Consider the following 115,343-nt stretch of genomic DNA (forward strand, 5'->3'; position numbering starts at 1 on the left):
GTGAACTTCATTCGAGGGATTGGAGGACTCTTGATTACACAAACGGAATCCTAAAAGGCTATCAAGCTGCTCTCTCTGCAGGTACATTTTCCGCCTATCAACGCGGACTAGCCCCTAGCACAGCAAATGGGCGAGCTCAAGAAGCATGCAACTTTCTCGATTGGGCTTACATCCGGGGATTCAGACAAGAGTTTAGGGTTATCACAAAGACTGTGCCTCGTAACTCCTCGAATCCAGAATTATCTCATGGTCACCGGCGAGAATTGATTGAGGTTAGGGTAGGTGCTGTGCGCCCGAAACCTCAGTCTCTCCATATGCCATCAAAATCCGACGTGAGTAGATGGCTTGAAAGCGTAGGCATAGAAAAAGGATACACAAAATGTTTAATGACTGAGCTAATCTTAAGAGCAGCCATACGACGCGAGGAGGCAGTTCAGTGGCGTACGTTCACGTTACCCGAACCAGAAGATTGGATTGTTAAGGGAGGTGAAATTCCCGTTTTAATTGAATATGGAACCAAAGGCCCAAAACGTAGAAATGAGCGCGGTGACATTGTGGGACCACACCGCACAATCATGGTTCCGGTCGATTTAGCAAAGAAATTGCATGAATATCGGGAAACCAAACGTCTCAAGTTCTTCTCAATTTACGTCAAATCTGCAAAAACATCGCAGGAACGAGACGCCAGGCTCCAAAATAAACCCGAACAGCTTTTTCTTTCTGACTATACCGGACGGCCAATATCAGCCCAAACCTTATACGATGCCTGGACTGAAGCATCTAGACTGCCTTACGACGGGTGGTCTCCGCATCTGGGACGACATTACTGGGCATGTAACGAACTTCTAATAGAAGCTAAAAAACATTTGGACTTTCTGTCCAAGTATGACCGTTCACAAATTCCGCTGGATTGGATACGAGGGAATGTATGTGATGTGATAACTCTGCGCATACAGCCTCAACTTGGACACCTCGACAAAAAAACAACCGAAATGTATATCGCTTGGGCTGTGCAGCAGTATCGCACAGGCAGTATCGACGATGCTTTTGAACAAGCACTTGAACAATAGTAGACGAAATTAAGCTGAAAACACTATGGCAGAGCCATCACGCAAAAAAATTAAGGGGTTTGCCTCTCGCGCACCGACCTTACAGCTCGTACCTAATACCCGCACGGCGCCATCGTTGGTTTTGCATACGGACCACGTTAAGGGGTCTGTCGTTATCGATTTAACTGAGTTTGCTGAAGGCACAATAGATGCGTCGCGTCATCCTTTAATTCAGAACCGGTTCACTGGACGCCCTGAGCTCATTAAAGAGCTTGCCCCACATATCCACACAGTTATCGTTGACAAGCCTCCTAAGACTGCGTTAAATATCATTCCAATTTTACGCAAATGGTGGACTTTCTTTGATATATGGGAGAGTGAGCATACTGTTCGTATAGTTTCGAACATTGATGACTTTATTGGATTTAAGCAGTACCACGAAAAAGAATTAAGAGGAAATTACCGAACCGATTTTCTACGAGTAGTGAATCTTGCTCGCGACTCCATGGGGCTACCTGTACTCTACTGGCCAAGTGCTGATGAAGGCGGTGAACACAGGGAGTTGCCTCCATTTGAAGATATAAAGCTTATTTATCACGAGCTAAAACAAAACATGAAGAGCGTTGTTGCGAGGTGGGGCCATGCAGATTCGCTTGCGCGCATGGGCACGGATTGGTCTGGTGGGCTGGAGAAACGGCATAGCAAAATTCACGGCTATTGGTCTCCGGCAGAAACGCACGCCACATACCGCGGTGCCATTTCTCGACTCGGCTGTCCGTCGCCGGACAGAGTGCAGATGTGCGAGCTTCTGAAGCGCCCGGCTGCCCAAGCAGTTTTGCAAATGGTTGATGCGCTAGAAGGCCTTTATCCTCGGCAGAGAGATGCGCAGTATATTCTATATCTCTTTTTACTTCGAACTGGATGGAATGCCACTACGGCATTAGAAATAGATGTATCCACTTGCATTGCCTCCCACCCTACTTCGGAGGCTCATCATGTAGTCCGTTCAGTCAAAAACCGGGGCGTCACTGAACAGGTAGCAATCGGTCTTAATAAGTCGCAGCTCTCGCCGGGCAACATTCTTCGCTTATTAATAGACCGTACAAAACCGCTACGTGACTTTCTTGAAGTACAGCTCTCAGACGCCGAAGCAGCGTACCGGCTCAGCGGGAGCGAGTTGCTTCTTGCCGAGGTTAGGGAACTTCGCCAAATGGTCAAGACTCCCTGGCTCTACGTAACGCGTCAGGGTGAGATTCGCCGGCTCACAGACGCGAACTATCTAACTGTAACGGAAGGTAGTGTGAAAGGCTCTGGTCTACAACTCATAATTGCGAAGGCTAATCAATCACGCAAGGATAGCAAACTCATTGATGAAGAGATGACGGTAGGTGACTTCCGAGACGCGTACATCTCTTTCGCCTATGAGACTAGCGGGTATTCCTGGCTGGTTGCCAAGCTTGCTGCCGGACACAGCAGCATTGAGAGTTTGCGCTCTTACTTGGGAAAACGCCACTGGAAGGCGCACGGTGAGAAAATGGTCCACGCATGGGGCGAAGCGTTTTGGAGCGAAATCAAAATCCACCGTACTGTCGACCCGGCCATTCTCTTCGCTCGAGTGCAGCGCGGCGAAATTTCAGATGAGGAACGTGCACGTTGGGTCAAGCGCACGCATGTAGGCACTGGATGTGAAGACTCTAAGCGTCCACCCAAGTACATCGCACCCGAACATCAAGAGGATACCGACTGCCGGGTTCAGCGGTGTACGCTTTGTCACCACGCTATCCTGTTCGACCAAAGTTACGACCTGCTCGCGCGGCGCCAGGTCGAACTGGAGCACCTGCATACCTCCATTCCCCTGTTAGCATGGATGCAGTCGTCGTTCCCAATCGAGATGGAAAACATCGTCCGGGCACTGGAGCAGTATGATTCGGCAAAGGTGGCAGAACGTAAGCGATTCTGGGAAGAAGAGATTAAAGCTGGTCGCTACATTCCGGTGACCTTTGAAGGAACCTACTGATGCAAACAACGTTTAAGGAAAAAAGTGAAGCCAATCGTTCGTAGCCTGCTTGAAACCGATTTGTACAAGTTCACAATGTGGCAGGCTCTGTTGCACAGCCATCCAGGCGCCCAGGCAACGTACTTCTTTGTGTGCCGCTCCAAACCAAGCTTTCCCTTGGCCGACTTGGCTGAAGAAGTCAACCGTGAACTTGACCATTTGTGTACCTTGCGATTCACTGAAGATGAGCTTGAGTACCTGCGCAGTCTTCGCTTCATGAAGAGTGACTTTGTCGACTTCCTAACAATTTTCCAGTTTCAGCGCAAGTTCATCCAAGTGAGCACAGATGGCGAGAAGCTCGTCATCGAAGCGACGGGGCCTCAAGTTCACGTTATGGGGTTCGAAATTTTCACCTTGTACATCGTGAACGAGCTGTACTTCCGTCGCTATGACCATGACCAGTGTCATGCAGAAGGCCGAGTGAGGCTAGCGAACAAAATCCGGTTTATCAAGCGCGAGGTCGCGTCCATGACCGGCCGGCATCCGTTCGCCTTTTCAGATTTTGGAGTTCGGCGCCGATTCTCGGCAGAGCTTCACGATGAGGTCGTCGAAACCCTGATTCGCGAACTTCCGGAAAATTTTAAAGGCACCTCCAACGTCTATCTTGCAAAGCAGTACGGTATCCGACCGATTGGAACGATGGCACATGAATACCTTCAATCGTACCAGGCCTTTGGTGTTCGCCTTCGAGACTTCCAGCGGGCTGCTCTCGAAGGATGGGTACATGAGTTCCGGGGCGAACTAGGCACTGCACTGACCGATGTTGTCGGAATCGACGCATTTCTGGCTGATTTCGACCGCTACTTTGGCCTGCTCTACGATGGTTTGAGGGTGGATAGCGGGGACCCCATCGTCGTAGGGGAGAAAATTCTGGACCATTATGCGAAGTTGCGAATTGACCCGCACACGAAACGAATCACCTTCTCAGACGGACTGAACTTCGAGAAGGCTATCGAAATTCACAAACACTTCTGCGACCGCGTCCAGCCAGTCTTTGGCATTGGAACGAACTTGACGAACGATACGGGTGTCCCAGCACTTAACATCGTGATGAAGCTAGTCTCGTGCAACGGACAAGCGGTTGCGAAGATATCTGATACACCTGGAAAAGTATTGAACGTCGATGAAACGTTCCTGCGCTATCTCAGTCAAGTTTTCGGAAAGCCGCTGCAATAAATGAAAGTCGAAAGTCAGTCGGGAAAAGCGGCTCCTTCCCCTCAAGAGGTGGCTCTGATGAAAGCACGCGCACGTGTTTTCAAGGATGTCGGATTACGCGCGATACACACTATGGAGAAGGTGGAACTGCTTAAACTGCAGAACCAGCTGGGCCTTGGCTCTGAGTGGGGTTTCCTCCTGTTTCCTGAAGACTGGATGCCGAACGGGAGCCTCAAACAACCGTCTGCTCGGCGCATCGACTTGCGACGTCAGTTCAAAGGCCTAAACGTTAGCGCAGCAGACTTTGACTTAGCAGTCCGGACAGTGACTGCGGGAATACTTCTCTGTATAGCTGTCGAGTCCTGTTTGATCGTAAACGCGTTTAACGAATAATTCTGGCCGTTTTTGCTGCCATTCCTTGAGCGCCAAGATGGGCGTCTTTGCGTCGAGTGCACGCTGCGGAATGTGGTGGTTGTACAGCTTCAGATAGTTCATCAATGTGGCCTGCAGGTCGGCACGGCTGTCGAAGCGGGTCTGCTGCAACAGTTCGTTGATGCGGCCGTTGAAGCGTTCAACCATGCCGTTCGTCTGCGGGTGCCGCGGTGGCGCCAGGCGGTGCTCGGCAGGTAGTGCGGCGCAAGCTACGTCGAAGGCGTGCTGGCCGCTTGGCTTTTTGTCTTTGGTGGCGAAACGATCGGTAAATTGCGAGCCGTTGTCGGTCAGGATCTTGCTGATCTTGATCGGCGAGGCCAGCTTCAAGCGGCGCAGAAAATCGACGCTGCTCTTGTCGGTCATGTCGCCGTAGATGTGCATGAAGACCCAGCGCGTGGCGCGGTCGATGGCGACAAACAGGTAGCGGCGCGAGGTCTCGTCTGGCATCTGCGGCAGGTACTTGATGTCGATATGGATGAAGCCTGGCTCGTAGTCCTTGAAGGTCTTCTTGGGCGTGATGGTTTCCCCTTCGGCCTTTGGGATCACGTCCTCAAGACGCGACATACCTTCGCGCTTGAGCAGACGGGCGATGCCTGACCGGGAGACGTCTGGATTGATGTGCTGTCGCGTGACGAACAGCAGGTCGTCAAGGGGAAGATAGAGCGACTGGCGCAGTGCCAGGACGATGGCTTCCTGGGCTGCGCTCAAGGTCGTAGGCAGCGTATGGGCACGGTGCGAGCGGTCTTGCACGTCGTCCCGCTTGAGCCACTTCGCGGCAGTGGCGCGCGTGATGCCGAAAACCTTTGCTGCCTCGCGATCAGACAGGCCTGAATCCTTGATCTCCTGGCGGATTTTGGGGGTGGTGCGGGCTTGCGGGTGAATGCGTGAACTCATGCTGCCAACTGCTCCTGGTGCGATTGAATGCCGGGACTGCTGAACCCAGCAATCAAGTCGCCCAGCATAGCTTTTGCACGGAACAAAGGCCAGCTACGACGAGGAATATGATCGCACGAAACTAAACAGTTAGACGCTCTTAGTCTTCCATGCTTCGGTAGGTGCCTCGGATACGACCACTTAGCCACCCAAATGGGAACCGATGCATCTCTAGGCGAATCCGTTGTTCTTCGTCGAGGATAGCTATCTGGTACTTATAAACTTTCTCAGTTTGACTGAACATTTTCTGTGTTAGGAAAGCCCTGACCTGCTTCATGTTCATTCCCCGATGCCGGAGTAACTCGGCGGCCAGTTCCGCTGACACTCCTTCACGACCGTAGAAGCGTGAGATCGCGTTCGATATTTCCAATTCCATTAACTGGTCATCTGATCCTTTTAGGCGTCCCGGCAACCTCTGCGGAAGCAGCGTTTGCATGGCACTTTTTTGGCCTGCTAGCGAAGCAGCCGCGACTTGCTCAATGTCGTCAATGTCGTTTAGTTCGTAGAAGCCGCGAGTTCCGGTGCGCGCTCCCGCCACGAGGACGCGGACCGTGCTGAGCGTATCGGTCATCGGGATATCGGCGAGTGCTGGCTGGCGATGCAACTCGCGAGCCATCGTGTATATAGTCACAATGTCGTTTTCGTAGCTAGACCGTTCGGTATCGATAGCCAGGCGTCCGGTCGCCAATATCAGGGCAAGTATGGCGAAAAGCCGGAAACGCTTGCTCTTCCAGAGACTAACCCTTTGTGTTGGCGACTCTCCGGCCTCCTCCAGTTCCCAAGGCTCGTGGTAGTCTTTTGTGTGGTCCATAGCATTGGGCACAAACCTGATTGTGCGCTTTATTAATAGAACCACAATTATCTTGTGCGACGTGGTATTGCGCAACCGCAAGTTTCACAGCCTCGCTACCCATGAGTTTGTTGGACCTTGCGGCGACGAAGCTTTGCCAATTGCCCGTGAGGCGACTCTCTTCCCCCAAAAAAATTTAGACTCTGCAAAATCCGGGGCTGGGCGTGGGCCGTAAAGTTGAGCGCGCCTTCTCGGTCGCAGCAACCGTCAACCTGCTAGCGCTGTTGTCAGCGTGATTGAGCATGCTGAGTCAACGCGGCTGCTCTACGTTAACTAAATTCTGGACCAGCGAGAGGTCGACAAGTCAGCAGTTCCTTAAGGTCTGCTTTTGGCTGCGCATTCAATCGGTCGACGCAACACATTGGTGAAATCGTTGCGCGGGTGTTTCGTAGTTAAGCGTTTTCCTTGGACGCTCGTTTAGCAGCCTGGCTACCTCGTCCAGATTCTCCTGCGAGTATGTCGAAAGATCCAGTTCTTTTGGAAAATACTGACGGAGCAACCCGTTGGTATTTTCGTTTGACCCACGTTGCCAAGGCTGATGGGGATCGCAGAAGTAGACCTGGATATGGGTGTCCAAAGTGAATCGCTTGTGGTCAGCCATTTCCTTTCCGCGGTCCCACGTCAGTGATTTATAGAGCTCCTGTGGAAGTTTTCGGGCGTTCATGATGAGTGCATCGACGACCGACGCGGTGTCTTTGCCGGCGGTTTTCACAAGCATGACGTAGCGCGTTTGGCGCTCAACCAGAGTGGCAATCTGGCTGTTGTGACTACCAAAGAGCAGGTCGCCTTCCCAGTGCCCAGGCACCGCACGATCCTCAACAGTGGCAGGACGTTCGCTGATCGATACCGTCTCATTGATCCTGCCGTGGTCATCCGTCTTTTGCGTGTGATGGCGTGACCGGCGCATGTTCCTGCTGCGCCGCAAGTGCTCCAGCAATTCTTTTTTCAGGGCGCCCCGAGCCTGGATGTAGAGGCTACGGTAGATCGTTTCGTGCGACACGTGATAGTCCTCGTCACTCGCGTATGCCTGCTTTAGCCAGCCAGCGATTTGTTCTGGCGACCATTGAAGCTTGAGCTTGCCGGCGACGGTGTCGGCCAGCTTCCGATTCACTACGAGCTTACACGGCTTGGGACGTCGCGCCCGATCCCAGGCACGTTGGTCGGCCTGCGCTGCGCGGTAGCGCTCCAATCCATCGTTACGCTTGATCTCCCGGCTGACTGTCGATGGTGCTCGCCCAAGGGAAGCCGCGATGGCGCGGACCGATTTGCCGGCTACGACTGCACGCGATATTTCTTCGCGCTCAGCCAGCGTTAGCGCTAGTCGAGAACGGCATCGTTGGACTGGACGGATACCACCTGTTTCGGCCAGAATCCTCTCAACTGACGAGTGGTTGCGGTCGAACAGCTGGGCAATCTTTTGAAGCGAATCACCTTGCCGCCATCGCTCCCACATCAGCGCCTTCTGACTGTCCGAATAGTAAATCCGAGGTTTCCGCTTCATGTGAACACTCCTCCATACGTCTTAGAGTGTTGCGTTCACCAGTTGAATCCACGGCCGATAGCGGACAGAGGCTGCAGCATAGCATCTTGCCAGGTCGGAAAATCTCTCAGAGTGTCACGGACGTCCGCAACCGACCCATTGCGGACATTACTGCATCCGTCGCCAGTTGTTGAATCACGGCGAGTCTATGCCTGCGTATGAAATCTTGGCCCAGATAAGAACGACAGCAAGCAGCGCAGAAATCACTAAGCCGGCGATCCCAACCTTTGACAGGCGCTTTCGATGCGCATACCAAATCGACGCAGTAAAAGCGATGACACTCAACAACATGTATACGTTGACAGCTAGCTTGGCCCTTGCGTTGGCGTACTCGTAGCCGCATACGAATTCTTTGCCACCAGGCTCGATGAGTGCGCACCAATACGCGCTAGGAATGAGCTGAATTACCCCTAACCCCAAGATCGGTAACCATGCCAAAAGTGTGCGCTGCATCGGAATTCGTTACTCCAAGTAAAGTCGCTGATCGATGACCGCCTTAGTAACGGATTACCGACCTGTGGACGAGTTTGCATAGCTGAAACGTCAGCTTCAAATTTGACGTCAAGCGTCCGCTTCTGGCCGAGAACGGAAGTTCGCAACGATCATTTAAGCGTGCTGTTGCTCCTCACGCAACCCGAGTTTTTTCCCGAGCCCTCAACGCCGCTCCCGCCACCAAAGGCACAGCACCGCAAGCGCGAACACGACGGCAAATGGCCAGCCCGGCAGCGTGCGCTGATTCTGACTAGCAGGCGCCAAGGTGCGCGCCGAATAACGCGCCGTCGCATCACGCCGCTCGGCCGCCTGCCACAGCGGCCAGTCGCCCGGTGCATAAACGTACACCTGGCCGACAGCCGGCTTCGCCCCCTGCGTCTCCATGCGCAGCCAGCCGGCCTGGCGCGGCCACACGGCCACGCAGGATGCATCGACCCGGTCGCTGCGACGCCGCCACTCCAGGGTCTGGTTCAGGCCCGGGAAATGCACCTTGCCCTGCACGCCCTGGGCACAGATTTCAACGCGCTGTCCCGGCAACGGCATCTCTTCCGGCGCGAGCCAATTGATCTCTTCGATGCGCTGCACGCCGAGCGTATCGAGCACGCCCTGCCACCACAGCGCCAGCGCGCGCGGTTCCTTGATCGCCTGGCGGTGCCAGTCGGCGGCGCCGAGCCAGCCGATGCGGCCCTGGCCCCACTGGCGCGACCACACCGCGTCGCGGCCAGCCCAGGCGCCGGCTTGCGCCGCGGCCGGGTTCAGGGGCGCGGCCGTCAAGGCCAGCGAGCCGATGGTGGCGTCGGCAGCCTGCGGGCGCAGGGCCAGCTGCACGGAGCGCGACCAGACGGCGCTGTCGTTGGCGTTCCCGCCCAGTACCAGCAGTGCGGCGCCCTGCTTGACCTGTTCGAGCAGGGCGCTGCGGGTGGCGCCGGATGCGCGTTCGAACCATGCCGCGTCGATCACCAGCAAATCGGGCTTGTCCATCTTTTCGCGCGCGGTCTCGCTGCGGGTGACGGTTTTACCGAGCGTGACCTGCCAGTCGATGACGGCGCGGCTGCCGGCCAGCAGCTCGTTCAGCACGCGCACATCAAACGAAGGCGCGCTGAAGCGGCCACGCACCTGCAGCGGCGGGGTTTCCTCGACCACAACCGGGACCGGTCCCTCGGCCAGCAGCTTGTCCTTGCCGTCGAGCAGGCGCGCCTTCAGTTCCAATGTCTCGGCCAGCGGCGGCAGCCACTGGACCGTCAGGTCGCCGTCGCCGCGCACCTCGGCCAGCACCTGGCCGTTTTCCGCCAGCAGCTGGAGGCGCGCCGGCGCCTGGTCGCTGCGCTGGACCGTGAGCGTGAACATGCGGCCCAGCGCCAGGCGGCGCGGGAAATCCAGGCGCAGCGTGTTCGAGGCCGGCACCTTCCAATCGAGCGGACGCGCCGGCAAATCCTGCCACTGGGCGGCGCGCAGGCCGTCGCCAGCGAGGGTGAGCGCACGCACGCCGTCCAGCGTCGCCGGCGGCCGGGCCGGGTCGATCGCCAGCGTGGTCCCGAGCTCGCCCGGCAGCTTCCAGCCGCTGACGAGCAGGAACAGCGCCGCGGTGGCGGCCAGCACCAGCAGCGCATCGAACCAGCGCCGGCGCCACAGGTAGATCAGCAGGCTGGCCGCGCCGATGATGACGATGGCGATGCTCATGGCTTGTCTCCTTCGCCCCAGGCGCGGGTGAACGGCGTTTGCGCCACCGGTTTCGCCTGCAAGATGACCGGCGCTTGCGCAATGCCGGCGCGCAGCCAGGCGCGCAGGACCGGGCGGCAGCGCAGGCAACCATCAAGCACATCCTGGATCGCGCGCTGGGCGGCCAGGCGCTGTTCATCGTCACCCAGGCGCTCACGCACCCAGTCGTGGGCGGTGCGCGTCCACAGCGCCGGCAGCGGGCCCTCCTGCGACAGCGCCTGCACCAGTTCGCGCAGCGGCAGCGGGATCGCATCCTGTGCCTCTCCCTGCTCGCGCCGGTAGCTGGCCGCGCCCACCACGTCGCCCGTCATGCGGATCTCTTCCTTGATCGGCGGCGGCACGAAGGCCGTCTTGTGCAGATAGATGCGGTCGGCCTGCTGCAGTTCCTTGATCGCCTCCAAAGCCTTGTGCTCGGGCGCCAGCGCGGTTTTCGGGTTGATGGCGCGCAGCGCCTTTTCGGCGTCCCACATCGCCACCAGCGCGCGGCGCAGGATTTTTTTCGTGCCTTCGTCGTAGAGCGTGGCGTTCTCGGCCTCGTCGTGGGCGTGGCCGAACTGGTGCAGCACGTCCATCTCGCCGCTTGATGCGCCGTGATCGTCGTGGTCGTCATGTTCTTCCTCGCCGCCGAACAGGGTCGATTCCTCGCCCAGGAACTGGCCATAGCGGCGGCGCAGCTGGCCCTGGTCGGCGGCGATCGCTTCGCTGCGTTCGCGCATCTCGGCCTGGCCCATCCGGGTCGAGCGCATGTCGGCGATCAGCTGCTCGGTGTCGATGATGATCTGGCGCTGGCTGCGCAGGCTCTGGGGTTTGACCAGTACCGGCATCGCCGAGGTGACTTCCTCGTCTTCCTGCTCCGGCGCCGGCAGGTGCAGCGTGTAGGTCGGCGACTGCACCGTGTGCGGCTTCGCGGCGTTGTCGATGGCGCGCACGAAGAAATACAGTTCGTCGCCCGGCTCCATGCCCAGCTCGGCCAGGGTCCACTTCTTGGCCCAGTTGCGCACGCGCGGGTCGGCGGAGCTTGGTATCGGCATCTCGCGGTCGGTAAATTTGATGTTCTCGCCGCTGCCGCGCGCCAGCGTCAGGTGCAGGGTGGCGCGGCGCACGGCGTAGTCGTCGCGCACGGAGATCGCCATGGCGGCCGACTGCGCGTCAAGCTTGAGTTCCTGGATCATCTGGGTCGGCCGGGTAATCGTGATGAGCGGCGCCGCGTCGGGCGTTACCTTCAGCGTGTAGCGCGCGCCGCGCCAGCGCCAGAACAGCGATTCGGTGGCACTCAAGCTCGCACACTTCGCGCCGACGTTCAGCGTGCGGCCGTCGCTCAGCTCGAGAATGGTTTCGCCGGCCTCGGGATGCTTCAGGCACCAGGCGACCGCGCTTCCTTCCGGCAGTTCGAGATGGCGCGGCGCGCCGGTCGAGCGCGCTACGCCGGTGTAGGCGGGCGGCGTGGCGGTGACGACGAGTTCCGGCACCACGGCGGCGGACGTGGCCTGTGCCGGCGCCTTCGGCGCCGCCTGCTGCGAAGCCGCCGGCTGCTGGCCGACGAACCAGACGACAAAGGCAAAGACCAGCCAGGGCGCGAGCCAGCTCAGGCCCAGGTCGACATGCCGGCGCACGATGGCGCGCACGGTTTTCTTGTCGAGGCTGGCGTCGATGCGCGCCAGCAGGCGGCTGCGCTGCATCCTCGCGATCGCAGTCTCGGCCTCGGCATCGACCAGCAGGGCCGCGCTGTCCTCCAGTTCGGGCAAGGCGGCGTCCAGCCAGCCGATCCAGCCGCGGTTGACGCGCTGGCGCAGGCGCGCGCCGTCCCACATGCACCAGGCGACCCAGGCCAGCACGCCGGGCAGCAGGCGCAGCGACAGCCAGGGCAAGGCGCCCAGCACCCACAGCGGCAGGCGCCACAGCACGGCGGCGCGCCACAGGCGCTGCGCGATGTCAGCGTCGGCGTGCATGGGTCAGGATCCTTTCGAGTGCAAACAAGGCGATCAGCGCCAGCATCAGGAAGTCGCGCACGGCGCCGCCGGCATGTTCGGCGGCAGGCACTTTCGACGGCGCGAAGGTGAATGACGGCGCGGTATGGGCGACCGGGGCATAGTGCAGGCGGCGCCAGCTTTCCAGCAAACGGCGCGCGGCGGCCGGGTCGGCCGGCGGCCAGGCGCTGGACGTCCACACGCGGCCGCGTGCGCTGTCGGCGTAGCGGATGCCGTCGACGGCCTTTGCCTGCGCCAGTTCCGGGAAGGCGCCGGCATCAAGCACCCACCACAGCGGCGCGCGCAGGGACGCCGGCGGCGCTTCAGGCTTGTTCCAGACGATCAGTTCGGTCTTCGCAGTGGGCGCATCCTCGAGCACCACACGCACCGGGCCGGTCAATGCGGCGAACATGCGGCGCCACGGCTCCGCCTTGCCGACGATGGCGACGCGCACCTCGCTCGGCGTGGCCGGCCTGGCCAGCGTGCGCAGTTCGACCGGGTGAATGAATTGCGGCAGCGCCGCCGGCATCGGAATATCGCCCAGCACCAGCAGACGCGCGTCCCGCTTCCATTCGCGCTCGTGCGCGCGGATCCAGGCCAGCGCGTCGCCGCCCGGCAGCGGCAGGCGCGCCGCCTCGGCAAAACCGGCTTCCTTGACCTGACGCTCGACCCACTGCGGGTCGGTCCCTTCGGCGACGACGACCGTGTTGCCGCGCCACGGCAGCACCGGGTCCGCCAGCCAGGCGATCAGGCAGGCCAGCAGCAGGCAGCGCAGGATCAGCAGCACGACGTCCTTCCAACGCCAGACGCGCATCTGGCGTGGCTCGGTGCGCGGCAGGAAGCGCGCGCTCGCCAAGGGTTCGGCCGCAACCTGGACGCGCTTCTTCCTGTGCCACCAGATCGGCAGCAGCAGGGTCGGCAAGGCGAACCACCATAAACTGTTCATCGCCGCCCCGCCTGTCGCAGCAGTTGGCGCAATACCTCGCCGGGCGCCTGCTCGATCCGTGCGGCCACGAACGGCACATCATTGGCGCGGCAGGCCGCCGTCACCGCCGCGAAATGCTGTTCGCGGTTGCGCAGGTAACCCTCGCGCAGGTCGGCGCCGAAGCGGAACACGCCGGCATCCTGCTCGGGGTCGCGATAGGCCGGATCGGTGTCGAAACCGCCCGTGCACTCGGCCTCGGTCTGCAGGCAGGCCGGGCGCACGTCGTGGCGCATGTGGCGCAGGCGCACCAATGCTTCCGACAGCGGCGAAGGAAAATCGAGGAAATCGCTGGCGGCAAACACCAGCGCCGGCGACTGCGCGAAACGCAGGCTCGCCTTCAGGGCGGCCGCGTCGGGCAGCTCGCCCTCGGCCTTTGCCGCGTTCAGTCTGGCCAGCACGCGCTGGAGCTGGCGCGGCCCGCGCGCGGCGGGTACCAGGTGAGCGCGTCCACCGGACAGAACGACCAGCCCGAAGGCGTCGCCCTGGCGCTGGGCGATCGCCGCCACGCAGCCGAGCAGCGTGCGCGCGTAGGCCAGCTTGTCCAGGCCGGGAATGCTGCGGCTCGGCTCCATCATCGAGGCGCTGGCGTCCAGCACCAGCCAGACGGCGACGTGGCTGTCGCGCTCGGCCTCGCGCACGTAGTAACGGTCGGCGCGCGCCAGCAGCTTCCAGTCGACGCGGCGCCACTCGTCGCCCGGCGCATAGGCCCGGTACTCGGAGAACTCGACGCCGGCGCCGCGTTCGCGGCCGGCGTGGATGCCCTGCCCCAGGCCCGCCAGCACGTGGCGGATCACGAGGTCGAGGTCGGTCGTGTGCGCGATCAGCGCCGAGCCAGCCAATTCCGCCAATTCAGTCGACCTTGATCTCGTTGCGCAGGGATTGCAGGATGTCGGTCATCGCCACGCCGTCGGCTTCGGCTTCGAAGTTGCGCAGCACGCGGTGCGCCAGCACCGGCAGCAGCATGGCCCCGATGTCCTCGCGGGTGACCGCCAGGCGGCCCTGCATCAGGGCGCGCGCTTTCGATGCCAGCACCAGCGCCTGGCCGGCGCGCGGGCCCGCGCCCCAGCCGACGTGCTTCTTGACCGCGGCGACAGTCGTTTCCTGCGGCCGGGTGGCGCGCACCAGGCGCGTGGCGTAGCGCACCAGGTGGTCGCCGATCTCGATGTCGCGCACCAGCTGCTGCAGGCGCAGCAGCGAAGCCAGGTCCATCGCCGGTTCGGCGTCCTGCAGGCCGGCATGGGTGGTCTTTGCCACCATCATGACCTCTTCGTCCTCGGTCGGGTAGCCGACGTCGATGCGCAGCAGGAAGCGGTCGAGCTGGGCCTCCGGCAGCGGATAGGTGCCGGCCTGCTCGATCGGGTTCTGGGTCGCCAGCACGAAGAACGGCCGCGGCAGTTTGTGCGTCTGGCCGGCGAAGGTGACCGAGCGCTCCTGCATCGCTTCGAGCAGCGCCGATTGGGTCTTGGGCGGAGCGCGGTTGATCTCGTCGGCCAGCAGCACCTGGGTGAACACCGGACCCGGCTGGAAGCGGAAGGAACGCTGGCGCGTGGCCTGGTCCTCTTCCAGGATCTCGGTACCGACGATATCCGAGGGCATCAGGTCGGGTGTGAACTGCACCCGGCGGAACTGCATGTCAGTGGCTTGGGCCAGGGACTTCACCAGCAGGGTTTTACCCAATCCCGGCACGCCTTCGACCAGGGCGTGCCCGCCGGCCAGCAGGCAGGTGACGAGCAGCTCGACCACCTCTTCCTGGCCGATGATCACCCGGCCCATGCTGGCCTTCAGGGCCGCCGTCTTCGCGACCAGCTCGGCCACTTCCGCTTCATTCCACGCTACTACATCCTGTTCAGCCACCGCTCAAGCTCCCAACGCATATTGAATGATGTTCACCGCAAAGCGGGTATTGTCGACCGCGAGGAAGCGCTTATTCCGGAAGTCGTAGTCCCACTCGCAGCCATAGTCTTTGTTCGAGTACAGCACGCGCACGCGCCCGCCGATCTCGATCGCCTTCAGGTATTCGTGCACCAGGTCGTCGCCCCAGCCGTTCAGCTCCACCGAGGTGTTCGGCGGACCGTCGAACTTGAAGAAGCTGGAATAGACCGGATGGTTGTTCGGTATCTTCTTCAAGGCCGCGGGACCGAAGATCTTCGCCATCTCGGCTTCAAAGCTCTTGGCGAACAGGCCGTCGATGTCGTGGTTGCAGTCGTCCACGAACACGAAGCCGCCGCCCTTCACGTAGCGCTCGAAGTTCCTGCGCTCGCTTGGTGTGAACTGCACCAGCTTATGCCCCGCCAGGTAGCAGAACGGGGCTTCGAGCATCTTCGGGTCGCTCAAGGCGACCATCCGCTCGGCCGGGTCCACCTTCAGGGTGGTGTACTCGACCAGCGAATTGAGCACGTTGCTGGGCATGCGGATGTCCACGTCCCAGTCGCCCGATTCGTAGATCAGGCGCGTGAAGTAAAAGTCGTACCGGGCCATCGCTAGATCGCCATCACACCGCGTCGGACAGCGAGGTGAAATTGAAGTCGCGGACCTTCATCGGCGGCAGCACCATCTGGTACGGCACCTCGTCCGGCGCGATCACCTCGGCCTTGCCCAGTTCCTCGACGTTGTTGAGGAGGGTGACCGGGCTCTCGTTGAAGCGGAAGTTCTTGATCGGGTACTTGATCTTGCCGTTCTCGACGTAGAAGGTGCCGTCGCGGGTCAGGCCCGTGATCAGGAGCGACTGCGGATCGACCATGCGGATGTACCAGGTGCGGGTGACGACCACGCCCTTCTTGGTCGATTCGATCAGTTCCTCGAGCGACTTGGTGCCGCCGGCCATGATCATGTTGCCGTGGCCCGCGGTCGGCGCCACGCCCTTCTTCTGCGCCCAGTAGCGCGAATACTCGAGCGAGGCGATGCGGCCGTTCTTGATGATGTCGGTGCGCTGGCGCGCGAGGCCCGACTGGCCGTCCCAGGGCATCACCGGCACGTCCGGATTCCACGGATCGGCCCAGACGTTGATGCGCTCGTCGAACAGCTTGTCGCCCAGGCGGTTCTTGCCGCCGGCCTTGGTGAGGAAACTGCGGCCTTCGTCGGCGTCGCGCGCATCGAAAGCGCTGAACATATTGCCCAGCAATTCGGAGGTCGCGGCCGGCTCCAGGATCACGGTATAGCGGCCCGGCTCCAGCGCCTTTGCATCGACCGAGCGCAGCGCTTTTTCGATGGCCACGCCGACCGCCTCGCGCGCGTCGAAGCGGCGCGCGTCGACCGCCGCGCGGCTCACCCAGCCCGAACCGCGGCCGTCTTCGGTGCGCGCGGTGCAGGTGTAAGTCAGGTCGGTGAGTTCCTGGAAGCCGAACACGCCGTTCGAGTTGGCGATCGCATTGAAGCGCGTGCTGTCGTTGAAGAAGCCGGCCGTGACCAGGCCCGCCTTCTTCGCCGCCTCGATGCTGTAGGCGGCAACCTGGGCGCGAAACTCCGGATCGATGTCGGCCGTCGAGCGGACAAAGGTCGGCGTGGGCTTGTACTGCTGCTTGCCGACCGCCGGCATGAACTCCGGGTTCTCGGGCGCCAGGCGCGCCAGTTCCTCGGCGCGGCGCACGGCTTTTTCAAGCGACTTGTCGTCGAACTCGTTGAGTTGGGCGATGCCCGATTTCTTGCCGAAGGCGACCTGCACGGTCAGCCGCATGTCTTCGTTCAGGCCGGCGGTCGAGATGCTGTTGCGCGCAAAGCGCACGTTGCCCTCGCGCGAACCGTGGATCGTGACGCTGCACTCGTCGGCCTTCGAGAACCCGATGACACGGTCGCAGATGCGTTTTGCTTCTTCCTGGTTCAGCTGTTTCATCGTTTCTCTCCTCAACCGATCTTGCGTGCGGTGTTGATGACATTGATGCCGTTGAAGCGCGTGGTGCTCGAGCCGTGCGAGACCGCGCTGACCTGGCTAGGCTGGCCCTTGCCGTCGAAGAAGGAGCCGCCCATGCGCCAGTCGCGCTCGTCGCAGATCGCGCTGCAGGCATTCCAGAATTCCTGGGTGTTCGACTGGTAGGCGACGTCTTCCAGGGGGCCCGTGATCTTGCCGTTCTTGATCTCGTAGAACAGCGTGCCGCCGAACTGGAAGTTGTAGCGCTGCTGGTCGATCGAGTAGGAGCCGCGGCCGATGATGTAGATGCCCTTCTTGACGTCGGCGACCATCTCGTCCGGCGTGAGCTTCGCCTTGCCGGCCGCCAGCGACACGTTCGGCATGCGCTGGAACTGCACGTTGCTCCAGGAGTCCGCATACGAGCAGCCGTGCGATTCCTTCTCGCCGATGATGTGGGCCTGGTCGCGGGTCGCTTGATAGTTCACCAGGATGCCGTCCTTGATGATGTCCCACTGCTTCGCGCGCACGCCTTCGTCGTCGTAGCCGATCAGGCCGAGCGAACCCGGCGTGGTGCGGTCGGCAACGAAGTTCACGCGCTCGGCGCCGAACTTGAATTTCTTCGTCTGCCACTTGTCGAGGGTGGCGAAGCTGGTGCCGGCGTAGTTCGCCTCGTAGCCGAGCACGCGGTCCAGTTCGGTCGGGTGGCCGACGGCTTCGTGGATGGTCAGGAACAGGTGTTCCGGCGCCAGCACCAAATCGTACTTGCCCGGCTCGACCGACTTCGCCGACAGCTTCTCGCGCGCCTGCTTGCCGGCCAGGCGCGCATCCTCGATCACGTCGTACGACTTGGTGTAGAGCGTGGTGACGCCGCCGGCGGCGCGCACCTTGTCCTGGGCGCGCACGTCGAAGTACTCGTAGCCCATGCTGACCGGCGCGCCCAGGCCGCCGCGCGAGCGGAACTTGCCGGTCGCCTTGTCGACCGCGGTGGCGGTGATCGGCGCCCACAGGCGGTGGATGTCCTGGTCGATGTAGGAGCCGTCGGTGGAGGCGAAATACTTCTGCTGGTTGATCTGGAAGAGGTTCGCGGTCATGAAGCTCGCGCCCGCGTCCAGGCCGGCCTTGTTGGCGGCGAGGAGCATGTCGGCCTTTTCCTTGACCGGCACCGCGCGCCAGTCCTTCTTGAACGGCGTGGCCCAGCTCACCTCGCCCACGCCTTTCACCGGCGCCAGTTGCACTGGTTCCGTCTGCAGCCGGGCGTTGGCCTTCGCGATCGCGACGGCCTGGCGCGCGGCGCCGGCGACGGCGTCCGGGCTCATGCTGTTGGTCGCGGCGAAGCCGTAGGCGCCGTTCGCGATGACGCGCACGCCCACGCCGGTCGACTCGGTATTCGTGATGTTCTCGACGTTCAGGTCGCGCGTCGTGATGAACTGGTTCAGGTAGCGGCCGATGCGCACGTCGCAGTAGGACGCGCCGGCCTGGGTCGCCGCGTTCAGGGCGGCGTCGGCCAGGGCTTTCTTGAAGCTGACCGCCATCGGGTTCAGCAGGTCTTCGGCCGCGATCGCGTTGCCGAACACCGGGACCAGCATGGCGCCCGCCGTGCCGGCGCCGATTTTTAAAAAGCTACGTCGTTCCATTGTGTCTCCGTTGGGCGGCAGGAATCACCGCGCCGTATATCTGTGACCCGTAGGGTGGACGGGTTCCCCGTCCACGCGTTCAACCAGTAGATACGGTGTCGAAAAAATGCATCGACGATGCAGCCGTCCGTTGAACGCGTGGACGGCGGAGCCGTCCACCCTACGGGTATCCTGCTTACACCGCGTCCGACAGGGACGTGAAGTTGAAGTCCCGCACCTTCATCGACGGGATCACCATCGGGTCTGGGCCCTCGTCGCCGCCGATCACCACCGGCTTGCCGATCTCCTCGATGTTGTTGAGCAGCGTGACCGGGCTTTCGTTGAAGCGGAAGTTCTTGATCGGATGCTTGATCTTGCCGTTCTCGATGTAGAAGGTGCCGTCGCGGGTCAGGCCGGTCAGCGCCACCGATTGCGGGTCGACCATGCGGATGTACCAGGTACGGGTGACCAGCACGCCCTTCTTGGTGTTCGCGATCAGCTCGGCCGTGGTTTTATCCGTGCCTGCCATGATGAAGTTGCCCGGGCTGCCGGTCGAGCGCGCGTTCTTCTGCTGGGCCCAGTAGCGCGAGTAATCCATCGCCGCCACGCGGCCGTCCTTGATCAGGGCGGTGCGTTCGCGCGCGCGCATGTCGTTGTCCCAGGGGAGCACCGGCACGTCCGGGTTCCACGGGTCGGTCCAGATGTTCACCTTCTCGTCGAACAGCTTGTCGCCCAGGCGGTTCTTGCCGCCGGCCTTGGACAGGAAGCTGCGGCCCTCATCGGCGCGGCGCGCATCGAAACCGTTGAACATGAAGGCCAGCAGGTCGCTGGTGGCGGCCGGTTCGAGCACCACGGTATAACGGCCCGGTTCCAGCGCTTTCGCATCGACCGAACGCAGCGCCTTCTCGATGGCGACGTCGGCCGCTTCGCGCGGGTCGAAGCGGGCCAGGTCGCGCGCCGAGCGCTTGACCCAGCCGGAGCCGCGGCCGTCCTCGGTGCGGATGGTGCAGGTGAAGTCGAGCGAGGTCAGGGCCTGGTGGCCGAACACACCGTTCGAATTGGCGATGGTCTCGAACGAGGTGGTGTCGAGCAGGAAGCCGGCGGCGACCAGGCCCTTCTTGCGGCAGGCCTCGATGCTGTAGGCGGCGGCCTGGGCGCGGATCTCGGGGTCGATGTCGGCGGTCTTCTGCACGAAGGTGTTCGAGGCCCGGAATTCGGCTTTCGAGACGGCCGGCATGAACTCCGGATTTTCCGGCGCCAGGCGCGCCAGCTCCTCGGCGCGGCGCACCACGCGCTCGAGCGACTTGTCGTCGAACTCGTTGATGCTGGCGGTGCCCTGGCGCTTGCCGAAGGCGACGCGCACGGTCAGGCTGGTGTCGTCGGTCAGGCCGGCGGTGGACACGGCGTTGCGGGCGAAGCGGATGTTACCGGCGCGCTTGCCGCCGATGCTGACGATGCACTCGTCGGCCTTCGAGAGCGACATCACGCGGTCGCAGATGCGTTTGGTTTGTTCCTGGGTCAAGATGGTCATGTCGTTCCCTGCCTTAGCCGATCTTGCGAGCGGTGTTGATCACGTTGATGCCGTTGAAGCGCGCGGTCGACGAACCGTGCGAGACGATGCTGATCTGCGGCGGCTGGCCCTTGCCGTCGAAGAAGGAACCGCCCATGCGCCAGTCGCGCTCGTCGCAGATGGCCGTGCAGGCGTTCCAGAATTCCTGGGTGTTGGCCTGGTAGGCGACGTCCTCGAGCATCTGGCCGATCTTGCCGTCCTTGATCTCGTAGAACAGCTGGCCGCCGAACTGGAAGTTGTAGCGCTGCTGGTCGATCGAGAACGAACCGTCGCCGACGATGTAGATGCCCTTCTTGATGTCCTTGACCATCTCGTCCGGGGTGAGCTTCTTCTTGCCGGCGGCGAGCGACACGTTCGGCATGCGCTGGAACTGCACGTTGCTCCAGGAGTCGGCATACGAGCAGCCGTGCGATTCCTTCTCGCCGATGATGTGGGCCTGGTCGCGCGTGGCCTGGTAGTTGACCAGGATGCCGTCCTTGACGATGTCCCACTGCTTGCACTTGACGCCTTCGTCGTCGTAGCCGACCGCGCCGAGCGAGCCCCGGGTGGTCTTGTCGGCGACGATGTTGACGATCGGCGAACCGTACTTGAAGTTCTTCGACTGCCACTTGTCGAGGGTGGCGAAGCTGGTGCCGGCGTAGTTCGCCTCGTAGCCGAGCACGCGGTCGAGTTCGGTCGGGTGGCCGACCGATTCGTGGATGGTGAGGAAGAGATGTTCGGGCGTGAGCATCAGGTCGTACTTGCCCGGGGCGACCGACTTGGCGGTCAGCTTCTTCTTCGCGTCGCGGCCGGCGGCGCGCGCGTCCTCGACGATGTCGTAGGAGTCCGTGTACAGGGTGGCGACGCCGCCCGCGGCCTTGACCTTGTGTTCCGGGCGGGCGTCCAGGTATTCGTAGCCCATGCCGACCGGCGCGCCGAGGCCGGCGCGCGAACGGAACTTGCCGGTCGCCTTGTCGACCGCGGTGGCGCTGAGCGGCGCCCACAGGCGGTGCAGGTCCTGGTCGATGTAGGAGCCGTCGGTCGAAGCGAAGTACTTCTGCTGGTTCACCTGGAACAGCATCGACTGCATGAAGTTGGCGCCGCCGTCCATGCCGGCCTTGTTGGCGGCGATCAGCAGGTCGGCCTTTTCCTTGATCGGCACGGTGCGCCAGTCCTTCTTGATCGGCGTGCTCCATGCCACCTCGCCGACGCCCTTCACTGGTGCAAGCTGCACCGGTTCGGACTGCAGCCTGGCGTTGGCCTTGGCGATCGCGACCGCCTGGCGCGCGGCGCCGGCGATGCCGTCCGGGGTCATGTCGGACGTGGCCGCGAAACCGTAGGCGCCGCCCGCGATCACGCGCACGCCGACGCCGGCCGACTCGGTGTTGACGACGTTCTCGACGTTCAGGTCGCGGGTGGTGACGAACTGGTTCAGGTAGCGGCCGATGCGCACGTCGCAGTAGGAAGCGCCGGCCTTGGTGGCGGCGTTCAGCGCGATGTCGGCGAGTGCCTTCTTGGCCGATGCGGCCATGGGATTGATCAGTTCCTCGGCCGCGATCGCGCGTCCGGCGATCGGGATGAGCATCGAGCCAAATGCGATGGTGCCGATGTTGAGAAAGGTACGACGTTCCATTGTGTCTCCTGAATTCAACCTGCTTCGGGGGCGGCGCGCACACGGGCAAGCCGCGTATGTATATGTAGAACTCGTGGCTGTCGTCGCGACAAGCGCGACGGCAAACTGCTAAACATTATCAGCAACTAAAGATTTTGGATAGGCAATCTTTGTACCAGCCGGGCCTATCTCGAAATGCCCGGTCCATGCGGACGTCCGTGCCGTGTCCGAGTGTCCGCTCGGACAGTAAGCGGACAGTACACACGTTCTATTCCGCGTATTGACATGGGCTTGGGGTACGCGCGCGGATTTGCTTGACTGGCAAGAGGGCTTGCCTGATCATCGGGCGCGACGGCGCGGCGCAGCCGGGTCCGCATTCATACGCAACGACACGCAACCACACGGAGACCTTGACCCATGAAACGACTGATCCTGGCCGCCCTGCTGGCCACCGGCATCGCCGGCGCCGCCCAGGCCGACGATGCGCTGAAAGCCGCCATCGCCGGCGAGCACCGCGCCGAAAGCAACCGCGCACGCGACGTCTACCGCCACCCCTACGAAACCCTGACCTTCTTCGGCATCAAGCCGACCATGACGGTGGTGGAACTGGTGCCGTCGGGCGGCTGGTACACCGAGATCCTCGCGCCCTACCTGCGCGAGAAGGGCAAGCTGATCGGCGCGGGCCAGGCGATCGCGCCGGGCAACCGTTACGGCGAAGCCTTCAAGAAGAAGCTCGACTCGAATCCGGCGCTGTACGACAAGGTCGTCACCAGCGTGTTCGAACCACCAAGCCGCTATGACATCGCCGCGCCGAACAGCGTCGACATGGTGCTCACCTTCCGCAACCTGCACAACTGGGTCGGCAACGGCGACGAGGCGGTGAAGACCACCTTCAAGGAAATCTACAAGGTCCTGAAACCGGGCGGCGTGCTGGGCGTGGTCGACCATCGCCTCCCAAGCTCGATGAAACAGGACGACAAGGCGTCGAGCGGCTACGTGCACGAAGCGTATGTGATCAGGATGGCCGAGAGCGCCGGCTTCAAGCTGGCCGGCAAGTCGGAAGCGAACGCCAACCCGAAGGACACGGCGAACCACGAGAAAGGCGTGTGGACCCTGCCGCCGGTGCTGGCGAACAAGGACAAGGACCGCGAGAAGTATGTGGCGATCGGCGAGAGCGACCGCATGACGCTGAAGTTCGTGAAGCAGTAAGGTCGTTCGCTGCTGGCCAAGAGGGAAACCGCCCCAAGTCGGCCGGCATCCTGCAGGGTGGGCACTGCGTGCCCACGCGGACGCTCGATGGTGGTGGCTTCGCTCTACGCCGGTAGTTTGCACGGAATGGGCAGCGCCCGAGGATTGCCGCTAAGGTGTGCACTACTGGAAGCGCTACGGCTGTGCCGTTTGCGCTTCCAGAACAAAGTTGTCGATGACACGGCATTACGCGTGGGCACGGCGTGCCCACGCTACAGGGCTCAGCCGCGGCGGCGTGCAGCCATGCCCAGCAGGCCCAGGCCCAGCAATGCAAGCGATGCCGGTTCCGGCACCTCGTTCTCCTGCTCCGGCACGTCGACCTGGGCACTCAGCAAGGCGTTCGCGAAGTGGAACTCGCCGCTGGTCGCGGAGATCGACACGTTCAGGATGCCGTCGGCTTTCAGGTCGGCCAGGGCCGCGACCAGGTTGATCTGCTCCAGCTTGGGCGTATTCCCGTTCGGTACCTGGTTGTTGCCGTTACCGGTCACGACCTGCAGGCCGTTGCCAACCGAGATCGAATAGCGCTCCTGGCCCACTCCGGGGTCGGTCAGGTAGATGTCGATATAGGCCGACAGGATGTCCGATGCCGAGGCGGAGTACGATGCCAGGATCGAGGTCAGGTCGAAAGTGAAGTTATAAGGCGTGCCGACAACGATGTGTTGGTCGGGGGTCGGATCGTGAGGCAGGGTGACAGGAGTGATGACGCCGGCATGGGCGGCACCGAAAGCGAGCGAACAGGCCAGCGCGGCGACAACTTGTTTAAACATTTTCATGACAGATCCCTGGTTTGGTTGGTGACGTATTTACTTTATGCAGCTTTCATGCCAGCAAAAAATTTCCTTTAAGGATCATGCACTTAGGAAAATTCCTATTCCTGTAGGAATATTCACTGTAAAAATTGTCGACAGGCCAACAATGATTCTTTCGTGAAACTTTGTTAAAAAGAAGCACACTCCTTGGCCAGGCGCCTACCTGTGTCATGAAAACGGGGCCGAGGCCCCGTTTGTCTTACTGCTTCGTCTTCGCCTTCACCGGCTTGAACAGCAGGTCGTGGAAGTCGTAGCTGAAGTCGGTCTCCTCGGACACCGCCTTCATCTTGACGTGGTCGATGCTGCCGTCGTGGTCGAGCGAGAAGGTGGCGTAGGCGTCGGCGTTGAAGTTGCGTTCCTTCCAGCGCACGATGAAGGTGTCGTGCTGGAAGTGTTCCATCTCGCCGATAAGGTCCGGCGTACGCGAGAACGACATGATCAGCTTGTTGCCGTTGCGCTTGACGTTCATGATGCCGTACCACGGGTCTTCGTACTCGCCTTCGTAGGCGGACAGCGCCAGCGAGGGCTTCGAGCCGGCAGCGCGGGTGCTCGACTCCGACTTCAGGCGCGCCAGCTCCTTCGCGTGCGCTTCCTCTTCGAGGTCGGCAACCAGCTTGATCCAGTCGGTCGGGGTTGATCCGGTCATGTACTGGTCGAGCAGGCGGTACTGCAGGGCACTGAGCGCCCCGCCGCTTTCGGCGTTGGTCAGGATGGCGATGCCCAGCTTTGATTCCGGCACCAGCAGCACGCGCGAATAGAAGCCCTGCAATGCGCCGCCGTGCATGGCGACCAGCTGGCCTTTATAGTCGCGCAGCTGGAAGCCCAGTCCGTAGGCGTAGAAGTTCGGTTTTGTTGCGGCCAGCGGCGGCTTCGGGGTATTGATCTTCATCGGCGTCTGCGCGGTCCACATCTCGCGCGCCTGCGCATCGGACCACAGGCGCAGCTCCTTGCCGTCCGCGCCCCTGGCGCCGGCCACGCGGCCGTTATCGAGCAGCACCTGCATCCATTTGGCGATGTCCTCGGCATTCGTGTTGATGCCCACCGCGCCGACCGCGTTCGCCACCGGCATCGACTTGACGGCCGTGATCTTGTCCTTGATCTTGCTGTGCGCGTTCGAGGCGTTCGGGTTGCCCTCGTTTTCAGCCAGGCTGGTGGTGGTCGTGTTCATGCCGATCGGCGCCAGGATGCGCTCGCGCACCGTGTCGCCCCAGGATTTGCCGGACTTTCGGGCGATGATCTTGCCGGCGACGATGTACAGCAGGTTGTCGTAGGCGTAGCTGTTGCGAAAACTCGTCGCCGGGCGGATGTAGCGCAGCTTCTCGATGATCTCGTCGGTGCTGAAGGTGGTGGTCGGCCACCACAGCAGGTCGCCGGCGCCCAGCCCCAGGCCGCTGCGGTGGGTCAGCAGGTCGCGCACCGTCATCTCGCGCGTGACGTAGGCGTCGTACATCTGGAAGTCCGGCAGGTGTTTCACGACCGGGTCGTCCCATTTCAGCTTGCCCTCGTCGACCAGCATCGCCAGCGCGGCGGCGGTGAAGGCCTTCGAGTTCGAGGCGATCTCGAACAGGGTCTTGCCGTCGACCTGCGCCGGCTCGCCGAGCTTGCGCACGCCGAAGCCGCGCGCGGCGACCACTTGCCCGTCCTTGACCACGGCGATCGCGATGCCCGGCACGTCGAAGGCCTTCATGGTGCGCTTGACGTCCTGCTCCAGGTCGTAGCTCGACGCGGCCGGGCGCGCGATCGGCGGCGCGACCGCCGTCTGTGCGGACGCGCCGACTGCCGAAAATGCGATCAGGATCGCGGCTGCAAGGTGTTTCATGTTCTGCACTCTGGTTTCCTTTTACTGTTTGGCCATCGTTTTATCGACGCTGCCCTGCGTTTCCGGGTGATAGCGCTCGCGGGCTGCCTTGTAGACGTTCTCGGCCCAGACACGGTCCTGCTCGTTCGCGCGCAGCGCCGCGTACAGCGGCACCACGAACTTCTGGCGGCCGACGCTCATCAGGAATTCCTGCATCTGCGGGCGAACGTCGCGGTAGCCGGCGTGCACGGCGGCGCGGTAGAAGCGGAAGGCCACTTCCTTGTTGCCGGTCTTCGCCAGGCCGAAGGCGGCGTCGAGTTCCTTCAGGCGCGCAGCGTCCGTCTTGTTGTCGATATCGTTCAGGAACTTCATCCACTCGGCCGCAGTCCAGCCTTTCGTGTCGAGCTTTGCCGTCGGCAGCTCGCCCTTGAGCCAGGCGGCGGTCGTCGCGTCGAGGGCGCTGAGGCGCTGCGACTTCGCATACTTGGCGCTGGCCGGGATGCCGGGGCCGTGCAGCCACTCGGCCAGTTCGGCCTCGCTCATCACCTGCGGGTGCTTGGCCAGCAGGTTGGTGCGCAGGTAGGCCACGAACTGGTCGGTGGTCACGCTCTGGAAGGCGTGGCCGTCGAACCAGCCGCGCAGGAAAGGATCGAAGACGGCGCGGCCGGCGCGCTCTTCGAGGGTGCGCAGGAACCAGGCGCCCTTCGGATAGGCCAGTCCCTCGTCGGTATAGGTGGCCGAGCCGTTGTCCGGGTCGCGCGTGAGCAGCGCCTGCTTCGCCTGCGGGATGTCCTTCAGCGACTCGATCGCCTCTTCCTGCTCGAGCTGCAGGTTCATCAGCGCGACCTCCTCGCCGTACAGGACTTCGAGGATGCGGGTGGTGACGTAGGTGGTGAAACCTTCGTTCAGCCACCAGTGCTTCCACGAGGCGTTGGTCACCAGGTTGCCCGACCAGCTGTGCGCCAGCTCGTGGGCGATCAGGTCGACCAGGCTGCGGTCGCCCGCGATCATGGTCGGGGTCAGGAAGGTCAGGCGCGGGTTCTCCATGCCGCCGATCGGGAACGAAGGCGGCAGCACCAGCATGTCGTAGCGTCCCCAGCGATACGGGCCGTAAAGCGATTCGGCGGCTTCGACCATCTTCTCGGTGTCGGCCAGTTCGTAGGCGGCGGCCTCGATGCGCTGCGGTTCGGCGTAGACGCCGGTGCGTCCGCCCAGGGTGCGCGCTTCCAGCTCGCCGATGCCGATCGCCAGCAGGTAGGACGGAATCGGCTGCGGCATGTTGAACTTCCAGCCGCCCTTGCCCGTCGCCTTCGGATCGTTATCCGCGCTCATGACCACGCGCAGGCCTTCGGGCGCCTCGATGCGCGCGGTATAGGTGAAGCGCACCGAGGGCGTGTCCTGCACCGGCACCCAGGAGCGCGCGTTGATCGACTGCGACTGGCTGAACATGAAGGGCCGCTTGCCGGACAGGGTCTGGGCCGGCGTCAGCCACTGCAGGGCGCTGGCGGTGGGCGCGGTGCGGTAGTGGATGCGCACCTTGGGCGCCTGGCTGGCCAGGTGCACGTGCAGGGCTTGCCCCTTCTCCTCGTCGAACTTGTCCAGCGTGTACTTCACCGGCGTCCAGTGGCCCTTGGCGTCCTGGGCCTCGATCTTCGCGATGCGCAGTTCGCGCGTGTCGAGGTCGAGCGTGCGCACCGCCTTGTCGAGCCAGTCGAGGGAGAGCTCGGCGTAGCCGGACAGGGTCTTCTTCGCGAAGTCGGCCTTCAGGTCCAGGTGCAGGGCGCGCGTGCGCACCTGGTCGTAGTTGGCGTAGCTTAAGGGGTCGAGCGCGAAGGCATGTGCGCTCCACGTGCCGAGGATGGCGCACGCGGTGGCGCGCAGCAGGGAACTGGTTTTCATGGTGTCTCGTCGATGGTGAAGCGGCCCGGCCTGGCGCCGGGGAGGACAGCTGAGCAGGATAGCACTTTCATTCCGGGGGTGAAAGCGCTGGTCCGGGCTGGTGGGTGTGTACGCGCCGTATCGGTGGGTTCGAGAACCCACCCTACAACAGCGCTGGAGTGGATGATCAAGCGATGCGGCGGTGGGTTCGAGAACCCACCCTACGCCGGGCCGACTCTGCTATGATCCGCGCTTTGCCCGCACCACCCTATGGATGCCTTCCTGGTCGCCACCGGCATCGTCGGTCTCGCTGAAATCGGCGACAAGACGCAACTCCTGGCCTTCCTCCTCGCCGCCCGCTTTCGCCGTCCGCTGCCCATTGTCGCCGGCATCTTCGTCGCCACCCTGCTGAACCACGCCTTCGCCGCCGCCGTCGGCGCGCTGGTGAGCGAGCTGCTCGGGCCGTCGGTGATGCGCTGGGTGCTCGGCCTTTCCTTCCTCGGCATGGCGGTGTGGACGATGATCCCCGACCAGGTCGACGAGACCGAAGCCTCGCTGGCGAAGTTCGGCGTGTTCGCCACCACCGTGCTCTCGTTCTTCATCGCCGAGATGGGCGACAAGACGCAGGTGGCCACCGTGGCGCTGGCGGCGCGCTACCAGGACATCGTGGCGGTCGTGGCCGGCACGACCTTCGGCATGATGCTGGCGAACGTGCCGGCGGTGTACTTCGGCGAACGCATCGCCAACAAGGTGCCGCTGACGCTGGTGCACGGGATCGCGGCGCTGATCTTTGCGGGCTTGGGCGTCGCGACGCTGTTGGGCGCAGGCGAAGGCTTCGGGTTCTGACGCGGCGCGTCTGGCATACACGTAGGGTGGACGGCTTCGCCGTCCACGCGTTCAACCAGCCTTGGCACGGCACACATTACGATTTTCAACGGTTCGTTGAACGCGTGGACGGGAAACCCGTCCACCCTACGATCCCCATTCATCTCTAACGCTCAACGCCAGCGCCCCATCCACTTGTCGTAGAAGCCCAGGTCGCGCGGTACGGCGCCGGGAATGGCGCAGATCGCGCCGGCGAATTCGTTGGCGCGTTTTAGCGTCAATTCGAGCGGCCAGCCGCGCATGCGCCCCAGCAGGAAGATCGCCGAGAAGGCGTCGCCCGCCCCCACGGTGTCGATGACGAAGGGCGGCGCCGGCGTGTCGCGGGTGTCGATGGCGCTGCCGTCGCGGCCGAAATAGACCGAACCGCGGTGCCCGAGGGTGACGATCAGCGCCTGCAGGCCGAACATCTGCACCAGGCCGGCGCAGGCCGAGCGGGTCTCGTCGGCGGCCATGGGCGGGTCGTCGGGCCCGAGCTGGTAGTACCAGCCGAACAGCGCCTGCAGTTCTTCCTCGTTGACCTTGGCGATGTCGGCCGCGTGCAGCGCGTGGAACACGGTGCGTTCGCCGACCTGGCCGTCGCGCAGGTTGAGGTCGAGGAAGCGCATGGCCTGCGGGCCCGTCGCCCCGAGCAGCGCCTGCAGCGTGCCGCGCGAACGCTCGTTGCGCTGGGCCAGGGTGCCGAAATAGAAGGCCGCCGGCGCCACGCCGGCCAGCGCCTTCAATGCCGCCTCGCGCTCGATGTAGTCGTAGGCCTGGTTCGGCACGATCACGAAACGGTGTCCCTTGGGCGTGCGCTCGACCAGCACGCGGCCGGTCTCCTCGATCGCGTCGCGCTGCAGGCCGGCCTGCGACATCGCGAAGCGCTCGAATTCGGCGCGCACGCTCTCGCCATTGCGATCCTCGCCGACGCGGGTGATCATCAGGCTGGGCGCCATGAAGGCGGCCAGGTGGCGCGCGACGTTGAAGGGCGCGCCACCGACCACCTGCCCGGTGGCGAAGTCGTCGACCAGCGCTTCGCCGAAGACGACCGTGGTGTCGGCCATATGAGCAGGCGCGGCCAAGGCTCAGCCTTCGAAGGGCACGGTGTCCTTGAAGGACGCGCGCTCGGCGAGCTTGTCGTGCAGGCGCGCCAGGTTCGGATGCGCGCCGCGCCAGTCGATGTCGGGGAAGCGGAACGTCAGCCAGCCGAGCGCGCAGCCGACGGCGACGTCGGCCAGGCTGTAATTCTTGCCCATGCAGAAGGCGTTCTCGCCGAGCTTGTCGGACATCACCTGCAGGCCGGCGCTTACCTTGCCGAGCTGGCGCGCCATCCACTGCTGGCTCTGCTGCTCCTGCGGGCGCAGCGTTTTTTCCAGGCGCACCAGCACGGCCGCATCGAGCACGCCGTCGGCCAGTGCTTCCCAGACCTTGACGTCGGCACGGTCGCGCCCGTTCGGCGGCAGCAGCTTGCAGACCGGAGTCAGGGTGTCGAGGTATTCGGCGATCACGCGCGAATCGTAGAGGGCGCTGCCGTCTTCCATCAGCAGGCAGGGCACCTTGCCCAGCGGATTGGACTGGTGGATCCGGGTGTCGGCGGACCAGACGTTCTCGAGCGCGAAGCTGTAGTCGAGCTTCTTTTCAGCCATGACGACGCGCACCTTGCGCACATACGGGCTGGTATTCGAACCGATGAGTTTCATAGATGCTCGGAAAGGAGAATTTAATAAGAGTATAACATTGGCCTTGTGCCAAAAAACCGCCGCGCCGGGCACGTTCGCTGCGCCCGCAACAAGGGGCCCTGGCCGCGCCAATGGTAAAATCCGCGTTTTTGCACGGACGCCCGCCATGACCGCTACCGCCCCACTTTCCTCCCTGTCGGCCCTGTCGCCGCTCGACGGCCGCTACGCCGCCAAGACCGACAAGCTGCGCCCGATCCTGTCCGAAGCCGGTTTCATGCACCATCGCGTGATGGTCGAGATCGCCTGGCTGCAGGCCCTGGCGCAGGCCGGCTTCGACGAGATCAAGCCCTTCTCGGCCGAAGCCAGCACCCACCTCGACGACCTGGCCGCCGGCTTCGGCGAAGAGGACGCCGCGCGTATCAAGGAGATCGAGGCGGTCACCAACCACGACGTCAAGGCGGTCGAGTACTGGCTCAAGGAGAAGGTGAAGGACGTGCCGGAGCTGGTCGCGGCCTCCGAATTCATCCACTTCGGCTGCACCTCGGAAGACATCAACAACACCAGCCACGGCATGATGCTCAAGACCGCGCGCGACACCGTGCTGCTGCCGTCCCTGCAGGCGATCATCGCCAAGCTGACCGAGATTGCCCACGTCAACGCCGAGCTGCCGATGCTCTCGCGCACCCACGGCCAGACCGCCAGCCCGACCACGCTGGGCAAGGAGTTCGCCAACGTGGTCGCGCGCCTGCAGCGCGCCGCCAAGCGCATCGCCGACGTCGAGATCCTCGGCAAGATGAACGGCGCGGTCGGCAACTACAACGCCCACCTGTCGGCCTACCCGGGCTTCGACTGGCCGGCGTTCTCGAAGGACGTGATCGAAAACCGCCTGGGCCTGACCTTCAATCCGTACACCATCCAGATCGAGCCGCACGACTACATGGCCGAGATGTTCGACGCCATCGCGCGCGCCAACACCATCCTGCTCGACCTGAACCGCGACATCTGGACCTACGTCTCGCTGGGCTACTTCAAGCAGAAGCTGAAGGCCGGCGAGATCGGCTCGTCGACCATGCCGCACAAGGTCAACCCGATCGACTTCGAGAACTCGGAAGGCAACCTGGGCCTGGCCAACGCCGTGCTGCGCCACATGGCCGAGAAGCTGCCGGTCTCGCGCATGCAGCGCGACCTCACCGATTCGACCGTGCTGCGCAACATCGGCGTCGGCTTTGGCTACGCCCTGCTGGCCTACGACAGCTGCCTGCGCGGCCTGAACAAGCTGGAAGTCAATGCCGCCCGCCTGGAAGCGGACCTGGACGCGAGCTGGGAAGTGCTGGCCGAGCCGGTGCAGACCGTGATGCGCCGCTACGGCATCGAGAACCCCTACGAGCAACTGAAGGAACTCACCCGCGGCAAGGGCATCACCCGCGAAGCGCTGCAGGAATTCATCGGCAAGCTGGCGGTGCCGCAGGAAGCGAAGGACCTGCTGCTGCAGATGACGCCGGCGAACTACACGGGCCTGGCGGCCCAGCTGGCCAAGGCGATCTGAGGATTGCCGATGCCGTAAAAAAGCCCGCGTCAGCGATGACGCGGGCTTTTTGTTTGTGGCTGTTGGCTCCTGCTTTTTTGTAGGGTGGACACAGGTGTCCACCCTGCGATTTTTAGATTTCCGCGGTGCGGCGCCATCAATTCGTCCATACCAGCTTGACCGCCACCGTGCGCGGGATCTCGGAGCGGGTCGCGATGCCGCCATATTCCGCATGATCGCCGTTCAGGTTCCTGCCCGCGACCGACAACTCCAGGTTCGGCCGCAACCGCCAGCCGAAGCGCGCATCGAGCGCGGTGTAGCCGGGCACGGCCGGGCTGTCGAGGTCGTCGACCTTGCGCAGCGCCACCTCGAACTCGCGCGCGGCGTCGATGCTGTAGTTCGAGCGCAGCTGCCAGACGTGCGACGGGTCGAGCCCGACGCGGTGCAGTCCGGCGTCGTCGTTGCTGCCCGCCTTGAGGTGCACCCGCTCGCGCAGCGCCGTCAGCCCGCCGGACAGGCGCCAGGCCGCGGTCGCCTGGAAGCTGCCCCACATCTCGACACCGAGCGCGTGCCCATCCATCAGGTTGGCGAAGCTCACCCTGGTCTGGCTCGGCGCCAGCTCCTGGGTGCGCAGGTGGTCGTAGTCGTTGTAGAACAGCGTCGCCGAATACGACAGGCGGGGCAGCGGCTGGCCGCGGTAGCCCAGCTCGAAGACCTTGGCCACTTCCGAGCGCACCTGGTCTGCGCCCGCGAGGACGTAAGGCGGCCGGCCGGGGATGTAGGTGTCGGCGTCGATGCGCGAGGGCGCCCGCACCGCGCGCGAGGCCGCGGCCCAGAACGCGTGGCCCGGCGCCGCGCTCCACGACAGGCGTGCGCTCGGCAGGAATTCGACGCCGGTGTAGGGATTGCGCTCGACGCGGGCGCCGACGGTGGCGCGCAGGGTCGGCGTGAACGCGATCTCGTCCTGGGCGAACAGGCTGAGCCAGGTCTGGCTGAGGCGCTCGGGCAGGAAGGCGACGTACCGGCTGCCTTCGGTCCGGTCCCAGCTGTAGCGGGCATTCGCGCCCCAGGCCAGGCTATGCGCGCCGATCGGGGCAAGCGTATGCTGCATCTGCAGGTCGAGGATGTCGAGCGACTGCATGAAGGTCGGCGGCACCACGCGCCGCGTGTAGTCGTAGTAGAGCTGCACGTTGATGTTGCCGCCGCTGTCCAGCGTGCGCACCCAGTCGCCGGTCAGGTTCACACCGCGGGTGTCGACCGTGTCCAGGCCGGGGTTCTCCCCCGAGACGGCGATCGATCCGGGTGCGGGCTGCTCGAAGGCGCCGCGGTTGGCGTTGCCGATGAAGCTGAAGCGGTCGGCGCCGCGTTCCCAATCGGCGCGCACACCGACCTGGGCGGCATGCCAGCCGTCGTCGACCGGGGCGCCGCTGGCCAGTTCCGTATGTCCGCGTCCCCGGGCCTTGCCGTACACGCGCCAGCTGCCCTCGCCGCTACGGCCGCCCTGGCGGAAGGCGAGGTCGGCGCCGTTGCTGGCGCCGCGCAGCGCGACCAGGCTGCCCTGGGTGTCGCGCGCCGGGCGCGTGGTGATGTTGATGACGCCGTTGACCGCGTTCACGCCCCACAGGGTGCCGCCCGGCCCGCTGATCACTTCGATGCGGTCGATGTCCTCGAGCATGACGTCCTGCACGTCCCAGAACACGCCGGAAAACAGCGGCGTATACACCGAACGGCCGTCGATCAGCACCAGCAGCTTGTTCGGCGCGCTGTTGCCGCCGCCGTTCAGGCCGCGCGCCGTGATGGCGTAGCTGGCGCCGTTGACTTGCGCCACCTGCAGGTTGGGCGCGAGGCGCAGCGCCTCGGGCAGGCTGGCGGCGCCAGCGCGGCGGATGTCGTCGGCGGTGATCACGAACACCGAGGCCGGCGCGTCGAGCAGGCGCTCGGGCTTCTTCGACACCGAGGTGATCTGGATGTTGGCCAGCTCTTCGATCGACAGGTCGGCGAAATCGGCCTGGGGCTGGCCGCGGTCGGAAGCGGCGGCCGATGCGGCGGCGCCCAGCGCTGCCGCGGTCAAGACAGCCAGCGCGCGCAGACGCACGGGGGGCAATGGTGCTTGCATAGCTTCCTTTAACACGATGCGACTGGGCCGCGCTTTTAATCATGACTTGACGCCTGGCTGGATTTTACATTCCGGCGCTTTGCGGCTGTGCACGTTTAACAATCCATGATAGTGTACAGAAAGAAATACTCGCCTTTCCAGCACCTGCAAGGCTTTTTTGTTATAGTTTTCGCCCAATAAGTACTAATCCAAACTATCACCATGCAGCGTTACTCTTCCGTCGCCATTGCCCTGCACTGGCTGATCGCCGTGCTGATCGTCGGCACGTTCACGCTCGGCCTGGTGATGACCGACATTCCCGGCCTGACACCGACCAAGTTGCGCTACTTTTCCTGGCATAAATGGGCGGGCGTGACGGTGCTGGCCCTGGCCGCGCTGCGCCTGCTGTGGCGCCTGCGTTCGCGCCCGCCGGCCTACCCGGACACGATGCCGGCCTGGCAGCGCAGCGCCGCGCACGCGTTGCACGGCCTGCTCTACGTGCTGATGTTCGGCGTGCCCCTGTCCGGCTATTTCTACAGCCTGGCGGCCGGGGTGCCGGTGGTCTGGTTCGGCGTGCTCCCGCTGCCGGTGCTGATCGAGGCCGACCAGGCCCTGAAACCCGTGCTCGGCGCCCTGCACTACTGGCTCAACATGCTGCTCGCGGCCCTGGTCGCCTTCCACGTGCTGGCCGCATTCAAGCACCTGCTGCTCGACCGCGACGGCGTGATGCAGCGTATGCTGCCTTTCTCTTCAAAATGAGTTCCGAATAAGGAGTATCCGATGAAACCCATCCGCGCCCTGCTGGCCGCCGCCCTGCTCGCCGCCACCGCCGCCCACGCCGCCCCGCTGAAGACCGACGCGGCGCACAGCAGCGTCTCGGCCGTGTTCAAGCAGATGAACGTGCCGGTCGAAGCGAAGTTCAAGACCTTCACCGCCCAGATCGACTACGACGCGGCGAAGCCGGAAGCGTCGAAAGCGACGGTCGACATCGCCACCGCCAGCATGGACCTGGGCGACGCCGAGTACAACCGCGAGGTCGCCAAGAAGGAGTGGTTCAATACGGCGCAATTCCCGAAAGCGAGCTTCGTTTCCACGTCGATCAAGCCGGCCGGCGCCGGCAAGCTGAACGTCGCCGGCAAGCTGACCATCAAGGGCAAGACCGCCGACGTCGCCTTCCCGCTCACGGTCAAGGCGCAAGGCAAGCAACAGGTGTTCGAGGGTCAGTTGCCGATCAAGCGGCTGGCCTTCAACATCGGCGAAGGCGAGTGGAAAGACACGAGCATGGTCGCCGATGAAGTTGTCATCAAGTTCCGCGTCACCGCGGGCCAGTAAGCTGAACCACCAAGTTGAATCGCCAAACCGAACAAGCAAGTCAACCAACCAGGGAACGCAAACCAATGAAACTCAAGAGCCTGATCGCTGCCACGCTGGCCACCAGCGCCAGCTTCGCCTTCGCCGCCGCCGATACCTACCAGATCGAGCCGAACCACACCTACCCGAGCTTCGAAGCCGATCACATGGGCATCTCGGTCTGGCGCGGCAAGTTCACCAAGACCTCGGGCACCGTCGTGCTCGACCGCGCGGCGAAGACCGGCAGCGTCGACATCACGGTCGACATGAACAGCGTCGACTTCGGCCACGAGAAGATGAACGAGCATGCGCGCAAGCCTGACATCTTCGACGTTGCCCAGTTCCCGACCGCGACCTTCAAGGGCAACAAGATCCGCTTCGAGGGCGACACCCCGGTGGCTGTCGAGGGCCAGTTCACCCTGCACGGCGTGACCAAGCCGCTGACCCTGACGATCAACAAGTTCAAGTGCATCGACCACCCGATGCTCAAGCGCGAAGTCTGCGGCGCCGACGCCTCGGCGACCTTCCAGCGCAGCGACTACGGCATCAATTTCGGCCTGCCGCGCTTCTCGCCGGAAGTGAAGCTGGCGATCCAGGTCGAGGCAGTCAAGCAATAATTCGTAGGGTGGGCGGGTTCCCCGCCCACGCGGTGATCGTTATCGGCGCCGATATCGTGCACAGCGATCTTGCCGCCAACGATCACCGCGTGGGCACAAGTGCCCAGCCTACGCCTATCGGAAGCATCCCCGTCCGATCGGCAAAGAAAAAGCCCCGCTACCGTCAGGCAGCGGGGCTTTTCTACATCGCGAACCGATTACTTGCCGTCGCGGTCCGAATCACCCGGAATCGCGCGCTCGACCTTGTCCCAGGCCGCGCGGCTGGCGACCTTGGCCTGGTCCCACGACAGGCGCGAACGGCCTTTCGTGGTTTCCCACTCGTCCGACAGGTAGCGCTCGTTCGCATCGTAGCTGCCCGGATAGCGGCTCTTGGCGTTGTAGCCCAGCGCGTAGGCCGGCTGGTAGTCGTCGTAGGTGTAGCCCGGGGTGTAGTGCGACTGGGTCTGGTAGTTGTCGCGCCAGTAGGCATCTTCGTGCGCCGGGTTGACCATGCCGCCGACGCCCTTGCCGGCCATGCCGCCGATCGCGGCGCCCACGCCCGCACCCACGACCGCGCCGATCGGGCCGCCGACGGCGCCGATCGAGGCGCCCGCCGCCGCACCGCCGCCGGCGCCCACGCCCTTGGCCAGGTTATGGTCGTGCAGCTCGTCGCCCGGCTTCGAGTTGACGACTTCGCCAGCGCCCTTGCCGGCCGCGCCGCCCGCCAGGCCGCCGATCACGGCGCCGGCGGCCATGCCGACCGGACCGCCGACCGCGCCGACCGCAGCGCCGGTTGCCGCGCCGCCCATGCCGCCGACGCCTTGCGCCAGGTTATGGTCGTGCAGTTCGTCGCCCGCTTTCGGGTTCACCACTTCGCCGGCGCCCTTGCCGGCCGCGCCGCCGGCCAGGCCGCCGACCACGGCGCCTGCCGCCATGCCGATCGGGCCGGCAACGGTGCCTGCTGCCGCGCCCAGGGCGGCGCCGGTGCCGGCGCCCACGCCCTTGGCCAGGTGGTGTTCGGGCAGGTCGTCACCCGCTTTCGGGTTCACCACTTCGCCCACGCCCTTGCCGGCCATGCCGCCGGTGACGGCGCCGATCGCGGCGCCCGCCGCCATGCCGACCGGACCGGCAGCCGCGCCGATACCGGCGCCGGCCAGCGCGCCGCCGACGGCGCCGACACCGGTGCCGATCACGTGCGAGCCGCCGCTTTCGGTCCACGAGCGGTGGATGTGTGCCGCGTCTTCGTCCGAACGAGCGTTCACGCCCATCAGGATGCCGCCGTTCTTGATGCCTTCCTCATAATGCTTGGCGCGCTCTTCCGGGATGCCGGCGCCGATCAGTGCACCGATCAGGCCGCCGGTGATGCCGCCCGCGCCGGCGCCGGCCAGGGCCGCTGCCAGGGGACCGGCGACCACCAGGCCGACGCCCGGCAGGACCAGCGTGGTGCCGACCGCGGCGATACCAGCCAGCACGGCGCCGATGGTGCCGCCGATGCCCGCGCCGATGCCGGCGCCTTCGGCCGCTTTGCTGCCCAGTTCGGTATCGGTGTCGCCGAAGTGGGTCTTGCGGGTCGAATCCGACATCATCAGGTTGACGTCGTCGCGGCCATAACCGCGATCGGAAATCGAGCCATAGGCGCGCTCGGCGCTGGCGCGATCGGGGAACAGGCCGGTGACCATGCGCGACTGCTGGTTGTTCGTCGTGTCGTAGCTCATGATGGATCCTTTCAAGGTTCGTAGTGCAGTGGGCTCTGCAACGTATCGTTGCCAGTTCACGAACAATATGCCTGCCCAGCCATATGCTTCTGTTCGCTGACGCACTCACTTCGAGACATTCCAAAAGGAAAGAAAAACCCCGCAAAAACAAGGTGTTGGAACACGGCGGCGTAATTCGTCGTCTAACGTTACTTGCCGCACCGACCCGCTATGGCTGGCCTACGTAGACTTTTTCACATGGCCACGGCAATCAATTGGCCTGGGGTAGTTTTTTCACTATGAGGAGGAATCAAAATGCTATTCATCATTTGGATCGTTGTCGGTGGTATCCTGGGTTGGCTCGCCAGCATGGTCATGAAAACCGATGCTGAGCAAGGCATGATCCTGAACGTCGTGGTTGGTATCGTGGGCGCCTTCCTGGGCGGCTGGCTGCTGTCCCCGCTGTTCGGTTCGGGCACCATCAATTCGGATGACTTCAGTGTCTCGTCGCTGCTGGTTTCCTTCCTGGGCGCCGTCATCCTGCTGGCCATCGTGAACCTGCTGCGTCGCGGCCGCGTTCGTTAATAAGAAGTTTGGAAAGCCCCTGATAAAACCAACGCTCTCATGCGTTGGTTTTTTTTCGTTTGGAATATCGCATGCGCGCCAGAACCCTCGTCATCGTCTTCATCACCAGCATCCTCACCTTGCTGGCCGGCTTTCTCGCCCTCAATTTCATGCCGAGCGAGAAACAGATCGAGACCCAGCTGACGCGCCAGTACGACATCCACGACGCCCAGTTCCGGCGCTCGATGGGCGTGCTGCTCGGCCCGCCCATCATCGAGGGCAACAAGGTCGAGGTGCTGCTCAATGGCGACCAGATCTTTCCGGCCATGCTGGACGCGATCCGCGCCGCGAAGACCAGCATCACCTTCGAAACCTATATCTACTGGTCGGGGTCAATCGGCCACGAATTTTCCCAGGCGCTGGCCGAGCGCGCGCGCGCCGGCGTCAAGGTCCACCTGATGCTCGACTTCATCGGCAGCATCAAGATGGACGACGAATCGATGCAGGCGATGCGCGACGCCGGCGTGCAATTGCAGCGCTATCACAAGCCGGCCTGGTGGAAGCTGGCGCGCCTGAACAACCGCACCCACCGCAAGCTGCTGATCGTCGACGGCCAGGTCGGCTTCACGGGCGGCGTCGGCATCGCCGACCAGTGGCGCGGCAACGCCCAGGACGAGGAGCACTGGCGCGACACCCATTTCCGCGTCGAGGGCCCGGTGGTCGGGCAGATGCAGGCCGTATTCACCGACAACTGGACAAAAGCAACCGGCACCGTCCTCGACGGCCCCGAATACTTCCCGCCGTTGCAGGCGCGCGGCGACATTCCGGCCCAGATGTTTTCGAGCTCGCCCACCGGCGGCAGCGCCAGCATGCACCTGATGTACCTGATGGCGATCACGGCCGCGCGCCAGTCGATCCTGCTCTCGGCCTCGTATTTCGTGCCGGACGAGCTGGCGATGCGCGCCCTGGTCGCGGCCGCGAAACGCGGCGTCGACGTCCGCATCATTACGCCCGGCAAGGAAATCGATTCCGACGTGGTGCGCATCGCCTCGCGCGAGCGCTGGGGCCCGCTGCTGGAAGCCGGCATCCGAATCGCCGAATACCAGCCGACCATGTACCACGTGAAGGCGCTGATCGTCGACGACATGATGGTCTCGGTCGGCTCGACCAATTTCGACAACCGCTCGTTCAGCATCAACGACGAGGCCAACCTGAACCTGCTCGACCCGGCCTTTGCACGCGCCCAGCGCGAGATCTTCGAGGACGACTGGAAACGCGCCCGCCCGATCACCCTGCAGGCCTGGCAGAACCGTCCATGGACCGAGAAGCTGGCCGGCGAGGCGGCTTCGCTGCTGGGAGCGCAGCTGTAATTACCGTTCGGCACGTCAGGGAAATAATGGTTGACGACCAGACTGTGCAATCTACATACTGTTGGGTGCTCCGCGGAGCCCGACGCATCCGACAACCATCCCTGACACACGCGAATGAAAAAGACCCTTCTCTCGCTCGCCATCCTGACCAGCTTCGCCGCACAAGCGGACGAAGGCATGTGGATGCCGCAGCAGCTGCCACAAGTAGCCCAGCAACTGAAAGCCGCCGGCCTGGAGCTGGACCCGAACACCCTGACCCAGCTGACCGAATTCCCGATGGGCGCCGTCGTGAGCCTGGGCGGCTGCTCGGCCTCCTTCGTTTCGCCGCAGGGCCTGGTCATCACCAACCACCACTGCGTCTACAACAGCGTCGCCGTCAACTCGACGCCCGAGCGCGACCTGCTGGCCAACGGTTTCCTGGCTAAAACGTTCGCCGAGGAAGTGCCGGCCGCCCCGGGCAGCCGCGTCTTCGTGACCGAGGAAGTGACCAACGTCACCGACCAGATCATCGACAAGAAAGTCGCCAAGCTGACCGGCAAGGCCCGCATCGACGCGATCGAAAAGAACCAGAAGGAAATGGTCGCCGCCTGCGAGAAGACCCCGGGCTACCGCTGCACCGTGCCGAGCTACTACGGCGGCCTCGAGTTCTACCGCCTGAAGCAACTGGAAATCCGCGACGTGCGCCTGGTGCATGCGCCGCCGGCCGGCGTCGGCAAGTTCGGTGGCGACACCGACAACTGGATGTGGCCGCGCCACACCGGCGACTACGGCTTCTACCGCGCCTACGTGAGCAAGGACGGCAAGGCCGCCGACTACGCCGCCGACAACGTGCCCTACGTGCCGAAGCACTTCCTGAAGGTCGCCACCGAAGGCTCGAAGGAAGGCGATTTCATCATGGTCGCCGGCTACCCGGGCCGCACCAACCGCCACCGCCTGCCGTCGGAAGTGCAGTACACCTTCGACTGGAACTACCCGGCCTTCGTCCAGGCCTCGGGTGAAGTGCTGGCCATCATCGAGCGCGAGACCAAGAACGACCCGGCCGCCAAGCTGAAGTACGCCGGCCAGATCGCGGGCGTCAACAACTACTACAAGAACCGCAAGGGCATGCTGACCTCGTACGAGAACAGCGACTTCCTGGCACGCAAGACCGCCGAGCACGCCGCAATGAAGGCCTGGGTCAACGCCGACGCCGACCGCAAGAAGCAGTTCGGCGCCGACATCGAGGCCGCCGAGAAGCTGATCGCCGAGCGCGACGCCCACACCAAACAGGGCTTCTACCTGGGCTACGCCCAGCCGCGTTTCCTGAGCTCGGCACGCAGCCTGTACCGCCTGGCCAATGAGCGCACCAAGCCGGACGCCCAGCGCAAGTCGGGCTACCAGGAACGCGACATGGCGCGCCTGACCTCGGTCATCACCGGCCAGGACCGCACCTACGACGAAAAAGTCGACAAGGCCCTGGTCATGAACTTCCTGGCGAAATACCTGGCCCAGCCGGTCGCCGAGCAGGACAAGGCCTTCAACGACGCCCTGGGCATCCGCGCGGGCATGAGCCAGGACGAGCTGAAGGCCGCCCTGGACAAGGCCTACGCCGGTTCGAAACTGGCCAACAAGGAAGAGCGCACCGCCTGGCTGAAGAAGGCACCTAGCGAATTCAAGGCCAGCAACGACAGCTTCATCAAGGCAGCGGTCGCCATGTACGACGCCGACATGAAGGACGAAGCCAAAGAGGAAGAGCTCGCCGGTAAGATCCAGAAAGCCTACTCGGGCTACATGAAGGCCAAGATCGCCTACATGAACAGCAAGGGCCAGGCCGTCTATCCGGACGCCAACAGCACCCTGCGCGTGACTTTCGGCAAGATCATGGGCCGCGACCATGGCGCCGACGGCACCGGCTCCTGGACCGCGTTCACCACCGTCAAGGGCGTGGTCGCGAAGCACACCGGCGAAGGCGAATTCAACGCCCCGGCCGCCCAGCTGGCAGCGATCAAGGCCAAGGACTTCGGCAAGTACGTCGATCCGGTCCTGAAGACCGTCCCGGTCAACTACCTGGCGACGCTGGACATCACCGGCGGCAACTCGGGTTCGGCAGCGCTGAACAAGCGCGGCGAGCTGATCGGCCTGGCCTTCGACGGCACCCTGGATTCGATCATCTCGGACTGGGACTTCAATGCCGCCAACACCCGCGACATCCAGGTCGACGTCCGCTACATCCTGTGGAACATGAAGCACGTCGACAAGGCCGACAACCTGCTGAAGGAAATGAACGTGCTGTAATTCTGGCCGCTCCTTGAAGCAAAGCCACGCTGCCGCAAGGCGCGTGGCTTTTTTCATTTCTGCAAGCGCACTCAGCCATGGTGGCGACACGATCTGCGGCGCTGCCTTAGATTTGAACCACTGCCGAAAGGATTTAAAACCACCTCATTGCATAGGAAAAACGACGATGAACTTGCGCGACCTGCTTCCCTCCATCCTGATTGGCGCCGTCGCCAGCGCCCGCTCGATGACCCCGATGGCCACCATCGCCACCGCCCGCCTGGCCGACCGCAAGACGCCCGGCGAACTGTTCCTGCTCGACCGCCCGCTGTTCAAGTACGGCGCGCTGGCCATGGGCGCCGGAGAACTGGTGGGCGACAAGATGAAGACCGCGCCCGACCGCACGGTCTTCCTCGGCCTGCTGGCGCGCGTAATGAGCGCCGGGATCGCGGGCGCCGCCCTGGCGCCGCGTGGCCGCGAGCGCGAGGGGGCGGTGGCCGCAGTCGCCACCGCCGTGCCGCTCGCCTACCTGACGCTGGCCGGCCGCAAGCGCGCCATGGCCGCCATCGGCCAGACCCCGAGCGGGCTGATCGAAGACGCGCTGATCGTCGCCGCGGGCACCGCGGTCGTGGCGCTGTCGACGCGGCAACAACGCGACTGAGCCGCAGCCGCCGCCTCTTCTCCGATAGCACAAAACCCCGCACGAAGCCACGCTGCCGCAAGGCGCGTGGCTTTTTTACAGCCAAGTTGTCGTAGCGCCTACCGGCATTCGCTCGAACGCAGGGAAATTTGCGTGCACCTTCCCCATGTCGGCCGCACAGCCCGATACTGAGCGTGGCAGGCCCTATTCGTCACGTCGAACAAACTTCCTGGCTCAACCGACCATGTGCAGGCAGATAAAAACGGAGTCCGACGCACATGCGCTTCCCGCACATCGCGGCCTGCGGCCGACCTTCGTCGCCATCATCGACGCATTGCGCAATTTGCCGGCGCGTTACACAACAGCAAGACGCCTGCATGTCGAGCTGGTACGCCAGCACCGGCCCATGCCGATGCAGGCGATCTACCGCTGCCTTCATTCGATGGAGCGCAAGGGCATGGTCATTCGCGAGCGGCCGGCGACGGGGCTGGCGTCCCGGACGCGCTACGCACTGGTTGCGCAGCACGGCGTTCCCGGCGCCTGCCAATTCTATTGCCGTTGCTGCGGCCGGTCGGTGGACGTGGCGGACAGCGCCCTGGCCGGCGTCCTGCAGGCGCATGCGCGCCTGTTCGACTTCCTGCCTTTTACCGAAGCATTGCGGATCGATGCCTTATGTATCCAGTGTTCGCATTTCTCCGAGACCGCATCATTACCGTGGAGGCAGGCACATGGCCCAGGTTGACAAGAACATGCATCAGCATGACGCTGGCTGGTCCTTCGACAATATCAGCGGCGAGTTCGACGACCACATCCAGAAATCGATACCGCTGTATCGACAGGGACACGAGCTGGTCTGCCACTACAGCGATTTCTTCCTCAAGCCCGACAGTATCGTTTACGACATCGGCTGTTCCACCGGCCAGTTCCTGGCGAAGCTGGCGCGGCGCCACGCCCAGAAGGCCGAACTTCGCCTGATCGGTATCGACACGGTCGCAGACATGATCGGCTACGCCGGCCATCTATCGGCGCAGGACCCGCGGCTGTCATTTGTGCTGGGCAACGCACTGGACATGCAGTTCGACCACGCCGACATGATCGTCGCCAACTACACCATCCAGTTCCTGCCGCCCCGCGTCAGGCAGACACTCATCGACACGCTCTACACGTCCCTGAATTGGGGCGGGGCGTTCTTCATGTTCGAGAAAGTGCGTGCGCCGGACAGCCGCTTCCAGGACTACGCGAACCAGATCTATATCGAGTTCAAGCTCGACAACGGCTTCAGCGAAGCGGAAATCATCAACAAGGCAAGAAGCATCAAAGGCGTCATGGAACCCTTTTCCAGCCAGGGAAACATCGACATGCTGAGGCGAGCCGGCTTCACGGACATCGTCACGATCCAGAAATACGTCTGCTTCGAAGGCTTCCTGGCAATCAAATAGCCGCGCTTTTCCACACCACCGGGAAACAGGTATGCGTATCGACTTGGGACACTTCTTTTTCCGCTACCGGAACGCGATCGGTCCATTCGCCTTCCTGGCCGCGATCGTCGTCGGCAAGCCGACCTACCCCTTCGGCCGTCCCGACCTCGACCTGGCGCTCGATGTCGCCGGCATGGCCGTCGCCCTGTCGGGCGAGGCGCTCAGGATCCTGACGATCGGCTACGAATACATCGAAAGGGGTGGACGGAACCGGCGCGTGCATGCCAGTACGCTGATCCAGGGCGGCATGTTTGCGCATTGTCGCAACCCTCTCTACGTCGGCAATATCTTGCTGGCGATCGGGATCGCGCTGGTCGTCAATTCCCTCGTATTCTATGTGGCAGTGCTGCCCCTGGTCGCGCTCGCCTATTGTTCCATTGTCGCGGCGGAAGAAGCTTTTCTGCGGGCAAAATTCGGTAACGAGTATGCCGCGTACTGCCAGCGAGTGAACCGTTGGGTTCCACGATGGAAGGGGTGGCGGCAATCCACCGCGAACATGACATTCAACTGGCGCCGCGTCCTCGTCAAGGAGTACAACACGATCTTCGTGGCGACGCTCACCCTGGTCGCCGTGAAGATCTGGGCCGACTACCGGGTGCAAGGCGCGGCGACGCTGCCCCCGCCCACGATCCTGGGCGCTGCCTTCGTGTTCTGGTTGAGCGTCTACGTCGCGGTGCGCTTCCTGAAGAAATCCGAACTGATCACCCCCTGACGGCACGCCGGCACGCGCCGCCGAACCGTTCATCCCATCGATCCGGCAACTGGTCGCCGCCGTATTCAGGCAAGCGCGGCACGGCGTTATGCTGTGCGCTCGGCTGATCCCATTTCACGGAGCCCACATGAAGAACGCATTGCTGCTCTGCCTCGCGCTGGCCGGCCTGGCCGCCCTGTCCGACACGTCGGCCCAGGAAACGCTTGAAGCGAAAAACTACGCACGCGCCCGCGCCGCAATCGAGGACCTGCAACGCATCCCCGCTCCCGACGGCATCCAGGAGTCGTACAAGACAAAGATCGGCGGCATCGACCAGTGGCTCAACGTGCGCGGCCAGGACCGCGGCAATCCCATCATCCTGTTCGTGCACGGCGGCCCGGCGGCCCCGGTGACGCCGACCATGTGGCAGTTCCAGCGCCCGATCGAGGAATACTTCACGGTGGTCAATTGGGACCAGCGCGGCGCCGGCAAGAGCTATGGCGAGACCGATCCCGCGCAAGTGGGCCCGACGATCCGCATCGAGCGCTACGTCGACGACGCCATCGAGGTCGCGGAGCACATCCGCAAGCGCTACGGCAAGCGCAAGCTGGTCCTGATGGGCCACAGCTGGGGCACCATCGTCGGCATGGGCGCCGCCCTGAAGCGCCCCGACCTGTTCCACGCCTATGTCGGCATCGGCCAGGTGATCAGCACCCGCGAGAACGAGCGCATCAGCTACGAATATGCGCTGGCGCAGGCGAAACTGCACAAGAACGAGGAAGCGATGAAGGAGCTGCAGTCGATCGCGCCCTACCCCGGCGACCAACCCATCACGCGCGAGCGCATCATCGTGGCGAGGAAATGGCCGCAGCACTACGGTGGCCTGAGCGCCTACCGCAGCACCTCCACCTATTATTTTGCCGGCCCGCTGCTCTCGCCCGACTACGACGCGGCGCAAGTCAAAGCCATTGACCAGGGCAGCCTGCTCACGCTCGGGCGCCTGTTGCCGGAATTCGTACAGGTCGACTTTTCGCAGGTGAAGACCTTCCCGATCCCGGTCGTGATGTTTCTCGGCCGGCAGGACTACACGACGCCCACGCAGCCCACCGTCGACTGGCTGGCGCAGGTGAAGGCGCCATCGAAGCAAGCGGTGTGGTTCGAGCACTCGGCGCACATGGTGCCGTGGGAGGAACCGGGCAAGACCCTGGTCAGCCTGCTGAATCACGTTCGGCCGCTGGCGCGCGAAGCACAAAAATAATAGCCGTTGCGACCTTGTTCGATCGTAGGGTGAGCACGCCGTACCCACGCGCTACGTGCACATCGTTTCAGGGTTGGCCGAAACCGATCGCCCGCTAATGCCAATCCTGACCCGCATTGCGTCCATCGCATACTGTGCGGGCGACACATTGCCGCATGTGACTGGCGGATACGTACGAAACGCGTGGGCACAGCGTGCCCACCCTACGGGCCGCAATGAAAAACGCCGCTGTGAAAGCGGCGTTCTTGTTCCTGCGCGTGAAGGCGATCAGCCCTTCCGGTTCAGCCGGCTGTGCCGCACGCTGTACAGGAAATAGGTCGCCACCGCGGCCGCCATCCAGATGAAGAACACGCGGTAGGTCGCCAGCGGCAGGTCCTTCATGATGTACAGGCAGGCGGCAATCGACAGGCCCGGGATCACGTAAGGGCCGAAGGGCACCTTGAAGCCGTGCTCGGCGTCCGGGCCCTGCTTGGCGCGGATCACGGGAACGGCGATCGAGACCACGATGAAGGCCGTCAGCGTACCCATGCTGACCATGTCCCACAGGAAGGTGGCGTCGACCAGGCCGGCGATCAGGCCGACCACCAGGCAGACGATCAGGGTGTTCGACACCGGCGAACCGGTGCGTGGATTGACCTGCTGGAAGGTCTTCGGGATCAGGCCGTCGCGGCTGATGGCGTACAGGATGCGCGTCTGGCCGTAGATCGTCACCAGGGTCACCGAGAACACCGAGACCACGGCGCCGGCCGACAGCACCAGCGCCGGCCAGGCCTTGCCGGTGACGTTCTGCAGGATCACCGACAAACCGGCCTGCTGGCCTTCGAACAGGTGGGCCGGCTGGGCGCCCATCGCCGCCATCGCCACCAGCAGGTAGAAGACGGTGACGATGACCAGGGCCGCCAGGATCCCGATCGGCACGTTGCGGCGCGGGTCCTTCACTTCCTCGCCGGCGGTGGCGATGGTGTCCAGGCCGATAAACGAGAAGAACACGGTACCGGCGGCGGCGGTCACGCCGGCCATGCCGGCGAAACCCTTGCTGGTGTCCTGGTTGAAGAAGGGCGTGAAGTTATTCGCGTCGAAACCGGTGAAGGCGATCGCGGCGAAGAAGGCCAGGATCGCCAGCTTGATCACGACCATCACTGCGTTCGTGGTGGCCGACTCCTTGGCGCCGCGCACCAGCAGGATGCAGCACATGGCCACCAGCAGCACCGGCGGCAGGTTGAAGTTCCCGGCGTGCACGCTCAGGTTGCTGTGGTCGGACACGAACATCGGCGAGCGCAGGTGTTCCGGGATCTGCCAGCCGAATGCGTTCTGCAGGAAATTGTTCAGGTAGTCGGACCAGCCGATCGCGACCGCGCTGCCGGCCAGCCCGTATTCGAGCAGCAGGCAGGCCGCGACGATGAAGGCGGCGAATTCGCCGACGGTGGCGTAGGCAAAGGAGTAGGAGGAACCGGAAGCCGGCACGCGCCCGGCCAGCTCGGCATAGCAGAGCGCGGTCAGGCCGGCGGTGAGCGCGGCGATCAGGAACGACAGGATCACGGCGGGGCCGGCCTTCGGCACCGCTTCGACCATCGTGAAGAAGATGCCGGTGCCGACGGTGGCGCCGACGCCGATCATCGTCAGCGGAAACAGGCCCAGCGAGCGCGTCAGGGTGCCGCCGTGGGCATGGCTGTCGTCGTGCGCGCGTTCAGCCGATTTGGTACGAAACAGCTTCTGGCCCAGTGTCAGATTCACGAAGTGTCCTTTGGTCGTGCAAATTTGAAAAATGGCTGAGCACAGAAAGACAGCCAAAGTTCGCGATTATAGGGCCGTTCTGCTGTCCTTGAGAAAATAGTTTTCTCAAAATATGCATCACAAATGCTTATTTGTGCGCTAGAATATTTCCGTTACTCACAGAACATATCCGATGCGCCTGACCCGCTTTTCCGACATCGGCCTGCGCGTGCTGATCTACCTCGAGCGCGCCGGCGAACGACCGCACCCGGTGACGGTCGCGGAGATCGCCACGCAGTTCGATCTGCCGCTGAATCACCTGGTGAAGGTGGTCGGCCACCTGGCCAGGGCCGGCTGGGTCCGTGCAACGCGCGGACGCAACGGCGGCCTGCGCCTGGCCGCGGACCCGCAGGTGCTGACCGTCGGCCAGGTCTTGCGCGAGCTCGAAGGCGACGACGAGCTGGTCGACTGCGAGGGCACGAAATGCGCCCTGAGCCTGGATTGCCAATTGCGCGGCGTGCTGCGCGCCGGCATGCGTGCCTTCTACGCCGAGATGGACCGCTACACGCTGGCCCGTATCACCGAAGGCAGTACAGGCGAGCAGATCGTGCGCATGCACAAGATGTTCTGGAGTGGCCCAGGAAACCAGCCTTTGCCGTTGTAGGGTGGGGACTTGTCCCCACGCGGTACGGCACATGCATGTCGACCCGCTTGCACAATGCAGGCGTTTTTTTGAACTTTAAAGTTGCATTTGAAATGCAAGAACTGAGGAATACACGATGATCTCCGCCGCTTCCCGTCCCTACATCGATGCCAGCGTCCCCGTCCTGCGCGAACACGGTCTCGCCATCACCACCCTCTTCTACAAGAACATGCTGGGCGAGCATCCGGAGCTGACACGCCTGTTCAACATGGGCAACCAGGCGCGCGGCGCGCAGCAACAGTCGCTGGCCTCGGCGGTGTTCGCCTACGCGGCGAACATCGGGACGCCGGAAGCGCTGGGGCCGGTGGTCAAGCGCATCGTGCACAAGCACGTCTCGGTCGGCATCCGCGCCGAGCACTACCCGATCGTCGGCCGGCACCTGCTGGCGGCCATTTCCGCCACCCTGGGCGAAGCCGCAACGAAGCCGCTGATCGACGCCTGGGCCGAAGCTTACAACTCGCTGGCGAACCTCCTGATTTCGGCCGAAGCCGAGATGTACAGCACCGCCGGCGTGGAGCCGGGCGAGACCCGTCCGATGCGCGTGACGGAAGTCAAACGCGAGAGCGACAACGTGCTGTCGATCCGCTTCGTCCCGGCGGACGAGAAACCCCTGCCGCCGTTCCAAGCCGGCCAGTACGTCAGCGTCGCCGTCGACCTGCCGGGCGGGCGCCACCAGCTGCGCCAGTACAGCCTGTCCGACGCCGCGGGCAAGGACAGCCTGCGCATCTCGGTCAAGCGCGAAGACGCGCAGGACGCGACGCCGGCCGGCGAAGTCTCGAACTGGATCCACGCCAATGTGCAGCCGGGCAGCGTGCTGCAGGTGACCCACCCGTTCGGCGAGTTCACGCCCGATACCGAATCCGACGCGCCCATCGTGCTGCTGTCGGCCGGCGTCGGCATCACGCCGATGGTCTCGGCACTGAACCGGATCGCGCTGGTCAACCCGCAGCGCCGGGTGATCTTCGCCCACGCCGCGCGCGACGCGCGCCACCATGCGCTGCAAAGCGACGTCGCCGCCGCCCAGGCCGCGATGCCGAACCTGCACGTGGCCACGTTCTACGAAGAGGTCAATGGCGAAGCCGGCGTGCTGGCCGGCCGCATGGACGTGACGCGCCTGCCAAGCTGGGATCGCGAGGCGGCCGATGTGTGGATCTGCGGCCCGCTGAAGTTCATGCAGGCGCAGTGGCTGGCGCTGCTGGACGCCGGCGTGCCTCCGGCGCGCCTGCACCGCGAGGTGTTCGGGCCGGAGTTGCTGGATCACCTGCTGTAAGACGTAGGGTGGGCGGCTGGGCCGCCCACGCGGGGATGGTTGGCGGTGTCGTCATCCTGCGAAACCATCTCGCCGATAACGATCACCGCGTGGGCGGGACATGTCCCGCCCACCCTACAACACCTGCACGGTGCGGCCGCTGATGTTGCGCTGGGCCGGCTGGCCATAGACGCGGATCGGGCCGGAGCCGCTGGCTTGGGCGAACACCGACTGGCGCACGGTGGCCGAGATGCCGCCCGAGCCGCTGGTCGACAACTCTCCCTTCTCGCTGCTCAGGTTCGTCATGTCGACGCTGCCCGAGCCGCTCACGCTCGCATTCAGGCGCTGCACCGCGCCGCTGGCCTGGACCAGGCCCGAGCCGCTGACGTTGGCGCGCGCGTATTCGCCGCGCACCTCGCCGACGACCAGGCGGCCGGAGCCGCTCACGGCCAGCTTGGCGCTGCCGGCGCGCAGTTCGCCCGCATCGATCTTGCCGGAGCCCGATACCCGCGCATCGAGCTCGGCGACTTCGCCGTACAGGCGGGTCACGCCCGAGCCGCCCTGGCGCACGTCGAGCGGATCGCCCTTCAGGTCGCGCACCGTCACGTGGCCCGAGCCGCCGGCATTCAGTTCGGTCAGGCGCGGCACGGTGTAGGTCACCTTCAGGGGCGTGCTGCTGCGCAGGCGGCCTTCGGTGCCGATGTGCAGGGTCGAGCCGCGGGTCTCGGTCTGCACCAGGTGCACCAGGTTGCTGTCGCCCTCCACCACCAGCGACGGCGCCGCGCCGACGCGCACCTCGACGATCATCGAACCGCCGACGTCCAGCCCGGTCAGCGCCGCCACCCGGCGCACGTCGCGCGTGGCCACGCCGTCGCCCTCGACCGTCTTGCTGCTGCTGAACGGCGTGTGGACCGCATACTCGCCGCCCGGAGGCGCGGCGACGATGATGCAGCCGCTGAGGGTGGCGGCAACGGCGAGAGCGAGGAGAGTGCGCATGGTGTGAACCTTTTCTTGTCGTGGTTGGGCGCCGCGGCGCCGATGTTGCCACTTTAGAATCCGGCGCCCCCGCTGTCGCCCTCCTTGCGACGGATTGCGTTTTTTACGGGCTGAAGCGTAAAAAAGTGAGCCTTAGCGCTGGCCGAGCCGGGTGTCGCCGAACAAGGCCTTGTACTGGTGCGGCTGCGAGCGCCAGTACTGCGGCGGGGCCGCCACCTGGGCGCCCAGCTCGGCGGCCGCATGCCAGGGCCAGCGTGGGTCATAGAGCATCGCCCGCGCCAGCGCCACCATGTCGGCCTGGCCCGATTGCAGGATGTGCTCGGCCTGGGCCGGCTCGGTGATCAGGCCCACGCCGATGGTCGGCATCGTCGTCTCGCGCTTGATCCGCTCGGCAAACGCGATCTGGTAGCCGGCGCCGACCGGGATCTTCTGCTGCGGCGACAGGCCGCCGCTCGACACGTGGATGAAGTGGCAACCGCGCGATTCCAGCTCCCTGGCGAAGACGACGCTGCTCTCCAGGTCCCAGCCGCCCTCGACCCAGTCGCTGGCCGAGATGCGCATTCCGAGCGCCATGGTCTCCGGTATCGCCGCGCGCACCGCCTCGAACACCTCCAACGGGAAGCGCATGCGGTTCTCCAGCGAACCGCCATACGCGTCGTCGCGCCGGTTCGACAGCGGCGACAGGAATTCGTGCAGCAGGTAGCCGTGGGCGCCGTGCAGCTCGATCGCATCCAGGCCCAGGGCGTGGGCGCGGCGCGCGGCGTCCACGAAACCGTCCTTCACGCGTTGCAGGCCCTCGGCATCGAGCGCCAGCGGCACCGTTTCGCCTTCGGCGTGCGGCACGGCCGACGGCGCCACCGTCTGCCAGCCGCGCGGTTCGTCGGGCTTGATGTTGGCCCCGCCCAGCCAGGGCGCGGCGCTCGACGCCTTGCGCCCGGCGTGCGCCAGCTGGATCGCGATCCTGATCGGCGAATGACGGCGCATCGCGGCGACGATCGGCCGCAGCGCTTCGGCATGCGCGTCGGACCACAGGCCCAGGTCGTCGGGCGAGATGCGGCCCTCGGGCACGACGGCGGTGGCCTCGATGATCAGCAGGGCCGCACCGGACAGCGCCAGGTGGCCGAGGTGGATCATGTGCCAATCGGTGGCCAGGCCCTGGTCGGCCGAGTACTGGCACATCGGGGCGATGGCAATGCGATTGGGCAGCTCGAGCGGCCCGAGTTTATAAGGGGAAAACAGTGCGCTGCGCATGAAGGGCTCCGGAACTTGTGCAAAGGACAAAGTCTAGCGAAGGTCCAGCAATTGTGCAGACGCAAGAGTATGGCGGGGTGTAGGGTGGGTTCTTGAACCCACCGGTGCGGCGCATGCATCATTCGGGCGCCACACGAAGGCACCTAGCGCTCGGCCATGGTTCGTTCGAGGTCGCGTGTGCTCGTCAGGTGAGACTGCGTGGGCTCGAGAGCCCACCCTACGCCCGCTTCACCGCCGCGGGTATAAAAAAAGCCGCGATCTCTCGCGGCTTTCGTATTACAAAACTACACCATCAACTCACGCGCACCACCATCAACCCGGCGCGCAGGCCCACCCGCACGTCGGGATTCGGGAACACCACCATCTCCTCGTCGTGAAAAACGGTATACACCGTTTCCCCGTCGGTGGCGATGACCTCGCCGCGCTTGAGCGAAGCGAAGTTCGGGGTCTCCTTGCTGAAGCCCATCGTGAAGGCGTCCGACAGCTTGACCACTTCCTGCGCCACCTTGAACACGTGCGGCGCAGCCTTGGCCGGCGGCGCCTCGGCGCCGCGCAGCAGCGCATCGAGCGCCTGCGCGGCGTCGGCGAACTGGGCGAGATTGTTCTTGCCCAGCGTGCCCACGCGCCCCAGCTCCACCGTGCTGCCGGCGGCGCCGTGGTGCTCGCTCGAATAGTAGCTGTAGGTGCCGGCCGACTTCGGGTTCATGATGATGGCGCCAATCGCCGCCTGCCCCAGCCAGCCGATCAGGGCCGACTTGCGCTCCTGCGCGATCAGCTCCGGCACGATCGCGAACATCGGATAGTGCGAGGCGCGGATCGCGGTGTGCAGGTCGAGGTGCCAGCGCAGCGGACCGGCGCCTTCGAAGAAGGCGTCGGTCGCCGCGATGATCTCGTCCGCACGCGCGCTTTCCGCGGTGCCGGCCAGCGCGCCGCGGTCGGCCTTGAACATGCGGTTCAGGTCGGCGTCGATGAAACGCTTGCCGGCGGCGATGGCGTCGATGTTGCCGACGCAGAGCATCAGGTCCACCGCCAGGGCCGCCGGCTGGCGCGACAGCGCCTCGATCACGTGCGCGACCATTTCGATCGGCCCGGTCTCGTCGCCGTGCACGCCGACCGACAGCAGCACCGCCGGACGGGAAGCGCCGGCGGCCTTCACCGTCATGACACCCCTTGCGGGGAGCATGACCGTGAAACCGGCCTCGCTGAAACGCTGCGCCACGAGGCCGAAATCGGCCTCGGCCAGCGCGCGCACCGCTTCAGGCACCACGGGTGGTTGGGCGGGCGCGCTCATCTCAGGCAGCCAGGCGCTCGGGGTTCGAGCCTTCCGACAGCGCCCAGACGTCCAGCATGGCCTGTTCGAGCTCAAGGGCCTGGGTGTAGCCGGTCAGGCCCATTTCCGCGGTCACCGTGTCGACGGCCGCCAGCGCATCGCCGCTGCCGGCACGCTCGATCACCTTCAGCAGCAGGCGCTGCTGGGTGCGGCGCAGTGCCTGCATCGCGTAGTTGCGCAGCTGTTCCTGCGACTTGCTGGTGGCGGGCAGCTTCAGGCCGCGCTCGAGCGTGTCGATGCCGGCGCGCTCGCGCAGCGCCATGCCGACCTGCAGGAACTGGGCCAGCGTCATGCCGGCCGGGCGCTGCACCGAGACCGCCGCGAACAGGAAGGTGGCCAGCGACTCGATGGCCTCGACCGCCTTCCAGGCGCCGACGAAGTTCTTGCTCAGGCCGGCGTAACCGTCGGCTTCCGACTTCGACGGCATCAGCTGGCGCAGCTGGTCGCCGTCGGCGAACAGCGAGGACAGTTCGGTCATGCCGTCGGCGCCCTGCGGCAGCGACAGCACGCCTTCCATCACGGCGCGCAGCAGCGCACGGGTGCGGGCGTCGACCGCGATCGACACTTCACGCGGCACGTTCAGCGCATCGGCGTCGAGCGCATCGAACACCGGCGCCAGCTGCAGCGCCGACCAGCCGCGGCCCCAGGCCTTGACCACTTCGGTCTCGTCGACACGGTGCTCGGCGGCCAGGTCGCGCAGCATCAGCGGACCGCAGCGGTTGACGGCCTCGTTGGCCAGCACGGTCGCCAGGATGGCGTTGGCCAGCGGGTGATCCAGCGGATCGCGGGTAGCGACCAGTTGCGCCGGGAAGTAAGGACGCAGCACGGTCGCGGCCCATGGCTCGTCGACCAGCGGCAGCGCGGCCAGGGTGCGCTTGAAGCGGTTCTTCACGTTGGCGATGACGACCGCCAGTTCCGGGGCGGTCAGGCCCTGGCCCAGTGCCTTGCGGCGCTGCAGTTCGGCGTCGCTCGGCAGTTGCTCCAGCTCGCGCGAGACGGCGCCTTCCGCTTCCAGGTTCGCGATCAGGGCGGCGTAGGCATCGACGATCGAGGCATTGCCTTGGGCCTGGGCTTCGCGGGTCAGCAGGCGGGTCTGCTGGGTGTTGTCGCGCAGGACCAGCTTCTCGACGTCGCCGGTCATCTCGAACAGGATGCGGTTGCGGTCGGCTTCAGGCAGCTTGCCGGCGCTGACTTCGGTGTCCAGCCAGATCTTGATGTTGACTTCGTGGTCCGAGCAGTCCACGCCGGCCGAGTTGTCGATCGCATCGGTGAAGATGCGGCCGCCGTTCAGCGCGAACTCGATACGGCCGGCCTGGGTCGCGCCCAGGTTGCCGCCCTCGCCCACCACCTTGCAGCGCATCTCGCCGCCGTTGACGCGGATGCGGTCGTTGGCGCGGTCCTTCACCTGGGCATGGGTCTCGTGCGAGGCCTTGATGTAGGTGCCGATGCCGCCGTTGTAGAACAGGTCGACCGGGGCCAGCAGGATGCGGTGCATCAGTTCTTCCGGCGCCAGCGAGGTTTCCTCGATGCCCAGCACTTCACGCACCTGCGGGGTCAGGTCGATCGAGCGGGCGCTGCGCGGGAACACGCCGCCGCCCTGCGAGATCAGCGACTTGTCGTAGTCTTCCCACGACGAGCGCGGCAGCGCGAACATGCGCTGGCGTTCCTTGAACGAGACTTCGACGTCCGGGGTCGGATCCAGGAAGATGTGGCGGTGGTCGAACGCGGCCACCAGCTTCAGCTGGCGCGACAGCAGCACGCCGTTGCCGAACACGTCGCCCGACATGTCGCCCACGCCGACCATGGTGATCGGGGTGGTGGTCATGTCGTGGCCCAGTTCGTAGAAGTGGCGCTTGACGGCCTCGAAGGCGCCCTTCGCGGTGATGCCCATCTTCTTGTGGTCGTAGCCGTTCGAGCCGCCCGAGGCAAAGGCGTCGCCCAGCCAGAAGCCGCGCTGCACGGCGATGCTGTTGGCGATGTCGGAGAAGGTCGCGGTGCCCTTGTCGGCGGCGACCACCAGGTAAGGATCGTCCTGGTCATGGCGCACGGTGCGCTCCGGCGGCACGATCGCGCCCTGCACGCGGTTGTCGGTCACTTCCAGCAGGCTCGAGATGAACATGCGGTAGCAGGCTTCGCCCTCGGCCGCCATGACGTCGCGCGGCGCATCCTTCGGCATCTGCTTGCAGACGAAACCGCCCTTCGAGCCGGCCGGCACGATGACGGCGTTCTTGACCATCTGCGCCTTCACCAGGCCCAGCACTTCGGTGCGGTAGTCTTCCATGCGGTCCGACCAGCGCAGGCCGCCGCGGGCGACCGGGCCGCCGCGCAGGTGCACGCCTTCGAAGCGGCGCGAGAACACGTAGATCTCGCGGTACGGACGCGGCTCCGGCGCCAGCGCCAGGTTGCTGGTGTCGACCTTGAAGATCATCTTCTCGCCGCTGTTCTGGAAGTAGTTGGTGCGCACGGTGGCCAGGGCCAGGTCGACCAGGGCCGCCATGATTTCCTCGGTGTCGGCGTGGTTCACGCTCGACAGGCCGGCCTTCAGCGCGGCCAGCTTGGCATTGCCGGCGGCGTGCTCGGACTCGCCCAGCGCCGGATCGAAGCGCTGGACGAAGCCGGTGACGAATTCCTTGACCAGGGCCGGCTGGGTGCGCAGCGTCTCGGCCATGTAGCGCACCGAGAACTTCGAGCCCAGCTGGCGCCAGTAGCTGATGTAGCCGCGCACCAGCTGCACTTCGCGCATCGACAGGCCGCCCTCGACGGTCAGGCCGTTCATGCGGCCGTCTTCGGCTTCGTCGTTGAACAGGGCGGCGAACAGCTCTTCGGCGACCTGCGCGATGCCCGGCTTGACCAGCTTGTCGCCGCTCTCGTCGTCCACCGCCAGCGCGGTGACGTGGTGGCGTACGCCGTCGGCGGTCGTGATCGCCCAGGTCTGCTCGCGGTCGACCGCGATGCCGGCGTTCTGCAGGGCCGGCAGGATGCGCGACAGCGACGGCACGTTCTCGCCCGAGTACAGGCGGATCGAGGCGTCGCGCGCGGCGTTGCCGTCACCGCTGCCCGGCTCGATGCGCACGGCGACGCGCTCGTGCTGGCCGATGTTCAGCATGGCCTGCAGGTCGCGGAAGGCGACTTCCGGCGCGGTCGCGGTCACGAACGAGACCGGCAGGTTGGCGCCGAGCTTGCGCAGGGCGCTGCGCTGGGCGTGCTCTTCGACGCCGTTGGTCATGGCGGCGAAGCGGTCGTGCCAGCCGTCCAGTACGGCCAGCAGCGGCTGCTGGATGTCGGTTTCGAGGTCGAGCGGATTGCGGGCGGCGTGGGCGATCAGGTAGACGCGGGCCAGCGGACCGTCGGCGACCAGGGTCTGCACGCGCACGTCGTGCGCGCCCGAGCTGTCCTTCAGGGCCTGGGCCAGCGAGGCGGCCATCGCTGCGCTGTAGCGCTCGCGCGGCAGGTAGACCAGCGCGTTCAGGTGGCGGCCGTAGACGTCGCGGCGGGCGAAGACTTTCGGGCGCGGCTGCTTGTACAGCGACACGACCGAGCTGCACACCTGCGCCAGCCATTCCGGATCGGCTTCCAGCGCTTCGGTGCGCGGCAGCGATTCGAGGATTTCCAGGAACTTCTCGGCGCGGAAGCCTTCCTGGCGCACGCCGGCCAGGCTCAGCACCTTGGCGACGCGGCCGCGCGCGAACGGCAGGCGCGCCAGCGGGGTCGAGGTGGCGGCGCGGGTGAACAGGCCGACGAAGCAGTGCTCGCCGAGGATGTTGCCTTGCGCATCGGTGTTGCGCACGCCGATGAAGTCGAGCGGCTGGTCGCGGTGCAGGGTGCCCTCGACGTCGGCTTTCACGATCGACAGGGTCTCGGCGCGGGCCGACAGGGTTTTCAGTTCGCCCGGGATGTTGGCCAGGCAGGTGCCGTAGACCGGGTGCGCGGTGTCCTTCAGCACGCCGATGCGGCTCGGGATGTCGCGCGCCAGTTCGTCCTGGCCCGGCTGCACCACGTAATAGGCGTAGCCGAAGGGCTCGAAGCCTTCGTTCTTGGCCCATTCGAGGAAGGCGGCCACTTCCTGGCCGGCCGGGGTGCCGGCGGCGGCTGCTGCCGCGGCCACTTCGGTCATGCGGTCGCCCATGGCGACGGCATCGCGGTGCACGACGGCGGCGTCGCTGGCGACCATGCGGATGCGCGCGGTCAGCTTGTCGAGTTCCTCGAAGGCCAGTTCGTCGTTCAACAGCACCAGCACGTAGGATTCCAGCGGCGCGCCGGCGGTGCCGACGTTGACCACCTGGCCCGATGCGTCGCGCTCGACCGGCAGCACGGCGTTCATCACGCCGGCGGCCAGGACGCGTTCCTTGCGCAGGGCCATGACGAACGAGTCCACCAGGTAGGGCATGTCGTCGTTCAGGATCAGCAGGGCGGTCGCGATGCCGCCGCGGGTGTCGGTGTAGCGCATCTGCGCGATCTGGCAACCCTGCCCGGCGCGCTTGGCGGCCTGGGTGAAGCCGTCCCACAGGACGGGGGCCAGGGCTTCCGGCGTGGTGCCGGCCAGGTCCTCTTCGTCGAGCGACCCGAGCCAGGCGCTGATCAGCGCGGTTACCGGTGCGGTCGCGCCCGCGGCCGGCTGGTTCGTGACCAGCGAGAGGGTCTGGGTGCGCAAATCTTGCGTCATGTCGTTCATTCTGCTTTCTCCAAAGCTTTAGTGTTGTCGCCGTTGCGCGCTACGGCTTGTGGCTCCGCGCGCCCCGGCGTTTGGTGGACAGGGTTGTCCCGTCCAGGTCCTCGGCTTCCTTGTCCCGGAAGCGTGTAACTCGTTATCGTTGCGACGGCGATGCGTCGTGCGCCGCCGTCGGTCCTTTGCTGCTTGCTGCCTGCGGCGCTGCGCGCCGCTGTATCTCTTCTCTACCGCCGTAGCGCGTGGGTTCGAGAACCCACCCTACGGTGCTGTACCTCTTCTCTGCCGCCGTACCGCGTGGACTCGGGAGCCTGCGCGGCCCGGTCCACCCTACAACAGCAGCGCACCGTAGGGTGGACACCTGTGTCCACGCGGTCTCACCGGTTGATCATCCAACATCACAACCGTAGGGTGGGTTCTTGAACCCACCGTTCCACCGGCCGATCATCCTGAAATCAACCGAAGTCGTACAACCCCGGCAAACCGAGAATCCGCTCCAGCGCCTCCAGCGCCGCATGGCACTCGATCGCCAGCTGCGGGTCCATCAAATCCTTCGGCTCGACCCGGTCGCGGTAATGCTTCTCGACCCACGCGACCAGCTGCGCATACAGCGTCTCGGTCATGATCACGCCGCCGTGCATGGCACCCGCCTGCTCGTCGGTCAGCGCCACGCGCAGGCGCAGGCAGGCCGGGCCGCCGCCGTTGCGCATGCTCTGGCGCAGGTCGAACTCGATCAGTTCGTCGATCGGACCGCCGCCCGCCACCAGGCCGGACAGGTAGCGCGCCACCGCCTCGTTCTCGCGGCACTCGTGCGGCACGACGAGCGCCATCTTGCCGTCCGGCTTGGACAGCAGCTGGCTGTTGAACAGGTAGCTGGCCACGGCGTCGGTCACCGGGACCTGGCCGCCATCGACCCGCACCGGCACGAACTCGAAGCCGACGCCGGCGCTTGCCCTGCGCAGCGCTTCGATGGTCGCCGCTTCGTCGGCAAAGGCCTGCTCGTGGTAGAACAGCACGTTGCCGTTGCCGACCGCGATCACGTCGTTGTGGAACACGCCCTGATCGATCACGTCCGGATTCTGCGACGCGAACACGGTGCGCACCGGATCGAGACCGTGCAGGCGCGCGACCGCCTGCGAAGCTTCCAAGGTCTGGCGCGCCGGGTATTTTTTAGGGGCCGGGGCCGACGGATCGAACTCGACGCGGCCGTAGACGAAGAACTCGACACCCGGCGCGCCATGGTCGGCGGCAAAGCGGGTGTGGTTCGCGGCGCCTTCGTCGCCAAAGGCCGGGGTCGCGGGCAGCGTGTCGTGCACCACGAAATGGTCGTGGTCGGCGAAGATCGCGCGCAGCGTGCGCGTGGCCTGCACGTGCTCTTCCGAGCGGTGCAGCTTGTTGTTCAGGTTGGCGGCGGTGAAGTGCACGCGGCCGTCGCGGGTGTCGGCCGATGGGCTGACGGTCGCGGCGTTGGCGGTCCACATCGGCGCGGCCGACCAGGCGCAGGACAGGATCACCGGCGCCTCGCGCCAGGCCTGCGCCAGCACGTCGGCATCCGTCCCCGAGAAGCCCAGGCTGCGCAGCAGGCGGAAGTTCGGACGCGCCTGCGGCGGCATCACGGCCTGGGCGAAGCCGCGCGCGGCCAGCGCGCGCATCTTGGCCAGGCCCTGCAGGGCGGCCTGGCGCGGGTTCGAGGCGCTGCGCACGTTGCTGAACGAGGCCACGTTGCCGAACGAGAGGCCGGCATAGTTGTGCGACGGGCCGACCAGGCCGTCGAAGTTGTATTCGCGAGCGTTACGCATGAATTAAAAGCTCAGTCCCGGCGACAGCTTGGCCGGCATTTCAAGTTCGGAAGTCTCGATCGAGGCCACCGGGTAAGCGCAGTAGTCGGCCGCATAATACGCGCTCGGACGGTGGTTGCCCGACTTGCCGACGCCGCCGAACGGCGCCGAGCTGGCCGCGCCCGTGGTCGGGCGGTTCCAGTTGACGATGCCGGCGCGTGCGCGCACCGCGAAGCGCTTCCACAGTTCTTCCGACGGCGACAAGAGCGCCGCGGCCAGGCCGAATTCGGTGGCGTTGGCAACCTTCAGCGCGCTGTCGAAATCTTTTACGCGCACGACCTGCAGCAGCGGGCCGAACCACTCTTCGTCCGGGATGCCCTGGGCGTTGGTGACGTCGACGATGCCGGCGGTGACGAAACCGGCATTCGGGTCGAGCTGGCGCATCTGCAGCAATACCTTGCCGCCCTTCTGTTCCATCTCGGCCTGGGCCTGCACCAGGCGCGCGGCGACCGCGGCGGATACGACCGGCCCCATGAACGGCTGAGGGTCGGCGTTCGACGGGCCAACCTGCAATTTCGACGCGACCTCGACCAGGCGATCGATGAAGGCTTGCCCTTCCGGCGTATCCTGCACCACCAGGCGGCGCGCGCAGGTGCAGCGCTGGCCGGCCGAGATAAACGCCGACATCACGGCGTGGTGGACGGCGGCGTCGACATCCTTAGGGTTGTCACTGAGATCCCACACCACGAGCGGATTGTTGCCGCCCATTTCCAGCGCCAGCATCTTGCCCGGCTGGCCCCCGAACTGTTTATGCAGGGCGGCGCCGGTCTGGCTGCTGCCGGTGAACAGCACGCCGTCGATCAGGGGATTCGCGCCCAGCGCGATGCCGGTGTTGCGGCCGCCGTTCACCAGGTTCAGCACGCCCTTCGGCAGGCCGGCCTTTTCCCACAGCTGCACGGTCTTCACGGCGGTGCGCGGCGCGTACTCGCTCGGCTTGAACACGACCGTGTTCCCGGCGATCAGGGCCGGCACGATGTGGCCATTCGGCAGGTGGCCCGGGAAGTTATAGGGGCCGTAGACGGCGAACACGCCGTGCGGGCGGTGGCGCAGCACGGCGTTGCCGTCGGCAACCTTGGCGTTGCTTTCGCCGGTGCGCGCGCCATAGGACTGGACCGAGATGTCGATCTTGTTGGCCATGGTCGCCACTTCCGTGCGCGCTTCCCACAAAGGTTTACCGACTTCCTCGGCGATAGTCGCCGCCAGCTCCTCGGCGTGTTCCTTCAGCAGGTCGCGAAAGCGCGTGCAGACGGCGATGCGCTCGTCGAGCGGGCGCAAGGCCCAGTCCTCGAAGGTGTCGCGGGCGGCCTGGGCGGCGCGCGCCACGTCCTCTTCGGTCGATTCGTTGCTGGTCCAGGTCTGGCGGCCGGTGGACGGATCGATCGTGACCAGTTCCGCGCCGCTGCCGGCGAGCCATTCGCCGTTGATGTAGTTCGACAGGTTAGCCATTGTTCTTCCTTACGTTGAGTGACAGCGTGCGCACCGTGTCGCCCGCCTGGCAATGCAGCAGCGCCAGCTCCTGCGCCGACAACGCGACCTGCGCGCCCTCGATCGTGGTCTGGGCCAGCACCATCCGGAAATCGTGCAGCTTCGTGTTCGACACCAGCAGGCATTCGGTCTCGCCTTCCGGGCGCCCTTCGGCGGCCACGCGCAGCACGCTGTCGCGCACCGAGCGCAGGTCGGACACGCGGCCCTGCAGCACCGGGCCGGCGTCGAAAATGTCGACGTAGCCGTCGTAGTGCATGCCTTCCTGCTCCAGCAGCTTGCGTGCGGGGAGCGTGGAGCGGTGCACCTGGCCGATGACCTCGCGCGCGGACTGCGGCAGGTAGTCCACGTACAGCGGCTGGCGCGGCATCAGCTCGGCGATGAAGGATTTCTTGCCCATCGCGGTCAGGCCGTCGACGTGGTTGAAGTCCATCTTGAAGAAGTGGCGGCCCAGGCCTTCGTAGAAGGGGCTGGTGCCGTCCTCCAGCAGGTAGCCGCGCATCTCGGCGATGATCTTCTCGGTGAACAGCTGCTGGAACTGGGCGATGAACAGGAAGCGGCTTTTCGAGAGCCACTTGCCGTTGTAGCCGGCCCGGTAGTCCGGCTGCAGGAACAGCGAGCACAGCTCGGTCGAACCGGTCAGGTCGTTCGACAGGTACAGGGTCTCCATGCGCGTGAACACGTTCAGTTCGCGGCTGGAGTGCACCAGGGTGCCGATGCGGTAGTTATAGAAGGGCTCGGTCAGGCCGACCGCGCCCTTGATCGCGCACACGCCGGCCAGGCGGCCATTGGTCGTGTCCTCGAGCGCGAACATGTAGTCGCGCTCGTGCGGCGGGATCGTTTCGGCGAACGAGGCGACGGCGCATTCGACGCGGTCGCCCAGCATCTTGCGGTCGGGTTTCAGGGTGGTCATGCCGCCGCCGACCTGGGTAGCCAGGTCGATCAGGGCGTCGAGGTCCGATGCAACGATGGAACGGATGACGAGCATGGTGCCTCTCTCAGATTCTGACGCAGATGACGGAGTCGCCCGGCGCCACGCCCAGCGCTTCCTGCGCCGCTGGCGGCAAGCAGATGGCGTCGGAGGTATCGCAGGGTGGGCAGGCCACGGTGACGGCGCGGAAGCGCTCGGCGCTGGTCGCCACCGCGTAGGTGACGGTGGCGCCGCTGTCGGTCGAAGCGGTTTCGACGCGGCGGTGCTGCGAGCCGCAGAAGGAGCGCAGCGACAGTTTATGGGCCGCCAGGATCGGGCCGCCGTCGAAGATGTCGACGTATTCGTCGGCCTCGAAGCCCTCTTCGGTCAGCAGCTTGAACGCCAGCTGGCCGCTCGGGTGGATCTGGCCCATCGCCGCCTGGGCGTCGCCCGGCAGCAGCGGCACGTAGACAGGATAGTGCGGCATCAGCTCGACGATCAGGGTCCGGTTGCGCGCGCCGCCGATGACGCGTTCGGCTTCCAGGAAATCCATCTTGAAGAACTTGCGGCCCAGCGCATTCCAGAACGGCGACTGGCCGTCGCTGTCGGTGACGCCGGCCAGCGGCACGAAGAAGCGGTCGCCGAAGCGGTGCGGCGCCAGCGCCGCGAACAGCAGCCGCGCGCGCGACAGCAGCGCGGCTTCGATACCGGCGTGCTCGCGGTCGCGCAGATTGAAGCCGGCCAGCTGCGAGCAAGCGGTGAGTTCGGAACACAGCGTCAGCGCATGCACGCTGTGGGAGATGTTCAGGTCGCGCGAGACCTGCTGGATGACGTCGTTGCGGAAAGCGAAATAAGTGCCGTTCGAGCCGGCCGAGGCGTGGACCGCGGCGGTGCCGACGACTTCGCGGCTGTTCGTATCCTCGAGCACGAACAGGTAGGACTCTTCGCTGGGAATATCGACTTGCGCCGCGAACGAAGCAATGGATCGCTCGACGAAGGCGGTGATCGCCTCGCGCGTGCGCGGCAGCGTGTGCACTCCCGGCGTCGCCACCGCGGCCAGGCTCTCCAGCGCGCCGATATCCGACAGTTCTACCGGACGGACAACATACATGTGAACTCCCAAAAAACCTGCGTCACTGCGAACACGCCATGGCCCGCGCAGGAGCGCAGGCCATGGGTTACGACACTTCCGTAAGGCGCTTTGCGGATCAGGCGGCGGCCAGGAATTCCTCGACCGCGGCGCGCAGGATGCGATCGGCTTCCGCGATCTGCTCGTCCGACACGATCAGCGCGGGCGCCATGCGCACCACGTCCATGCCGGCCACCAGCAGCATCAGGCCCATCTTCTCGGCGACCTTGGTCAGGTCCTTGGCGCGGCCCTTGTAGCCTTCCGCCATCGGCAGGCCGATCAGGAGGCCCATGCCGCGCGCCTTGCCGAACAGCTGCGGGTAGTCGGCGGAGAGCTTGTCGAGATTTGCGAAGATCTTGGCGCTGGCTTCCTTCACGCGCGCCAGGAAGGCCGGCTGGTTGATGGTCTCGATCACGTTCAGGGCGACGGTCGCGGCCAGCGGGTTGCCGCCGTAGGTGGTGCCGTGCGAGCCGACGTTGAAGTGCTGGGCGATCTCGTTCGTGGTCAGCATCGCGCCGATCGGGTAGCCGTTGCCCAGTGCCTTGGCGCTGGTCAGGATGTCCGGGGTGACGCCGCTGTCCATGTAGGCGTACAGCGAACCGGTACGGCCCACGCCCGACTGCACTTCGTCGAAGATCAAGAGGGCGCCGGTCTTGTCGCACAGCTCGCGCAGGGCCTGCAGGTATTCCTTGTTACCCGGGATGACGCCGCCCTCGCCCTGGATCGGCTCGACGATCACGGCCGCGACGTCGTCGAGGATGGCGGCGCGCGCCGCTTCGATGTCGTTATAGGCGATGTGGTTGATTTCCTGCGGCAGCGGCTCGAAGCCTTCGGTGTACTTCGGCTGGCCGCCCACCGAGACGGTGAACAGGGTACGGCCGTGGAAGGACGACAGGCAGGAGATGATGCGCGACTTGTGCGGGCCGAACTTGGTGTGCGCGTACTTGCGCGCCAGTTTCAGGGCCGCTTCGTTCGCTTCCGCGCCCGAGTTGCAGAAGAAGGCGCGGTCGGCAAAGGTGGCTTCGGTCAGGGCCAGCGCCAGGCGCAGGACCGGCTCGTTGGTGTAGCCGTTACCGAGGTGCCACAGGGTGTTCAGCTGCTTGGTCAGCGCGTCGACCAGCACCGGGTTGGCGTGACCCAGGCTCGAGACCGCGATGCCTGAGGTGAAGTCGAGGTAGTGCTTGCCTTCCTGGTCCCACACGTCCAGGCCCGAGGCGCGCACCGGCACCATGCCGGCCGGGGCGTAGGTCGGGACGAGGACTTCGTCGAAGGTCTGCCGAGTGACAGGCCGCGTTGTGACACCCGAATCAAGCTTTGCGTTCATGACTTTTTCCTCATCCATGTAAGTGACAGGCGCGCCTGGAGACGGGCGCCGAACCTGGTCATTATAGGAAGACGGGGTGGCAAGTTCTTGCAGAAGTGCGACGGGGATTTTCATTTTTGGTCGGGAAGCTCAGCATCCGCCATACCGCGCCAAGACTCTACGGCGCCCTCTTCCTGAGACGATTACACATCTACCGGCATACTAGGCCCCGAGCAACCATAGTGAATTGACAACAAAACATCTGATGCAGTCGCTTCAGACACCGAAAATTCTCATACGGGACCAGATTTCGAAACGTTATATGCATCTTACATTATTTTACCCCATCGTAAAAATGACTCGTTGTGGCGATCCATAATAACGGTACAGACAATAATGATTCTTCACTGGCAAACTCTCGACGCATCAGAAGAAACCTGCTACATTTAAACCTCCCACATCACAAGAGCTCCGGAAAAATTTCAAGTCAAGCAAATGAATTATTCATTACTTAGAGTTGACGTGAGATCTTAAAAATAATTGCTTTATTACCTATCGCCAATCGATATATGAGCAACGATCTTATTAGCATCAACATCCCTACTGAAACAGTCCGTCCATCAATATCCTTCGAAGAAATAACATTTTCAGACGGGCAAGCCCTACGTTTTGAAGACGATGAGATTATCGTTTTTGTGGGCCCGAATAATGCAGGCAAAAGTGCCGCACTGCGGGATCTTCAAAATTGGATTGCGACACCTCGAAAACAGACGGTAGTGATTGATGCCAAAACTAGAAAAACCGGCACGCAAAACGACCTAAAATGTTATCTCGAACGCTACGCACAGAAAACAGGAGACCCAATAAACTTTAGCTACGGAGGAATTGGCTTTAGCATTCACCACTCAAACATAAGTTGGTTTGACCAACCTCATGATCGCCATCCTGTAGCGCCTTTTTTCACAACGCGAGTAGCCACAGAAAGTAGAATTAATGGCTCCGACCCTGCTGGCGCCATTGCACTTTATCAAACCCCACCATCACATCCAATTCACCTGTTAATGATGGATAATACGCTTGCCTCATCAATTAGTGATTTATTTCGGCGAGCATTTGGCAAGGATTTAATTGTGTTTAGGGCAGGCGGCTCACAATTTCCTCTATATGTCGGAAAGAAACCAAATCTGGAAACAGGAGAAGATGAACTAGCAAAGCCATATGTCGACAAACTCTTACGCGATGCGGTTCCGCTTCACTCGCAAGGTGATGGCATGCGAAGCTTTGTAACAGTTTTACTCAACATTTTGGTAGCAGATAATCATTCAATTCAATTTCTCGATGAGCCCGAAGCTTTTCTACACCCTCCACAGGCTAGGCTACTAGGAGAATACATAGCAAAGAATAGGCGGGCGCGTTCACAACTATTTATTTCCACCCATAGCACCGACATTCTAGATGGATTACTTGCCGGAAGTAGCGATAAAGTTCGAATCGTTCGAATCCAACGCGCTGGAGATGTTAATCGCGTAAAAGAATTAAGCAAAGAGCGCACAGCAGCAATATCGAATGATACCCTCACCCAATACTCTGGGGTTTTCAAAGGAATATTTTATCGACATGTTGTCATCACTGAGGCAGATAGCGACTGCCTCTTCTATAGCTCAATACTTAATTTACCTAGCATAAGTGGAGAAGTGCGCCCAGACGTTTTATTCATCCATGCATCAGGAAAACATCGGATGAGTAGACTGGTTGAAACATTAAGATCTCTTGACGTCCCACTTTCCGTAATTGCTGACATTGACATATTAAGTGAGGAGAACGCGTTTCGCCAACTATATGAAAATTTGGGCGGTAACTGGGAAGACATTAAGACTGCATGGAGAACAATAAAAACTAGTGTAGAGTCTGTAAGCCCACCGATTAATGCTAGCCAAATTAAGCAGATGATTTTAAGCGAACTAGAAAGTGTCTCTGGAACCGAAAAATTCCCTAGAGATATCGAGCGAACTATCAAGAACATTTTTCGCACCGTATCGCCTTGGGATAATGTTAAGCATGCAGGACGCAGCGCATTAAGAGGTTCCGCCACAGTCTCGCAGTTTAATTTCCTCTGGGACAAATGCAAAAATTTAGGTCTATGGATCGTTCCTGTTGGAGAGTTAGAAGGATTCTGTCGCAGTATTGATGCTCGACATGGTCCTAGTTTCGTTGAAAAAGTATTAGAAGAAAGAAATCTGGAAACGGATCCTGAGCTTGCTGAAGTTAGGGAATTTGTTACGCAGATCTGGAAGTTCGCGAAGGATCCAAACTAGTTAATTTCAACGCAGCCCTTGAATATCAGTACTTTAATCGATGAGGCGAAGTCGGCTCGTCTCCGACGATAGCATATGCGCGAATAATGCGTTTTAGCAGCAATATTGACGCTTGTATAAAACGCCCGTTTGCGACATCCGTTGCCGGCGGACCCATTGGGTCCACCAGCGATGGTGCGTAATTACACCTTGCGACGGCGGCTGGCGGCAAAGCCGGCCAGGCCCAGGCCGAGCAGCGCCAGCGAAGCCGGCTCAGGCACGTCGGTCGTCGCCACGTTGCCGTTGATGGTCAAGGTGTAAGCCATCGGCGTGTGGGCGTGACCGGTGTAGATCGAATTGGTATTGAGGTTCCAATAGCTGCCGTGGGTCGTGATCCAGGCGGTGTAGCTGCCGACGCCCAGGTTCAGGGACAGGAAGCTGTCCAGGCCGCCGCCTGCGTCGTCATCCTGGGCGATGAAGGTCGCATTGCTGAGCACGTTGGTGCCGGAAAACAGGCCGAGCCATGCATCGGTGTTGCCTTCGAGGAAAAGCGTCGTCGCGCCTTCTTCCGTTACGTCGAAGTTGAACAGGGTGTAGGCGCCGACAGGGGCATCCGGCAGGGTACCGCTGGTCGTGAGCACGCCGGCGTGGGCCGACAACGAGCACATGGCCGCGAGGGCGAATGCGGACATCGTACGGATTATTTTCTTGTGCATGCCAATTGCTTTGCCATCTTTCATTTTCTTATCCTTGTTGAGTGGTGAATGATTGATGTCGCGGTCTTGTTTGCTTTCAGGACAACAGCGCGACCTCAGCGAAGGGAGCGAGCCAGCCGTCTGTGCAAACGCGTCGGCTCTGATCGTCCGCTTCAGCGATGAAAAAGCATTAACTATGCCAAGATTGCAAGATTTGCTTTAAGCAATTGAATTGGTTGATTTTTATTTCGAATAATCAACTAGTGGCAACGTCAGCGCGGGAGGCACTGTAAATATATCTGACAGTCTTATTCCGCCAGCCTGCGCTGCCGCTCCTCCCGCGGCGTATTCCCGAACAAGGCACCGAATGCCGTCGAAAAATGCGACCCCGACGAAAACCCGCACATCAGCCCGACCTGCACGATCGAGTAATTCGTATCCAGCAGCAGTTGCCGCGCCCGTTTCAAACGCAGTTCGAGGTAGTAGCGCGACGGCAAACTGCCCAGGTACTGCTTGAAGAGCCGCTCCAACTGCCGCCGCGACACCCCGGCCAGTTGCGCAATCTCGTCGGTCGACAGCGGCTCCTCGATATTCGCTTCCATCAAGGTCACCGCCTCGGTCAATTTCGGCTGCAGCGTGCCGAAACGCGCCTGCAGCGCCACGCGCTGGCGCTCTTCCCGGCCGCGCACGCGGTCGACGCAGAGGATTTCCTTCACCTGCGCCTGCACGGTCGAGCCGAAAATGGTCTCGATCAGGGTCAGCGCGAAGTCGACCGAGGCGGCGCCGCCGCAGCAGGTCAGGCGGGGGCCGTCGATCTCGTAGAGATGGGGGGTGAAGACGGCCTGGTCGGCGCGGCTGTCGGCGTCGGCGTACAGGGACCAGGGCAGCGCGGTGCGCACGCCGTTCAGGGCGCCGGCTTCCGCCAGCCACAGCACGCCGGCGCCGACGCCGCCCCAGAAGGGCGCGGCGCGGCAGCGCTCGACCACGGCGCGGAAGTTGGCGGGCTTCAGGCCGGCCTGGGCTTCGTCGGCGGCGAGCAGCACCAGGTGCCAGTGGCGCTGGCTGTCGCCGGCGAACTTGTCGGGGCTGCGCACGTCCACGTGCAGGCGCTCGGGGCCGAGGATCTTCGCGGCCAGGCGCAGCGGCTGGGCCAGGCCCGACCAGCTCATCGTGTCCGGTTCGCCGGCGTTGACGAGCAGGATGCGCAGCGGCCGCTCCTGCGCCAGGACGGGCAGTTCAGCTTGCGACATAGGGGCGGATCGGGAAGGTGTTCACTCGGGTGCAAGCGCGGCGGAGGGCCGGCTTTCGGAATTCCATTGGCTGACTATCATACCGGAGATCAACAGCAAACCGCCCAGCCAGCCGCGGGCGGTCAAGGCTTCGCCCAGCCAGAAGTAGCCGAAGAAGGCGGCCGCCGCCGGCTCGAAGGCGTAGACCACCGCCGCTTCGTTGGCCGAGGTGCGCGACTGGCCCCAGGTCTGCAGCGAGATGATGGCCGCGGTCGCCACCACGCCGAGGTAGGCGAAGTTCCAGCCGGCGTGGCCGAGATTGTCAATCACGCCGGCGAGGTAGGCCGAGCGCGCCACGGCCTCGCCCGGCAACTCGCGCCCCAGCAGCCACACCAGGGCGCACAGGGCGACGGTGCCGATCTGGGCGGCGGTGACGGTGAGCAGGCGCGTCGCGCGCCGGGTCTGCACTTCCATCACCTTGATGTAGACGCCGAAGCACAGCGCGCTCATCAGGGCAAGGGAGTCGCCCGTGCCCCAGGCGCCGCCGTCCCAGCACAGGGCGGCCAGGCCGGCGATCGACATGACGAGGGCCAGCACGATGCGGCGCTCCGGCAGGCGTCCCGCCAGCACGCCGAGCAGCGGCACGACCAGCACGTTCAGGCCGCAGATGAAGGCGTTGCGGTTCGAGCTGGTCAGCGCCAGGCCCTCGACCTGGAACACGAAGCAGAAGAACAACAATACGCCGAGGATGGCGCCGGCGCGCATGTCGGCCAGCTTGCCGCGCCACAGGAAGGGCGACAGCAGCAGCGCAGCCAGGGCGAAGCGCACCAGGATGATCCACACGGCCGAGAAATGCCCGGTCAGGTCCTTCATTGCCGGAAAGGTCGTGCCCCACACGAGGGTGACGAGCAGCAGGGCGAGGATGCCGTGGAGGTGGCGGGGCATGTGTGGCTGATGGGCAAAACGCGTATGGTACGCCGCCCGGCCGTAAAAGGCGATAAGGCGGCGCCAGCCGTCCCGAAAAGGCCGGCGCCACGGGCTGCCCGTTTCCCGGTCGCGCACTGGCGAACACGGCACCATTTTCCCCGCCATGCATAGCGTCGCGGCGCTGTCGAACGCCCGCTGGCGGCTATAATCCCTGTTCATGGGGGAACGATATTTAAAGAGCGTCCGCTTGCTGGCCGAATGCCTGCAGGGCTTCGAGCGGTATTCGGGCGAATCGGTGCGGCAGTACGGCTTGACGCATGCGCAGTTCGACATCATCGCCACGCTCGGCAATACCAGCGGGATGAACTACAAGGAGCTCGGCGAGCGCACCCTCATCACCAAGGGTACGCTGACCGGCGTGATCGAGCGGCTCGAGCTGAAAGGCCTGGTACTGCGCGAACGCAGCCTGGACGACAAGCGCTCGTATTTCGTGCGCCTGACGGACAGCGGCGATGCCGTGTTCCGCGACGTCTTCCCGAAAGTTGTTGATCACGGCAAACAATTGTTTGCTGGATTTAGCGACGCCGAGTTCGATGAGGTCGATAGCGCGTTGAAGAAGCTGCGCGAACGGATACTCGGGTCCCCTTTACTAACACAACAAAAGGAATCATCTTGAAAACTTCCCTGATCGCAGGCAAAAAGCCGGCCCACTTCGACAAGCACATCATCGGCAACCTGTTGCTCGACGTGGCTTCGGAAGAAGAAGTGCGCGAGGAAGCGATGCTGATCGGCGTGCGCAACGAAGACGGCGAGATCTACCGCTTGATCGGCGCCACCAAGCTGAACAGCTTCATGAACGCCGTCGAAGAATTGTTCGACCTCGGCCTGGTCGACGAACTGGAAGACACCGAGGAAGCGAAGGAAGACTGTGACGCCATCTTCAGCGAACCCTGAGCGGCGGCGTTGTAAAACCATGCTCTAAGGCAAATACTCCCGGCGTGTCCAGCCGTTGGGGGTATAATTTTTCGATGGACAGACTTGACGCCCTCAAGAGCATCGCCGCCCAGGCCATCCGGGGCGAGCTCAGTTTTCCCACCAATGTCGACGCCACGCTCAGGCTGCAGCGTGCGCTGAACGATCCCGAGTGCCATGCCGACGCGGCGGCCCGCCTGGTCCAGGCCGAGCCGCTGCTGGCCGCGCGCACCGTCGCGATCGCAAATTCCGTCACCTACAACCGCGCCGGCAACGACGTGACCAACGTGCGCGCCGCCGTGCAGCGCGTGGGTTTCCGCACCCTGGGCGCGCTGGCCGCTTCCGTCATCGTGCGCCAGCTCAGCAGCGAGATCACCGACCCGGCACTGCGCGCCCGCGCCGACCAGCTGTGGCGCCACTCGGCCCACGTGGCCGCGTTGGCCCAGGTGATCGCGCGCCGCGTCTCCTTCGTCGATCCGGAAACGGCGATGTTCGCCGGCATCGTGCACGAAGTCGGCGGCTTCTACCTGCTCTCGCGCGCCCATGAATACCCGGGCCTGCTCGAGGGCGGCGCCGACGACTGGCTGGAACATGGCGAAGTGGCGATCGGCCGCGGCGTCCTGCTCAAGCTGGGCGTGCCGGCGCCGGTGATGGGCGCGATCGAGGCCATGTGGAACGGCATGCGCGCGCTGCCGCCGGAAACCCTGGGCGACACCCTGCTGCTGGCGAACGACCTGTCGCCGGAACCTTCTCCCTTGCTCGAGCGGCCGGGCGCGACCACCGCGCAGGCGGCGGCGACCATCGATTTCGCGGTGGGCGACGGGACGCTGGCCCGGATCATGGAGGAGTCGGCGCAGGAAGTGCAGAGTTTGACGTCGGCGTTGATGTAAGCCTTTTCATTTTTTCTCTGAAATCCGATTGACGCTTGTGGGGCTGTTGCCTGCCCTGCTAGCGGCTTTCTTGATCCGCGTGGGCTCGAGAGCCCACCCTACGGTCATCGCCAACGGCGAGTTCATACGAAACCCGGATACGCAGCGTGTCCTGTAGGGTGGGCACTCGTGCCCACGCGGATTAAGAATACCGATACCGCCACAGGCAACAGCCCCACCAACGCCTGCATCCGAATCCCAACCCGCAAAAAAAAATGCCCACTCCGGAGAGTGGGCAAAGTCCAAAACTAGGGATGTCCTGAAAGAGACAGTTCCACTATAGTTCCCGCCCCCCGCGCACTCTGTGCGCCAATTCACTTTCGTGTGACATTTGTATTAAATGTCGATGGCACGCAATCGCGGCAAAAAAAACCCGCTCCGAAGGGGAGCGGGTGAAGTCCAAAACTAGGGATGTCCTGAAAGAGACGGTTCCACTATAAGGTTCGGCTACCCCGACCTTCTGTGCGATAACTCACACAAGGCTGGGAAATGTCACATTTCGAACAATTCTTTGTGAAAATCGAGATGAGCAAATGGTCCATGCATAAAAAATGCCGCCACGGCCAGGCCGGGCGGCATCTTTATGCAGGCAGAATAATCAAGCCACGGCGTCAGACCACGGCGCCGTCGGTCTCGTCCTTTGCCTTGACCGGCTTGACCAGGTCTTCGCGCTTGACGCCGAACCACATCGCCAGCGCGGCGGCCACGAACACCGACGAATAAATGCCGAAGCAGATACCGATCGTCAGGGCCATCGCGAAGTAGTGCAGCGACGGGCCGCCGAAGAACAGCATCGACAGCACCATCATCTGGGTCGAGGCGTGGGTGATGATGGTACGCGAGATGGTGCTGGTGATCGCGTGGTCGATGACCTCGGTCACGCTCATCTTGCGCTGTTTGCGGAAGGTTTCGCGGATCCGGTCGAAGATGACGACCGATTCATTGACCGAATAGCCCAACACCGCCAGGATCGCGGCCAGCACCGTCAGCGAGAACTCCCACTGGAAGAAGGCGAAGAAGCCCAGGATGATGACGACGTCGTGCAGGTTCGCCAGGATCGCGGCGACCGCGAATTTCCATTCGAAGCGCACGGCCAGGTAGATCACCACGCCGACCACGACCATGATCAGCGCGTTCAGGCCGCTCTGCGCCAGTTCGTCGCCGACCTGCGGGCCGACGAAGTCGACGCGCTGCAGGCTCACCACTTCGGCGCCGGCCGCATTCGCGCAGCTGGTGCGCTCGATCTGCTGGCCCTTCTCGGTGACGTTGATCTGTTTCGGGGTGCCGCCTTCCGAGGCGCAGATCGCCTTGAAGGCTTCGCCCGAGACGGTCGCGCCGGCGGCGGTCTTCACCGGCGGCAGGCGCAGCATGATGTCCTGGGCGGTGCCGAAGCTGGCCACTTCCGGCGCTTCATGGCCGATCGCGCGCAGCGTGCCGCGGATCTTTTCCTGGTCGGCCGCGTGCGGGTAACGCAGTTCCATCACGGTGCCGCCGGTGAATTCGACCGAGAAGTGCAGGCCCTTGGTCACCAGGAAGAACACTGCGGCGAGGAAGGTCAGCGCCGAGATCACGTTGAAGATCAACGCGTGGCGCATGAACGGGATGTCCCGCTTGATTTTGAAAAATTCCATGATTCCTAGTCCTTAATTCTTTTCAGCGGGCAGGCCCGGCGTCCAGACGGTGCCGACCGACAGCTTGCTCAGTTTCTTGCCGCGGCGACCGTACCACAGGTTGACGAAGCCGCGCGAGACGAACACCGCCGAGAACATCGAGGTCAGAATGCCCAGGCTGTGCACGACCGCGAAGCCGCGCACCGCGCCGGTACCGAAGATCAGGAGCGCCAGGCCGACGATCAGGGTGGTCACGTTGGAGTCGAAAATCGTGTCCCAGGCGTGGCTGAAGCCGTTCGTGATCGCCTGCTGCGGCGTGGCGCCGGCGCGCAGCTCCTCGCGGATGCGCTCGTTGATCAGGACGTTGGCGTCGATCGCCATGCCGAGCGCGAGCGCGATTGCCGCGATACCCGGCAGGGTCAGCGTTGCCTGCAGCATCGACAGCAGCGCCAGCAGGAACAGCACGTTGGCGGCCAGCGCGATGGCGCTGAAGATGCCGAACATGTGGTAGTAGACGATCATGAAGACGGCGATGGCCACGAAGCCCCACAGGGTCGAGTGCAGGCCGCGGCTGATGTTCTCGGCGCCGAGCTGCGGGCCGACCACGCGCTCCTCGATGAATTCCATCGGCGCCGACAGCGCGCCCGAGCGCAGCAGCAGCGCCAGTTCGTTCGCTTCCTGGGCGTTGCCGATGCCGGTGATCTGGAAGGTCGAGCCCAGTTCGCTCTGGATGGTCGGGGCCGACGGCACGGTGTACTTGCCCTTCTCCTTCAGCAGGATGGCCATACGCTTGCCGACGTTTTCACGGGTGACGAGGCGGATCTTGCGGCCGCCGTCGCCGTTCAGGTCGACCGAGACGGCCGGCTGCTGGTTCTGGTCGAAGCTGGCGACGGCGTTGGTGATGTAGTCGCCGGTCAGGATGATGTCCTTCGACACCACGACCGGGGCGCCGCGGCCTTCGGTGAACAGTTCCGAGTTCAGCGGAATCGCGGCCGACAGTTCGGTGCCCGGGGTCACGGTCGGATCGACCAGGCGCAGTTCCAGGGTGGCGGTGCGGCCGATCAGGTCTTTCGCACGGGCGACGTCCTGCACGCCCGGCAGCTGGACGATGATGCGGTCGGCGCCCTGGCGCTGGATGACCGGCTCGGTCACGCCGAGTTCGTTGATACGCTTGGACAGGGTCGAGATGTTCTGGTTGACGCCTTCCTCGACGATGCGCTTGAGCGCGTCGGCCTTCATGGTGGCGACCAGCTTCAGGTCGGTGCCGTCGGCAGCATCGGCCAGGGCCAGGTCGGCCATCTGCTTGGCCAGCACGGTGCGGGCGGCGGCGCGGGTCTGTTCGTCGCGGAAGCTGATCTCGATCGCGTTGCCGCTGCGCTCGATGCCGGCGTGGCGCACGTTGGCGTCGCGCAGGACGCTGCGCACGCTGGCCAGGGTGCCCTTCAGGCGCGTTTCGAGCACGGCTTTCGAGTCGACTTGCAGCAGGAAGTGGACGCCGCCGCGCAGGTCGAGGCCGAGGTTCATCGGCAGCGCGCGCATGGCCTGCATCCAGGCGGGGGTATTCTTCACCAGGTTGACGGTGACGATGTAGTCGGGGTCGGCCTGGTCGCGGTTCAGCTGGCGCTCGAGCGCGAGCTTGGCCTTGAACTGGGCATCGGTGGTATCGAAGCGGGCACGCACGGCGGTCGAGTTACCCGAGCCGTCGAGCGTGACCTGGTTGGCCGGAACACCCTCGCGTTTCAGCACTTCCGCGACCTGGGCCGTGGTGTCGCTGTTGATCTTGACCGTGGTTTTGCCGGTCGTCACTTGCAGCGCCGGCGATTCGCCGAAGTAGTTGGGCGCCGTGTACAGCGCGCCAAGCAGGAGCGCGACAGCGATCAGTATATATTTCCAGAGCGGATAGCGATTCATAGTGTTCCAGCGTTCTATGTTGAGCGGCGCGCGGCCCTGGGCGGGCCGCGGCGCCGGCTTACAGGGACTTCAGGGTGCCCTTCGGCAGCAGCGTGGTGACTGCGTTCTTCTGCACGACCATTTCGGTGCCGGCAGCCACTTCCAGGGTGACGTAGGCGTCCTTGACCTGCACGACGCGGCCCAGGATGCCGCCGGCGGTGACCACTTCATCGCCCTTCGCGAGCGCATCCATCATGGCTTTCAATTCTTTCTGGCGCTTCTGCTGGGGGCGGATCATCAGGAAATACATGACCACGAACATGATCAGCAGCGGCGCGAAGGTCGTCAGGTTGCCCATCAGGCCAGGATCGGCGGCGGCGGTGGTTTGCGCGTAAGCGTTGGAAATGAACACAAGGACTCCGATTATGAGATAAAAAAAACAGCGCTGTATTCTAGCACCGGCGAACTGCCAGCGGCCATTCCGCCGCATCTGGGGGTGGGTGCAAAAAATGCAAGTAGGAAATGGTAACGTTTTTGTAGGGTGGGTACTTGTACCCACGCGGCCATGCCCATGCACACCGCATCGGGCGAGCTTGCCCGAAATAGCCGATCACATGTTTTGGCTGAGCTTAAATGTGCGATTGTTCAGGAGGGGTACCGCGTGGGCTCAAGAGCCCACCCTACAAAATCCTTGGCCAGCACGAAAGTGACCGCTTACACACCATTCAAAACGAGTACGGTCTCAGCAGGAATTGTCCGGCGGGAGTATGATCCGCCCCCTTCACCGATCAATCCCGATTACTTGCCCTGTGCAGCCCCCTCCGGCCGCACCGGGCCCGTTTTACCCTTGCAAAAAGAAACACACGAATGTCAGCACTGTTTAGCCCCTTCTCCCTCAAGGACGTCACCCTGCGCAACCGCATCGCGGTGCCGCCGATGTGCCAGTACAGCGCCACCGACGGCCATACCAGCGACTGGCACACCACCCACTACGAAAGCATCGCCCGCGGCGGCGCCGGCCTGGTGATTGTCGAAGCGACCGGCGTCTCGCCGGAAGGCCGCATCACCCCGGGCTGCCTGGGCCTGTGGTCCGACGCGCACGTGCCGGGCCTGGCGCGCATCGCCGCCGGGATCAAGGCCGGCGGCGCCGTCGCCGGCATCCAGATCGGCCACGCCGGCCGCAAGGCCAGCGCCCAGCGCCCCTGGGAAGGCGACGACCACATCCCGGCCGGCGACCCGCGCGGCTGGGACACCATCTCGCCGTCCGCCGCCGCCTTCGGCGCCAACCTGCCGCAGGTGCCGAAAGCGATGACCATCGCCGACATCGAGCGCGTCAAGGCCGACTTCGTCGCCGCCGCCCGCCGCGCCCTGGAGGCCGGCTTCGAATGGCTGGAGCTGCACTTCGCGCACGGCTACCTCGGCCAGAGCTTCTTCTCGGTCCACGCCAACCAGCGTACCGACGAATACGGCGGCGACCTCGCCGGCCGCAGCCGCTTCCTGCTCGAGACCCTGGCGGCGGTCCGTGAAGTCTGGCCCGAGCGCTTTCCGCTGACGGCGCGCTTCGGCGTGATCGAGTTCGACGGCCGCGACGAAGAGACGCTGGCGGAGTCGATCGAACTGGCGCGCCAGTTCCGCGCCGGCGGCCTGGACCTGTTGAACGTGAGCGTCGGCTTCTCGACCCCGGACGCGAACATTCCCTGGGCCTCGGGCTTCCTTGCGCCGATCGCCGAACGCGTGAAACGCGAAGCCGGCCTGCCGGTGGCCTCGTCGTGGAACATCGACTCGCCGGCGGTCGCCAACCGCGTGGTGGCGGACGGCCAGATGGACCTGGTCATGATCGGCCGGGCACACCTGGGCAATCCGCATTACCCGTATGCGGCGGCCAAGGCGCTGGGTCTCGATAAACCGTCGTGGACGCTGCCGGCGCCGTATGCGCACTGGCTGGAGCGTTATCGCGCGGCTGAATAAAAACAAAGCGGCGCCGAGGCGCCGCTTTTTATTGGGGTTCTGCTTTCTGTCGGGATCGCGAACGTAGGTTGAACGCGTGGACGGGAGACCCGTCCACCCTACGGGTATCGATACGTAAGCCGAAGGAACGTAGGGTGGACGGCTCCGCCGTCCACGCGTTCAACCAGCCCCGGAAAAGCCGCGACAGCTTAAACGCCGCGCGCCCGGTCCGCATTGAACTGCAGGCGGAACGCGTTGAAGCCATCCGCATCGATCGCGTCGCGAATCTCCTGCATCAGGTTCAAGTAATAGTGCAGGTTGTGGATGGTGTTCAAACGCGCGCCCAGGATCTCGTTCGAGCGGTGCAGGTGGTGCAGGTAGGCACGCGAGAAGTTCTTGCAGCAGTAGCAGCTGCAGGACTCGTCCAGCGGCGCCGTGTCGTCCTTGTAACGCGCGTTCTTGATCTTCACGTCGCCGAAACGGGTGAATAGCCAGCCGTTGCGCGCGTTCCGGGTCGGCATCACGCAGTCGAACATGTCGACGCCGTTGGCCACGCCTTCGACCAGGTCTTCCGGGGTGCCGACGCCCATCAGGTAGTGCGGCTTGTTCTCCGGCAGGCGCGGGCCGACGTGGGCCAGGATGCGCTTCATGTCTTCCTTCGGCTCGCCCACCGACAGGCCGCCGATCGCCAGGCCCGGGAAGTTAATATCTTCCAGGCCCGCCAGCGACTCGTCGCGCAGGTGCTCGTACATGCCGCCCTGGACGATGCCGAACAGCGCGTTCGGATTTTCGCCGCGCTTGAACTCGTTCATCGAGCGCTGGGCCCAGCGCAGCGACATGCGCATCGACTTGGCCGCCTCTTCGGCGGTGGCCGGACGGCCATCGATTTCGTAGGGCGTGCACTCGTCGAACTGCATCACGATGTCCGAGTTCAGCGAGCGCTGGATCTGCATCGACACTTCCGGCGACAGGAATTTGCGCGAGCCGTCGATCGGCGAGGCGAAGGTCACGCCCTCTTCCGTGATCTTGCGCATCGCGCCCAGCGAGAACACCTGGAAGCCGCCCGAGTCGGTCAGGATCGGCTTGTCCCAGCCCATGAAGCCGTGCAGGCCGCCGAATTTATCCATGACCTCGGTGCCCGGGCGCAGCCACAGGTGGAAGGTGTTACCGAGGATGATCTGCGAGCCCACTTCCTTCAGCTCGACGGGCGACATCGCCTTGACCGAGCCATAGGTCCCGACCGGCATGAAGATCGGGGTTTCGATGGTGCCGTGGTTGAGTTTCAAACGGCTGCGGCGCGCATGCGACAGGCCGCTGGTGTCTTTCTTCAGGAGCGTAAATTCGAGCATCGGTAGTCTTAACGGGATTGGGTGGTCAACAGCATGGCGTCGCCATAGCTGAAGAAGCGGTATTCGTTGGCGATCGCGTGCGCGTAGGCCTTGCGGATCTCCTCATAGCCGGCGAAGGCCGACACCAGCATCATGAGCGTCGACTTCGGCAGGTGGAAATTGGTGATCAGGCGCGTCACCGTCTTGAAGCGGTAGCCCGGCGTGATGAACAGGGCCGTGTCGTCGCTGCCGGCCATCAGTTCGCCGGATTGCGAAGCCGACTCCAGCGCGCGCAGGCTCGTGGTGCCCACCGCCACCACGTCGCGCCCGGCCGCTTTCGCCGCGCGCACGGCATCAACCGTCTCCTGCGAAATGGTGTACCACTCGGAGTGCATCTTGTGCTCGGACAGGTCCTCGACGCGCACCGGCTGGAAGGTACCGGCGCCCACGTGCAGGGTGACGTAGGCGAGCTTCACGCCCTTTGCCTGCAACTTGTCGAGCAGCGGCTGGTCGAAATGCAGGCCGGCGGTCGGCGCGGCGACCGCCCCCGGCTCCTTCGAATACACGGTCTGGTAGCGCTGCTCGTCGAACTCGTCGGCGTTATGCTCGATGTAGGGCGGCAGCGGCAGGCGGCCATGGGCTTCGATCAGCTCGAACACGTCGCCCTCGAAGGCGAGCGTGAAGAACTCGCCGGCGCGCTCGCCGACGGTGACGTCGAAGGCGTCGGCCAGGCGGATGCGGTTGCCGGGTTTCGGCGACTTGGAGGCGCGCACCTGGGCCAGCACCGTGCGCTTGTCCAGCACGCGCTCGACCAGCACTTCCACCTGGCCTCCGGTCTCCTTGACGCCGAAGAAACGCGCCTTGAGCACGCGGGTGTTGTTCATCACCAGCAGGTCGCCCGGCTGGAGCTGGTCGACGATGTCGGCGAAATGGCGGTCGGTGATGCGGTCGCCGTCGAGCTGCAGCAGGCGCGAAGCGCTGCGGTCGGGCAGCGGCAGCTGCGCGATGCGCTCGGGCGGCAATTCAAAATCGAAATCGGAAAGCGAGTACATTCTGGTCAATTCTGGGAAAATGGGGGCTGGCAGCTTTACAATAGAGGCTGCAGCGCGTGCGGCGAACCCTCTATTTTACGCTGATGCACGCCAACCTGCCGCATCTATGCCCGCTTCCAAGACCACTTCCGCCCCGAAAACCACAGAAAGCAAGCTCGCCAAGCTCGGCCTGCGCAGCGACATGGACCTGGTCCTGCACCTGCCGATGCGCTACGAGGACGAGACCAAGATCGTGCCGATCCGCGAGGCCTGCCTGCGCGGCGGCCATGTGTCGCAGGTCGAGGGCGTGGTCACCAAGAACGAGATCGCCCTGAAACCGCGGCGCCAGCTGCTGGTCACGATCGCCGACGAGAGCGGCGACATCCTGCTGCGCTTCATGAATTTCTACGGCAGCCAGGTCAAGCAATTGGCCGAAGGCGTGCGCGTGCGCGCCCGCACCGAGGTCAAGCACGGCTTCTTCGGCGCCGAGATGGTCCATCCGACCTATAAGGTGGTCAACGAGGGCGCGCCGCTGCCGACTTCGCTCACGCCGGTCTACCCGTCGGGCGAGGGCTTGTCGCAGCCGATCCTGCGGCGCGCGATCGCGCAGGCGATGCAGCGCGTGGACTGGGTCGACACCGTGCCGCCGGGCGTGCGCCGCAAGCTGGGCCTGGTCGACTTCGAGCCGGCCGTCAAACTCCTGCACTATCCGCCGAAGGACGCCGACGAATACGCGCTGATGGACAAGTCGCACCCGGCCTGGACGCGCGTGAAGTTCGACGAGCTGCTGGCGCAGCAGCTCTCGCTGAAGCGGGCCCAGCGCGCACGGCGCGACAAGGGCGCACCGACCCTGCGCGCCGTCGGTGCATTGTCCAAGGCCTTCTTGCGCGCCCTGCCCTTCGAGCTCACCAATGCCCAGCAGCGCGTGGTGGAGGAAATCCGCGCCGACCTGCGCGAGGGTTACCCGATGCAGCGCCTGCTGCAGGGCGACGTCGGCAGCGGCAAGACGGTGGTGGCCGCGCTGGCGGCGGCGCAGGCGATCGACAGCGGCTACCAGGCCGCGCTGATGGCGCCGACCGAGATTTTGGCCGAGCAGCATTTCAGGAAGATCGCCGCCTGGATGGAGCCGCTCGGCGTGAAGGTCGCCTGGCTCACCGGCAGCCTCAAGAAAAAGGAAAAGACGGCCGCCAGCGAAATGGCCGAGTCGGGCGAGGCGCACCTCGTGATCGGCACCCACGCCCTGATCCAGGATTCGGTGCAGTTCGCGAAACTCGGCCTGGTGCTGGTCGACGAGCAGCACCGCTTCGGCGTCGGCCAGCGCCTCACGCTGCGCAACAAGGGCAGCGACGGCCTGGTGCCGCACCAGTTGATGATGTCGGCCACGCCGATCCCGCGCACACTGGCCATGACGTATTACGCCGACCTGGAAGTGTCGGTGATCGACGAGCTGCCGCCGGGCCGCACGCCGATCGTCACGCGCGCCATCGACCAGAACCGGCGCGATGAAGTCATCGAGCGCGTGCATGCGGCCGCGCTCGAAGGGCGCCAGGTCTACTGGGTGTGTCCGCTGATCGAGGAATCCGAGGCCCTGCAGTTGCAGACGGCCACCGAGACCTACGAGACCCTGGCCGAGGCCCTGCCCGACCTGCAGGTCGGCCTGGTGCACGGACGCCTGAAGCCGGCCGAAAAACAGGTGATCATGGACGCCTTTGCCGCTGGCGAGGTGCACGTGCTGGTCGCGACCACCGTCATCGAGGTAGGCGTGGACGTGCCGAACGCTTCGCTGATGGTGATCGAACACGCCGAACGTTTCGGTTTATCGCAGCTGCACCAGCTGCGCGGACGGGTCGGGCGCGGTTCGGCGGCCAGCGTCTGCCTGCTGCTGTACCAAAGCCCGCTCGGCCAGGTGGCCAAGCAGCGTTTGATGACGATGCGCGAGACCACCGACGGCTTCGAGATCGCGCGGCGCGACCTGGAGATCCGCGGCCCCGGCGAATTTTTGGGTGCGCGCCAGTCGGGGCAGGCGATGCTGCGCTTTGCGGACCTGGAGACCGACCAGTGGCTGGTGGAAGACGCGCGCGACGTGGCGGCGGCGCTGCTGGAGCGGGACAGTCCGGAGGCGATTGCCATCGTCGATGCGCACCTGGCGCGCTGGCTGGGTGGGCGCGAGGAATTCTTGAAGGTGTGAGCGGCGCGCTGGCGTTCTGCGCTATTACGCGCAGTTCGTAGGGTGGACTCCCGAGTCCACGCTGTGCATCGGTTGAGTAACCGTACATATCATGAATACCGATGCGCTCTGATCGAACGCCGTACCGCGTGGACACAGGTGCCTTGCGCGGCCCGGTCCACCCTACGAAACCCGGCTCTTGCGGACGCAATCTCTGATCGAACGCCGTACCGCGTGGGTTCGAGAACCCACCCTACAGGACTGTGCTGTTACGCGCAGTTCGTAGGGTGGACTCCCGAGTCCACGCTGTGCATCGGTTGAGCAACCGTACACATCATGAATACCGATGAGCGCTGATCGAACGCCGTACCGCGTGGACACAGGTGCCTTACGCGGCCCGGTCCACCCTACGAAACTCGGCTCTTGCGGACCGATCTCTGATCGAACACCGTACAGCGTGGGTTCGAGAACCCACCCTACCGATCATCGGGTTTCGTAGGGTGGGTTCTTGAACCCACGCCGTACACATCATGAATACCGTTAAGCTGACCGCGCTGCGCCGCTCACGGAAGCCCCCCTACGTGTCGCCCGCGCCGGTGAACACCAACCGGTTCCCGAACGGATCCTTGATCGACATCTCGCGGCTCCCCCACGGCGTGTCGTCAACGCCCGGCCGGGCATAACCATAGTTCTTCGCCGCGAGCTCCGCCTGGTAAGCGTCGACGTCGTCGACCTCGATGCGCAGCGCGGCGCCGGGGCAGCAGTCGCCGTGGTGTTCGCTCAGGTGCAGCACGCAAGCGCCGTGCGAGACTTGCAGGTAGAGGGGAAAACCCGGCTCGAAGCGGTGCTCCCAGTCGACTTCGAAACCGAGGAAATCCACGTAAAATTCGCGCGCCTTCGCTTCGTCGAAGATGCGCAGGATGGGGGTGACGGAACCGAGCTGCATGTCCGGCCCCCGCTCAATCGACGCGGGTCAGCTCGACGCCATCGACCGTCATTTTCCACTTGTCGCCCTCGCGATGCGGCGGCTTGCTGACGACAAACGTCGAGCGCACGATGCCCCAGCCGATGTCGAAGTTGTCGCCGTCAAAACCCCGCAGGTCGACGCTGAGGTCGAGCTTCTTGCTGGGGCGGTCGCGCTTGTACTTGATCTTGCCGTCCTTCGCCATCTGGATGCGCATGTCCTTGCCCTGCCAGTCGCCGACATAGGCCTGCTTGTCGGCGGGGACGGGAACGGGGTCGGCGTGGGCGTGGGCGGCAAAGGGCAGCAGGCAGGCGGCGGAGAAAATGGCGGCGCGCAGGATATGCATGATGGATTCGGCAAGGCCAGGTGGACGTAACAGGTCCAGTATTCGACCCGAGGATTGTATTGTCAACATGCATACGCCGGAGAGCGTCGCACTGCCGTTGCAAATCTACCGCACGCGGTCGGCGTCGTAGACCAGCCCGATCTGGCGCCGGATCTCGTCCATCACCCCCATCAGCGCCAGCGTCTCGTCCTGGGTCATGCCGGGGCTCTCGAGCAGGCCCGCCTGGAAGCAGCGCTGGGCCTCGATCGCTTCGTGCACGTAGCCGTTGCCCAGATACGGCGTATCGACCGTGCGCGTGCTGCCGTCTTCCAGCGCCACCGTCACCGAGCGGGCGCGGTGGAACATGGTGTTCATGCGCACGTGGCCGCGCGTGCCCGATACCGTCAGTTCGCCCGGCGTGCGCGCCAGGAAGGAGCAACTGCAGACCGACATGCCGCCGCCTTCGTGCAGCAAGGTGAAGCCGGTCTGGAGGTCGACGCCGGTCGGCCCCATCCGGGCCTGCGCCCGCACCGATGCGACCGGCCCGAGCAGGCTGGCCGCGATCGACAACGGATAGATGCCCAGGTCGAGCAGCGCGCCGCCGCCGAGTTCAGGATTGAAGGCCCGGTGTTCGGGGCCGAAATTCGCGGTGAAGCCGAAATCCGCCACGACCTGGCTGACCTCGCCGATTTCTCCGGAGGCGACGATGCGCTTCACTTCGAGCAGGGACGGCAGGTAACGCGTCCACATCGCCTCCATCAGGAACAGGTTTTTCGTACGCGCCAGCGCCACGACTTCCTCGGCCTCGCGCCGGTTGATCGTGAAGGCCTTTTCGACCAGGGTGCCCTTCCCGGCGCCCAGCACCAGCAGGGCATTCGCGGCGTGCTGGGGGTGCGGGGTGGCGATGTAGACCAGGTCGACGCCCGCGCTGGCGGCCAGTTCCTCGTAGGAGCCATGGGCGGCAGCGGCGCCGAATTCGGCGGCGAAGGCCTCGGCCTTCTCGATGCTGCGCGAGGCGACCGCGGCCAGCTGCGCGCCGGGCACGTCGCGCAGCGCGGTGGCAAAGGCGCGCGCGATCTTGCCGGTGCCGAGGATGCCCCAGCGGACCTGGGCACTCACGGCGCCACCCGCTTGGGACGGAACACGCTCGTGTCGGCGTAGAAGGCGGCATCCTGCTCCGGCCACCAGCCCGGCACGCCGAGCACCGGCAGCGGCGTGAAGCTGGAGGTGGTCAATGCGCTGTCCGCCAGCTCGGCCGCCACGCGTTCGTCGATCCAGGCGCGCTGGGCGTCGGGCGACAGGGCAAAATAGGCGTCGTCGGCGAACACCACGCGCGTGTGCGCGGTGATCGCCTTGCGCGGCGCGACCAGCTTTTCCATCAGCGCGTGGCCGAACAGCCATACCTGCGCGTCGCGGCCGAACATGCCGCGCTTCTCGAACAAGGCGGCATCCCAGCAGTGGGCGCGCAGCTCGTCGACCAGCTCGCGCCCCGCACTGGAGGCGCGCACCACCAGCAGGGCCGCGTTTTCGTCGAAGATGGTGGCGGCGTCGCGCGCCGCGCCGCGCGACTGCCCTACCCCGCCGGCGGCCTCGATCTGCGCCGCCTGCAGGGCGTTCAGCTGGCGTTTAATCGCCGGGAAGGTCTGCCACACCAGGCCGTTGAAGAAGTCGTGCAGGTTGTCGCGCGTGGGCACGCCGCCGGTGGCGCTGATGAAAGCCTCATAGGCCGTCCCTTCCGGCAGCGATTCCTGCGGCACGAAGGTGATCGGCAGGTCGCGGTGGTTGCGCAGGGCCAGGCTGGCCGCATTGCGGTTGAAGGCGGCGACAAACGCCTCATCGTCGAGCTGCAAGCGCTCGAAGGCGGGACGCACCGCGTCGTACCAGGGGCGGGACCAGTCGATCTGCGCAAGCATCGTCCGGCCTTAGACCATCTTCCAGTGGATCTGCTCGCCGGCGTTGAGCGGCACCAGGCGCGCGCTCCCCATCGGCACCGTTTCCGGCAGGGTCCAGGTCTCGCGGGTCAGGGTAATCGTGCCCTCGTTGCGCGGCAGGCCGTAGAAGGCCGGGCCGTTGAAGCTGGCAAAGGCTTCCAGTTTGTCGAGCGCGCCGGCGTCGGCGAAAGCCTGCGTGTACAGCTCCATCGCATGCAGCGCGGTGTAGCAGCCGGCGCAGCCGCAGCTGGTTTCCTTGGCGTTGATGGCGTGCGGGGCCGAGTCGGTGCCGAGAAAGAAGCGCTCGTCGCCGCTGGTGGCGGCCGTCACCAGCGCCAGGCGGTGTTCTTCGCGTTTCAGGACCGGCAGGCAGTAGTAGTGCGGGCGGATGCCGCCGCGGAAGATCTCGTTGCGGTTGTACAGCAGGTGGTGGGCGGTGATGGTCGCCGCGATCGGGCCTTCGGCTTCGGCCACGTACTGGGCCGCGTCCTTGGTGGTGATGTGCTCGAACACGATGTTCAGGGCCGGCAGGTCGCGGCGCAGCGGGCGCATCACGCGCTCGATGAACACGGCTTCGCGGTCGAACAGGTCGATGTCGTTATCGGTCACCTCGCCGTGCACCAGCAGCGGCATGCCGACTTCCTGCATCACTTCCAGGGTCTTGTAGCACTTTTTCAGGTCGGTGACGCCGGCCGCCGAATTGGTGGTGGCGCCCGCCGGGTAGAGCTTCACGGCGTGGATGAAGCCGGTGTCCTGGGCGCGGCGGATCTCGTCCGGATCGGTGTTGTCGGTCAGGTACAGCGTCATCAGCGGCTCGAACTTCATCCCCTCCGGCAGCGCGGCCAGGATGCGGTCGCGGTAGGCGGCAGCGTCGGCGGCGGTGGTAACCGGGGGTTTCAGGTTCGGCATCACGATCGCGCGCGCGAACTGGTGTGCGGTATGCGGCAGCACGCTGGCCAGCGCCGCGCCGTCGCGCAGGTGCAGGTGCCAATCGTCGGGGCGGGTGATGGTGATGGATTGCGGGATCTCGATGGTGGACATGGCGGCTCTCGGATTGCGGACGGCGATATTTTACCCGTATAGGGAATGCGCAGCGCGCCCTGCTTCCACGCTTGCGCATTCCCTGCCCTTCAATCCAGCCACCGCCGCCGCGCCGGCCCGGGTTTCTTGCATCATTGGCATCCCGGGCCCTCGACTTACTTCGCGCCGCCCTCCAGCTTCAATGCCCTGGCAATGTCCTCCCAGGCCACGGCCTTGAAGTTCTGCGGCCCGTCCGGCAGGCGCTTGAAGCCGTCCTGCACCACCAGCATGCCGCGCGTGTACGGCCCGCCGAGATTGGCCGACGTCACTTCCAGGCCATCCGTTTCGGATGCCCCGTCGATGCCGCGGACAGGGTCGGTACCGATGCGGAAGGCGCCGCGCACGGCGAACGGCGCCGCCGCGTCCAGCACCACGTAGCTGTTGTTGCCCTGGCTCGACACCACCAGGTAGCTCCGGTCGGCGCCATGGTAGATGCCCATGCCTTCGACGTCCGCATGCAGCATCGCGCCCACCGGCAGCACCATCTCCAGCGCCGCCGGCTGGTCGGCACGGGCCGAGGTCACCCACAGGCCGCGCTTTTCCTCGCCGACGAACAGCAGGCCGCTGCGGTCGTCGGCCACGCAGCCCTCGGGCTGGCTGGCGACGCGGAAGCTGCGCGCCAGCCTGGCGCCAAAGCGTCCGCCGCTGCGGGTGATCCGGTAATGCTCGTAGCGGCCGTCCTTGTCGTTGACGAAGGCATCCAGGCCGCCCTCGGGCGTGCGCAGCACGCAGGTGCCGTAGATGTCGTTCAATCCGGTCGGCAGGCGCGCCGCCTCGGCCAGCACTCCGTGCGCATCGATGGTGAACAGCACCATCGCGTTCTCGTCGCGCTGGGTGGCCAGCGCCAGGTCGAAGCGTTCGTCGCCGAAGCGCAGGTCCTGGCGCAGGTCGACGTTGTTCAGGCGGCCCGCTTCCAGCAACTGCGTCTGGCGGCCCTGCAGGTCGTACACCAGCAAGCCCTGCTTCTTGTTGGTGCCCAGGATGCGCGACTGGCCCGGATCGCCCGGGTGGACCCAGATCGCCGGATCGTCGGCGGCGTCGCCCAGGCGCGCGACCGGTGCGGTCTGCATGCGCGGCAGCACGACCGGCAATGGCGGGGGCGGTGCGCTGCCGTCTTTCCATGCCAGCGCCGGCACCTGCCAGCCCTTGCCGGTGCGGACCAGCAGGCGCGCCGACGACGGTTCGAGCGCGGCCAGCCGGGTCGCGCCCAGCGGTCGGGCCGGCAGCGCGCGCCATGTCGCGGCGTCGCGGCGCCAGGTGTGCAGCGCGCCCTTGTCGTCGAGCGCGGCGACGCCGCCCGGCAGCACGGCCAGCGCGCCGATCTCGCCATGGAGCTTGCCGAGCGGGGCGCGCAACGCCACCGCGGCGCGCGCCGACGGACCTTCGGCCTCGGCGCCATAGGCCCACAGTCCGAATCCCTCCTCGGCGGCGAACAGGGTGGCGTGCGCGTCGTCGACGCGGCACAGTTCGACCGCGGTCGGCAGCGCCAGGCGGCGCACCATCCGGTAGTCGCCGCCCAGCAGCCACTGCTGCGCCTGGCCATCCTTGCCCACGACGAAAACGTGGTCGAGCTGCTGGGCGTCGCGGTACATGCAGGCGGCCTCGATGCCGAAGCCGGCTTCGGGCAAGGGCGGCAGCGCGGTCAGCGCGCCCTGGCGCAGGTCGACGCGCACCGGCTGCACGCGCTCGGCGTTGGAATCGATCACCACGGCCAGCGCGCCGCCGTCGGTCAGGCGCACGTCGAGCTGCTCGGCGCGCATGGCCAGGCTGGCGCGCTCGCGGCCGTCGGCCCCGACCAGGCGCAGGCCGCGCTTGTCCAGGGCCAGCCAGGCGCCGCCGGGCAACGCGGCCAGCTGGCCGGCATCGGCCACCAGGGCCGGCACGGCGGGTGCGGTGGAGGATGCCGCCGGCGCGACGGCAAGCACTGCCGCCAGCAAAACAAGGGAGACGACGTTTTTCATTAGAAGATGCTCGCTTTCAGGCCGATCCTGTAGGTGCGGCCATATTGTTCAAATTGCGCGTTGCGCGCCTTGTCGCCCTGGTAAACGTAATACTTCTCGTTATTCAGGTTGCTGGCGTCGAAGCTCAGCTGCCAGCGCTTGTCCAGCTTCCACGACATCGAGAAGTCCAGTTGCTTCTGGCTGTCGACGTAGCGGTCCTGGCCGGCGTCGAGCACGTCCTCGCCCAGTTCCAGCAGGTAGGGCGACTTGTAGTTCAGCGCCAGGCGCGTGCTGAACGGACCCGCTTCGTAGCCGATCATCGCGTTGCCGGTGCGCTTCGATTGTCCCGGCATGCGGATGCTGCGCGTGGCGCGGACGCCGCCCTCGCTTGCGCTGTCGATGCCGGCGCGCGACTGGGTGAGGCTGCCGTTGATGCCGACCAGCAGACCGTTCCAGGGCGCCGGCAGCATGCGCAGCGGCTGCTGCCAGGCCAGCTCGATGCCGCGCACCCGGGCCTTGCCGCCGTTGGCGTACGAGATCGCGCTGGCGTAGTCCGCCCAGGCGCCGCTGCCGGCCAGGTTGGTGGCGTAGGTGAAGTCGCGGATCTCCTTGTTGAACAGATAGGCCGACACCACGCCTTCGCGGCCGATCACGCGCTCCAGGCCGAGGTCCAGGTTGTGCGAACGCAGCGGCGCCAGCGCCGGGTTGCCGATGGTGGCCTCGTCTTCGCCGTCCAGGCTAATGCCGGGCGCCAGCTGGCTGAAGTTGGCGCGCACCACCGAGTTGCTCCACGCGGCGCGCAGGCTGGTGGCCCTGTCGATGTCGTAGCGCAGGTGCATGCCCGGCAGCCAGTTGGTGTACGAGCGGCTGGCCGCACGCGGCGTGATCTCGTCGTCGGACACCTGGGCGCCCGTGGCCCGGAAGCGGGTGCGCTCGGCGCGCACGCCGGCCAGCAGCGACCAGGCGCCGCGGCGCAGGCCGGCCTGCAGGTAGGCCGCATCGATGTCTTCCGCCATGGCGAAGTCGTCCAGCGCGGACTCGGCTGCCACGCGCGCCGGAGCGCGCGCCAGGCCGGCCAGGCGCGCACGCACCAGGACCGGATCGATCGCCTGGCCGATGCTGCCCAACTTGTAGTCCAGCCGGCGGGGAGCGACGAAGGCGTTCAGCGAGGTCGGGCCCGCGCCGAAGTAATCGCCGTCTTCCGGATCGTCGCTGCCGTATTCCCATGCATCGGTGTCGTTGTCCTTGTCGCGCCGGGTCGCCTTGGCGCCGAACTTGACAGCGCCGCTCCAGTCCCCCAGCTCGAGGTCGCGTTGCAGGTCGAGGCGCAACTGGCGCGTGGCATCGCTGGCGTGGCTGCGTTCCAAGGCCAGCGTGTGCAACTCGTAGCTGGCCGGGTCGAACACGGCGGCCGGCGCGACCAGGCGCGGCGTGCGGCCGTTCGTGAAGCCGATGCCTTCGAAGTCGTCCGCGCCGCGAAAGCGCGCATCGCTGATCGCATCCGGCGTGTCGTCGGTGGCGCGGCTGTGCGCCGCTTCCAGGTGCAGCTTCCAGGCATTCCCGAAGCGGTGGTCGAGCGAAGCGGTGAGCGAACGGATCTCCTGCGTGTACTTGCGCTGGCGCAGGCGGCGCTCGAGGCGGGCGCTGTCGGTGTCGCCCTCGGCGATGTCGTCGTCGCCAAACTTGCCCACGGTGAGGCGGTCGCGCACCTCGTCGTCCGAGAAGCGGCTGACGAAGCCGCGCAGGGCGGCGCTGCTCGCCGCGTCCGGACGGTAGTCGAGGTTGACGGCGGCGGCGCGGCGCTCGCGCCGGGGCAGGTAGTCGCGCAGCTCGAAGCCGGACAGGCGCTGGCCATCCCAGGCGCCGCCCGTTTCGACGTTGTCGGAACCGAACTTGCGCTTCTCGCCCGACACGCCGGCCGCGACGCCGAGTTTCCCGTCCAGGTAGCGCTGGGCCCAGAGCAGGTTGGCGCTCGGGCTGTTCTGGCCGGTGTTGCCGTCGCGGCTGACGGCCGTGCCGGCGCTGAACAGGCTGCCCGGCAGGTCGAAGGCGGACAGGGTTTTCACTTCGACGCTGCCGCCCAGAGAGTTCGCATCCTGGTCGGGCGTGAGCGACTTCGACACTTCCAGCGAACGCACCAGGCCCGCCGGCAGCACGTCCAGCGCCACCGCACGGCGCGTCGCTTCCGGCGAGGGTACCAGGGCGCCGTTGATGGTCACGCTGTTGTAGTCGGCGTCCAGGCCGCGCACCACGACGTAGCGGCCTTCGCCCTGGTCGCGCTGGACCGACACGCCCGGCATGCGCGCCAGCGCTTCGGCGGCGTTCTTGTCGGGCAGGTGGCCGATGTCGTCGCTGCTGACGACGCTGACGATATGGTCGGCCTGTTCCTGGGCGGCGATGGCGCGCGCCAGGCTGGCGCGCTGGCCGGTAACGATCACGCTGGCCGGTTCGGCGGCATGGGCGCCAGCGGCGGCCAGCAGGCTGGCGGTCACGGCGGGTAGGGCTAGATGGCGCATGGGAGCACAGGGTTGGTTGATGTGCGGCGGATTGTCGTGGGCGAATGTGACGTATCGGTGACCGACTCCGCTCCCTGTCCGGCCGCCAGCCTCCTGGCGTCTCCGAATGAGCCGAATTGACCCGGCGCTCGCGCTGGGCCGCGCGCACGGCCGGCGCGGCAGGGCGCGTCGGCGCACGATGAAGTGAGCCGTTTGAACCCCGCACCGCGGCGCAACGGCATTGCCATCCTGTCACGCTGCGGTCACATGGCCGCGCTATGGTGCGGCGATCCGCTTCTTGCCATCCGCTCCCATGCATGCCCTGATCCGCCCTGCCCTCCTGGTCGCCAGCCTGGCCGGCGCCTGCACCTTGCTGTTCGCCGCAGCCGGACAAGCCATTCCGGTCGCCCAGTGGAACTGGATGGACATCGCCGGCGAGGGCGGCACCGCCCTGCTGGCGGCGCTGTGGTGCCTGATCGTCCTGAGCAGCCGACCGGACGGCCGCGTCACGCGCCTGCTGGCGGGCGGCCTGGCCTGCATCATGCTCGGTTCCTGGGCCGATTGCCTGGACGAGATGATCGATATCGAGCGCGGCGCCGTGTGGGATAACGCGCTCGAATCCCTGCTGCCGCTCGGGATGCTGGTCCTGACCGCGGGATTGGTGTACTGGCGTCACGAACAGGCCACGCTGACCGACCACATGCGCAAGCGCGAGCGGTTGTTCCGCAGCCATCGCCCTTTCGACCGCATCACCCAGCTCGCCGACGCCGCCTACCTGCGCCAGCAGCTCGTTCTGGAAGCCCGGCGCGAGGACCAGGCCGGCTGCGCGCTGGTGCTGTTCGACATCGATGCATTCCACCGCATCAACCGCGCGCACGGCCATGCCGAAGGCGACCGCGTCCTGCAGGCGGTGGCGCACATGCTGCTGCTGAACCTGCGCAACGAGGACCTGCTGTGCCGCTATGCCGGCGACCGCTTCGCGGTGCTGATGCCGGGCGTCGGCGAGCCCGAGGCGCGCGACGCCGCCCGCCACCTGTGCCGGATGGTGTCCGCGATGCGCCACCACGCGGCGGGGCAGCGGGTAGCGCTGACGCTGCGTTACGGCTGCGCGCCGGCGCGCGGCGCGCCGGACGCGCTGCTGGCCAGCCTGTGCCGCCAGATGGACGCGGCATGATCGCCTGGCAGCCGGCCGGAGAGCCCTCGATTCCGGCGCGCCAGCAGCCGGCGCTGGCGCTGGAATACGGCCGCGCGCGCGAGGCGAGCGACGCCGACCTGCTGCGCAATACCGGCCTGCTTGCGGGCCTGGATGCCGACAGGCTGGTCTCGCCGGCCCAGTACCTGCAGCAGTTGGCCAACACGCTGCGCGCGCTGGACAGCCCAGACACCAGCTTCATGCTGGGCCAGATGCTGCTGCCGGGCCACGACGGCGCGGCCAGCCATGCGCTGGTGCAGGCGCCGAGCCTGCGTGCGCTGCTCCAGACCCTGTGCCGCTTCCATGCGCACCTGACACCGTTGCTGCGCCCGCGTTTCGAGACCTGGGGCGATGTCGCGCTGCTGTATTGGGTCGACGCCTACGGCGCGCCGAGTCTGCGTGCGGCCCTGGTCGAGATGTACATGACAGCCGTGGTTGCGCTCTGCCGCTGGCTGAGCGGGGAACGCCTGCCCTGGCGCTTCTGCTTCAACCGCGGCGCCCCGCGCCACCTCGAGCAGCATCAGGTCCATCTCGGCGCCGATTTGCGTTTCGGCTGCCAGCTCGACGCCATGCTGATCCCCGCGTCCTGGCTCGACCGGCCATGGCCGCGCGCCAGCGAGCTGGCCGCGCGCCTTGCCCGGCAGGCCGCCGAACAGGAAGCGCGGCGCGTTCCCGGGCTGCTCGCCGCGCTCTACGATTACCTGCTGGCGCAGGTGCGCGAGGCGCCGACGCTGGAGCGCACCGCGGGCGACTTCGGCGTCAGTCCCGCGACCTTCAAGCGTCAACTGCTGCGCCACCATACTCATTTCCAGGCCGAGCTCGACCAGGTACGCACCCATGTGGCGCTATGGCTGTTCCAGGTCGAGCGCGCCGACAACGAGGCAGTGGCGCGCTACCTGGGCTTTCACGATGCCGCCAACTTCCGGCGCTCGTTCAAGCGCTGGACCGGGCTGACGCCCGCGCCGATCCGCGCCGCGCTGGATGGGGAACTGAGCTGGTTCGCCGGACTGCCGGGCATGCCGGCGAGCGCGTGAGCGCATGCACAGCGGCGCTACGGTCCGGCCGGCGCCGGGCATTCAATGGATGATCCTGGCCAGGAACTCGCGGGCGCGGTCGGATTGCGGGGCGGTGAAGAAGGCGTCCTTCGGAGTGTCCTCGACGATGCGGCCGTGGTCCATGAAGACGATGCGGTCGGCGACCTTGCGCGCGAAGCCCATCTCGTGGGTCACCACCATCATGGTCATGCCGTCCTGCGCCAGGCCCACCATCACGTCCAGCACTTCGCCGATCATCTCGGGGTCGAGGGCGGAGGTCGGTTCGTCGAACAGCATCGCCACCGGGTCCATCGCCAGCGCGCGCGCGATCGCGACGCGCTGCTGCTGGCCGCCGGAGAGCTGGTTCGGGTACTTGTCCTGGTGCGCCAGCAGGCCGACGCGGTCGAGGTAGGCCAGGCCGCGTTCGATCGCTTCCGCCTTGCCGCGGCCGAGCACCTTGACCTGGGCCAGCGTCAGGTTGTCGCGCACCGACAGGTGGGGGAAGAGCTCGAAGTTCTGGAACACCATGCCGATCTTCGCGCGCAGTTTCGGCAGGTCGGTCTTGCGGTCGGTAACCAGCACGCCGTCGACGCGGATGCTGCCCTGCTGGACGGGCTCGAGGCCGTTGACGGTCTTGATCAGGGTCGACTTGCCGGAGCCGGAAGGGCCGCACACGACCACCACGTCGCCCCGCGCCACCTGCGTGCTGCATTCGGCGAGCACCTGGAAGTCGCCGTACCACTTGCTGACCTTGTCTATTTCAATCATGTTTACCAATCGTTTCAAGCCCTTGGGCGTGCTTGACAGCACTAACAGTGCCTAGGATACTGCGGAACTTGCCAGGATAATCAGAACGAATTCCGTTCGCACGCAGAAGCACCCCCATTTTGCCCCAGCCCGCCGGCGCCAGGACCACGAATTCCGGCGTGCGCGGACAGAACGCAGGTCGACCACAGGAAGCACATGAACAATCGAAACCGCCTCACCACCTACATCCTGATCGGCCTCGTGCTCGGCGTCGTCGTCGGCTACGTCGCCAACACCACCATGGACGACGCGAAAGGCTTCGCCGACACGCTGGCGCTGGTGACGACCATGTTCCTCCGCCTGATCAAGATGATCATCGCGCCGCTGGTGTTCTCGACCCTGGTGGTCGGCATCGCCAAGATGGGCGACGCCAAGGAAGTCGGCCGCATCGGCATCAAGGCGCTGGGCTGGTTCGTGATCGCTTCGGTCATCTCGCTGTCGCTGGGCCTGGTCCTGGTGAACCTGTTCCGTCCGGGCGACGCGATGCACCTGGCCGGCATGGCGCCGCCGGTGGACGCCAAGACCGATATCGTCACCACCGGCCTGACGCTCAAGGAATTCATCACCCACCTGATCCCGGCCTCGATCGTCGACGGCATGGCCAAGAACGAGATCCTGCAGATCGTCGTGTTCTCGGTCTTCTTCGGCACCGCCGCCGCCGCCGTCGGCGCCCGCGCCACGCCGCTGATCGATGCCGTCGACGGCATCGCCCACATCATGCTGAAGGTCACCGGCTACGTCATGAACTTCGCGCCGATCGCCGTGTTCGCGGCGGTGGCCGGCATCGTCGCCAAGAGCGGCCTGAGCGTGCTGTCCACCTACGGCATCTTCATGGCCGAGTTCTACCTCGGGATCATCCTGCTGTGGGTGGTGCTGATCCTGATCGGCATGGCCTTCCTCGGCCCGCGCGTGCTGCGCCTGGTCTCGGAACTGAAGGAACCGACCATCCTCGCCTTCTCGACCGCCTCCTCGGAAGCGGCCTTCCCGAAGACCCTGGAAGGCCTGGAGCGCTTCGGCGTCAAGAACCGCCTGGCCGCTTTTGTCCTGCCGATCGGTTACTCGTTCAACCTGGACGGCTCGATGATGTACTGCACCTTCGCCGCCGTGTTCATCGCCCAGGCCTACGGCATCGAGCTGCCGCTGTCGACCCAGATCATGATGATGCTGGTGCTGATGCTGACCTCGAAGGGCATGGCCGGCGTGCCGCGCGCCTCGCTGGTCGTGATCGCCGCCACGCTGGCCCAGTTCAACATCCCGGAAGCGGGCCTGCTGCTCCTGCTGGGCATCGACCACTTCCTGGACATGGCCCGTTCGGCCACCAACGTGATCGGCAACGGCATCGCCACCGCCGTGGTGGCGAAGTGGGAGGGCGACCTGGAGAAGCCCGTGCCGCACAAGGACGTCGCCACATCGCCGCTGCGCTAGCCGCGCACACGGTACTACCGAGGCCTTCCAGCGATGGGAGGCCTTTTTTTCATCACATCACAAGAAGAGCATGGAGGAGAACAAGATGAAACAGCTGGTCGCGGCAGGTTTGCTGCTTTCCCTGAACGGCGCGCACGCCGCCACCCAGACGGTCGATTGCGGCCGCCTGCTCGACGTCAAGAGCGGCACCTGGCGCGAGCGCGTCAGCATCGTGATCGAGGACGGCACCATCAAATCGGTGGGGCCGATGACCCCGGGGCCGGACCACATCGACCTGTCGACCAGATCCTGCCTGCCGGGCCTGATCGACATGCACGTCCACCTCACCAGCGAAACCCAGCCGGTGGTCGATTCCTACCGCGACCGCCTGACCGCCGACCCGGCCGACCTGGCCTTCCGCTCGGTGAAGTATGCCGAGCGCACCCTGATGGCCGGCTTCACCACCGTGCGCGACCTCGGCGCGCAGGACGGCCTGAACGTGTCGCTGAAACGCGCGATCGCGGCCGGCGCGATTCCCGGCCCGCGCATGTTCACCGCCGGTAAATCGATCGCCACCACCGGCGGCCACGCCGATCCGACCAACAACCTGTCGCACTTCCTGAGCGAGAAGGTCGGTACCCCGGGCCCGCAGGAAGGCGTGATCGACAGCCCCGAAGAAGGTCGCCAGGCCGTGCGCCAGCGCTACAAGGAAGGCGCGGACCTGATCAAGATCACCGCCACCGGTGGCGTGCTGAGCCAGGCCGCGAACGGCCAGAACTCGCAGTACACCGAGGACGAACTGAAGGCCATCGTCAGCACCGCGAAGGACTACGGTTTCCGCGTCGCGGCGCACGCGCACGGGGCCGAAGGCATGAAGCGCGCCCTGCGCGCCGGCGTCGATTCGATCGAGCACGGCACCCTGATGGACGACGAGACCGTCAGCCTGTTCAAGAAGACCGGCCACTGGTACGTGCCGACCATCTCGGCCGGCCGCTACGTCGCCGACAAGGCCAAGGACCCGAATTATTACTCGGCCCTGGTGCGCCCGAAGGCGGCCGCCATCGGCCCGCAACTGCAGGCCACCTTCGCCCGCGCCCACAAGGCCGGCGTGAAGATCGCCTTCGGCACCGACGCCGGCGTGTTCCCGCACGGCGAGAACGCCAAGGAATTCGGCTACATGGTCGAAGCCGGCATGACGCCGATCGAGGCCATCCGCGCCGCCACCATCCACGCCGCCACCCTGCTCGATCAGCCGCAACGCCTGGGCCTGGTCGAGCCGGGCTTCGCGGCCGACATCGTGGCGGTGGACGGCGATCCGCTGCGCGACGTGAAACTGCTCGAGCAGGTCAAGTTTGTGATGAAAGAAGGCGTCGTCTACAAGAAGCTGTAAGCCAGCTTCGGCACGCCACGTTTAAGGAGAAGTAGCATGCTGTTCCAGAAAACCGCCCGCTCGGCCGCCGCGCTGTTCGGGTTCCTGTTCTGCGTGGCCCTGGCGGCGCAGGCGCAGGCCCAGACCACGTCCAAACCCAACGTGACCATCCTCGCCACCGGCGGCACCATTGCCGGCACCGGCGCGACCAGCACCACCACCGTCGGCTACACCGCCGCCACGGTCGGCGTGCAGGCGCTGATCGCGGCGGTACCGGAAATCACCAAGGTCGCCAACGTCACCGGCGAGCAGGTGTTCCAGATCGCCAGCGAGAACATGGGCAACGAACACTGGCTGACGCTGGCCAAGCGCGTCAACACCCTGCTGGCGCAACAGAACGTGGACGGGATCGTCATCACCCACGGCACCGACACGCTGGAAGAAACGGCCTACTTCCTGAACCTGGTCGTCAAGAGCAGGAAGCCGGTGGTGGTGGTGGGGTCGATGCGCCCGTCCACCGCCCTCTCGGCCGACGGCCCGATCAACCTGTACAACGCGGTCGTGCTGGCCGGCTCGCAGGAGGCGGTCGGGCGCGGCGTGCTGGTCGCGATGAACGACCAGATCCAGGCCGCGCGCGACGTCACCAAGACGAATACGACGACCGCCGACACCTTCAAGGCGAGCGACCTGGGCATGCTGGGCTACATCCAGGGCGGCAAGCCGTATTTCTACCGCCAGCCGACGCGCAAGCACACGGTCGAGACCGAGTTCGACGTGACGAACTTGTCGACCCTGCCGCAGGTGGAAGTCGCCTATGCGCATGCGAACGTGGGACCGGTGGCGGTCGAGGCGCTGGTGGCCTCGGGCGCGAAGGGCCTGGTGCATGCAGGTGTCGGCAATGGCTCGCTGCCGGCGAAGGTGCGTCCGGCGTTATCAAGCGCGCGCAAGAAGGGCGTGGTCATCGTGCGTTCGAGCCGCGTCGGCCAGGGGATCGTGGCGAGGAATGGCGAGGCGAACGACGACGAGCTCGATTTCGTGGCGGGGGATAATCTGTCGCCGCAGAAGGCGCGCATTTTGCTGATGCTGGCGTTGACCAGGACGAACGATACGCGCGAGATTCAGCGGATGTTCGGGACGTATTGATCGATGTGTGGCGGATCGGCGTACAGCCGGTTCGCATCGGGTCGTGGCGCTGTTGCGTGTGCTGTTCGTGGATGGTTGAATCCGCGTGGGCTCGGGAGCCCACCCTACGGTCACCGCCAACCGCGAGTTCATACGAAACCCGGATACGTAGCGTGTCCCGTAGGGTAGGCACCTGTGCCCACGCGGATCAAGAACACCGATAACGGTCCACGCAACAGCGCCACGACCCGAAACTTACTCCCCCTGCAACTCCAACGGCGGCGACGCCAACTCCTCGTCCGGGCGCGCCAGCTGGCGCTCCCACATCTGCGCATATAAACCGCGCGCCGCCAGCAAACTCTGATGCGTGCCGCGCTCGACGATCTTGCCATGGTCGAGCACGATGATCTGCTGCGCATCCGCGATCGTCGACAGCCTGTGCGCGATCACCAGCGTCGTGCGGCTCTTCGCAATCTCCTTCAGCTGCGCCTGGATCGCCTGCTCCGACTTCGAATCGAGCGCGGAGGTCGCCTCATCAAAAATCAGGATCGCCGGATTCTTCAGCAGGGTGCGTGCGATCGCCACGCGCTGCTTCTCCCCGCCCGACAACTTCAAGCCGCGCTCGCCGACCATGGTCGCGTAGCCATCCGGCAGGCTCTCGATGAACTCGTGGATGGACGCCGCGCGCGCCGCCGCCACGATGTCGTCGCGGCTCGCACCCGGCCGCCCGTAGGCGATGTTGTACTCGATGGTGTCGTTGAACAGCACCGTATCCTGGGGCACGATGCCGATGTGGGAACGCAGCGATTCCTGGGTCACGTTGCGGATGTCCTGGCCGTCGATGCTGATCGATCCCCCGTTCACGTCGTAGAAGCGGAACAGCAGGCGCGACAGGGTCGACTTGCCCGAGCCGCTGTGGCCGACCACCGCCGTGGTGGTCCCGGCGGGGATCGCGAAGTCGACGTCGAACAGGATCTGGCGCTTGGTCTCGTAGCTGAACTCGACGTGCGAGAACTCGACGCGCGCGCCTTTCGTGACCAATGGCTGCGCACTTGGCGCGTCGGCCACCTCGCGGTTCTGGTCCAGCAGGCCGAACAGGCGCTCCATGTCGGCCAGCGCCTGCTTGATCTCGCGGTAGATCACGCCCAGGAAGTTCAGCGGAATGTACAGCTGGATCATGAACGAGTTCACCAGCACCAGGTCGCCCAGGCTCATGGTGCCGGCGATGACGCCCTCGGTCGCGCGCCACAGGATCAGCGTGACGGCGGTGGCGATGATCAAGGACTGCCCGGTGTTCAAGACCGACAACGAGGTCTGCGAGCGCACCGCCGCGTTCTCGTAGTGCTGCAGGCCCTGGTCGTAGCGCTTCGCTTCATAGTCCTCGTTGCCGAAGTACTTCACCGTTTCGTAGTTCAGCAGCGAGTCGATGGCCTTGGTGTTGGCCTTCGAGTCGAGCTCGTTCATCGTGCGCCGGAAGTGGGTCCGCCATTCGGTGACGACGACGGTGAAGGTGATGTAGGTGACCAGCGCGCCGGCGGTGATGATGGAGAACCAGATGTCGTAGTTGAACACCAGGTAGCCGAGCACCAGCGTGATCTCGACCAGGGTCGGCAAGACGTTAAACAAGGAGTACGAGATCAGCGAATTCACGCCGCGCGTGCCGCGTTCGATATCGCGCGTCATGCCGCCGGTCTGGCGGTTCAGGTGGAAACGCAGCGACAGCGCATGCAGGTGACGGAACACCTTCAGGGCGATGGTGCGCACCGCGCGCTGGGTGACGCGGGCAAATAAAAATTCGCGCAGCTCGGTGAAGACCGTGGTCGACAGGCGCAGCAGGCCATAGGCGATCAGCGCGCCGACCGGCAGCACCAGCAGGGCTTGCGGGTGCGCGGGGTCGATGGCGAGCTGGTCGATCAACTGCTTGAGCACGAGCGGCACGCCGACGTTGGCCATCTTGGCGCCGATCAGCGCGCCGAGCGCGGCGATCACGCGCCATTTATAGACCCAGAGGTAGGGAAACAGGGTGCGCAGCGTGGCCCAGTCGGTGCGCTGCCGGTCCTTGTTATCGGGCGGCGGAAGGGAACTGGCGGAGGAGCGTCGCATGGCAGGGGTCCGGGATTTATGGTTCAATTCGGGACGATTGTAGCTTTTCACGGAAAAACAAGATGACCACGCCAGAAAACAATGCCGCCCCGACCAACCGCCTGCCTGAAGGGAAGATCCCGCAGCTGCGCGTGATGCCGGGGCCGCCGGACGCCAACGTCTACGGAGACGTGTTCGGCGGCTGGATCATGGCCCAGGTCGACATCGCCGGCTCGCTGCCTGCCACCCGCCGCGCGAATGGCCGCGTGGCCACCATCGCCGTCAACTCCTTTCTGTTCAAGAACCCGGTGTTCGTGGGCGACCTGTTGTCGTTCTACGCCGATATCGTCAAGGTTGGCAACACCTCGATCACGGTCTACGTCGAGGTCTATGCCGAGCGCAACCGCCTGCAGTCGAACATCGTCAAGGTGACCGAAGCGACGCTGACCTACGTCGCCACCGGCCCGGACCGCAAGCCGCGCCAGCTGCCGCCGCTGGAGTCCTTGATCTCGCACCAGCAATAAACGATGCATGAGGCGCGTCGGACTTTCCTGCTCGACGCGGCGCGCCTCACAGCCGCGGCTGGCACCGGTCTCGGCGTTATCGCCGGCGCCGGCGCGGCCGGTCCCTCCTACCCGTTCTCCCTCGGGGTCGCTTCCGGTTCGCCGCTGCCCAACGCGGTGATCCTGTGGACGCGCATCCTGCCCGATCCGCTGAACGCGGCATCGATGCCGCCGCTCGCCCTCACCGTGCGCTGGGAAGTGGCCGAGGACGAGGCCTTCCGCAAGATCGCCGCGAAGGGCAGCGCCACCGCCTCCCCGCACCTGGCGCACAGCGTGCACGTCGATGCGACAGGACTACAACCCGACCGCTGGTACTGGTACCGCTTCATGCTGGGCGATGCCGTCAGCCCGGTCGGCCGCACGCGCACCGCGCCGGCAATCGACGTCATGCCGGCCCGGCTGAAGCTGGCGGTGGCGTCGTGCCAGCACTGGGAGTTCGGCCACTATGCGGCGCACCGCCACATCGCCGCCGCCGCGCCCGACCTGGTCGCCTTCCTCGGCGACTACATCTACGAGTGGGGTCCCTACCAGCTGCGCCATCCGCCGCGCGCGGTGCGCTCGCACGAATCTTTCACGCTGGCCGACTACCGCGCCCGCTACGCGCAGTATAAAAGCGACCCGGATCTGCAGGCCGCCCACCGCGCCGCGCCCTGGATCGTGACCTGGGACGACCACGAGGTCGCCAACGATTACGCGGGCGACGTCGACGAGCGCCTGGCGCCGGACTTCGCAAGGCGCCGCGCCGGCGCCTACCAGGCCTTCTATGAGCACATGCCGCTGCGTCTGCCTGCACCGCGCAGCTTCGGCGCGCTGCGCATGTTCCAGCGGTATGACTGGGGACGGCTGGCGCGTTTCCACTTGCTCGACGACCGCCAGTACCGCTCGCCGCTGGCCTGCTCGAAGCCCGGGCGCGGCGGCTCGAACGTGGTGCTGGCGCGCGCCTGCGCCGAGCTGCGCGATCCGCGGCGGACGATGCTGGGTCTTGAACAGGAAGCCTGGCTGGCCCGGGGTTTGTCGTCCTCGCGGGCGCGCTGGAACATCCTGGCCCAGCAGACCCTGGTGGCGCAGTCGAGCGGCGTGCCGCTGCGCTCGCCCGACGATGGCCGCTTCTGGACCGATGGCTGGGACGGCTACCCGGCCGCGCGCCGGCGCCTGCTCGACACGCTGGCGACAAGCCGCGCCCGCAATCCGCTGGTGCTGTCGGGCGACGTCCATACCTTCTACGCGGCCGAGCTGCGGCGCGATTTCGCGCGGCCGGTCTCGAAAGCGAACCCGGTCGTTGCGGCCGAGTTCTGCGGCAGCTCGATCACCTCGAGCTCGCGCCCGCAGGCGCGCACCCAGGAAAACGTCGAGCGCAATCCGCATATCCTGTACGGGCGCAGCGACCGGCGCGGCTACATGCTGCTCGACGTCACGCCGGCCAGGACCGAGGCGTGCTTCCTGGCGCTCGACGACGTGCGCGCCGCCGGCACGCGCCAGGCCCGGCTGGCCACCTTCGCGGTGGCGGACCGCACGGCCGGCATACGCGGCATCGACGCATTGTAAATACGCGCCAGGTAAGTGCATAATATGTAACTTTCAGGTCGAAAATAACCCATTTCGCTTAGAATGTGATGCCAACCGCCGCGTTCCCTCATCCATTCCAGACCCGACCTTCATGCCCGACATGTCCGAAGCCCTCCCGATCATGAACGACGACCTGGGTTGGTTGTCCGGCGGAGGCGAGATGGGCGTGCTGATCCGCTCCATGGACTGGTCGAAGACGCCGCTCGGCCCGCCTCAGGGCTGGCCGCAAAGCCTGCGCACCTCGGTAAGCCTGTGCCTGTCCTCGACTTTCCCGATCCTGATCGCCTGGGGTCCGGACCACATCCAGATCTACAACGATGCCTACCGCCCGATCTGCGGCGACCTGCATCCGCGGTCGATGGGCGGCGCCTTCAAGGAAGTCTGGGCCAGCGCCCTGCCGGTGGTCGGCGATGCCTTCGACCGCGCGTACCGGGGCGAAGGCACCTACATCCGCGACCAGCGCATGTTCCTCGACCGCTACGGCTACCTCGAGGAAGCCTTCATGACCTTCTCGTTCTCGCCGATTCGCGACGAGTCGGGCGAGGTGGGCGGCATCTTCCACCCGATCTCTGAGGCCACCGCCACCGTGCTGAACGCGCGCCGCACCCAGGCCCTGCGCGACCTGAGCCTGGCGATCGGCGAGGCGCGCACGATCGGCGACGTTGCGCACGGCATTGCCAGGCAGCACCCGGAGATGACGCTCGACCTGCCCTTCGCACTGCTGTACCAGCTCGACGCGGACAGCGGCAAGCTGCTGCTGCGCGGCGGCGCCGGGCTCGATGCGCACCACTCGCTGGCCCCGGTCACGACCACGCTGGACGACGCCTGCTGGCCGTTCGCGCGCGCGGCGCGGGAGGGCGCGCTGCGCGTCGACGGGCTGGCCCCGCGCTTCCACGGTGCGTCCTGCGGCCCCGACGAACGGGCGCCGGATTCGGCCATGGTGCTGCCGCTGACGCTTCCCGGCCAGCAGGCGCTGTTCGGTTTCCTGGTGGCCGGCGTCAGCGCCGCGCGCGCGCTCGACGCCGACTACCTGAGCTTCTACGAACGCCTCGGCGCGGTCGTGAATACCGCGGTCGGCAACGTCGTCGCCTACGAAAAGGAGCAGCGCCGCGTCGAGGAACTGGCGCAGATCGACCGCGCCAAGACCGCCTTCTTCTCGAACGTCTCGCACGAGTTCCGCACGCCGTTGACGCTGATCCTCGGGCCGCTCGACGACGCCCTGGCCGACCAGGCCGAGCCGCTCGGCGCGGCGCAGCGCCGCCGCATCGACGTCACGCACCGCAACGCCCTGCGCCTGCTGAAGCTGGTCAATTCGCTGCTCGACTTTTCCCGCATCGAGGCAGGCCGGGTGCAGGCGACCTATGCGCCCACCGACCTGGCGCGCCTGACGGCGGAACTGGCCAGCGTGTTCGAGTCGGCCATGGCCAAGGGCGGCCTGGCCTACGAGCTCGACCTGCAAGACCCGGGCGAGCCGGTCTGGGTCGACCGCGACATGTGGGAGAAGATCGTCTTCAACCTGCTGTCGAACGCCTTCAAGTTCACCCTGGCCGGCAGCGTGCGGGTGTCGCTGCGGCGCCATGCGGACATGGTCCGCCTGAGCGTGCGCGACACCGGCAGCGGCATCCCGGAGGCCGAACTGCCGCGCGTGTTCGAGCGCTTCCACCGCATCGAAGGCACCCCCGGCCGCACCTTCGAGGGCACCGGCATCGGCCTGGCGCTGATCCAGGAACTGGTGCGCCTGCACGGCGGCGCCATTGCCGTCCACAGCGTGCTGGGCGAAGGCACCCGTTTCGACGTCGACATCCCCTTCGGCCACGCCCACCTGCCCGAGGACCGGCTCGCCGGCGCCGATGCCGCGGCCCCGCCGGCCGAGGGCGCGCGGCGCATGGGCGCCGCCTTCGTCGAGGAAGCCCTGCGCTGGCTGCCGGACGAAGAGGCCGGGGCCGCGCCGCGCAAGGCCGCCGCCCCCGTGCTGCAGCCGGCACGGCTGCCACGCATCCTGATCGCCGACGACAACAACGACATGCGCGCCTACCTGAAGGCGCTGCTCGACCCGCATGCCGAGGTCGCGGTCTGCGCCGACGGCGAGGCCGCCTTTGCCGCCCTGCTGCGCGATCCGCCGGATTTGCTGCTGAGCGACGTCATGATGCCCAGGCTCGACGGTTTCGGCCTGATCGCGCGCATCCGCGCGACGCCGGCCCTGAGCCACCTGCCGGTCATGCTGCTGTCGGCGCGCGCCGGCGAGGAAGCGAAGGTCGAGGGCCTGCGGGCCGGCGCCGACGACTATCTGGTGAAACCCTTCGCCGCCGCCGAGCTGCTGGCGCGCGTGCGGCGCCAGGTCGAGCTGGGCCGCGAGCACCGGCTGCGCCTGGACGCGTCGAGCATGCGCGAGTCCTATTTCCGCTCGCTGATCGACGTCGCGCCGGTGATGCTCTGGACCACCGACGAGAACGGGCTCTGCACCTACCTGAGCCGGCGCTGGTCCGAATACACGGGCCGCACCTGGGAACAGGACCAGGGCATGGGCTGGCTCGAGAACGTCCACCCCGACGACCTGGTACGGGCGCGCGAAACCTTCCTGGCCGCGAATGCCGAGCACAAGCCGTTCCGGCTCGACTACCGCCTGCGCCGCCACGACGGCACCTATCGCTGGTTCATCGACGCCGGCACGCCGCGCTTTGACGAGGCCGGCCGGCCGAGCGGCTATGTCGGCACCGTCACCGACATCCACATGCGCACCGTGCTGCAGATGCGCCTGGAGCGCGTGGCGCGCGCCGGCGACATCGGCATCTGGTACGCGGACGCGCCGTTCAAGGATTTCCGGCTCAACGAACAGATGGCGGCGCACCTGGGCCTGGCCGGCCAGCGCGACATCGCCGTCCAGACCCTGCTCGACGCGGTGGACCCGACCGACCGCGCGCGCGTGGTCTCGGCCCTGGCCCGTTCGGTGCGCAGCGGCGCCATGCTCGACGTCGAGTTCCGCAGCAAGGCCGCGGGCACCGACGCGGCGCACGCCGGCAAGGCCGCGCCGCGCTGGCTGCGCGCGGTGGGCTGGTGCGACCTCGACGAGAAGGCCCAGCCGCTGCGCTTCGACGGCGTTACCTTCGACATCAGCCGCCACAAGAACGCGCAGCAGGAGCTGCAGGGCCTGGCGCACCAGCTGGCCGAGCGCAACCGCATGCAGAGCGAGTTCCTGTTCACGCTCGCGCACGAGCTGCGCAATCCGCTGGCGCCGATTCGCACCGGCCTCGAGCTGGTGCGGGTGAACCCGGCGGTGGCGCAGTCGGGCGACGTGCAAGGCATGATCAAGCGCCAGGTCGACCACATGGTGCGCCTGGTCGACGACCTGCTCGACATGGCGCGCCTGTCCGAAGGCAAGGTCGAGCTGCGGCGCGACGAGGTCCAGCTGGCCGACGTGGTGCAGGACGCGGTCGAGATGAGCATGCCGGTGATCAGCGCCGGCCACCATCGCCTGGACCTGACCCTGCCCGACAGCCCGATACGCCTGTACGTCGACCGCCACCGCATCGCCCAGGTGCTGAGCAACCTGCTCAACAACGCCGCCAAGTACACGCCACACGGTGGGCGCATCGAGATCGAGGCCCGCGTGGAAAGCGACGCGGTGGCGATCGTGGTGGGCGACAACGGCATCGGCATCGACGCCGGCATGCTGTCGTCGATCTTCGACATGTACCAGCAGGTGAAGGAACACGCCGCCATGGCGCAGGGCGGCCTGGGCGTGGGGCTGAACCTGGTCAAGCGCCTGGTCGAGCTGCACGGCGGCCGGGTCGTGGCGCACAGCGCCGGGTCCGGGCAGGGTAGCCGCTTCACCGTGCTGCTGCCGCTGGAAACGCTGTGCCGGCCCGGTCCGGCGCCATCGGCGCAGGCCGCCGTCCCCGCCCTGCCGGTCGCCGCGCCGGCGGAAGGACAAGCGGGCGCAGCGCGGCTGCGCGTACTGGTCGTCGACGACAACGTCGATGCGGCGCACATGCTGCAGGCGGTGCTGGAAATGAGCGGCCACCAGGTCGCGGTGGCCTTCGACGGCGCGAGCGCCCTGGCGCAGGCGGCCGACTTCCGTCCCGCCGCGGTCTTCCTCGACATCGGCCTGCCCGACCGCAACGGCGTCGAGGTCGCACAAGCGCTGCGCGGCATCGATGGCCTGGAGCAGGCGATGCTGGTGGCCCTGACCGGCTGGGGCGCCGAGGAAGACCGCCAGCGTTCGGCCGCCGCCGGCTTCGACGAGCACCTGACCAAGCCGGCCGAGCTCGAACGCCTGCACGAGGTGCTGCGCGTGGCGGCGGCGCGGGAGAGAAACCGCGCGTAGGCCGCCGGCCGCGCCCTCGGCGAACGCTGCCGCAGGCGAAAAAAAACCGGCGCGCCGCCCAAGGCGGACTTGCCGGCTTCCCTCTTGAGGCTAGGGCTTAAGCGGTCTGCTTCTCGTCGCGCAGTTCGCGGCGCAGGATCTTGCCGACGTTGGTCTTGGGCAGCGTGTCGCGGAACTCGATGTGGCGCGGGCGCTTGTAGCCGGTCAGTTCGTCCTTGCAGAAGTGCAGCAGGTCCTCGGCGGTCAGCTTCGGGTCCTTTTTCACCACGTAGAGTTTCACCGCTTCGCCCGAGTGCTTGTCCGGCACGCCGACGCAGGCCACTTCCAGCACGCCCGGGTGCGAGGCGACCACGTTCTCGACTTCGTTCGGGTAGACGTTGAAGCCCGAGACGATGATCATGTCCTTCTTGCGGTCGACGATGCGGGTGTAGCCCTTCTCGTCCATGATGCCGATGTCGCCGGTCTTCAGGAAGCCGTCGGCGGTCATCACCTTGGCCGTTTCGTCGTCGCGCTTCCAGTAGCCCGCCATCACCTGCGGGCCGCGCACGGCGATCTCGCCGGACTGGCCGAACGGGACCGGCTTGTTCGCCTCGTCGAGGATCAGCACCTCGGTCGACGGCAGCGGCAGGCCGATGGTGCCGGTGAAATCGCTGATGTCGCAGCGGTTGGCGGTGACCACCGGCGAGGTCTCGGACAGGCCGTAGCCCTCGACGATCGGGCAGCCGGTCATCTTGAGCCATTTGTCGGCCACCGCCTGCTGCACGGCCATGCCGCCGCCCGGGCAGACCAGGTAGGTGGAATGGTCGAGATTGGCGAAGGCCGATTGATTGACCAGGCCGTTGTACAGGGTGTTCACGGCCGGGAAGACGTTGATCTTGTACTTGCCCAGTTCCTTGATGAAGCCGTCCATGTCGCGCGGGTTCGGGATCAGGACGTTCATCGCGCCCAGGCGCATGCCGAGCAGGGCGCAGACCGTCAGCGCGTAGATGTGGTACAGCGGCAGCGCGCACATGAACTCGAGCTGGCGGCCGGCCGGCGCATTCGACAGCGAAGGACCGAACCAGGCTTCGTTCTGCAGCACGTTGGCCAGCACGTTCTTGTGCAGCAGCACGGCGCCTTTCGACACGCCCGTGGTGCCGCCGGTGTACTGCAGGAAGGCGATGTCGTCGTGGCCCAGCGTGACCGGCTTGAAGGTCGAACGCGCGCCTTCGGCCAGCATCTTCTTGAAACCGGTATGGCCGGGCAGCGACCAGGCCGGCACCATCTTCTTGACCTTGCGCACGACGAAGTTGACGATCGCGCCCTTCACGCCACCCAGCAGGTCGCCCATGGTGCCGACCACGACGTGTTTCACCTGGGTGTTGGCGATCACCTGCTCGACGGTGTGGGCGAAGTTCTCCAGCACCACCAGCACCTCGGCGCCCGCGTCGTTCAATTGGTGCTGCAGTTCGCGCGGCGTATAGAGGGGATTGACGTTGACGATGGTGTAGCCGCCACGCAGCGCTGCCGCCATCGCGACCGGGTATTGCAGGACGTTGGGCAGCATGATCGCCACGCGCGCGCCCGGCTGCAGGCCGCGGCTTTGCAGCCAGGCCGCCATCTGCTGCGACATGCGATCGAGGTCGCCGTAGGTGATGACCTTGTCCATGCAGGCGAAGGCCTTCTGGTCAGCGTACTTGCGGAAGGATTCTTCCAGCAAATGGGTCAGGGAGCGGTACTGCGTCGGGTCGATCTCCGCCGGCACGCCTGCCTGGTACGACTTGAGCCAAAACTTGTCCATCTGATGCCTCGCCTTCTTCAACTTTGTGTGTTCAATTAAACGCAAAGCCGCCCGGATCACGGGCGGCTTCGCCGGCCGAACTCGCGCCGTCCTGCGATCGTTCTACGTCAGGCGGCCTGCTTCTGCTTCTCTTGCTGCTCGTCGCGCAAGGCCCGCCGCAGGATCTTGCCGACGTTGGTCTTCGGCAGTTCGTCGCGGAATTCGATGTACTTCGGTTTCTTGTAGCCGGTGAACTGGGTCTTGCAGTAGTCCATCAGCGCCTGTTCGGTGAGATTCGGGTCCTTGCGCACCACGAACACCTTCACCGCTTCGCCGGAATGCTCGTCCGGCACACCCACCACGGCGCACTCGAGCACGCCGGGGTGGCCGGCGATCACGCCTTCCAGTTCGTTCGGGTAGACGTTAAAGCCCGACACCAGGATCATGTCCTTCTTGCGGTCGACGATCTTCACGTAGCCGCGCTCGTCCATGATGCCGACGTCGCCCGAGCGGAAGAAGCCGTCGGCGGTCATCACCTTGGCGGTCTCGTCCGGACGGTTCCAGTAGCCGGCCATCACCTGCGGGCCGCGGATGCCGATCTCGCCGGTCTGGCCGATCGGCAGCACGTTGCCGTCGTCGTCCAGGATCGCGATGTCGGTCGAGGGCACCGGCAGGCCGATGGTGCCGGTGAAGCCCTGCTCGTCGGCGCGGTTGCAGGTGGCCACCGGCGACGTTTCCGACAGGCCGTAGCCCTCAATGATACTCTTGCCGGTTGCTTGTTTCCACTTGTCATTAACCGCCTGTTGCACCGCCATGCCGCCGCCATTCGCGGTCTTCAGGCTGGAGAAATCGAGGCTGGCGAAATCCGGGTGGTTGACCAGCGCGTTGTACAGCGTGTTCACGGCCGGCAGCATGGTGATCTTGTACTTGGCCACTTCCTTGATGAAGCCCGGGATGTCGCGCGGGTTCGGGATCAGGATATTCAGGCCGCCGACGCGCATGCCCCACATGGCGCAGGCGGTCAGCGCGAAGATGTGGTACAGCGGCAGGGCGCAAACGATGGTCGGGAACTCGACCACGGGCGGCTGCGTCAGCGCCGGCTGGGCCCAGGCCTCGGTCTGCAGCACGTTGGCGATGATGTTGCGGTGGGTCAGCGTGGCGCCCTTCGAGACGCCGGTGGTGCCGCCGGTGTACTGCAGGAAGGCGATGTCGGAGGACGTCAGCTCGGGCGCCGTGAACGGCATCTTCGCGCCTTGCGCCAGCGCGTCCTTGAAGCGCACCATGTTCGGCAGCGCGAAGTCCGGCACCATCTTCTTGACGTTGCGCACCACGAAGTTGACCAGCATGCCCTTGGCGCCGCCGAGCAGTTCGCCCATGCTGGCGACCACGATGTGGCGCACCGGGGTGTTTTTCTGCACCTGCTCGAGGGTGTGTGCGAAGTTCTCGAGCACGATGATCGCTTCGCTGCCCGAGTCCTTCAGCTGGTGCTCGAGTTCGCGCGCGGTGTAGAGGGGATTGACGTTGACGACGGTGTAGCCGGCGCGCAGGACCGCGGCGATCGCGATCGGGTACTGCAGGACATTGGGCATCATCACCGCGACGCGCGCGCCCTTGGCCATGCCGCGGCTTTGCAGCCAGGCGGCCAGCTTCTTCGAGCAGGCGTCGAGTTCGGCGTAAGTCAGGAACTTGTCCATGCAGACGTATGCGTTGTTATTCGCGTACTTCTGGAAGGACTCTTCCAGCATGTGGACGAGCGATCGGTATTGATCCGGGTTGATTTCAGCCGGCACGCCAGCCGGGTACGACTTCAGCCAAATTTTGTCCATCAGATGCCCCTGTCTCCAATAGTATCGTTGTCATTCGATTCACATTGCCAAATAATATTTGCAAACCGAACGTGCGTGCTTATGCCTTTGCTATTGCCGCATATGATGCTATCGGGCAGCGCGCTTGCATGCAAGCGCTTTTGCCTTAATTGGAACAGGGACTCTACGCGCTGCCTTACGGCAGGGCGCTGGTGCTGCGCTGCACCATGATCGGCGCGTTCGGTACGCTGGCATCGAACACCTTCAGCGCGGCCGTGCGGTCCGGCTTGTCGAGCTTGGACAGCTTCGTGACCTGGCGATAAAAACGGCGGAAATCCTTCTCCTGGCGCAGCAGGCTGCGGAAGGCCGGCACGTAGTCGTTGTAGGTCGCGATCGAGGCCAGGTGGGCGTTCGACAGCGGCTCGGCGAAGAAGCGGTCGTAGCCGGCGTAGCCGCCCCAGTTGGCCTTCAGCACCTGGTATTCGTCCTTCAGCGCCAGGAACAATCTCGCCTTGGCGATGCGCTTGTCCTCGTCGCCGATGGGGGACGCATAGGTGCGCTCGAGCTCGCGGCGGTACTTCAGCAGCAGGTGCAGGAAATCCTTGCGGCGCGTGGAGTAACGCTCGTAGGCCTCGCGCATGGACGGGTTGCCATGTTCCTGCAGCCACATTTCGACGCCCGCCTCTTCCACCGCGCTAGCGAAGGATTCGTTGAAGCGCGAATCGCCCGGCACATAGACCACCTGGTGCGCCAGCTCGTGGAAGATCAGGCGCGCCAGCTCCGCGTCCGGGTAGTTGATGAAGGTCGAGATCAGGGGATCGCTGAACCAGCCCAGGGTCGAGTAGGCGCTCACGCCGCCGACCTCGACGTCGCGCCCTTGCGCCCGCAGTTCGCGCGCGTAGGACTGGGCGTCGTCCTTGTTGTAGTAGCCGCGGTAGTTCACGCAGCCGGCCACCGGGAAGCACCATTGCAGGGGTTTCAGCGACAGCTCGGGGGTGGCGACCACGTTCCACAGCACGTATTTGCGCTTCAGGTCGGCGTAGTTCTTGTAGCTGCCGTTGTCCGGCAGGCCCAGCTTCTGGACCGCGAACAGGCGGATCTGGCGCGCCATTTCCAGGCGGTGGCGCAGGGTGGTGTTGGTGCTGGGATCGGCCAACCAGTCGTCGATCGGCCTTGCGTCGGAGAGGAGTTCAAGCTGGCCTTGCGCCGCCTGGGTGTAGTAATTCAGAGTAGAACAACTGGCAAGCATTCCGGCGGCCGCGCCTGCGATCAGCGCGTGCCGGAAAAATCGGGGAAGTCTAGAGCGTCGTGTCATGTCCGGATCGGGGCGCGGCCTTTTCGACCTGCACCAGGGTGTCGTAGAAAGTGGGCGCCCTGCCCATGTCGGTCAGGCGCTGGCTGGTCACTTCGTTGGCGTTCTTGCCGTCGCTGGCCAGCTTCTTCCACCAGATCGACAAGCCCACCACGAGGCCCGGTCGCGCTTTCTCGGTCACGCGCGCCTTGGCAACAAAAGAGCCGCGGTCGTTGAAGATACGTGCCATGTCACCGTGGGCGATGCCGCGCGGGGCGGCGTCGTTCGGGTGGATGTCGAGGTGCGGCTCGCCCTCGGTTGCACGCAAGCTCTGTACATTGACAAAGGTTGAGTTGAGGAAGTTCCGTGCCGGCGGAGAAATCATCGCCAGCGGGTATTTTTTTGCAAGCGTCGGGTTCGACGCCACGGATTCGTACGGTGCGATATAAGTTGGCAGCGGGTCGAGGCCGTCCGCCGCCATCGTGCTCGAATAAAACTCGCATTTACCGGACGGGGTCGGGAAGCCGCCTGCGGCAAACGGCGCGTCCGGCATGTTCAGCTTTTGCCAGCCCTTCCGTTTCAGCGATTCCCAGTCGAAGTGGATCGCGCGCTCGTGGGTCTTGTCGAAGGCCTGGGCCGCCAGTTCCTCATCCGACTCCTGGAAGCAGGGGTCGGTAAAACCCATGTGCGCGGCCAGCAGGCGGAAAATCTCCGTGTTCGGCTTGGCTTCGCCCAGCGGCGCGATCGCCGCGTTGTTCGCCATCATGTACAAGTGGCCATAGGCCAGGTGGGCGTCGACGTGCTCGAGCTGGGTCGTGGCCGGCAGCAGGATGTCGGCGTAGTCCGCACTGTCGGTGCGGAAGTGTTCCAGCACCACCGTGAATAAATCTTCGCGCTCGAAGCCTTGTTGCACCTTGCGCGAGTCGGGCGCGATCGCCAGCGGATTCGCGTTGTACACGATCACGGCCTCCACTTTCGGGCCGAATTCGGGCGAGGCGTCCTTCAGCAAATCGTCGCCGATGGTGGTCATGTTGATGGTGCGCGGCTTGCGGCCGGCCAGCAGGTCCGGCCGCTGCAGGCCGGCGCGGTTGGCCGGGAAGGAGCCCGAGGTCGACAGCTGGATGCCGCCGGCCGGGTGGCGCCAGGCGCCGACCAGGGCCGGCAGGCAGCTCATGTTACGCACGGCCATGCCGCCGCCCCTGGCCCGCTGCACGCCGTAGTTGCAACGGATCGCGACCGGTTCGCCGCGCTTCGCGGTCTCGCCGTACAGGCGCGCCAGGTCGACGATTTCCTGGGCCGTGATGCCGCAGGTCTCGGCGGTGCGCTCGGGCGTCCATTCAAGCGCGCGTTGTTTCAGCTCTTCGAAACCCAGCGTGTGGTCGGCGATGTAGTCGTGGTCGAGCAGGTCTTCCTTGATGAGGACGTGCATCAGGCCCAGCGCCAGCGCGGCATCCGTGCCCGGCAACAGGGCGATGTGCTGGTGGCACTTCTCGGCCGTCAGCGAGCGGTAGGGATCGATCGCGATCAATTTTGCGCCGCGGCGCTTGGCTTCCTGGGCGCGCATCCAGAAGTGCAGGTTCGAGGCGATCGGGTTGCCGCCCCAGATGATGATGACTTTCGCGTCCTGGAACTGCTCCATGTCGGTGCCGATCGAGCCGCCGACCGTGTACTTGTAGCCGGTGAAGCCGGCGGTGGCGCAGATGGTGCGGTCGAGCAGCGAAGCGCCCAGCTTGTTGAAGAAGCGCATCGCCATCGCCTCGCCCTGCACCAGGCCCATGGTGCCGCAGTAGCTGTAGGGCAGGATGGCTTGCGGGTCGCGGGCGGCGATCGGCGTCAAACGCGCCGCGATTTCATCCAACGCTTCATCCCAAGTGATTTGCTCGAACTTGCCTTCCCCCTTCTTGCCGACGCGGCGCATCGGATGCAGCAGGCGGTCCGGCGAATAGGTGCGCTCGACGTAGCGCGACACCTTCGTGCACAGCACGCCCGCGGTGGTCGGATGCGCCGGGTCGCCGCGCACTTCGGTCGCCACGCCGTCCTCGACGGTGACGAGCAGGGCGCAGGTATCGGGGCAGTCGTGGGGGCAGGCGGCGCGGACTTGGGTGATGCTCATCTGAATCAGTTCCAGGAAAAAAACGTCGAGAAACCAATACTTTATCCGATTCCGGCTGGCTTCGTGGCGGACCGGCCCGCCGGCTTCCGGCCGGGCTGGATTTCACATGGTGACAAGGGCTACAATAGCCCGGACACTTGCATCGATTGCATGCTGCTAGGGAGAACAAGATGAGACTCGTAGAACCTATCCTCGCTTTCCAAACCGAACTGGAACAGATCCGGCGCGACATCCACGCCCATCCGGAGCTGTGCTACGAAGAGCAACGCACGTCCGACGTGGTCGCCGCGCGCCTGACGGAATGGGGCATCCCCGTCGTGCGCGGCCTCGGCGTGACCGGCGTGGTCGGCATCATCAAGAACGGCAGCTCGGAGCGCGCGATCGGCCTGCGCGCCGACATGGACGCGCTGCCCATGCAGGAGCTCAACACATTTGACCACGCGTCGCGCCACCCCGGCAAGATGCATGCATGCGGCCACGACGGCCATACGGCGATGCTGTTGGGCGCAGCCCACTATTTGTCGCGCCATCGCAACTTCGACGGCACCGTGTACCTGATTTTCCAGCCCGCCGAGGAAGGCGGCGCCGGCGCGCGCAAGATGATCGAGGACGGCCTGTTCGAGCAGTTTCCGATGGACGCCGTGTACGGCATGCACAACTGGCCGGGCCTGCCGGCGGGCAGCTTCGGCGTGATCCCGGGGCCGATGATGGCCTCCAGTAACGAGTTCCGCGTCGTCGTGAAGGGGAAGGGAGCGCACGCGGCCCAGCCCCACCGCGGCATCGACCCGGTGATGGTGGCGGTGCAGATCGCACAAAGCTGGCAGACGATCATCTCGCGCGAAAAGAATCCGCTGGAAACGGCGGTGCTGTCGATCACGCAAATCCACGCCGGCAGCGCCACCAACGTGATTCCGGACGAGGCGGTCCTGATCGGCACCGTGCGCACCTTCTCCACCGAGGTGCTCGATTTGATCGAACGGCGCATGGAAGAGATTGCGAATGGCGTCGCGGCCGGCTTCAACGCCAGTGTCGACTTCGGCTTCAAGCGCAATTATCCGCCGCTGGTCAACCACCCCGAGCAGACCGCGTTCGCGGTCGAGGCGATGCGCGCGGTGGTGGGCGACAAGAACGTCAACACCGCCGTCGAACCGACCATGGGCGCCGAGGACTTCGCCTTCATGCTGCAGGCCAAGCCGGGCTGCTACGTCTTCATCGGCAATGGCGACGGCGAGCACCGCGCCGGCGGCCATGGGCTCGGGCCTTGCCAGCTGCACAATGGCTCGTACGACTTCAACGACCAGCTGCTGCCGATCGGGGCCAGCTTCTGGGCGCGGCTGGTGGAGATGCGCTTGCCGGTGGCGTGAGGCGCCGCGCTGGTTTCTGTCGCTTCGCTGCATTTCAACCAGTGAAGCCTCGTGGGCTCGAGAGCCCACGCTACGAAAACGCGGCATTACATGCGGCCGATCATTCATCGGCTGCGCCGCATTTCGACCGGTGGACCGCGTGGACACAGGTGTCCACCCTACAACTGCTTTTCGTAGGGTGGGCACCTGTGCCCACGCGGTCGTACCTGTGCGCACCCTGAAATTTCCCTTATCTGCGCCAGCTGCGTACTGGGGTTCGCTTCGGCGCGGTTCAACCGGTGAGACTGCGTGGGCTCGAGAGCCCACCCTACGCAACCCCACTACTCACGGCAGGCGATCCTCCCCCTCCCCCAGCCTGATACCCGGATTGATCCGCTCCAGCGACAGCAGCGCCGCGGCGTGGTCCGCGCCGCCCAGCTCGGCCTCGATGGCCTCGTAGCTGCGGGTCGCCGCCGCGGTCAGGGGCAGCGCCAACCCGGCCTCGGCTGCGGCGGCGAGCACGTTGCGCAGGTCCTTCAATTGGCTCTTCACCTGGCCGCCGGGGACGAAATTACGGTCGAGCATGCGTTGTCCGTGCAGCTCGAGGATCCGGCTGCCCGCGAAGCCGCCGCGGATCGCCTCGCGCACCGCGGCCGGGTCGGCGCCGGCGGCCTGGGCCAGCAGCAGGGCTTCGGCCACGACGTTGATCGTCGCCCCGACGATCAGCTGGTTGCACAGCTTGGCCACCTGGCCGCTGCCGGCCGGGCCCACCAGGCGCGCGCTGCCCAGCACGGCGAACAGCGGCAGCGCCGTCTCGAAGTCGCGCAGGCTGCCGCCCGCCATGATCGCCAGCGTGCCGCCCTCGGCCCCCGGCACCCCGCCCGAGACCGGCGCGTCGAGAAAGCGCATGCCCTGCGCCTCCAGGCGCGCGTGGAAGTCCAGCGCCTCGTCGTGGCGGGTCGAGCTCATGTCGATCCAGAGCGCGCCAGGCGTCATCGCCGGCAACGCGGCGGCGATCGTTGCGCCGACCGCCGGCCCGGCTTCCAGCATCGAAACGACAATCGCGGCGCCTCGCACCGCCTCCTCCACCGAATCACAGACGAGCGCTCCATGCTCGGCAATCGTGCGCGCCTTGGCCGTGGTACGGTTCCATGCACGCAGCGGGAAACCGGCGTCAGCCAGGCGGGTGGCCATCGGGCGGCCCATCAGGCCGGTACCCAGGAATGCAATCGTTAAACGGCTCATGCGGCTCCTTGACAATTTTCCGAGGGGCTGGCGACGCTGTTTTGTTCGTGCCAGTACAATATTCGTCGTTCGCCAGCAGGGACTGGCGCCTATTCATGAAAGCAATTATGGTCTCTATCAAAAAAATCGGCAGCGCCCTCGCAGCAGTTGCCCTGATGAGCGCCGGCCAGGCATGTGCGGCCGACAACGGCTGGGTCGACTCCGTATCCTTCGAATACGGCACCGGCTCCAACGTGCGCATGGGCCGCCTGGCCCTGCAGTCGAACTGGGACAAGCAGTGGTTCGCCTCGAACGGCCGCCACCTGGGCGGCTACTGGGACCTGTCCGCCGCCTACTGGCGTGGCTCGGCCTACCGCAACGTGCATGGCGAGCACCAGAATATCGGCGTGATCGGCATCACCCCGGTGTTCCGCT

General features: G+C 65.0%; 88 protein-coding genes (1 of these 88 running past the window's edge). 35 read left to right on the forward strand and 53 right to left on the reverse strand.

What is annotated here, in order from left to right; all coding sequences use genetic code 11:
- From RT688_RS08660 to pncB, 3 genes are all read left to right on the forward strand, one after another.
- A partial coding sequence (locus RT688_RS08660; protein WP_313704451.1) for a site-specific integrase occupies positions 1 to 1,070 on the forward strand: 1,070 nt, incomplete at its 5' end.
- Between the two features lie 25 nt (positions 1,071 to 1,095).
- Complete coding sequence (locus tag RT688_RS08665; RefSeq protein ID WP_313704452.1) at positions 1,096 to 3,066, forward strand: hypothetical protein; 1,971 nt, start codon at positions 1,096 to 1,098, stop codon at positions 3,064 to 3,066.
- Positions 3,067 to 3,090: 24 nt separating this feature from the next.
- Entirely contained in the window at positions 3,091 to 4,281 is a 1,191-nt protein-coding gene (pncB, locus tag RT688_RS08670; RefSeq protein WP_313704454.1) for a nicotinate phosphoribosyltransferase, read from the forward strand.
- Between the two features lie 288 nt (positions 4,282 to 4,569).
- Here pncB and RT688_RS08675 read toward each other — a convergent pair whose 3' ends face one another.
- The 14 genes from RT688_RS08675 to RT688_RS08740 form a co-directional block, all read right to left on the reverse strand.
- The gene (locus RT688_RS08675; protein WP_313704456.1) at positions 4,570 to 5,586 is read right to left on the reverse strand and encodes an IS481 family transposase; all 1,017 of its coding nucleotides are present in this window, start codon (positions 5,584 to 5,586) and stop codon (positions 4,570 to 4,572) included.
- A gap of 139 nt (positions 5,587 to 5,725) precedes the next feature.
- Entirely contained in the window at positions 5,726 to 6,436 is a 711-nt protein-coding gene (locus tag RT688_RS08680) for a hypothetical protein (protein ID WP_313704457.1), read from the reverse strand.
- A 379-nt stretch (positions 6,437 to 6,815) separates the two neighbouring features.
- Positions 6,816 to 7,976, reverse strand: coding sequence for an IS30 family transposase (locus RT688_RS08685; protein WP_313704458.1), 1,161 nt, complete (start codon positions 7,974 to 7,976; stop codon positions 6,816 to 6,818).
- 174 nt (positions 7,977 to 8,150) lie between these two features.
- Positions 8,151 to 8,468 (reverse strand): hypothetical protein, encoded by a 318-nt coding sequence (locus tag RT688_RS08690; protein WP_313704460.1) that lies wholly within the window; start codon positions 8,466 to 8,468, stop codon positions 8,151 to 8,153.
- A 201-nt stretch (positions 8,469 to 8,669) separates the two neighbouring features.
- Complete coding sequence (locus tag RT688_RS08695; protein ID WP_313704461.1) at positions 8,670 to 10,187, reverse strand: hypothetical protein; 1,518 nt, start codon at positions 10,185 to 10,187, stop codon at positions 8,670 to 8,672.
- Positions 10,184 to 12,175 carry a DUF4175 family protein gene (locus tag RT688_RS08700; RefSeq protein ID WP_313704463.1) on the reverse strand — a complete coding sequence of 664 codons (1,992 nt, stop codon included), beginning with the start codon at positions 12,173 to 12,175 and terminating at the stop codon, positions 10,184 to 10,186. Before RT688_RS08700 ends, RT688_RS08695 begins: the two co-directional genes overlap by 4 nt.
- Positions 12,159 to 13,139 carry a BatA domain-containing protein gene (locus tag RT688_RS08705; RefSeq protein ID WP_313704464.1) on the reverse strand — a complete coding sequence of 327 codons (981 nt, stop codon included), beginning with the start codon at positions 13,137 to 13,139 and terminating at the stop codon, positions 12,159 to 12,161. The genes RT688_RS08700 and RT688_RS08705 overlap by 17 nt, the downstream gene beginning before the upstream one ends.
- Positions 13,136 to 14,026, reverse strand: a complete 891-nt coding sequence (locus RT688_RS08710; protein WP_313704465.1) for a DUF58 domain-containing protein — start codon at positions 14,024 to 14,026, stop codon at positions 13,136 to 13,138. The genes RT688_RS08705 and RT688_RS08710 overlap by 4 nt, the downstream gene beginning before the upstream one ends.
- 1 nt (position 14,027) lies before the next feature.
- Positions 14,028 to 15,032, reverse strand: a complete 1,005-nt coding sequence (locus RT688_RS08715) for a MoxR family ATPase (protein WP_313704466.1) — start codon at positions 15,030 to 15,032, stop codon at positions 14,028 to 14,030.
- A gap of 3 nt (positions 15,033 to 15,035) precedes the next feature.
- Positions 15,036 to 15,656 carry a DUF4159 domain-containing protein gene (locus RT688_RS08720; protein ID WP_313704468.1) on the reverse strand — a complete coding sequence of 207 codons (621 nt, stop codon included), beginning with the start codon at positions 15,654 to 15,656 and terminating at the stop codon, positions 15,036 to 15,038.
- A 13-nt stretch (positions 15,657 to 15,669) separates the two neighbouring features.
- Positions 15,670 to 17,007 (reverse strand): TldD/PmbA family protein, encoded by a 1,338-nt coding sequence (locus RT688_RS08725; protein ID WP_313704470.1) that lies wholly within the window; start codon positions 17,005 to 17,007, stop codon positions 15,670 to 15,672.
- Positions 17,008 to 17,018: 11 nt separating this feature from the next.
- Complete coding sequence (locus tag RT688_RS08730; protein ID WP_313704472.1) at positions 17,019 to 18,656, reverse strand: TldD/PmbA family protein; 1,638 nt, start codon at positions 18,654 to 18,656, stop codon at positions 17,019 to 17,021.
- Positions 18,657 to 18,831: 175 nt separating this feature from the next.
- The gene (locus RT688_RS08735; RefSeq protein ID WP_313704474.1) at positions 18,832 to 20,166 is read right to left on the reverse strand and encodes a TldD/PmbA family protein; all 1,335 of its coding nucleotides are present in this window, start codon (positions 20,164 to 20,166) and stop codon (positions 18,832 to 18,834) included.
- Positions 20,167 to 20,179: 13 nt separating this feature from the next.
- On the reverse strand, positions 20,180 to 21,817 hold the full coding sequence (locus tag RT688_RS08740) for a TldD/PmbA family protein (protein ID WP_313704476.1): 1,638 nt from the start codon (positions 21,815 to 21,817) through the stop codon (positions 20,180 to 20,182).
- A gap of 396 nt (positions 21,818 to 22,213) precedes the next feature.
- Here RT688_RS08740 and RT688_RS08745 point away from each other — a divergent pair, with 396 nt between their 5' ends.
- On the forward strand, positions 22,214 to 23,005 hold the full coding sequence (locus RT688_RS08745) for a class I SAM-dependent methyltransferase (RefSeq protein ID WP_313704477.1): 792 nt from the start codon (positions 22,214 to 22,216) through the stop codon (positions 23,003 to 23,005).
- 260 nt (positions 23,006 to 23,265) lie between these two features.
- Here RT688_RS08745 and RT688_RS08750 read toward each other — a convergent pair whose 3' ends face one another.
- The 3 genes from RT688_RS08750 to RT688_RS08760 form a co-directional block, all read right to left on the reverse strand.
- On the reverse strand, positions 23,266 to 23,817 hold the full coding sequence (locus RT688_RS08750; RefSeq protein ID WP_313704479.1) for a PEP-CTERM sorting domain-containing protein: 552 nt from the start codon (positions 23,815 to 23,817) through the stop codon (positions 23,266 to 23,268).
- Positions 23,818 to 24,052: 235 nt separating this feature from the next.
- On the reverse strand, positions 24,053 to 25,672 hold the full coding sequence (locus RT688_RS08755; protein WP_313704480.1) for a serine hydrolase: 1,620 nt from the start codon (positions 25,670 to 25,672) through the stop codon (positions 24,053 to 24,055).
- A gap of 21 nt (positions 25,673 to 25,693) precedes the next feature.
- The gene (locus tag RT688_RS08760; RefSeq protein WP_313704482.1) at positions 25,694 to 27,550 is read right to left on the reverse strand and encodes a M1 family metallopeptidase; all 1,857 of its coding nucleotides are present in this window, start codon (positions 27,548 to 27,550) and stop codon (positions 25,694 to 25,696) included.
- A 249-nt stretch (positions 27,551 to 27,799) separates the two neighbouring features.
- Here RT688_RS08760 and RT688_RS08765 point away from each other — a divergent pair, with 249 nt between their 5' ends.
- Entirely contained in the window at positions 27,800 to 28,375 is a 576-nt protein-coding gene (locus RT688_RS08765) for a TMEM165/GDT1 family protein (RefSeq protein WP_313704483.1), read from the forward strand.
- A 152-nt stretch (positions 28,376 to 28,527) separates the two neighbouring features.
- Here RT688_RS08765 and RT688_RS08770 read toward each other — a convergent pair whose 3' ends face one another.
- A complete protein-coding gene (locus RT688_RS08770) occupies positions 28,528 to 29,457 on the reverse strand; it encodes a PfkB family carbohydrate kinase (RefSeq protein ID WP_313704484.1) in 930 nt (309 codons plus the stop codon).
- 21 nt (positions 29,458 to 29,478) lie between these two features.
- Positions 29,479 to 30,093 (reverse strand): glutathione S-transferase N-terminal domain-containing protein, encoded by a 615-nt coding sequence (locus RT688_RS08775; protein WP_313704485.1) that lies wholly within the window; start codon positions 30,091 to 30,093, stop codon positions 29,479 to 29,481.
- A 145-nt stretch (positions 30,094 to 30,238) separates the two neighbouring features.
- Here RT688_RS08775 and purB point away from each other — a divergent pair, with 145 nt between their 5' ends.
- A complete protein-coding gene (purB, locus tag RT688_RS08780) occupies positions 30,239 to 31,618 on the forward strand; it encodes an adenylosuccinate lyase (protein WP_313704486.1) in 1,380 nt (459 codons plus the stop codon).
- Between the two features lie 136 nt (positions 31,619 to 31,754).
- On the opposite strand, the gene RT688_RS08785 is transcribed toward purB, so the two are convergent.
- Positions 31,755 to 33,713 (reverse strand): TonB-dependent receptor domain-containing protein, encoded by a 1,959-nt coding sequence (locus tag RT688_RS08785; RefSeq protein ID WP_313704487.1) that lies wholly within the window; start codon positions 33,711 to 33,713, stop codon positions 31,755 to 31,757.
- 201 nt (positions 33,714 to 33,914) lie between these two features.
- Between RT688_RS08785 and RT688_RS08790 the strand changes: the two genes are divergently transcribed.
- From RT688_RS08790 to RT688_RS08800, 3 genes are all read left to right on the forward strand, one after another.
- Positions 33,915 to 34,451 (forward strand): cytochrome b, encoded by a 537-nt coding sequence (locus RT688_RS08790; RefSeq protein WP_313704489.1) that lies wholly within the window; start codon positions 33,915 to 33,917, stop codon positions 34,449 to 34,451.
- A gap of 21 nt (positions 34,452 to 34,472) precedes the next feature.
- A complete protein-coding gene (locus tag RT688_RS08795; protein WP_313704491.1) occupies positions 34,473 to 35,024 on the forward strand; it encodes a YceI family protein in 552 nt (183 codons plus the stop codon).
- Positions 35,025 to 35,089: 65 nt separating this feature from the next.
- On the forward strand, positions 35,090 to 35,659 hold the full coding sequence (locus tag RT688_RS08800) for a YceI family protein (RefSeq protein WP_313704492.1): 570 nt from the start codon (positions 35,090 to 35,092) through the stop codon (positions 35,657 to 35,659).
- 197 nt (positions 35,660 to 35,856) lie between these two features.
- On the opposite strand, the gene RT688_RS08805 is transcribed toward RT688_RS08800, so the two are convergent.
- On the reverse strand, positions 35,857 to 37,353 hold the full coding sequence (locus RT688_RS08805) for a hypothetical protein (RefSeq protein ID WP_313704493.1): 1,497 nt from the start codon (positions 37,351 to 37,353) through the stop codon (positions 35,857 to 35,859).
- A 294-nt stretch (positions 37,354 to 37,647) separates the two neighbouring features.
- On the opposite strand from RT688_RS08805, the gene RT688_RS08810 reads away from it, so the two are divergent.
- The 8 genes from RT688_RS08810 to RT688_RS08845 all read left to right on the forward strand — a co-directional run bounded on the left by RT688_RS08810 (position 37,648) and on the right by RT688_RS08845 (position 45,586).
- Positions 37,648 to 37,917, forward strand: a complete 270-nt coding sequence (locus RT688_RS08810; RefSeq protein WP_020656446.1) for a GlsB/YeaQ/YmgE family stress response membrane protein — start codon at positions 37,648 to 37,650, stop codon at positions 37,915 to 37,917.
- Positions 37,918 to 37,988: 71 nt separating this feature from the next.
- The gene (gene cls / locus RT688_RS08815) at positions 37,989 to 39,266 is read left to right on the forward strand and encodes a cardiolipin synthase (protein WP_313704494.1); all 1,278 of its coding nucleotides are present in this window, start codon (positions 37,989 to 37,991) and stop codon (positions 39,264 to 39,266) included.
- 114 nt (positions 39,267 to 39,380) lie between these two features.
- Positions 39,381 to 41,540, forward strand: a complete 2,160-nt coding sequence (locus RT688_RS08820; protein WP_313704495.1) for a S46 family peptidase — start codon at positions 39,381 to 39,383, stop codon at positions 41,538 to 41,540.
- 166 nt (positions 41,541 to 41,706) lie between these two features.
- A complete protein-coding gene (locus tag RT688_RS08825) occupies positions 41,707 to 42,180 on the forward strand; it encodes a hypothetical protein (RefSeq protein WP_313704496.1) in 474 nt (157 codons plus the stop codon).
- Positions 42,181 to 42,325: 145 nt separating this feature from the next.
- Positions 42,326 to 42,901: a transcriptional repressor gene (locus RT688_RS08830; protein WP_313704497.1), complete on the forward strand. Its 576-nt coding sequence runs from the start codon at positions 42,326 to 42,328 to the stop codon at positions 42,899 to 42,901.
- Complete coding sequence (locus tag RT688_RS08835) at positions 42,888 to 43,598, forward strand: methyltransferase domain-containing protein (protein WP_313704498.1); 711 nt, start codon at positions 42,888 to 42,890, stop codon at positions 43,596 to 43,598. Before RT688_RS08830 ends, RT688_RS08835 begins: the two co-directional genes overlap by 14 nt.
- Positions 43,599 to 43,629: 31 nt before the next feature.
- The gene (locus tag RT688_RS08840; protein ID WP_313704499.1) at positions 43,630 to 44,349 is read left to right on the forward strand and encodes an isoprenylcysteine carboxylmethyltransferase family protein; all 720 of its coding nucleotides are present in this window, start codon (positions 43,630 to 43,632) and stop codon (positions 44,347 to 44,349) included.
- A gap of 127 nt (positions 44,350 to 44,476) precedes the next feature.
- Complete coding sequence (locus RT688_RS08845; RefSeq protein WP_313704500.1) at positions 44,477 to 45,586, forward strand: alpha/beta hydrolase; 1,110 nt, start codon at positions 44,477 to 44,479, stop codon at positions 45,584 to 45,586.
- A 267-nt stretch (positions 45,587 to 45,853) separates the two neighbouring features.
- Here RT688_RS08845 and RT688_RS08850 read toward each other — a convergent pair whose 3' ends face one another.
- Complete coding sequence (locus tag RT688_RS08850) at positions 45,854 to 47,320, reverse strand: APC family permease (RefSeq protein WP_313704501.1); 1,467 nt, start codon at positions 47,318 to 47,320, stop codon at positions 45,854 to 45,856.
- Between the two features lie 172 nt (positions 47,321 to 47,492).
- Between RT688_RS08850 and RT688_RS08855 the strand changes: the two genes are divergently transcribed.
- Entirely contained in the window at positions 47,493 to 47,963 is a 471-nt protein-coding gene (locus tag RT688_RS08855; RefSeq protein WP_313704502.1) for an Rrf2 family transcriptional regulator, read from the forward strand.
- A 115-nt stretch (positions 47,964 to 48,078) separates the two neighbouring features.
- The gene (locus RT688_RS08860; protein ID WP_313704503.1) at positions 48,079 to 49,272 is read left to right on the forward strand and encodes a globin domain-containing protein; all 1,194 of its coding nucleotides are present in this window, start codon (positions 48,079 to 48,081) and stop codon (positions 49,270 to 49,272) included.
- 114 nt (positions 49,273 to 49,386) lie between these two features.
- Here RT688_RS08860 and RT688_RS08865 read toward each other — a convergent pair whose 3' ends face one another.
- The 9 genes from RT688_RS08865 to astC all read right to left on the reverse strand — a co-directional run bounded on the left by RT688_RS08865 (position 49,387) and on the right by astC (position 64,177).
- The gene (locus RT688_RS08865; RefSeq protein ID WP_313704504.1) at positions 49,387 to 50,247 is read right to left on the reverse strand and encodes a head GIN domain-containing protein; all 861 of its coding nucleotides are present in this window, start codon (positions 50,245 to 50,247) and stop codon (positions 49,387 to 49,389) included.
- A 132-nt stretch (positions 50,248 to 50,379) separates the two neighbouring features.
- Positions 50,380 to 51,498 carry an NADH:flavin oxidoreductase/NADH oxidase gene (locus RT688_RS08870; protein ID WP_313704505.1) on the reverse strand — a complete coding sequence of 373 codons (1,119 nt, stop codon included), beginning with the start codon at positions 51,496 to 51,498 and terminating at the stop codon, positions 50,380 to 50,382.
- 292 nt (positions 51,499 to 51,790) lie between these two features.
- Entirely contained in the window at positions 51,791 to 52,789 is a 999-nt protein-coding gene (locus RT688_RS08875; RefSeq protein ID WP_313704506.1) for a succinylglutamate desuccinylase, read from the reverse strand.
- A gap of 1 nt (position 52,790) precedes the next feature.
- A complete protein-coding gene (locus tag RT688_RS08880; protein WP_313704507.1) occupies positions 52,791 to 57,500 on the reverse strand; it encodes an NAD-glutamate dehydrogenase domain-containing protein in 4,710 nt (1,569 codons plus the stop codon).
- Positions 57,501 to 57,949: 449 nt separating this feature from the next.
- Positions 57,950 to 59,293: an N-succinylarginine dihydrolase gene (gene astB / locus RT688_RS08885; protein ID WP_313704508.1), complete on the reverse strand. Its 1,344-nt coding sequence runs from the start codon at positions 59,291 to 59,293 to the stop codon at positions 57,950 to 57,952.
- 3 nt (positions 59,294 to 59,296) lie between these two features.
- On the reverse strand, positions 59,297 to 60,778 hold the full coding sequence (astD, locus tag RT688_RS08890) for a succinylglutamate-semialdehyde dehydrogenase (protein WP_313704509.1): 1,482 nt from the start codon (positions 60,776 to 60,778) through the stop codon (positions 59,297 to 59,299).
- A complete protein-coding gene (astA, locus tag RT688_RS08895; RefSeq protein WP_313704510.1) occupies positions 60,771 to 61,802 on the reverse strand; it encodes an arginine N-succinyltransferase in 1,032 nt (343 codons plus the stop codon). The genes astD and astA overlap by 8 nt, the downstream gene beginning before the upstream one ends.
- Before the next feature lie 10 nt (positions 61,803 to 61,812).
- Positions 61,813 to 62,835, reverse strand: a complete 1,023-nt coding sequence (locus RT688_RS08900; RefSeq protein WP_313704511.1) for an arginine N-succinyltransferase — start codon at positions 62,833 to 62,835, stop codon at positions 61,813 to 61,815.
- A 97-nt stretch (positions 62,836 to 62,932) separates the two neighbouring features.
- On the reverse strand, positions 62,933 to 64,177 hold the full coding sequence (gene astC, locus RT688_RS08905) for an acetylornithine/succinylornithine family transaminase (protein ID WP_313704512.1): 1,245 nt from the start codon (positions 64,175 to 64,177) through the stop codon (positions 62,933 to 62,935).
- Between the two features lie 548 nt (positions 64,178 to 64,725).
- Here astC and RT688_RS08910 point away from each other — a divergent pair.
- Positions 64,726 to 66,471: an AAA family ATPase gene (locus RT688_RS08910; RefSeq protein ID WP_313704513.1), complete on the forward strand. Its 1,746-nt coding sequence runs from the start codon at positions 64,726 to 64,728 to the stop codon at positions 66,469 to 66,471.
- 182 nt (positions 66,472 to 66,653) lie between these two features.
- Here the strand turns inward: RT688_RS08910 and RT688_RS08915 are convergent, their stop codons facing one another.
- The 3 genes from RT688_RS08915 to RT688_RS08925 all read right to left on the reverse strand — a co-directional run bounded on the left by RT688_RS08915 (position 66,654) and on the right by RT688_RS08925 (position 69,319).
- Positions 66,654 to 67,142 (reverse strand): DVUA0089 family protein, encoded by a 489-nt coding sequence (locus tag RT688_RS08915; RefSeq protein WP_313704514.1) that lies wholly within the window; start codon positions 67,140 to 67,142, stop codon positions 66,654 to 66,656.
- A 311-nt stretch (positions 67,143 to 67,453) separates the two neighbouring features.
- On the reverse strand, positions 67,454 to 68,395 hold the full coding sequence (locus tag RT688_RS08920; RefSeq protein WP_313704515.1) for a helix-turn-helix domain-containing protein: 942 nt from the start codon (positions 68,393 to 68,395) through the stop codon (positions 67,454 to 67,456).
- Between the two features lie 21 nt (positions 68,396 to 68,416).
- Positions 68,417 to 69,319, reverse strand: coding sequence for a DMT family transporter (locus RT688_RS08925; RefSeq protein ID WP_313704516.1), 903 nt, complete (start codon positions 69,317 to 69,319; stop codon positions 68,417 to 68,419).
- Positions 69,320 to 69,518: 199 nt separating this feature from the next.
- On the opposite strand from RT688_RS08925, the gene RT688_RS08930 reads away from it, so the two are divergent.
- The 3 genes from RT688_RS08930 (at position 69,519) to RT688_RS08940 (ending at position 71,163) form a co-directional block, all read left to right on the forward strand.
- A complete protein-coding gene (locus tag RT688_RS08930; RefSeq protein WP_313704517.1) occupies positions 69,519 to 69,977 on the forward strand; it encodes a MarR family transcriptional regulator in 459 nt (152 codons plus the stop codon).
- On the forward strand, positions 69,974 to 70,255 hold the full coding sequence (locus RT688_RS08935) for a hypothetical protein (protein ID WP_313704518.1): 282 nt from the start codon (positions 69,974 to 69,976) through the stop codon (positions 70,253 to 70,255). Before RT688_RS08930 ends, RT688_RS08935 begins: the two co-directional genes overlap by 4 nt.
- A 74-nt stretch (positions 70,256 to 70,329) precedes the next feature.
- Positions 70,330 to 71,163 carry an HDOD domain-containing protein gene (locus tag RT688_RS08940; protein ID WP_313704519.1) on the forward strand — a complete coding sequence of 278 codons (834 nt, stop codon included), beginning with the start codon at positions 70,330 to 70,332 and terminating at the stop codon, positions 71,161 to 71,163.
- A 650-nt stretch (positions 71,164 to 71,813) separates the two neighbouring features.
- On the opposite strand, the gene secF is transcribed toward RT688_RS08940, so the two are convergent.
- From secF to yajC, 3 genes are read right to left on the reverse strand one after another with little or no spacing between them, the layout of a single operon-like run.
- Positions 71,814 to 72,833 (reverse strand): protein translocase subunit SecF, encoded by a 1,020-nt coding sequence (secF, locus tag RT688_RS08945; protein ID WP_313704520.1) that lies wholly within the window; start codon positions 72,831 to 72,833, stop codon positions 71,814 to 71,816.
- 12 nt (positions 72,834 to 72,845) lie between these two features.
- A complete protein-coding gene (secD, locus tag RT688_RS08950; RefSeq protein WP_313704521.1) occupies positions 72,846 to 74,723 on the reverse strand; it encodes a protein translocase subunit SecD in 1,878 nt (625 codons plus the stop codon).
- A 58-nt stretch (positions 74,724 to 74,781) separates the two neighbouring features.
- The gene (gene yajC, locus RT688_RS08955) at positions 74,782 to 75,114 is read right to left on the reverse strand and encodes a preprotein translocase subunit YajC (protein ID WP_312550100.1); all 333 of its coding nucleotides are present in this window, start codon (positions 75,112 to 75,114) and stop codon (positions 74,782 to 74,784) included.
- 455 nt (positions 75,115 to 75,569) lie between these two features.
- On the opposite strand from yajC, the gene RT688_RS08960 reads away from it, so the two are divergent.
- A complete protein-coding gene (locus tag RT688_RS08960) occupies positions 75,570 to 76,670 on the forward strand; it encodes an NADH:flavin oxidoreductase/NADH oxidase (protein ID WP_313704523.1) in 1,101 nt (366 codons plus the stop codon).
- A gap of 188 nt (positions 76,671 to 76,858) precedes the next feature.
- On the opposite strand, the gene tgt is transcribed toward RT688_RS08960, so the two are convergent.
- Together tgt and queA are read right to left on the reverse strand one after the other, a co-directional pair.
- Positions 76,859 to 77,998, reverse strand: a complete 1,140-nt coding sequence (gene tgt, locus RT688_RS08965) for a tRNA guanosine(34) transglycosylase Tgt (protein WP_313704524.1) — start codon at positions 77,996 to 77,998, stop codon at positions 76,859 to 76,861.
- Between the two features lie 8 nt (positions 77,999 to 78,006).
- A complete protein-coding gene (gene queA, locus RT688_RS08970; protein WP_313704525.1) occupies positions 78,007 to 79,029 on the reverse strand; it encodes a tRNA preQ1(34) S-adenosylmethionine ribosyltransferase-isomerase QueA in 1,023 nt (340 codons plus the stop codon).
- Positions 79,030 to 79,048: 19 nt separating this feature from the next.
- On the opposite strand from queA, the gene recG reads away from it, so the two are divergent.
- Entirely contained in the window at positions 79,049 to 81,196 is a 2,148-nt protein-coding gene (gene recG, locus RT688_RS08975; protein ID WP_409521896.1) for an ATP-dependent DNA helicase RecG, read from the forward strand.
- A 556-nt stretch (positions 81,197 to 81,752) separates the two neighbouring features.
- Here the strand turns inward: recG and RT688_RS08980 are convergent.
- The 7 genes from RT688_RS08980 to RT688_RS09010 all read right to left on the reverse strand — a co-directional run bounded on the left by RT688_RS08980 (position 81,753) and on the right by RT688_RS09010 (position 89,931).
- Entirely contained in the window at positions 81,753 to 82,121 is a 369-nt protein-coding gene (locus tag RT688_RS08980; RefSeq protein ID WP_313704526.1) for a glyoxalase superfamily protein, read from the reverse strand.
- A gap of 13 nt (positions 82,122 to 82,134) precedes the next feature.
- Entirely contained in the window at positions 82,135 to 82,485 is a 351-nt protein-coding gene (locus RT688_RS08985; RefSeq protein ID WP_313704527.1) for a hypothetical protein, read from the reverse strand.
- A gap of 105 nt (positions 82,486 to 82,590) precedes the next feature.
- Positions 82,591 to 83,583 carry a Gfo/Idh/MocA family oxidoreductase gene (locus RT688_RS08990; RefSeq protein WP_313704528.1) on the reverse strand — a complete coding sequence of 331 codons (993 nt, stop codon included), beginning with the start codon at positions 83,581 to 83,583 and terminating at the stop codon, positions 82,591 to 82,593.
- Entirely contained in the window at positions 83,580 to 84,377 is a 798-nt protein-coding gene (locus tag RT688_RS08995; protein WP_313704529.1) for a DUF3025 domain-containing protein, read from the reverse strand. Before RT688_RS08995 ends, RT688_RS08990 begins: the two co-directional genes overlap by 4 nt.
- Positions 84,378 to 84,386: 9 nt before the next feature.
- A complete protein-coding gene (gene pyrC / locus RT688_RS09000) occupies positions 84,387 to 85,436 on the reverse strand; it encodes a dihydroorotase (RefSeq protein WP_313704530.1) in 1,050 nt (349 codons plus the stop codon).
- 155 nt (positions 85,437 to 85,591) lie between these two features.
- Positions 85,592 to 87,436: a phytase gene (locus tag RT688_RS09005; protein ID WP_313704531.1), complete on the reverse strand. Its 1,845-nt coding sequence runs from the start codon at positions 87,434 to 87,436 to the stop codon at positions 85,592 to 85,594.
- Positions 87,436 to 89,931, reverse strand: coding sequence for a TonB-dependent receptor (locus RT688_RS09010; RefSeq protein WP_313704532.1), 2,496 nt, complete (start codon positions 89,929 to 89,931; stop codon positions 87,436 to 87,438). Before RT688_RS09010 ends, RT688_RS09005 begins: the two co-directional genes overlap by 1 nt.
- 292 nt (positions 89,932 to 90,223) lie before the next feature.
- On the opposite strand from RT688_RS09010, the gene RT688_RS09015 reads away from it, so the two are divergent.
- A complete protein-coding gene (locus RT688_RS09015; protein ID WP_313704533.1) occupies positions 90,224 to 91,084 on the forward strand; it encodes a GGDEF domain-containing protein in 861 nt (286 codons plus the stop codon).
- A complete protein-coding gene (locus RT688_RS09020; RefSeq protein ID WP_313704534.1) occupies positions 91,081 to 92,136 on the forward strand; it encodes an AraC family transcriptional regulator in 1,056 nt (351 codons plus the stop codon). The genes RT688_RS09015 and RT688_RS09020 overlap by 4 nt, the downstream gene beginning before the upstream one ends.
- 42 nt (positions 92,137 to 92,178) lie before the next feature.
- Here the strand turns inward: RT688_RS09020 and RT688_RS09025 are convergent, their stop codons facing one another.
- Positions 92,179 to 92,904, reverse strand: a complete 726-nt coding sequence (locus tag RT688_RS09025) for an amino acid ABC transporter ATP-binding protein (protein WP_313704535.1) — start codon at positions 92,902 to 92,904, stop codon at positions 92,179 to 92,181.
- A gap of 195 nt (positions 92,905 to 93,099) precedes the next feature.
- Here RT688_RS09025 and RT688_RS09030 point away from each other — a divergent pair, with 195 nt between their 5' ends.
- From RT688_RS09030 to RT688_RS09040, 3 genes are all read left to right on the forward strand, one after another.
- Positions 93,100 to 94,368 carry a dicarboxylate/amino acid:cation symporter gene (locus RT688_RS09030; RefSeq protein WP_313704536.1) on the forward strand — a complete coding sequence of 423 codons (1,269 nt, stop codon included), beginning with the start codon at positions 93,100 to 93,102 and terminating at the stop codon, positions 94,366 to 94,368.
- Positions 94,369 to 94,453: 85 nt separating this feature from the next.
- Positions 94,454 to 95,737: an amidohydrolase family protein gene (locus RT688_RS09035; RefSeq protein ID WP_313704537.1), complete on the forward strand. Its 1,284-nt coding sequence runs from the start codon at positions 94,454 to 94,456 to the stop codon at positions 95,735 to 95,737.
- A gap of 36 nt (positions 95,738 to 95,773) precedes the next feature.
- Positions 95,774 to 96,859 carry a type II asparaginase gene (locus RT688_RS09040; RefSeq protein WP_313704538.1) on the forward strand — a complete coding sequence of 362 codons (1,086 nt, stop codon included), beginning with the start codon at positions 95,774 to 95,776 and terminating at the stop codon, positions 96,857 to 96,859.
- 234 nt (positions 96,860 to 97,093) lie between these two features.
- Here the strand turns inward: RT688_RS09040 and RT688_RS09045 are convergent, their stop codons facing one another.
- Positions 97,094 to 98,941 (reverse strand): ABC transporter ATP-binding protein/permease, encoded by a 1,848-nt coding sequence (locus tag RT688_RS09045; protein ID WP_313704539.1) that lies wholly within the window; start codon positions 98,939 to 98,941, stop codon positions 97,094 to 97,096.
- Between the two features lie 62 nt (positions 98,942 to 99,003).
- Here RT688_RS09045 and RT688_RS09050 point away from each other — a divergent pair, with 62 nt between their 5' ends.
- The 3 genes from RT688_RS09050 (at position 99,004) to RT688_RS09060 (ending at position 105,373) form a co-directional block, all read left to right on the forward strand.
- On the forward strand, positions 99,004 to 99,444 hold the full coding sequence (locus RT688_RS09050; RefSeq protein WP_313704540.1) for an acyl-CoA thioesterase: 441 nt from the start codon (positions 99,004 to 99,006) through the stop codon (positions 99,442 to 99,444).
- 3 nt (positions 99,445 to 99,447) lie between these two features.
- Positions 99,448 to 101,028 carry an alkaline phosphatase D family protein gene (locus tag RT688_RS09055; RefSeq protein ID WP_313704541.1) on the forward strand — a complete coding sequence of 527 codons (1,581 nt, stop codon included), beginning with the start codon at positions 99,448 to 99,450 and terminating at the stop codon, positions 101,026 to 101,028.
- Positions 101,029 to 101,149: 121 nt separating this feature from the next.
- Positions 101,150 to 105,373, forward strand: coding sequence for an ATP-binding protein (locus RT688_RS09060; RefSeq protein WP_313704542.1), 4,224 nt, complete (start codon positions 101,150 to 101,152; stop codon positions 105,371 to 105,373).
- 97 nt (positions 105,374 to 105,470) lie between these two features.
- On the opposite strand, the gene RT688_RS09065 is transcribed toward RT688_RS09060, so the two are convergent.
- The 4 genes from RT688_RS09065 to RT688_RS09080 all read right to left on the reverse strand — a co-directional run bounded on the left by RT688_RS09065 (position 105,471) and on the right by RT688_RS09080 (position 112,341).
- On the reverse strand, positions 105,471 to 107,153 hold the full coding sequence (locus RT688_RS09065) for a long-chain-fatty-acid--CoA ligase (RefSeq protein WP_313704543.1): 1,683 nt from the start codon (positions 107,151 to 107,153) through the stop codon (positions 105,471 to 105,473).
- Between the two features lie 107 nt (positions 107,154 to 107,260).
- Positions 107,261 to 108,958: a long-chain-fatty-acid--CoA ligase gene (locus RT688_RS09070; protein WP_313704544.1), complete on the reverse strand. Its 1,698-nt coding sequence runs from the start codon at positions 108,956 to 108,958 to the stop codon at positions 107,261 to 107,263.
- A gap of 175 nt (positions 108,959 to 109,133) precedes the next feature.
- Positions 109,134 to 110,186, reverse strand: a complete 1,053-nt coding sequence (locus tag RT688_RS09075; RefSeq protein ID WP_313704545.1) for an aminopeptidase — start codon at positions 110,184 to 110,186, stop codon at positions 109,134 to 109,136.
- A 49-nt stretch (positions 110,187 to 110,235) separates the two neighbouring features.
- On the reverse strand, positions 110,236 to 112,341 hold the full coding sequence (locus RT688_RS09080; protein WP_313704546.1) for a molybdopterin oxidoreductase family protein: 2,106 nt from the start codon (positions 112,339 to 112,341) through the stop codon (positions 110,236 to 110,238).
- Positions 112,342 to 112,511: 170 nt separating this feature from the next.
- Here RT688_RS09080 and RT688_RS09085 point away from each other — a divergent pair, with 170 nt between their 5' ends.
- Positions 112,512 to 113,705 carry a M20 aminoacylase family protein gene (locus tag RT688_RS09085; RefSeq protein ID WP_313704547.1) on the forward strand — a complete coding sequence of 398 codons (1,194 nt, stop codon included), beginning with the start codon at positions 112,512 to 112,514 and terminating at the stop codon, positions 113,703 to 113,705.
- Positions 113,706 to 114,029: 324 nt separating this feature from the next.
- Here the strand turns inward: RT688_RS09085 and RT688_RS09090 are convergent, their stop codons facing one another.
- A complete protein-coding gene (locus RT688_RS09090; RefSeq protein WP_313704559.1) occupies positions 114,030 to 114,983 on the reverse strand; it encodes an NAD(P)-dependent oxidoreductase in 954 nt (317 codons plus the stop codon).
- A 53-nt stretch (positions 114,984 to 115,036) separates the two neighbouring features.
- On the opposite strand from RT688_RS09090, the gene RT688_RS09095 reads away from it, so the two are divergent.
- Positions 115,037 to 115,343, forward strand: partial view of an acyloxyacyl hydrolase gene (locus RT688_RS09095; protein ID WP_313704548.1) — the 5' portion only. It continues 251 nt past the right edge of the window; the window shows 307 of its 558 coding nt (coding positions 1-307); the start codon lies at positions 115,037 to 115,039; its stop codon lies beyond the right edge, outside the window.

The organism is Massilia sp. (genome assembly GCF_032106685.1).
GTDB lineage: Bacteria > Pseudomonadota > Gammaproteobacteria > Burkholderiales > Burkholderiaceae_D > Telluria.

Coding starts and splice junctions, on each gene's coding strand:
- RT688_RS08665 (WP_313704452.1), top strand. CDS start 1,096: ATGGCAGAGCCATCACGCAAAAAAATTAAGGGGTTTGCCTCTCGCGCA.
- RT688_RS08675 (WP_313704456.1), bottom strand. CDS start 5,586: ATGAGTTCACGCATTCACCCGCAAGCCCGCACCACCCCCAAAATCCGC.
- RT688_RS08680 (WP_313704457.1), bottom strand. CDS start 6,436: ATGGACCACACAAAAGACTACCACGAGCCTTGGGAACTGGAGGAGGCC.
- RT688_RS08685 (WP_313704458.1), bottom strand. CDS start 7,976: ATGAAGCGGAAACCTCGGATTTACTATTCGGACAGTCAGAAGGCGCTG.
- RT688_RS08690 (WP_313704460.1), bottom strand. CDS start 8,468: ATGCAGCGCACACTTTTGGCATGGTTACCGATCTTGGGGTTAGGGGTA.
- RT688_RS08695 (WP_313704461.1), bottom strand. CDS start 10,187: ATGAGCATCGCCATCGTCATCATCGGCGCGGCCAGCCTGCTGATCTAC.
- RT688_RS08700 (WP_313704463.1), bottom strand. CDS start 12,175: ATGCACGCCGACGCTGACATCGCGCAGCGCCTGTGGCGCGCCGCCGTG.
- RT688_RS08705 (WP_313704464.1), bottom strand. CDS start 13,139: ATGAACAGTTTATGGTGGTTCGCCTTGCCGACCCTGCTGCTGCCGATC.
- RT688_RS08720 (WP_313704468.1), bottom strand. CDS start 15,656: ATGGCCCGGTACGACTTTTACTTCACGCGCCTGATCTACGAATCGGGC.
- RT688_RS08725 (WP_313704470.1), bottom strand. CDS start 17,007: ATGAAACAGCTGAACCAGGAAGAAGCAAAACGCATCTGCGACCGTGTC.
- RT688_RS08730 (WP_313704472.1), bottom strand. CDS start 18,656: ATGGAACGACGTAGCTTTTTAAAAATCGGCGCCGGCACGGCGGGCGCC.
- RT688_RS08735 (WP_313704474.1), bottom strand. CDS start 20,166: ATGACCATCTTGACCCAGGAACAAACCAAACGCATCTGCGACCGCGTG.
- RT688_RS08740 (WP_313704476.1), bottom strand. CDS start 21,817: ATGGAACGTCGTACCTTTCTCAACATCGGCACCATCGCATTTGGCTCG.
- RT688_RS08745 (WP_313704477.1), top strand. CDS start 22,214: ATGAAACGACTGATCCTGGCCGCCCTGCTGGCCACCGGCATCGCCGGC.
- RT688_RS08750 (WP_313704479.1), bottom strand. CDS start 23,817: ATGAAAATGTTTAAACAAGTTGTCGCCGCGCTGGCCTGTTCGCTCGCT.
- RT688_RS08755 (WP_313704480.1), bottom strand. CDS start 25,672: ATGAAACACCTTGCAGCCGCGATCCTGATCGCATTTTCGGCAGTCGGC.
- RT688_RS08760 (WP_313704482.1), bottom strand. CDS start 27,550: ATGAAAACCAGTTCCCTGCTGCGCGCCACCGCGTGCGCCATCCTCGGC.
- RT688_RS08765 (WP_313704483.1), top strand. CDS start 27,800: ATGGATGCCTTCCTGGTCGCCACCGGCATCGTCGGTCTCGCTGAAATC.
- RT688_RS08770 (WP_313704484.1), bottom strand. CDS start 29,457: ATGGCCGACACCACGGTCGTCTTCGGCGAAGCGCTGGTCGACGACTTC.
- RT688_RS08775 (WP_313704485.1), bottom strand. CDS start 30,093: ATGAAACTCATCGGTTCGAATACCAGCCCGTATGTGCGCAAGGTGCGC.
- purB (WP_313704486.1), top strand. CDS start 30,239: ATGACCGCTACCGCCCCACTTTCCTCCCTGTCGGCCCTGTCGCCGCTC.
- RT688_RS08785 (WP_313704487.1), bottom strand. CDS start 33,713: ATGCAAGCACCATTGCCCCCCGTGCGTCTGCGCGCGCTGGCTGTCTTG.
- RT688_RS08790 (WP_313704489.1), top strand. CDS start 33,915: ATGCAGCGTTACTCTTCCGTCGCCATTGCCCTGCACTGGCTGATCGCC.
- RT688_RS08795 (WP_313704491.1), top strand. CDS start 34,473: ATGAAACCCATCCGCGCCCTGCTGGCCGCCGCCCTGCTCGCCGCCACC.
- RT688_RS08800 (WP_313704492.1), top strand. CDS start 35,090: ATGAAACTCAAGAGCCTGATCGCTGCCACGCTGGCCACCAGCGCCAGC.
- RT688_RS08805 (WP_313704493.1), bottom strand. CDS start 37,353: ATGAGCTACGACACGACGAACAACCAGCAGTCGCGCATGGTCACCGGC.
- RT688_RS08810 (WP_020656446.1), top strand. CDS start 37,648: ATGCTATTCATCATTTGGATCGTTGTCGGTGGTATCCTGGGTTGGCTC.
- cls (WP_313704494.1), top strand. CDS start 37,989: ATGCGCGCCAGAACCCTCGTCATCGTCTTCATCACCAGCATCCTCACC.
- RT688_RS08820 (WP_313704495.1), top strand. CDS start 39,381: ATGAAAAAGACCCTTCTCTCGCTCGCCATCCTGACCAGCTTCGCCGCA.
- RT688_RS08825 (WP_313704496.1), top strand. CDS start 41,707: ATGAACTTGCGCGACCTGCTTCCCTCCATCCTGATTGGCGCCGTCGCC.
- RT688_RS08830 (WP_313704497.1), top strand. CDS start 42,326: ATGTCGGCCGCACAGCCCGATACTGAGCGTGGCAGGCCCTATTCGTCA.
- RT688_RS08835 (WP_313704498.1), top strand. CDS start 42,888: ATGGCCCAGGTTGACAAGAACATGCATCAGCATGACGCTGGCTGGTCC.
- RT688_RS08840 (WP_313704499.1), top strand. CDS start 43,630: ATGCGTATCGACTTGGGACACTTCTTTTTCCGCTACCGGAACGCGATC.
- RT688_RS08845 (WP_313704500.1), top strand. CDS start 44,477: ATGAAGAACGCATTGCTGCTCTGCCTCGCGCTGGCCGGCCTGGCCGCC.
- RT688_RS08855 (WP_313704502.1), top strand. CDS start 47,493: ATGCGCCTGACCCGCTTTTCCGACATCGGCCTGCGCGTGCTGATCTAC.
- RT688_RS08860 (WP_313704503.1), top strand. CDS start 48,079: ATGATCTCCGCCGCTTCCCGTCCCTACATCGATGCCAGCGTCCCCGTC.
- RT688_RS08865 (WP_313704504.1), bottom strand. CDS start 50,247: ATGCGCACTCTCCTCGCTCTCGCCGTTGCCGCCACCCTCAGCGGCTGC.
- RT688_RS08870 (WP_313704505.1), bottom strand. CDS start 51,498: ATGCGCAGCGCACTGTTTTCCCCTTATAAACTCGGGCCGCTCGAGCTG.
- RT688_RS08875 (WP_313704506.1), bottom strand. CDS start 52,789: ATGAGCGCGCCCGCCCAACCACCCGTGGTGCCTGAAGCGGTGCGCGCG.
- RT688_RS08880 (WP_313704507.1), bottom strand. CDS start 57,500: ATGAACGACATGACGCAAGATTTGCGCACCCAGACCCTCTCGCTGGTC.
- astB (WP_313704508.1), bottom strand. CDS start 59,293: ATGCGTAACGCTCGCGAATACAACTTCGACGGCCTGGTCGGCCCGTCG.
- astD (WP_313704509.1), bottom strand. CDS start 60,778: ATGGCTAACCTGTCGAACTACATCAACGGCGAATGGCTCGCCGGCAGC.
- astA (WP_313704510.1), bottom strand. CDS start 61,802: ATGCTCGTCATCCGTTCCATCGTTGCATCGGACCTCGACGCCCTGATC.
- RT688_RS08900 (WP_313704511.1), bottom strand. CDS start 62,835: ATGTATGTTGTCCGTCCGGTAGAACTGTCGGATATCGGCGCGCTGGAG.
- astC (WP_313704512.1), bottom strand. CDS start 64,177: ATGAACGCAAAGCTTGATTCGGGTGTCACAACGCGGCCTGTCACTCGG.
- RT688_RS08910 (WP_313704513.1), top strand. CDS start 64,726: ATGAGCAACGATCTTATTAGCATCAACATCCCTACTGAAACAGTCCGT.
- RT688_RS08915 (WP_313704514.1), bottom strand. CDS start 67,142: ATGTCCGCATTCGCCCTCGCGGCCATGTGCTCGTTGTCGGCCCACGCC.
- RT688_RS08920 (WP_313704515.1), bottom strand. CDS start 68,395: ATGTCGCAAGCTGAACTGCCCGTCCTGGCGCAGGAGCGGCCGCTGCGC.
- RT688_RS08925 (WP_313704516.1), bottom strand. CDS start 69,319: ATGCCCCGCCACCTCCACGGCATCCTCGCCCTGCTGCTCGTCACCCTC.
- RT688_RS08930 (WP_313704517.1), top strand. CDS start 69,519: ATGGGGGAACGATATTTAAAGAGCGTCCGCTTGCTGGCCGAATGCCTG.
- RT688_RS08940 (WP_313704519.1), top strand. CDS start 70,330: ATGGACAGACTTGACGCCCTCAAGAGCATCGCCGCCCAGGCCATCCGG.
- secF (WP_313704520.1), bottom strand. CDS start 72,833: ATGGAATTTTTCAAAATCAAGCGGGACATCCCGTTCATGCGCCACGCG.
- secD (WP_313704521.1), bottom strand. CDS start 74,723: ATGAATCGCTATCCGCTCTGGAAATATATACTGATCGCTGTCGCGCTC.
- RT688_RS08960 (WP_313704523.1), top strand. CDS start 75,570: ATGTCAGCACTGTTTAGCCCCTTCTCCCTCAAGGACGTCACCCTGCGC.
- tgt (WP_313704524.1), bottom strand. CDS start 77,998: ATGCTCGAATTTACGCTCCTGAAGAAAGACACCAGCGGCCTGTCGCAT.
- queA (WP_313704525.1), bottom strand. CDS start 79,029: ATGTACTCGCTTTCCGATTTCGATTTTGAATTGCCGCCCGAGCGCATC.
- recG (WP_409521896.1), top strand. CDS start 79,049: ATGGGGGCTGGCAGCTTTACAATAGAGGCTGCAGCGCGTGCGGCGAAC.
- RT688_RS08980 (WP_313704526.1), bottom strand. CDS start 82,121: ATGCAGCTCGGTTCCGTCACCCCCATCCTGCGCATCTTCGACGAAGCG.
- RT688_RS08985 (WP_313704527.1), bottom strand. CDS start 82,485: ATGCATATCCTGCGCGCCGCCATTTTCTCCGCCGCCTGCCTGCTGCCC.
- RT688_RS08995 (WP_313704529.1), bottom strand. CDS start 84,377: ATGCTTGCGCAGATCGACTGGTCCCGCCCCTGGTACGACGCGGTGCGT.
- pyrC (WP_313704530.1), bottom strand. CDS start 85,436: ATGTCCACCATCGAGATCCCGCAATCCATCACCATCACCCGCCCCGAC.
- RT688_RS09005 (WP_313704531.1), bottom strand. CDS start 87,436: ATGAAAAACGTCGTCTCCCTTGTTTTGCTGGCGGCAGTGCTTGCCGTC.
- RT688_RS09010 (WP_313704532.1), bottom strand. CDS start 89,931: ATGCGCCATCTAGCCCTACCCGCCGTGACCGCCAGCCTGCTGGCCGCC.
- RT688_RS09015 (WP_313704533.1), top strand. CDS start 90,224: ATGCATGCCCTGATCCGCCCTGCCCTCCTGGTCGCCAGCCTGGCCGGC.
- RT688_RS09020 (WP_313704534.1), top strand. CDS start 91,081: ATGATCGCCTGGCAGCCGGCCGGAGAGCCCTCGATTCCGGCGCGCCAG.
- RT688_RS09025 (WP_313704535.1), bottom strand. CDS start 92,904: ATGATTGAAATAGACAAGGTCAGCAAGTGGTACGGCGACTTCCAGGTG.
- RT688_RS09030 (WP_313704536.1), top strand. CDS start 93,100: ATGAACAATCGAAACCGCCTCACCACCTACATCCTGATCGGCCTCGTG.
- RT688_RS09035 (WP_313704537.1), top strand. CDS start 94,454: ATGAAACAGCTGGTCGCGGCAGGTTTGCTGCTTTCCCTGAACGGCGCG.
- RT688_RS09040 (WP_313704538.1), top strand. CDS start 95,774: ATGCTGTTCCAGAAAACCGCCCGCTCGGCCGCCGCGCTGTTCGGGTTC.
- RT688_RS09045 (WP_313704539.1), bottom strand. CDS start 98,941: ATGCGACGCTCCTCCGCCAGTTCCCTTCCGCCGCCCGATAACAAGGAC.
- RT688_RS09050 (WP_313704540.1), top strand. CDS start 99,004: ATGACCACGCCAGAAAACAATGCCGCCCCGACCAACCGCCTGCCTGAA.
- RT688_RS09055 (WP_313704541.1), top strand. CDS start 99,448: ATGCATGAGGCGCGTCGGACTTTCCTGCTCGACGCGGCGCGCCTCACA.
- RT688_RS09060 (WP_313704542.1), top strand. CDS start 101,150: ATGTCCGAAGCCCTCCCGATCATGAACGACGACCTGGGTTGGTTGTCC.
- RT688_RS09065 (WP_313704543.1), bottom strand. CDS start 107,153: ATGGACAAGTTTTGGCTCAAGTCGTACCAGGCAGGCGTGCCGGCGGAG.
- RT688_RS09070 (WP_313704544.1), bottom strand. CDS start 108,958: ATGGACAAAATTTGGCTGAAGTCGTACCCGGCTGGCGTGCCGGCTGAA.
- RT688_RS09075 (WP_313704545.1), bottom strand. CDS start 110,186: ATGCTTGCCAGTTGTTCTACTCTGAATTACTACACCCAGGCGGCGCAA.
- RT688_RS09080 (WP_313704546.1), bottom strand. CDS start 112,341: ATGAGCATCACCCAAGTCCGCGCCGCCTGCCCCCACGACTGCCCCGAT.
- RT688_RS09085 (WP_313704547.1), top strand. CDS start 112,512: ATGAGACTCGTAGAACCTATCCTCGCTTTCCAAACCGAACTGGAACAG.